The organism is Bradyrhizobium sp. USDA 372 (assembly GCF_053629095.1).
In genome coordinates this window covers 7,304,849-7,419,293 of sequence record NZ_JBRJHR010000001.1, presented here as the reverse complement: position 1 = coordinate 7,419,293, position 114,445 = coordinate 7,304,849, and the positions used below count along the sequence as shown (strand labels likewise).

At 63.3% G+C, this 114,445-nt stretch carries 106 protein-coding genes and 1 pseudogene (2 of these 107 cut by a window edge); 41 read left to right on the top strand and 66 right to left on the bottom strand.

Annotated elements, in window-relative coordinates; genetic code table 11:
- The 6 genes from AB7M16_RS34530 to rfbC form a co-directional block, all read right to left on the bottom strand.
- Positions 1–38, bottom strand: the 5' end (the start) of a protein-coding gene (locus AB7M16_RS34530; protein ID WP_172784590.1) for a hypothetical protein. The gene continues 283 nt to the left of window position 1, outside the view; the window shows 38 of its 321 coding nt (coding positions 1–38); the start codon lies at positions 36–38; its stop codon lies off the left edge, out of view.
- A gap of 11 nt (positions 39–49) precedes the next feature.
- Positions 50–6,181 carry a DUF4082 domain-containing protein gene (locus tag AB7M16_RS34525; RefSeq protein ID WP_453947305.1) on the bottom strand — a complete coding sequence of 2,044 codons (6,132 nt, stop codon included), beginning with the start codon at positions 6,179–6,181 and terminating at the stop codon, positions 50–52.
- Positions 6,182–7,054: 873 nt separating this feature from the next.
- Positions 7,055–7,942, bottom strand: a complete 888-nt coding sequence (gene rfbA, locus AB7M16_RS34520; protein WP_212256479.1) for a glucose-1-phosphate thymidylyltransferase RfbA — start codon at positions 7,940–7,942, stop codon at positions 7,055–7,057.
- On the bottom strand, positions 7,851–8,840 hold the full coding sequence (gene rfbD / locus AB7M16_RS34515) for a dTDP-4-dehydrorhamnose reductase (RefSeq protein ID WP_172784588.1): 990 nt from the start codon (positions 8,838–8,840) through the stop codon (positions 7,851–7,853). Before rfbD ends, rfbA begins: the two co-directional genes overlap by 92 nt.
- Before the next feature lie 7 nt (positions 8,841–8,847).
- Positions 8,848–9,906: a dTDP-glucose 4,6-dehydratase gene (gene rfbB, locus AB7M16_RS34510; RefSeq protein WP_453946694.1), complete on the bottom strand. Its 1,059-nt coding sequence runs from the start codon at positions 9,904–9,906 to the stop codon at positions 8,848–8,850.
- A 13-nt stretch (positions 9,907–9,919) separates the two neighbouring features.
- A complete protein-coding gene (gene rfbC / locus AB7M16_RS34505; RefSeq protein WP_172784586.1) occupies positions 9,920–10,477 on the bottom strand; it encodes a dTDP-4-dehydrorhamnose 3,5-epimerase in 558 nt (185 codons plus the stop codon).
- Positions 10,478–10,829: 352 nt separating this feature from the next.
- On the opposite strand from rfbC, the gene AB7M16_RS34500 reads away from it, so the two are divergent.
- The 3 genes from AB7M16_RS34500 to AB7M16_RS34490 all read left to right on the top strand — a co-directional run bounded on the left by AB7M16_RS34500 (position 10,830) and on the right by AB7M16_RS34490 (position 16,871).
- On the top strand, positions 10,830–13,166 hold the full coding sequence (locus tag AB7M16_RS34500) for an AAA family ATPase (protein ID WP_453947304.1): 2,337 nt from the start codon (positions 10,830–10,832) through the stop codon (positions 13,164–13,166).
- Positions 13,167–13,215: 49 nt separating this feature from the next.
- Positions 13,216–15,255, top strand: coding sequence for a hypothetical protein (locus AB7M16_RS34495; protein WP_453946693.1), 2,040 nt, complete (start codon positions 13,216–13,218; stop codon positions 15,253–15,255).
- Positions 15,256–15,401: 146 nt separating this feature from the next.
- Positions 15,402–16,871, top strand: coding sequence for an exopolysaccharide biosynthesis polyprenyl glycosylphosphotransferase (locus tag AB7M16_RS34490; protein ID WP_172784584.1), 1,470 nt, complete (start codon positions 15,402–15,404; stop codon positions 16,869–16,871).
- Between the two features lie 54 nt (positions 16,872–16,925).
- Here the strand turns inward: AB7M16_RS34490 and AB7M16_RS34485 are convergent, their stop codons facing one another.
- Entirely contained in the window at positions 16,926–17,294 is a 369-nt protein-coding gene (locus AB7M16_RS34485) for an H-NS histone family protein (RefSeq protein ID WP_172784583.1), read from the bottom strand.
- Between the two features lie 612 nt (positions 17,295–17,906).
- Between AB7M16_RS34485 and AB7M16_RS34480 the strand changes: the two genes are divergently transcribed.
- Complete coding sequence (locus tag AB7M16_RS34480) at positions 17,907–18,290, top strand: H-NS histone family protein (protein ID WP_172784582.1); 384 nt, start codon at positions 17,907–17,909, stop codon at positions 18,288–18,290.
- A gap of 33 nt (positions 18,291–18,323) precedes the next feature.
- Here the strand turns inward: AB7M16_RS34480 and AB7M16_RS34475 are convergent, their stop codons facing one another.
- The 3 genes from AB7M16_RS34475 to AB7M16_RS34465 all read right to left on the bottom strand — a co-directional run bounded on the left by AB7M16_RS34475 (position 18,324) and on the right by AB7M16_RS34465 (position 20,963).
- Positions 18,324–19,349 (bottom strand): nucleotidyltransferase family protein, encoded by a 1,026-nt coding sequence (locus AB7M16_RS34475; RefSeq protein ID WP_453946692.1) that lies wholly within the window; start codon positions 19,347–19,349, stop codon positions 18,324–18,326.
- Between the two features lie 37 nt (positions 19,350–19,386).
- Entirely contained in the window at positions 19,387–20,427 is a 1,041-nt protein-coding gene (locus AB7M16_RS34470; protein ID WP_453946691.1) for a serine/threonine protein kinase, read from the bottom strand.
- A 290-nt stretch (positions 20,428–20,717) separates the two neighbouring features.
- Positions 20,718–20,963 carry a hypothetical protein gene (locus AB7M16_RS34465; protein ID WP_172784580.1) on the bottom strand — a complete coding sequence of 82 codons (246 nt, stop codon included), beginning with the start codon at positions 20,961–20,963 and terminating at the stop codon, positions 20,718–20,720.
- A 690-nt stretch (positions 20,964–21,653) separates the two neighbouring features.
- On the opposite strand from AB7M16_RS34465, the gene AB7M16_RS34460 reads away from it, so the two are divergent.
- The 4 genes from AB7M16_RS34460 (at position 21,654) to AB7M16_RS34445 (ending at position 24,667) form a co-directional block, all read left to right on the top strand.
- Positions 21,654–21,869, top strand: a complete 216-nt coding sequence (locus tag AB7M16_RS34460) for a hypothetical protein (protein WP_172784579.1) — start codon at positions 21,654–21,656, stop codon at positions 21,867–21,869.
- A 1,024-nt stretch (positions 21,870–22,893) separates the two neighbouring features.
- Complete coding sequence (locus tag AB7M16_RS34455) at positions 22,894–23,541, top strand: CoA transferase subunit A (protein WP_453946690.1); 648 nt, start codon at positions 22,894–22,896, stop codon at positions 23,539–23,541.
- Positions 23,542–23,545: 4 nt separating this feature from the next.
- On the top strand, positions 23,546–24,196 hold the full coding sequence (locus tag AB7M16_RS34450) for a 3-oxoacid CoA-transferase subunit B (RefSeq protein WP_453946689.1): 651 nt from the start codon (positions 23,546–23,548) through the stop codon (positions 24,194–24,196).
- A 12-nt stretch (positions 24,197–24,208) separates the two neighbouring features.
- Positions 24,209–24,667 carry a MaoC family dehydratase gene (locus AB7M16_RS34445; protein WP_453946688.1) on the top strand — a complete coding sequence of 153 codons (459 nt, stop codon included), beginning with the start codon at positions 24,209–24,211 and terminating at the stop codon, positions 24,665–24,667.
- Positions 24,668–24,834: 167 nt separating this feature from the next.
- Here the strand turns inward: AB7M16_RS34445 and fabI are convergent, their stop codons facing one another.
- The 4 genes from fabI to AB7M16_RS34425 are packed head-to-tail and all read right to left on the bottom strand — an operon-like array spanning position 24,835 to position 30,060.
- The gene (gene fabI / locus AB7M16_RS34440) at positions 24,835–25,623 is read right to left on the bottom strand and encodes an enoyl-ACP reductase FabI (RefSeq protein WP_025035483.1); all 789 of its coding nucleotides are present in this window, start codon (positions 25,621–25,623) and stop codon (positions 24,835–24,837) included.
- Complete coding sequence (locus AB7M16_RS34435; protein ID WP_453946687.1) at positions 25,620–26,834, bottom strand: acetate/propionate family kinase; 1,215 nt, start codon at positions 26,832–26,834, stop codon at positions 25,620–25,622. Before AB7M16_RS34435 ends, fabI begins: the two co-directional genes overlap by 4 nt.
- A 5-nt stretch (positions 26,835–26,839) precedes the next feature.
- Complete coding sequence (locus tag AB7M16_RS34430) at positions 26,840–27,802, bottom strand: phosphate acetyltransferase (protein WP_212256502.1); 963 nt, start codon at positions 27,800–27,802, stop codon at positions 26,840–26,842.
- Positions 27,803–27,831: 29 nt separating this feature from the next.
- The gene (locus AB7M16_RS34425; RefSeq protein WP_453946686.1) at positions 27,832–30,060 is read right to left on the bottom strand and encodes a DUF3141 domain-containing protein; all 2,229 of its coding nucleotides are present in this window, start codon (positions 30,058–30,060) and stop codon (positions 27,832–27,834) included.
- A 152-nt stretch (positions 30,061–30,212) separates the two neighbouring features.
- On the opposite strand from AB7M16_RS34425, the gene AB7M16_RS34420 reads away from it, so the two are divergent.
- Entirely contained in the window at positions 30,213–30,749 is a 537-nt protein-coding gene (locus tag AB7M16_RS34420; RefSeq protein ID WP_172784573.1) for a GNAT family N-acetyltransferase, read from the top strand.
- 4 nt (positions 30,750–30,753) lie between these two features.
- Here the strand turns inward: AB7M16_RS34420 and AB7M16_RS34415 are convergent, their stop codons facing one another.
- The 6 genes from AB7M16_RS34415 to AB7M16_RS34390 form a co-directional block, all read right to left on the bottom strand.
- Positions 30,754–31,218, bottom strand: coding sequence for a hypothetical protein (locus AB7M16_RS34415; protein ID WP_172784572.1), 465 nt, complete (start codon positions 31,216–31,218; stop codon positions 30,754–30,756).
- On the bottom strand, positions 31,202–32,119 hold the full coding sequence (locus AB7M16_RS34410) for a DUF2950 domain-containing protein (protein WP_453946685.1): 918 nt from the start codon (positions 32,117–32,119) through the stop codon (positions 31,202–31,204). Before AB7M16_RS34410 ends, AB7M16_RS34415 begins: the two co-directional genes overlap by 17 nt.
- A complete protein-coding gene (locus AB7M16_RS34405; protein WP_453946684.1) occupies positions 32,116–33,753 on the bottom strand; it encodes a DUF3300 domain-containing protein in 1,638 nt (545 codons plus the stop codon). The genes AB7M16_RS34410 and AB7M16_RS34405 overlap by 4 nt, the downstream gene beginning before the upstream one ends.
- Before the next feature lie 171 nt (positions 33,754–33,924).
- Positions 33,925–35,805: a sensor histidine kinase gene (locus tag AB7M16_RS34400; protein WP_453946683.1), complete on the bottom strand. Its 1,881-nt coding sequence runs from the start codon at positions 35,803–35,805 to the stop codon at positions 33,925–33,927.
- A 147-nt stretch (positions 35,806–35,952) separates the two neighbouring features.
- Entirely contained in the window at positions 35,953–37,188 is a 1,236-nt protein-coding gene (locus AB7M16_RS34395) for an HlyD family secretion protein (protein ID WP_453946682.1), read from the bottom strand.
- Entirely contained in the window at positions 37,181–37,606 is a 426-nt protein-coding gene (locus AB7M16_RS34390) for a hypothetical protein (protein ID WP_453947302.1), read from the bottom strand. Before AB7M16_RS34390 ends, AB7M16_RS34395 begins: the two co-directional genes overlap by 8 nt.
- 164 nt (positions 37,607–37,770) lie before the next feature.
- On the opposite strand from AB7M16_RS34390, the gene AB7M16_RS34385 reads away from it, so the two are divergent.
- A complete protein-coding gene (locus AB7M16_RS34385; protein ID WP_172784567.1) occupies positions 37,771–38,223 on the top strand; it encodes a hypothetical protein in 453 nt (150 codons plus the stop codon).
- A gap of 11 nt (positions 38,224–38,234) precedes the next feature.
- Positions 38,235–39,035 (top strand): polyphosphate kinase 2, encoded by an 801-nt coding sequence (gene ppk2 / locus AB7M16_RS34380; protein WP_172784566.1) that lies wholly within the window; start codon positions 38,235–38,237, stop codon positions 39,033–39,035.
- Between the two features lie 297 nt (positions 39,036–39,332).
- On the opposite strand, the gene AB7M16_RS34375 is transcribed toward ppk2, so the two are convergent.
- From AB7M16_RS34375 to AB7M16_RS34350, 6 genes and pseudogenes are all read right to left on the bottom strand, one after another.
- The gene (locus AB7M16_RS34375) at positions 39,333–39,488 is read right to left on the bottom strand and encodes a hypothetical protein (protein WP_453946681.1); all 156 of its coding nucleotides are present in this window, start codon (positions 39,486–39,488) and stop codon (positions 39,333–39,335) included.
- A 256-nt stretch (positions 39,489–39,744) separates the two neighbouring features.
- A complete protein-coding gene (locus AB7M16_RS34370; RefSeq protein WP_172784564.1) occupies positions 39,745–40,185 on the bottom strand; it encodes a hypothetical protein in 441 nt (146 codons plus the stop codon).
- A 14-nt stretch (positions 40,186–40,199) separates the two neighbouring features.
- Positions 40,200–41,900: an aspartate:alanine exchanger family transporter gene (locus AB7M16_RS34365; protein WP_212256526.1), complete on the bottom strand. Its 1,701-nt coding sequence runs from the start codon at positions 41,898–41,900 to the stop codon at positions 40,200–40,202.
- Positions 41,901–41,917: 17 nt separating this feature from the next.
- Entirely contained in the window at positions 41,918–44,671 is a 2,754-nt protein-coding gene (locus AB7M16_RS34360) for a decarboxylase (RefSeq protein WP_453946680.1), read from the bottom strand.
- A 179-nt stretch (positions 44,672–44,850) separates the two neighbouring features.
- Positions 44,851–44,982, bottom strand: a pseudogene (locus AB7M16_RS34355) (SulP family inorganic anion transporter); the annotation flags it as partial.
- Between the two features lie 6 nt (positions 44,983–44,988).
- Positions 44,989–45,669 (bottom strand): YoaK family protein, encoded by a 681-nt coding sequence (locus AB7M16_RS34350; RefSeq protein WP_453946679.1) that lies wholly within the window; start codon positions 45,667–45,669, stop codon positions 44,989–44,991.
- 133 nt (positions 45,670–45,802) lie between these two features.
- On the opposite strand from AB7M16_RS34350, the gene AB7M16_RS34345 reads away from it, so the two are divergent.
- From AB7M16_RS34345 to AB7M16_RS34335, 3 genes are all read left to right on the top strand, one after another.
- A complete protein-coding gene (locus AB7M16_RS34345) occupies positions 45,803–47,491 on the top strand; it encodes an aspartate:alanine exchanger family transporter (protein WP_453946678.1) in 1,689 nt (562 codons plus the stop codon).
- 68 nt (positions 47,492–47,559) lie between these two features.
- A complete protein-coding gene (locus tag AB7M16_RS34340) occupies positions 47,560–48,387 on the top strand; it encodes an alpha/beta hydrolase family protein (RefSeq protein ID WP_453947301.1) in 828 nt (275 codons plus the stop codon).
- Positions 48,388–48,410: 23 nt separating this feature from the next.
- Positions 48,411–48,995: an invasion associated locus B family protein gene (locus AB7M16_RS34335; protein ID WP_453946677.1), complete on the top strand. Its 585-nt coding sequence runs from the start codon at positions 48,411–48,413 to the stop codon at positions 48,993–48,995.
- 14 nt (positions 48,996–49,009) lie between these two features.
- Here AB7M16_RS34335 and AB7M16_RS34330 read toward each other — a convergent pair whose 3' ends face one another.
- The 3 genes from AB7M16_RS34330 to AB7M16_RS34320 all read right to left on the bottom strand — a co-directional run bounded on the left by AB7M16_RS34330 (position 49,010) and on the right by AB7M16_RS34320 (position 50,489).
- Positions 49,010–49,378, bottom strand: a complete 369-nt coding sequence (locus tag AB7M16_RS34330) for a response regulator transcription factor (protein ID WP_453946676.1) — start codon at positions 49,376–49,378, stop codon at positions 49,010–49,012.
- Positions 49,379–49,548: 170 nt separating this feature from the next.
- Positions 49,549–50,172 (bottom strand): response regulator transcription factor, encoded by a 624-nt coding sequence (locus tag AB7M16_RS34325; RefSeq protein WP_212256538.1) that lies wholly within the window; start codon positions 50,170–50,172, stop codon positions 49,549–49,551.
- 44 nt (positions 50,173–50,216) lie between these two features.
- On the bottom strand, positions 50,217–50,489 hold the full coding sequence (locus AB7M16_RS34320; RefSeq protein ID WP_453946675.1) for a hypothetical protein: 273 nt from the start codon (positions 50,487–50,489) through the stop codon (positions 50,217–50,219).
- Here AB7M16_RS34320 and AB7M16_RS34315 point away from each other — a divergent pair.
- Positions 50,476–51,159 carry a helix-turn-helix domain-containing protein gene (locus tag AB7M16_RS34315; RefSeq protein ID WP_453946674.1) on the top strand — a complete coding sequence of 228 codons (684 nt, stop codon included), beginning with the start codon at positions 50,476–50,478 and terminating at the stop codon, positions 51,157–51,159. The genes AB7M16_RS34320 and AB7M16_RS34315 overlap by 14 nt on opposite strands.
- A 55-nt stretch (positions 51,160–51,214) precedes the next feature.
- Here AB7M16_RS34315 and AB7M16_RS34310 read toward each other — a convergent pair whose 3' ends face one another.
- The 3 genes from AB7M16_RS34310 to AB7M16_RS34300 form a co-directional block, all read right to left on the bottom strand.
- Positions 51,215–51,670, bottom strand: coding sequence for a potassium channel family protein (locus AB7M16_RS34310; RefSeq protein ID WP_453946673.1), 456 nt, complete (start codon positions 51,668–51,670; stop codon positions 51,215–51,217).
- Between the two features lie 23 nt (positions 51,671–51,693).
- Complete coding sequence (locus tag AB7M16_RS34305; RefSeq protein ID WP_453946672.1) at positions 51,694–52,818, bottom strand: AI-2E family transporter; 1,125 nt, start codon at positions 52,816–52,818, stop codon at positions 51,694–51,696.
- A 122-nt stretch (positions 52,819–52,940) separates the two neighbouring features.
- Positions 52,941–53,849 carry a LysR family transcriptional regulator gene (locus AB7M16_RS34300; RefSeq protein WP_453946671.1) on the bottom strand — a complete coding sequence of 303 codons (909 nt, stop codon included), beginning with the start codon at positions 53,847–53,849 and terminating at the stop codon, positions 52,941–52,943.
- An 85-nt stretch (positions 53,850–53,934) separates the two neighbouring features.
- Here AB7M16_RS34300 and AB7M16_RS34295 point away from each other — a divergent pair, with 85 nt between their 5' ends.
- Entirely contained in the window at positions 53,935–54,450 is a 516-nt protein-coding gene (locus AB7M16_RS34295) for a DinB family protein (protein WP_453946670.1), read from the top strand.
- 135 nt (positions 54,451–54,585) lie between these two features.
- Here AB7M16_RS34295 and AB7M16_RS34290 read toward each other — a convergent pair whose 3' ends face one another.
- Together AB7M16_RS34290 and AB7M16_RS34285 are read right to left on the bottom strand one after the other, a co-directional pair.
- A complete protein-coding gene (locus AB7M16_RS34290) occupies positions 54,586–55,836 on the bottom strand; it encodes a glycosyltransferase (protein ID WP_453946669.1) in 1,251 nt (416 codons plus the stop codon).
- Positions 55,837–55,884: 48 nt separating this feature from the next.
- Positions 55,885–56,622, bottom strand: coding sequence for a molybdopterin-dependent oxidoreductase (locus AB7M16_RS34285; RefSeq protein WP_453946668.1), 738 nt, complete (start codon positions 56,620–56,622; stop codon positions 55,885–55,887).
- 219 nt (positions 56,623–56,841) lie between these two features.
- On the opposite strand from AB7M16_RS34285, the gene AB7M16_RS34280 reads away from it, so the two are divergent.
- Both AB7M16_RS34280 and AB7M16_RS34275 read left to right on the top strand, forming a co-directional pair.
- Entirely contained in the window at positions 56,842–57,480 is a 639-nt protein-coding gene (locus tag AB7M16_RS34280; protein ID WP_439400802.1) for a TetR family transcriptional regulator, read from the top strand.
- A gap of 210 nt (positions 57,481–57,690) precedes the next feature.
- Positions 57,691–58,101: a hypothetical protein gene (locus AB7M16_RS34275; protein WP_439400803.1), complete on the top strand. Its 411-nt coding sequence runs from the start codon at positions 57,691–57,693 to the stop codon at positions 58,099–58,101.
- A 290-nt stretch (positions 58,102–58,391) separates the two neighbouring features.
- On the opposite strand, the gene dhaK is transcribed toward AB7M16_RS34275, so the two are convergent.
- From dhaK to dapA, 23 genes are all read right to left on the bottom strand, one after another.
- A complete protein-coding gene (gene dhaK, locus AB7M16_RS34270) occupies positions 58,392–59,375 on the bottom strand; it encodes a dihydroxyacetone kinase subunit DhaK (protein WP_439400804.1) in 984 nt (327 codons plus the stop codon).
- A 36-nt stretch (positions 59,376–59,411) separates the two neighbouring features.
- Positions 59,412–59,825, bottom strand: coding sequence for a hypothetical protein (locus AB7M16_RS34265; protein WP_172784643.1), 414 nt, complete (start codon positions 59,823–59,825; stop codon positions 59,412–59,414).
- 1 nt (position 59,826) lies between these two features.
- A complete protein-coding gene (ptsP, locus tag AB7M16_RS34260; RefSeq protein ID WP_453946667.1) occupies positions 59,827–61,446 on the bottom strand; it encodes a phosphoenolpyruvate--protein phosphotransferase in 1,620 nt (539 codons plus the stop codon).
- A gap of 1 nt (position 61,447) precedes the next feature.
- Positions 61,448–61,750, bottom strand: a complete 303-nt coding sequence (locus tag AB7M16_RS34255; protein ID WP_172784543.1) for an HPr family phosphocarrier protein — start codon at positions 61,748–61,750, stop codon at positions 61,448–61,450.
- Between the two features lie 31 nt (positions 61,751–61,781).
- Positions 61,782–62,174 (bottom strand): dihydroxyacetone kinase phosphoryl donor subunit DhaM, encoded by a 393-nt coding sequence (gene dhaM / locus AB7M16_RS34250; RefSeq protein WP_036041954.1) that lies wholly within the window; start codon positions 62,172–62,174, stop codon positions 61,782–61,784.
- On the bottom strand, positions 62,171–62,794 hold the full coding sequence (dhaL, locus tag AB7M16_RS34245; protein WP_453946666.1) for a dihydroxyacetone kinase subunit DhaL: 624 nt from the start codon (positions 62,792–62,794) through the stop codon (positions 62,171–62,173). Before dhaL ends, dhaM begins: the two co-directional genes overlap by 4 nt.
- 13 nt (positions 62,795–62,807) lie before the next feature.
- Entirely contained in the window at positions 62,808–63,830 is a 1,023-nt protein-coding gene (locus tag AB7M16_RS34240; protein ID WP_453946665.1) for an ABC transporter ATP-binding protein, read from the bottom strand.
- Positions 63,823–64,920: an ABC transporter ATP-binding protein gene (locus tag AB7M16_RS34235; protein WP_453946664.1), complete on the bottom strand. Its 1,098-nt coding sequence runs from the start codon at positions 64,918–64,920 to the stop codon at positions 63,823–63,825. The genes AB7M16_RS34240 and AB7M16_RS34235 overlap by 8 nt, the downstream gene beginning before the upstream one ends.
- 10 nt (positions 64,921–64,930) lie before the next feature.
- Entirely contained in the window at positions 64,931–65,134 is a 204-nt protein-coding gene (locus AB7M16_RS34230) for a hypothetical protein (RefSeq protein WP_271511817.1), read from the bottom strand.
- Positions 65,131–66,093: a carbohydrate ABC transporter permease gene (locus AB7M16_RS34225; protein WP_453946663.1), complete on the bottom strand. Its 963-nt coding sequence runs from the start codon at positions 66,091–66,093 to the stop codon at positions 65,131–65,133. The genes AB7M16_RS34230 and AB7M16_RS34225 overlap by 4 nt, the downstream gene beginning before the upstream one ends.
- On the bottom strand, positions 66,090–67,013 hold the full coding sequence (locus AB7M16_RS34220; RefSeq protein WP_453947300.1) for a carbohydrate ABC transporter permease: 924 nt from the start codon (positions 67,011–67,013) through the stop codon (positions 66,090–66,092). Before AB7M16_RS34220 ends, AB7M16_RS34225 begins: the two co-directional genes overlap by 4 nt.
- 124 nt (positions 67,014–67,137) lie before the next feature.
- Entirely contained in the window at positions 67,138–68,496 is a 1,359-nt protein-coding gene (locus AB7M16_RS34215) for an ABC transporter substrate-binding protein (RefSeq protein ID WP_453946662.1), read from the bottom strand.
- 498 nt (positions 68,497–68,994) lie between these two features.
- Positions 68,995–69,924, bottom strand: a complete 930-nt coding sequence (locus AB7M16_RS34210) for a dihydrodipicolinate synthase family protein (protein ID WP_453946661.1) — start codon at positions 69,922–69,924, stop codon at positions 68,995–68,997.
- A 9-nt stretch (positions 69,925–69,933) separates the two neighbouring features.
- Positions 69,934–70,725: an amino acid ABC transporter ATP-binding protein gene (locus AB7M16_RS34205; protein ID WP_453946660.1), complete on the bottom strand. Its 792-nt coding sequence runs from the start codon at positions 70,723–70,725 to the stop codon at positions 69,934–69,936.
- A complete protein-coding gene (locus tag AB7M16_RS34200; RefSeq protein WP_453946659.1) occupies positions 70,722–71,453 on the bottom strand; it encodes an amino acid ABC transporter permease in 732 nt (243 codons plus the stop codon). The genes AB7M16_RS34205 and AB7M16_RS34200 overlap by 4 nt, the downstream gene beginning before the upstream one ends.
- Before the next feature lie 19 nt (positions 71,454–71,472).
- Positions 71,473–72,309: an ABC transporter substrate-binding protein gene (locus tag AB7M16_RS34195; protein WP_453946658.1), complete on the bottom strand. Its 837-nt coding sequence runs from the start codon at positions 72,307–72,309 to the stop codon at positions 71,473–71,475.
- Positions 72,310–72,430: 121 nt separating this feature from the next.
- A complete protein-coding gene (locus tag AB7M16_RS34190; protein WP_172784532.1) occupies positions 72,431–72,733 on the bottom strand; it encodes a DUF4286 family protein in 303 nt (100 codons plus the stop codon).
- Positions 72,734–72,749: 16 nt separating this feature from the next.
- Complete coding sequence (locus tag AB7M16_RS34185) at positions 72,750–73,700, bottom strand: dihydrodipicolinate synthase family protein (RefSeq protein ID WP_453946657.1); 951 nt, start codon at positions 73,698–73,700, stop codon at positions 72,750–72,752.
- Positions 73,697–74,128, bottom strand: coding sequence for a MaoC family dehydratase (locus AB7M16_RS34180; RefSeq protein WP_453946656.1), 432 nt, complete (start codon positions 74,126–74,128; stop codon positions 73,697–73,699). Before AB7M16_RS34180 ends, AB7M16_RS34185 begins: the two co-directional genes overlap by 4 nt.
- 3 nt (positions 74,129–74,131) lie before the next feature.
- Positions 74,132–74,539, bottom strand: coding sequence for a MaoC/PaaZ C-terminal domain-containing protein (locus tag AB7M16_RS34175; protein ID WP_453946655.1), 408 nt, complete (start codon positions 74,537–74,539; stop codon positions 74,132–74,134).
- 11 nt (positions 74,540–74,550) lie between these two features.
- Positions 74,551–75,714 (bottom strand): acyl-CoA dehydrogenase family protein, encoded by a 1,164-nt coding sequence (locus AB7M16_RS34170; protein WP_453946654.1) that lies wholly within the window; start codon positions 75,712–75,714, stop codon positions 74,551–74,553.
- Positions 75,711–76,901: a CaiB/BaiF CoA transferase family protein gene (locus tag AB7M16_RS34165; RefSeq protein WP_453946653.1), complete on the bottom strand. Its 1,191-nt coding sequence runs from the start codon at positions 76,899–76,901 to the stop codon at positions 75,711–75,713. The genes AB7M16_RS34170 and AB7M16_RS34165 overlap by 4 nt, the downstream gene beginning before the upstream one ends.
- A gap of 11 nt (positions 76,902–76,912) precedes the next feature.
- On the bottom strand, positions 76,913–77,818 hold the full coding sequence (dapA, locus tag AB7M16_RS34160) for a 4-hydroxy-tetrahydrodipicolinate synthase (protein ID WP_453946652.1): 906 nt from the start codon (positions 77,816–77,818) through the stop codon (positions 76,913–76,915).
- 187 nt (positions 77,819–78,005) lie between these two features.
- On the opposite strand from dapA, the gene AB7M16_RS34155 reads away from it, so the two are divergent.
- From AB7M16_RS34155 to AB7M16_RS34125, 7 genes are all read left to right on the top strand, one after another.
- The gene (locus tag AB7M16_RS34155) at positions 78,006–79,103 is read left to right on the top strand and encodes a LacI family DNA-binding transcriptional regulator (RefSeq protein ID WP_453946651.1); all 1,098 of its coding nucleotides are present in this window, start codon (positions 78,006–78,008) and stop codon (positions 79,101–79,103) included.
- A gap of 3 nt (positions 79,104–79,106) precedes the next feature.
- On the top strand, positions 79,107–79,475 hold the full coding sequence (locus tag AB7M16_RS34150) for a tautomerase family protein (RefSeq protein WP_172784524.1): 369 nt from the start codon (positions 79,107–79,109) through the stop codon (positions 79,473–79,475).
- A 13-nt stretch (positions 79,476–79,488) separates the two neighbouring features.
- On the top strand, positions 79,489–80,631 hold the full coding sequence (locus AB7M16_RS34145) for an acyl-CoA dehydrogenase family protein (RefSeq protein WP_453946650.1): 1,143 nt from the start codon (positions 79,489–79,491) through the stop codon (positions 80,629–80,631).
- 4 nt (positions 80,632–80,635) lie between these two features.
- Entirely contained in the window at positions 80,636–82,219 is a 1,584-nt protein-coding gene (locus AB7M16_RS34140) for an acyl CoA:acetate/3-ketoacid CoA transferase (protein ID WP_453946649.1), read from the top strand.
- A gap of 9 nt (positions 82,220–82,228) precedes the next feature.
- Positions 82,229–82,711, top strand: a complete 483-nt coding sequence (locus tag AB7M16_RS34135; RefSeq protein ID WP_212256590.1) for a MaoC family dehydratase — start codon at positions 82,229–82,231, stop codon at positions 82,709–82,711.
- 71 nt (positions 82,712–82,782) lie between these two features.
- Positions 82,783–83,619 (top strand): ABC transporter substrate-binding protein, encoded by an 837-nt coding sequence (locus AB7M16_RS34130; protein ID WP_453946648.1) that lies wholly within the window; start codon positions 82,783–82,785, stop codon positions 83,617–83,619.
- A 234-nt stretch (positions 83,620–83,853) separates the two neighbouring features.
- Entirely contained in the window at positions 83,854–84,753 is a 900-nt protein-coding gene (locus AB7M16_RS34125; RefSeq protein WP_025035437.1) for a LysR substrate-binding domain-containing protein, read from the top strand.
- On the opposite strand, the gene AB7M16_RS34120 is transcribed toward AB7M16_RS34125, so the two are convergent.
- The 9 genes from AB7M16_RS34120 to AB7M16_RS34080 form a co-directional block, all read right to left on the bottom strand.
- The gene (locus AB7M16_RS34120) at positions 84,750–86,216 is read right to left on the bottom strand and encodes an amidase (RefSeq protein ID WP_453946647.1); all 1,467 of its coding nucleotides are present in this window, start codon (positions 86,214–86,216) and stop codon (positions 84,750–84,752) included. The genes AB7M16_RS34125 and AB7M16_RS34120 overlap by 4 nt on opposite strands.
- Before the next feature lie 17 nt (positions 86,217–86,233).
- The gene (locus AB7M16_RS34115; protein ID WP_453946646.1) at positions 86,234–87,031 is read right to left on the bottom strand and encodes an FAD binding domain-containing protein; all 798 of its coding nucleotides are present in this window, start codon (positions 87,029–87,031) and stop codon (positions 86,234–86,236) included.
- 11 nt (positions 87,032–87,042) lie between these two features.
- Positions 87,043–89,430 (bottom strand): xanthine dehydrogenase family protein molybdopterin-binding subunit, encoded by a 2,388-nt coding sequence (locus tag AB7M16_RS34110; RefSeq protein WP_453946645.1) that lies wholly within the window; start codon positions 89,428–89,430, stop codon positions 87,043–87,045.
- Positions 89,431–89,432: 2 nt separating this feature from the next.
- A complete protein-coding gene (locus tag AB7M16_RS34105; RefSeq protein ID WP_271511789.1) occupies positions 89,433–89,924 on the bottom strand; it encodes a (2Fe-2S)-binding protein in 492 nt (163 codons plus the stop codon).
- 21 nt (positions 89,925–89,945) lie between these two features.
- Positions 89,946–91,052, bottom strand: a complete 1,107-nt coding sequence (locus AB7M16_RS34100; protein ID WP_453946644.1) for an ABC transporter ATP-binding protein — start codon at positions 91,050–91,052, stop codon at positions 89,946–89,948.
- Positions 91,053–91,054: 2 nt separating this feature from the next.
- On the bottom strand, positions 91,055–91,945 hold the full coding sequence (locus tag AB7M16_RS34095; RefSeq protein WP_453946643.1) for an ABC transporter permease: 891 nt from the start codon (positions 91,943–91,945) through the stop codon (positions 91,055–91,057).
- Positions 91,945–92,844: an ABC transporter permease gene (locus AB7M16_RS34090; RefSeq protein WP_453946642.1), complete on the bottom strand. Its 900-nt coding sequence runs from the start codon at positions 92,842–92,844 to the stop codon at positions 91,945–91,947. Before AB7M16_RS34090 ends, AB7M16_RS34095 begins: the two co-directional genes overlap by 1 nt.
- 77 nt (positions 92,845–92,921) lie before the next feature.
- Positions 92,922–94,271, bottom strand: coding sequence for an ABC transporter substrate-binding protein (locus AB7M16_RS34085; protein WP_172784512.1), 1,350 nt, complete (start codon positions 94,269–94,271; stop codon positions 92,922–92,924).
- A 956-nt stretch (positions 94,272–95,227) separates the two neighbouring features.
- The gene (locus AB7M16_RS34080; RefSeq protein ID WP_453946641.1) at positions 95,228–96,172 is read right to left on the bottom strand and encodes a LysR family transcriptional regulator; all 945 of its coding nucleotides are present in this window, start codon (positions 96,170–96,172) and stop codon (positions 95,228–95,230) included.
- 231 nt (positions 96,173–96,403) lie between these two features.
- Here AB7M16_RS34080 and AB7M16_RS34075 point away from each other — a divergent pair, with 231 nt between their 5' ends.
- From AB7M16_RS34075 to AB7M16_RS34000, 16 genes are all read left to right on the top strand, one after another.
- Positions 96,404–97,339, top strand: a complete 936-nt coding sequence (locus AB7M16_RS34075; RefSeq protein ID WP_453947299.1) for an MBL fold metallo-hydrolase — start codon at positions 96,404–96,406, stop codon at positions 97,337–97,339.
- A gap of 13 nt (positions 97,340–97,352) precedes the next feature.
- Positions 97,353–98,348, top strand: a complete 996-nt coding sequence (locus AB7M16_RS34070) for an alpha/beta hydrolase (RefSeq protein ID WP_453946640.1) — start codon at positions 97,353–97,355, stop codon at positions 98,346–98,348.
- Between the two features lie 231 nt (positions 98,349–98,579).
- Positions 98,580–99,830 carry an ABC transporter substrate-binding protein gene (locus AB7M16_RS34065; protein WP_172784509.1) on the top strand — a complete coding sequence of 417 codons (1,251 nt, stop codon included), beginning with the start codon at positions 98,580–98,582 and terminating at the stop codon, positions 99,828–99,830.
- Positions 99,831–99,952: 122 nt separating this feature from the next.
- Positions 99,953–100,777: a helix-turn-helix domain-containing protein gene (locus tag AB7M16_RS34060; protein WP_172784508.1), complete on the top strand. Its 825-nt coding sequence runs from the start codon at positions 99,953–99,955 to the stop codon at positions 100,775–100,777.
- A gap of 455 nt (positions 100,778–101,232) precedes the next feature.
- Entirely contained in the window at positions 101,233–102,243 is a 1,011-nt protein-coding gene (locus AB7M16_RS34055; protein WP_172784507.1) for a branched-chain amino acid ABC transporter permease, read from the top strand.
- A 1-nt stretch (position 102,244) separates the two neighbouring features.
- The gene (locus AB7M16_RS34050) at positions 102,245–103,327 is read left to right on the top strand and encodes an ABC transporter permease subunit (protein WP_439400824.1); all 1,083 of its coding nucleotides are present in this window, start codon (positions 102,245–102,247) and stop codon (positions 103,325–103,327) included.
- Positions 103,320–104,102 (top strand): ABC transporter ATP-binding protein, encoded by a 783-nt coding sequence (locus AB7M16_RS34045; protein WP_212256620.1) that lies wholly within the window; start codon positions 103,320–103,322, stop codon positions 104,100–104,102. The genes AB7M16_RS34050 and AB7M16_RS34045 overlap by 8 nt, the downstream gene beginning before the upstream one ends.
- Positions 104,095–106,305 (top strand): Tm-1-like ATP-binding domain-containing protein, encoded by a 2,211-nt coding sequence (locus AB7M16_RS34040; protein WP_453946639.1) that lies wholly within the window; start codon positions 104,095–104,097, stop codon positions 106,303–106,305. Before AB7M16_RS34045 ends, AB7M16_RS34040 begins: the two co-directional genes overlap by 8 nt.
- Before the next feature lie 3 nt (positions 106,306–106,308).
- Positions 106,309–107,142, top strand: a complete 834-nt coding sequence (locus AB7M16_RS34035) for a phosphoenolpyruvate hydrolase family protein (protein ID WP_439400826.1) — start codon at positions 106,309–106,311, stop codon at positions 107,140–107,142.
- A 27-nt stretch (positions 107,143–107,169) separates the two neighbouring features.
- Complete coding sequence (locus tag AB7M16_RS34030) at positions 107,170–110,088, top strand: flotillin domain-containing protein (RefSeq protein WP_453946638.1); 2,919 nt, start codon at positions 107,170–107,172, stop codon at positions 110,086–110,088.
- 11 nt (positions 110,089–110,099) lie between these two features.
- Positions 110,100–110,537, top strand: a complete 438-nt coding sequence (locus AB7M16_RS34025) for an SRPBCC family protein (protein ID WP_018318067.1) — start codon at positions 110,100–110,102, stop codon at positions 110,535–110,537.
- A 2-nt stretch (positions 110,538–110,539) separates the two neighbouring features.
- Complete coding sequence (locus tag AB7M16_RS34020; protein WP_057029889.1) at positions 110,540–110,983, top strand: SRPBCC family protein; 444 nt, start codon at positions 110,540–110,542, stop codon at positions 110,981–110,983.
- A 3-nt stretch (positions 110,984–110,986) separates the two neighbouring features.
- Positions 110,987–111,805, top strand: a complete 819-nt coding sequence (locus AB7M16_RS34015) for an FAD binding domain-containing protein (protein ID WP_453946637.1) — start codon at positions 110,987–110,989, stop codon at positions 111,803–111,805.
- A 6-nt stretch (positions 111,806–111,811) separates the two neighbouring features.
- A complete protein-coding gene (locus AB7M16_RS34010; RefSeq protein WP_453946636.1) occupies positions 111,812–112,288 on the top strand; it encodes a (2Fe-2S)-binding protein in 477 nt (158 codons plus the stop codon).
- Positions 112,289–112,297: 9 nt separating this feature from the next.
- Positions 112,298–113,890: a xanthine dehydrogenase family protein molybdopterin-binding subunit gene (locus AB7M16_RS34005; protein ID WP_453946635.1), complete on the top strand. Its 1,593-nt coding sequence runs from the start codon at positions 112,298–112,300 to the stop codon at positions 113,888–113,890.
- Positions 113,891–114,445, top strand: the 5' portion of a protein-coding gene (locus tag AB7M16_RS34000) for a xanthine dehydrogenase family protein molybdopterin-binding subunit (protein WP_172784498.1). 468 nt of this gene lie beyond the right edge of the window; the window shows 555 of its 1,023 coding nt (coding positions 1–555); it begins with the start codon at positions 113,891–113,893; its stop codon lies off the right edge, out of view.

Here is a 114,445-nt window from a genome sequence, read left to right as displayed (position 1 = left end):
ATTTCTTCGATTCCATCGGTATAAAGTTCGGCGTGCATCTTTACGTCTCCTATGCTGCTAGCTGAGGCCTGAAAACAACATCAACGCCATAGCTCGTTGAGTTGTAGGTGTTGGTCGGGAATAGGCTATCTGTCCCGTACGCAAACACACCGTTGCCGCCGATCGAGCCCGAGGATGGGGCCGTCAGAGGTCCGTTGGTAATTGCGTTGGCGAGCAGGCCTGGATCGGCCGCGTAGTTCCCGGCGGTATGATAGGAGGCGACATAGGTGGTTCCCGGCATGATCGTCACGGGCGTGGCGAAATTGACCTGCTGCCAGCCGTCGGCCGTCTCGTTGGTAAAGACCGCAGTTGCCAGCAAAGTCCCGGTGCTGCTCCAGAGATCTGCAACGTGAGTGCCCGTGTTGGTTGGCCCCTTGTAGAAGCGAACGCCGATGATATCGCCCGGGGTCGACGTCTGGAATTTGACGCCCAGCTCCACAGACTTAGGATCATTGGCCGCCACAATGCTAGGCTCCTGACTTGCGCTAAACAGGCGCACAGCCGTTGAAGACGCAGCATTCACATCGAGGGCGACGGATGCGCTGGCGGAGCCACCTTGGCCGTCGGAGATGCTGTAGTTGAACGACGCCGGCCCCGTGTAGCCGGTCGTCGGTGTGAAGACCACACTGTTACTTTGGGCGTTGTAGCTGGCGACGCCGTTCACAGCGCCGCTCGCGCCCGTGATCGTAAGCGTATTGCCGTCCGGATCGGTATCGTTGGCGAGCAGTGCCGAGGCCGGGATCCCGAAGGGCACGTTCTGCGTGGCGTCGAAGCCGCTGTCGTTCGCGGCGACGGGTGACCGGTTGGGGCCGCCGCTGGAGCTGTTGAACACGACGTCAACCCAGTAATTGGTCGCGTTATAGGTACTGGTTGGGAACAGATTGCTCGTTCCATAGGTATAAAGGCCGTTGACGTTCGCGGGAGCCGTGAGCGGCCCATTGGTGCGAGCGGCAGTGAAGTAGCTGGTGGTGGAGGCGTAGTGGCCGTTGCTGTGATAGCTTGCGACGTAGGTGGTGCCGGCTGTGATGGACACCGGATTGCTGAACGTGACTGTCTGCCAACCACTGCTGCTCTCGTTGGTGAAAGTCGCGGTCGCCAGTAGCGCGCCGGTGCTGCTCCACAACGAGCCCGTATGGGTTCCGGGGTCATTCGCGCTCTTGTAGTATTTGATGCCGGTAATCGTGCCTGCCACGGACGACGTGAATTGCATCCCGAGATTGACTTGGGAAGTGTCCGACCCCGATCGGATCGCGGGAGTATCGGTGCTCGAGAATAGGCTCACGGTCGAAGGAACCGCCGAAACTGCGATATTGAATGTCTCGCTGCTCGTGAGGTTGCCGAGATCGGCAGCGGACACCGTGACGCTGAACGTGCCAACGTCCGCGGACGTCGGCGTGCCGGTAAAGGTTCGGGTCGATGGAGTGAACGTGAGCCAGCCCGGAAGCCCTGAACTGCCAGCGGTTGCGCTGTAGGTGAGCGAGTCCCCGGCATCGACATCGGTAAAGGTGCCGGCGGGTAACGTTAGCGAAAACGCCGAACCAACGGTCACGGCCTGGTTGCTAGTCTGGATCGCCAGTACCGGCGCGTCGTTGGCACCATGAATGGTGACAGTAAGCGTGGTCGATGAGGCGGCGCCCACGGCGTCCCGCATCGTATAGCTGAAGACATCGGTCAGCGTATTGGTCGACTGCCGCAAGGCCTGCACGGCCTGATCGTTCTCGTTCACCGTGTAGGTGAAAGCACCCGAGGCAGTGAGCAAGAGCGTGCCGTGCGCGCCCGCGAGAGGCGTCTGGAACGTCCCACTGGTCGTGCCAAAGCTGAATGCAGTGACGGTCTTGGTGTCCCCAGAATCGGGATCGGTGTCGTTGGCCAGCACGTTGCCGGTCGCGGGCGAACCGCCAGTGCTGTTGTTCATGCCACCCTTTTCGATGGCGTCCGCGCTGTCAGCAACCGCGGTTGGCGGGGTATTGTTGCTGGCGGCGGAGCCGTTGAAGACGACATCGACCCAGTAGTTGGAGGATTTGAATGTATTCGTCGGGAACGTGCTTCCGGATCCGTAGGCATAGACTCCGTTGCTGCCAGCCGGAGCCGTCAACTGACCATTGGTAAGCGACGTCGCAAAATAGTTCTGGGTACCGGAATAATTGCCATTGGTGTGGTAGGACGCGACATAGGTGGCGCCTGCCGTGGTGGCGACGGGATTGGAGAAGTTGACCTGCTGCCAGCCGCTGGCTGTCTCGTTCGTGAACGTGGCAGTTGCAAGCAGGGTTCCGGTCGAGCTCCAGAGATCGGCGATATGGGGACCCGTATTCAATGATCCCTTGTAGAACCGCAGGCCGGTTATTGTCCCATTCACCGATGCGGTGAACTTGACCCCGACTTCGACCGGGCTGGTATCGCCGGAGTTGGGGACGCTTGGCGCATCAGTGGTACCGAACAGGCTCTGTGCGGAGACCGGATAGTTGACCTTGAGCGAGACCTGGCCGGACCCGCTCTGGCCGCTCGTGTCCGTGATCGTGTAGGTGAAGCTCGCCGCCCCGGCATAGCCAGCGGTGGGGGTAAAGGTCACAGTCTGGTTCTGCGAATTGTAGCTTACGCTTCCATTGGCTGGATTGCCGACACTGGTAAGCGAGAAAGCCAGCCCGGACGGGTTGGTATCGTTCGCCAGCAGCGCTGATGCCTGGATGTTCAGCACACCATTTTGGCTAACCGTGAAGCCGCCGTCGGCGTTGGCTTGCGGCACGCTGGTCGAGGAGGAGCCGTTGAAGACGACATCGACCCAGTAATTGGAGGATTTGTACGTGTTGGTCGGGAACGCGCTTCCGGATCCGTAGCTGTAGACTCCGTTGGCGCCAGCCGGAGCCGTCAACTGGCCATTGGCAAGCGATGTCACGAAGTAGTTCTGAGTGCCGGAATAGTTGCCGTTGGTGTGATAGGAGGCGACGTAGGTTGCCCCTGCCGTGATGGCGACGGGATTGGAAAAACTGACCTGTTGCCAGCCGCTGGCTGTCTCGTTGGTGAACGTGGCAGTCGCAAGCAGGGTTCCGGTCGAGCTCCATAGATTCGCAATATGGGGACCGGTATTCAACGATCCCTTGTAAAATCGCAGGCCGGTTATCGTTCCGCTCACGGATGCGGTGAACTTGACGCCAACCTCGATAGGACTGGTGTCGCCGGAATTAGGCGCGCTCGGTGCATCATTGGTGCCGAACAGGCTCTGTGCAGAGGCCGGATAGTTGACCTTGAGCGAGACCTGGCCGGACCCGCTTTGGCCACTCGTGTCCGTGATCGTGTAGGTAAAGCTGGCCGCCCCGGCATAACCGGCGCTGGGAGTAAAAGTCACCGTCTGGTTCTGTGAATTGTAGCTTACGCTTCCGTTGGCCGGGTTACCGACACTGGTAATCGAGAAAGCGAGCCCGGACGGGTTGGTGTCGTTCGCAAGCAGCGTCGATGCCGGAATGTTCAGCACGCCATTTTGGCTGACTGTAAAGCCGCTGTCTTCGTGAGCTTGCGGCGACGTCAGGCCTGAATCGCTGAAAACGACGTCGACCCAGTAATTCGCGGCCTTGACATAGGAAACGTTGCTGGGGAAGACGGGGCTACTCCCATAGGCGTAGACGCCGTTGAGGCTGCTACCAGGCACGGTGAGCGCACCTTTCGTCAGGCCGCGGTAGTCGATGAAGTAGTAGTCGGTCGACGAATAGTGGCCAGTGTTCGTGTGATAGGAAGCGACATACGTGACGCCCGCCTGCACATTGACAGGAGTCGCGAAATCAACCTGCTGCCAGCCGCTCGCTGTTTCGTTGCTAAACGTGGCGCTCCCAAGCAGCGTCCCGTTGGTGGTCCAGAGGTCACCGATGTGAGTTCCGGTATTATCAGACGCCTTGTAGAAACGTATGCCGGTGATCTTGCCCGACACAGCGGGGATGAATTTGACGCCGACCTCGACTGCTCCGGAATCGCTGTTTGAGATCACCGCAGGCGTATCAGTCGGACTGAAGAGTGTCAGGTTGGAAGATGGCGTGACCGTGTAGGTCGTGCCCGCACCAGGTGTTTCCAGGTTCAAGCTGTCGTCGACCGCCCTGGTCTTGAGACCATATGTCCCCTGCGCGCCTGTGACGAACGTATATGACCACGTCACGTTCGTCGCGCCAACATTGCTGTTGGTTGGGTGCCAGGTTGTTCCACCATCCGTGGAAATTTCGACGCCGGCAATCTTTCCACCCGCGTCGCTGGCCGTCCCCGTCACCGTGATCGACTGCCCCTCGACAACAGTGGCGGCAGAAAGATTGGTGATGCTGGAGTTCGGCGCCGTAGCGTCTGTCGACCGGATTGCGGCAGTCAAGCTCGCCTGCAGCGTCGCCGGCTGAACCCCCATGTCGGCGAAAAGATTAACCATCGCCTGCTGAACGTTCGGATCAACAGGCGTCGCCGGTCCGTCGTGGTCGCTAGCAAGCGCCCACGGCCAGTTGATAGAACCGGCCGAGAAGATCAGTGCACCACTGACAGGATCACGATGCAGCACGAGATTGTGGGTCGCCGTGCCCGCTCCGAAGGTGTTGCCGTAGTCAAGCAGATACTTCCCGTCCACATTGATTGTGGAAGACGAGACACTGACCAACCCGGCTGGGCGGAATCCATTGTCCGGCGCGATGTCCCACTCAACGCCCAATAAGCCAGGTACGAGCGAGGCAGTCTGCCCGGCTGGGGTTTGCGCGACGGCCGTATTGCGCCAGAAGCGCAATTGGGTCATCGGGTACGGTATCGTGATCGTATCGTACCGAAACGCGTTGACCGCGAACAATGTGCCGGTCAGCTGATTCGAGGGAAGAGGAGCCCCGAACCGCGGGTCGGAAAAGTTTCCGGTCGCCTGTCCTGACGGATCAATCAGCGCATTTGCGTGCGTATCCTTGTAGCTAATGAGCGTGCGATTGGGTGTCGCGCTGCCATCGATGCTGGGCGCTAACCTCGTTTTCCAAAAGATCTCGTTGGCTGTGAGAAACGCAAGGTTCACGCCGGCGTGCGCTGCGGCCTCTACGTTGGCGCGCTGAGCTTCGGTCCAATACTCGTCATGCCCCGCGTCCATGAAGACTTTGTGATTGAGCAATAACGAGCCGTTTGTCGCAGCATCTATCCCAGAAATGTAAGAGACATCGTACCCGTTCTGCTCGAGCCAATAGATGGCCGCGATCTCAGCTGTGAAGGGGGAATCTCCCCCCTCGGAGAAGGTTCCGGTGCCGTCGCGCGTCACGAGGGGGCGATTGTAACTGACCGCGTAGGCCGATCCATTGATGCCGGGGCCATTCCCGAAATACAGGTTGGCCCCTCCCCAACCGTTGTAGGCTTGCCAATCCTGATCACTTGTCTGCAGGACGATGTCGCTGTGCGAAGCATCGTTCCTTATGATGAATGGAATCTGGAAAATCTCGGTACCGTTGATGACGTTGGCGATGTAGACGCCCGAGGCGGCATCGGTTGGCACGCTCCAGGAATCGGTTACACTCCAGTTGCCTGCATCTACGAGACCGGTCGACGCGTCCCTTAAGGGAGCGGGTTGGACGACCGCGGCTGCAGCCTGATGCTGCAGGCTCGTAACCAGTCTGGCACCATTGCCACCGTAATAGCCCAGCCGGTAAACATCGACGCGATAATTCGGATTTCCGGTCAGGTTGTTGATCTTGAATTGGACCGTCCCCCCGACATTGGTGCTGATTGCTGTCGCAAACCCCTGGGTCACAGTCGAATTGTCGCCCGGCTGGATCTCCCAAACACTTCTCGGCGTGCCTGGCTTCTGGTTTTCCAATACGGTGGGATTCGTCGGAGGATCGGAGACGATGGTGCCGCCCAGCCCATCGCTCTTGAAATTCCAGTTCAAGTCCATCCCTGAGAACAGCAAGGTGACATTGGCCGCACCGTTGCTGAAATCCACGGTGCTGATATTCGAGCTACTATCGTAGGAGACGGTCGCCGACATCGACGATGTGAAGGGCAGATCCCTCAGGTCGACTAGATTCCCCGGCGAAAGCGCTGCTCCCGGCGATGAAGCTGTGATCAACCCGGCGAAGTTGGCCGACTGATCGAGGACAAGCGTACCAGTTCCCGTTTCGAACGACACGGTTATGCCGGAGAACGATCCATTCAGGAACTGGCCGGAAACCGACCCTCCGATCTCCAGGATCGCCTTGTCTGCAATCTCGAAAGATCCAGTACCGCTGATGTCACCCCTAAACTCCCCGGTCGTAATGCGATTGCCAAGGAACGCTCCAACCTCGACTGTCCCATTGTTCAGCACATCGCCTTCGACGACAAACGGCGAGCCGGCCCCCAACGAAAGCGTCGCACCTGCATCGAGGACCAGGCTCCCAATGTCGACATCGGCCGAGCTCGTGACGACATACGTTCCTGCTGCATCGAGGAACGCGGCATCGATGATCCCCGGAAGCCCGGCGCTCCAATTCGTTGCGACATTCCAGGCTCCGTCAGTCGGATGGACCCAGTGAGTGGCGCCAGGGGTGGAAACCGATTGAGATTTCTGCGCCGCTTCGTTCGCCACAGATGAGAACGTTGGCGTCAAGCCATTATGACCGCTCGTCAAAGACGTCGAAGACAGAAGCGCAGACAACCGCGACCGGGAAGGTGCGGCGAAGAGAGCGGGCATAACGCCGCGCAAGCCCGACGGATCACCCGAGTCGGTCCGAAACGTCTGTTCGAAGAACGAGGCGCCCCCCCCGGGAGTGAATGATCCGCTTACTGGCCGATCAACGAGCCGCGGAGCCCAGAGGCCAAGTGCGTCGAAACCCGCGAAAGCGCTCACGAACGGCGATTCCTGCCAAAGGGCTGGAATATCCTCCCCCCAAACGTACCGAGTTCCCCGGCCGAAGGCGTTCGCCTTTTGAACCAGCATGACCATACCGATTAAATAAATAATCGCCTCTCTATATTTTAATTGCCTTTTAAACTGCGGTCAATTCAATACACATAATTTAACTCGGTTTCGAATATCGACTGAGTGGCGCTAGCGCGAGACGAATTGCGGCAGTCGCATGATTTCGCTGAGATATTTGCCGTAGCCGCTCTTCTCCAGCGGTTGCGCCAGCGCAAGAAGTTGATCGCGATTGATGAAGCCGAGCCTGAACGCGACCTCCTCGAGGCAGGCAATCTTCATTCCCTGCCGCTTTTCCAAGGTCTGCACGAACGTCCCTGCATCGATGAGAGATTCGACCGTGCCGGTATCCAGCCACGCAAATCCCCGCCCCATGCGTTCAACGTGGAGCGCATTGGCCGAAAGGTAACGCATCTGAAGATCGGTAATCTCGAGCTCGCCACGCGCCGATGGCTCGACGCGGCGAGCGTAGCGAACGACGCGGTTGTCGAAAAAATACAGCCCCGTGATCGCCCAGTTCGAAGCCGGCCGTTTGGGCTTCTCCTCGATCGACACCGGGCGGTCCGCTTCATCAAACGCGACCACGCCATATCGTTCTGGGTCTCGCACGTGATAGGCAAAAACCGTTGCGCCTTCTTCGCGACCTGCTGCCCTGGCAAGCAATTCGCTCAGGCCGTCGCCGAAGAAAATATTGTCTCCAAGCACCATCGCTACGCGATCGTTTCCGATGAAGTCGGCACCGACAATGAACGCGTCCGCGAGACCGGCGGGCCGGGTTTGTTCCGCGTAGCTGAGCCGGATACCCCATTGGCTGCCGTCGCCCAGCAATCGCTCGAACTGACACCGGTCTGAAGGCGTGGTGATGATCAGAATTTCGCGGATCCCTGCCAACATCAACGTCGACAGCGGATAGTAGATCATCGGCTTGTCATAGATCGGGAGCAACTGCTTGCTGACCACGCGCGTGATCGGATAGAGGCGCGTTCCGCTGCCGCCAGCCAGCACGATTCCCTTCAGCATCGGTTTCTCCTTCTCCGACCAGCTGGTCCAGACAAGCTTGAAGTGAATGGCGCCAAGGCGCCAAGCGAATCCCGAACACGCGTTCGGCCTTGGATGAGTCAAGGCGCGAGTTCCGAGGTCGACGCGCAGCGGTCGGAAATTGCTCGGTCGTGATCGCCTCGAGCGCCCGAATCCGGGCACCGCGACGGGAACACTCGTGGAAGATTGCCTGCGCAAAATCGTGCCAGCTTGCCTCGCCTTGGCCACCGAGATGAAAGATGCCGGCCGTGGCCCTGCGATCGTCCGTCACTGACCGTTGTGCGATCCGGAGGACGGCGTCTGCAAGGTCGAACGCGTAAGTCGGGTTACCATGCTGGTCACTGACAACCCTTACGACCTGCTGCGTCTCGCATAGCCGCAGCATCGTTCGGACGAAGTTGCTGCCATAGGGACTGTAAAGCCAGGAGCATCTGATCACGGTCGCGAGCGGGTGCGCTGCCAATACAGCAGCCTCCCCGGCAAGCTTGGAAGCGCCGTAGACGTTCAACGGCGCTGGAATGTCGCTTTCGTCGTACGCATCCGGTTTCGCACCGTCGAAGACATAGTCGGTCGACAGATGGATGAGCGGAATGTTCAGTTGCCACGCGACATCCGCCAGCGCGGCCGCGCCATCACGATTGATGCTGAAGGCCCTCGCTGCTTCAGATTCGGCCTGATCTACCGCCGTATAGGCGGCCGTGTTGATGATTGCAGACGGCCCGATCGACGCAATGAGCTTGTCGATCCCTTCCCGGTTCTCTAGATCGAGTTCTGGGCGCCCGAGAGCCACCGCAGGCAAGCCGCGCACTGTGGCAAGATCACGAAGGCACATTGCCAGCTGACCATTCCGTCCAGCAAAGAGGATTGGTCGATCTGTCATCTTCACCTCAGCCTTGGGCCGCCAGGAGACCCAGACGCGAGCCGTCATAGACACCGCTGCGAGCACGCTCCCACCACGCTCGGTTCTTGAGATACCATCCGACGGTTTCGAACAGGCCCTGTTCGAAGGTTCTGGTCGGTTTCCAGCCGAGCTCGCGATGTGCTTTCGATGCGTCGATTGCATAGCGCGCATCATGGCCCGGACGATCCGGCACGAACGTAATCAGAGAACGTCTGCACCCCGCGCCCGGAGACAATCGATCCACAACGTCACAGATCCGGGTGACGACCTCCAGGTTGGATCGCTGGGCATCTCCGCCGAAATTGTACTTCTCGCCGGGCCTTCCTTGGTGCAAAAGTCGTATCAAGCCCGCGGCATGATCATCGACGTGAAGCCAGTCGCGGATATTCCTTCCGTCGCCATAGACCGGCAGAGGCTTCCGATCGATCGCATTGAGGATCGTCAGCGGGATGAGCTTTTCCGGAAACTGATACGGCCCATAGTTGTTCGAGCAATTCGACACGATCACGGGCAGGCCGTAGGTTCGAAACCACGCGAGCGCGAGGTGGTCCGAGGCGGCCTTGCTCGCCGAGTAGGGCGAGCTCGGCCTGTAGGGCGTATCCTCTCGAAACAAGTCGTCCGGTCCCAATGAGCCGTAGACTTCGTCCGTCGACACGTGGATGAAGCGGAAATGCTCCCGCCTCGAAGCTGGTTGACGTTCGTAGTAGGCTCTGGCCGCCTCCAATAGCGTGTAGGTGCCAACCACATTGGTATTGACGAAGGCTTGAGGTCCGTTAATCGAGCGGTCGACGTGGCTTTCGGCGGCCAAATGTATGATCGCATCCGGCTCGTAGTCGGCGAACGCACAATCCATAGTCTCGCGATCGCAAATGTCGGATTGCAGGAACACATAGGTCTCCAGCCTCTCGATGCTCGCGAGCGACGTCAGGTTGGCTGCGTATGTCAACTTGTCGATGTTGATCACTGCGGCACCCACCTGGAGCGCCAAACGGCGACAGACCGCAGAACCAATAAATCCCGCTCCGCCGGTCACCAAGATACGCATACTACCGCCTCCACTAGTCGAAAACGCAACCGAGCTGGCTGAGCGTAGGAAGGGCCTGGTCCTTTGGCGACACCTGGGCTTCTGAGGGTCTCACGGGCCACTCGATCGCTAACGTTGAATCGGCCCAATAGACTCCACCGTCGTGACTTGGGGCATAGACCTGGTCGACTTTGTATAAGACGAGGGTCTTGGGCTGCAGCGTACAGAAGCCGTGCGCGAATCCCTTCGGAATGAACACCTGCTCGCCGCTTTCGCTATCCAACTGGATCGCGATGTGCTTGCCGAAGCTGGGCGATGAACGCCGAAGGTCAACTGCAATATCCAGAATCGCCCCGCTCAACACCCGTATCAACTTCGCCTGGGCGAAGGGCGGCCGCTGGAAGTGCAAGCCGCGCACCGTGCCGATCCGATCCGAGCTGGACTGATTGTCTTGAACAAAGTCATGGAGAATTCCCTTCTCTGCAAACGCTGATCGCTGGAAGGTCTCAGAGAAGTAGCCGCGGGCGTCGGAAAACCGATCTGTGCGAATGACTTTGACATCAGGGATCGCCAAGGATCGCAGTTCCAACATTGGGTACCCTTCTGCCCTCTCAATTCAGATCGGGCTTCGATAAGGTGGACCATAATCCCCGTCGAGATTAATTTTCCACCCTCACAATCCACCACGAAAACGGTCGCACGATTTCGGCGGAAGCCATTAGACCAGATGTAAGTCACGGAAGAATTTGGGAATTCGCGAACGCACGCCTAAGCAAAACCGCCAGGACCTGCATTTTCCATCTCCGCCTCGATTAATATATTGTTTATTTAATTTGGCAAGTGAGTTTTTATAAGGTATATAATTCGTACTATCTCGCAGATCGCTTTAAATGCCGCCTGCGGGCGGGCGGCCGCAACGTGACCAATCGTCGGACAGGTACGTGATGCTTCAGAACAATCTTCAACATGCGGATAGGATGCGGCTGCCGGTGAACGGACCGGCTCAACCCGCCCAGGCGGACGGCGGAGGAATCACCGACGTCATCAATTTCGGCATCGGGCTTCTACGGCGCCAGTATCTCGTGATCCTTGTTACTGCCGTACTCGCCACTGCGGCCAGCCTGCTCTATCTCCGTTTGGTTTCTCCAACCTATACGGCACAGGTTCAGATCCTGTTGGCCAATCCCAGGCCTCAGTTTGTCCAGCAGCAGTCACTCGTCGCCGAGCCGGCCTTCGATCTCAGTCAAATCGACACCCAGCTTCAGCTCCTGAGATCAAAGGCCAATGCGGTTGCGGTAATCGAGCAGTTGAAACTGGCCGACGATCCGGACTTTAGTGCATCCGGCCTCTCTTTGCAGGCGCTCTGGCAACGAGTTTGGCCTTGGGCCTCGACTAAATCGAAGAAGGATGCGCCACTCGAGACGAATGGCGAACCATCGGACACTCTCGTAGACGCATTCCTCAGTCGGCTTTCCGCTGGACGCGTCGGGTACAGCCACCTCATTGAGATCAGCTTCAGCTCGAGCAACGCAGCTCGAGCCGCGGAGATCGTGAATGCGATCGCCAACACTTATGTTGCAGACCAGCTCAATGCAAAATTCGAGGCCAATCGCAAGGCAACCAGCTGGCTGCAGGAGAGGCTGCGTGATCTGGGCGACCAAGCCCTCGCCGCGCAACGTGCCGTCGACGTCTACAAGGCTCAAAACAACATTGTTTCTCTGGGTGGGAAACCCATCGACGAGCAGCAGATCACGGAGATCAATAATCGATTGGCCGCCGCACGTGCTCAGACATCTGAAGCCACGGCCAAGTTGGCTCGTTATGAAACTCTCCTTGCCATCGACCCGAAAAAGCCGTCCTCGATAGACAATCTGGATGCTATCGGGACCGATGCGCTGAACAGCCAGATCATCACGGGGCTGCGCCAGCAATATCTGGAGCTCACCAGACGTGAGGCCGAGTTGGCCGCGAGGGTCGGTCGTGACCACTTGGCAGTCGTCAATATCCGGAACCGCGCGCGAGAGTTCCGCGTCTCCATTTTTGACGAGGTCAGGCGACTTGCCGAGGTCAGCCGAAGCGAATTCGAACTGGCCAAACAGCGCCAGGAAGAAATCGAAAAGCAATTATCCAAAGCCGTTTCGCAGTCCCGTTCGGTCAATTCTGCTGAGCTGACCATCAAGGACTTGGAAAGCAGGGCAAAGGGCCTGCATAGCTTGTACGAGACTTTCCTTCAGCGCTACATGGGCTCCACACAGCAGGAGACGTTTCCCACCTCGGATACGCGGGTACTTTTTCCGGCTTCGCCACCGGCGAGCAAGAGCAAGCCGAAAACAAGGTTGATCCTGGCGTTTGGCATTCTCGGTGGTCTCGCGCTGGGCATCGGCTTGGCGCTCCTCAGAGACCTCATGGACCGCGTCTTTCGGACCTCTTCACAGGTGGAAACCGTACTGGAGTTGCCTTGTCTGTCTTTGGTCCCGTTGTTGCCGGCCCGCAAATCTCCCAAGCCACCAATCCGCCTCCAGAAAACCGACGATGATGTTCAGCGACGGATCTCTTCGTCTCCAGCCGCAATTCATCAGACGGTGATCGGGATGCCGCTATCTCGATATACGGAGGCCATTCGTTCCATCAAGCTAGCCATCGACCACAATCCGGCGAAAATCTCTTCCCAGGTCATCGGCATTACCTCTGCGTTACCGAATGAGGGAAAGACCACGATTGCAGCTTCGCTCGCGCAATTGATCGGACACACCGGAAAGAGAGCCATTATCGTCGATTGCGACCTCAGGAATCCCTCGCTGACCGGCATCTTTGCGCCCAAGGCGGCCTGCGGCATCATCGAAGTTGCAAACGGTAGCCGGTCGCTCGCCGACGCTGTTTGGAGGGACCCGACGACCAATCTTGCATTTCTGCCCGCCGTGCGTCGGGGACCTTTGCTCCACACCAGCGAAATTCTTTGCGCGGACTCGATAAGCAAACTCTTCGACCGTTTACGGGCCGAGTATGACTACGTCATCGTCGACCTTCCGCCCTTGACACCGTTGGTGGATGTTCGAGCCACTTCATCTCTGATTGACTGCTACATTCTCGTTGTCGAATGGGGCCGGACCAAAATTGATGTAGTGCAACACGCACTGCACACGGCACCAAACATTCACGAATCTCTGATTGGGGCAGTTCTCAGCAAGACCGATACCAAGGCGATGGCTCGATATGACGGACATCGGAGCTACTATTACCATGATAGCCATTACATCCGTTATGGTCTTTCTGGCTCTTGAGGCTGGTTCATAGCGGCCTACCCGTTAGCTGGCCCGAGGGACCAGCGGAGTGGCCGCACCACACCACGGTGTTTACATGATGGTCCGGCTTGTCATATTGGCCGAGTTGGTGGCGATTGCCGCGGCGTTCGCAATGCCGGAAAGCCTGCAAGGCTGGGTGTTGATGTCGTTGGTACTCGCAACGGCGGCGCTAATGGTCGCGATCTTTCTACCACCCTCCTCCCTCGGGCTTGCCAGACTGCTCCGTCCTAGTCTCGTCGCTGTACTCGCGGCTCCGGCGCTCTGGATGGCCTTGCAGGCGGTGCCGATGCCGATTGACAAACTCGGCAATCCCATTTGGGCAACTGCATCGGCGACCTTAAACGAGCCCCTCGCTGAAAAAATCACAGTCGACACCACGGCGACCATGTTCTCGCTCGTGCAGTATTGCGCTGTGCTCGCTGCAGCTCTCATTGCTGCAGCCATTGCGCTTGACCGATATCGCGCAGCGCAACTGCTACATATTCTGCTGTCGATAGCCACAATCGTTACCGCCATGTGGTTCGGCAGGGAAATAGCCGGTGTGGCTGGGCCCGACGGCTCAACCATCGCGGTGCTCGGTGTGTTGCTCTCCTGCGCAACGGCAATTCGTGCGGTCGATCAGGTACTCCGACGCAGTCGGCCAGGAACAATTGCGCTAAGCCCGCTCCCTGCGCTGTCCGCCGCGATCATCGCAATGATTATCTGCATGGCCGCGCTGATCATTCGAGCCAACTCAACTGCAGTCGTCGCGGCCCTCCTCGGCTCAGAAATCTTGCTCTCGGTGTTCGCGGTTCGCAGGTGGTTCCCGGGATTGTGGGGTACTGCTGGCGTCCTTGCAACTGCCACGATTATCTTCATTGCCACGGCTACGGTCATTCCCTTCAGAACGAACACCGATCTGACGATCGCCTTGTCAACGAGCAGTCAGGCCGCAACAGAACGGATGCTGCAGGACGTCGCGCCGGCAGGATCCGGTGCGGGTGCTTCGACGGTACTTTTGCCGATTTACCAGGACGCTGGAGTTGGCGACTCGCCAGAAAGGCCAACCGCCGCCGCCACGATCGCTATAGACATGGGGTGGGCTTTTCTCTGCGCGCTGGTGGTTGCTGCGTTGCTCTGCGCTTCTATTCTGATCAGACGTGCTCTGTCACGTGCTTACGATTACGTCTTCCCAGTGCTGGGCGCCGGCGCTTTGATTGCAGTGACGATACTCGCGTTTTCCGATCATGGAATTCTGGGTTTAGGAGCATCGCTTCTGGTCGCTGCGCTTTTTGGCCTGGCTTTCGGTCAAAGCCTCTCCGGCGCAGAACGTGACGCCATATCGTCTGAGACGAAAGCGACGTCCGACCAAATTGCAAATCAAGCACCTGCGCCTCGCCGAAGGTTGACCTCAGCGTCAGTCACCATTTGGCCCCGCGTTAGCCTGATGATGCTTGGTATTGTGTTGATCGTGCAGGCAGCATGGATGGCGCTCCCCGACCGGTACTTCGGTGCAAGATCGTCTTTGCCGTCAGTTCTTTCGACTGCAGCAGCAGGGCCGAACGCGATGTCGAAGACGGTTTCCCTTGCGGCAGCGCGTGAAAACTTATGGATCCGCGGGGGACCAAGCTTTACCCGGGATTCGGCTCTGGCTGCCGACGAGCAAAGGACGGCTCCTCCCATGACTTCGGACGAGTTTGCTCGTGCATTGCGCTCTTCGCCGCTCCGCGGTGACATTTGGCTCCTGCTCGCGGCGACGTCGAAGCACAGTTCGCCCCAGCCCAGCACGGCAGCGATGCTCAGAATGTCATACTATACCGCGCCGAATGATTTGGACCTGCTTCCGTTGCGCGTATCGGTCGCGCTCGCCGCAGATGCCATGGTGCGGGACACTGACCTGCGTGAATTGATCAAACGGGACGTCAGCCTCGTCGTTAGACATCGGCCTGCCCTCAAGCCAGCCCTTGTGACCGCTTACCGGTCAGCCTCGGCTGATGGGAAGATCTATCTCGAGGGCCTGATTTCGGAACTCGATCCGGCGTTCCTCGACCAGGTGCACGCGCGGAGTTCCCGCATGGGTTCTCGATAATCTCAAGAGCCGCGAGCTCAGCCCAAGCCACGATCGCAGATCGGCGACAAAGGGGCACACGTTATTAAATAGGCGGAGCTGCGGATTTTACTTGATAAACCCCTTTAATTAATAAATAATTAATATTAAATCGCAGAGCCCCGGCCATGAATTTCGTGAACCGACATTTCCCCGATCGGGAGGTTACGGATCGTATCAGTCCCGAAGCGACAGTATCCCCCGAGCCCAAATGGCCCCTCCGTTATGACGCGGTCGAGCACGTAGTGCTCGGTGCTGATATTGCGACCATCCTATTTGCGAGCATCGTCTCCACGTTGCTGTACCAAGCGCAGAATGGCCAAGCCGCGGCCAACTTGGGCAACGCGCTTGGCTTGGCGCTGGTTAGCGCGGTTTGTCTCGTTTGCCTGCTGAAGGCCTACGGGCTTTATCAGCCGGTTGAGCTCCTCGCGCTCCGAAATCAGATCCGCGCGGTCTGTTTGGCTTGGATGTCTTCGGTGCTTTTCATTTTGGCGGTGTTCGGCTTCGCAATCCGCCCGGAGAGCTCTCTGCACCGAGGCCTGCTCTTCGCCGTCTTGGCCCTGGGCTTACTTTTGGGTGAGCGGTGGGGAGTTAAGGTGCTTCTCGGGAGGGCCCTGAGCGGCAGGAAGTTCGCCAATACGAATATTGTCCTGATCAGCGATCAACCCTTGTCGAAGAACGTGGGATTGTCCGAAACCTTGTCGATGCACGGGTATCTCGTCAAAGAAAGGTTCAGCTTGCCTCCGTTCGGATTCGGTCCTGCCTGCCGAAGGCGGCTCACGGCCCGTGTCATCGACCACATCCGCACCTACCGGCTCGATCAGGTGGTGGTGGAAGCTGACCCGGAGCGATGGCCCGAATTGCGAGCCTTTGTTGCCGATTTGCGCGTTTTGCCGTTCCCGATCATTTTCGTGCCCGTCGGCACAACGTCCGAATTGCTTCGACACCCAAAGCGAAGTCTTGGAAGTGCCGTTTGTGTAGAACTCCAGCGTGGCCCCCTGACGCCGCTGGAGCGCGCGATTAAGCGGACGATTGACATTATGGGGGCTGGCCTCTGCCTGGCGATGCTCGCCCCGCTGCTTGCGCTGGCTGCAGTCGCGATCAAGCTGGATTCTCCCGGCCCTATATTCTTTCGGCAGCAACGCTGTGGCTTCAACGGCCGAATATTCTTGATCCGCAAATTCCGGACCATGCATGTGCTCGAGGACGGGCCTGTAATCCTCCAGGCCAACCGCGCCGATCGACGCGTTACCCGCGTCGGCAAATGGCTGCGCCGGACGAGCTTCGATGAACTGCCACAGCTCCTAAATGTTCTCGACGGCAGCATGTCGCTGGTGGGCCCGCGTCCTCATGCCGTGGCTCACGACAGTGAATTTGACAAGCTCGTGCGAAACTACGCGCTCCGCCACCGGGTCAGGCCAGGATTGACCGGCTGGGCCCAAGTCCATGGGTGCCGGGGCCCCACCCCTACAGCAGTCATGGTCGAAACACGTGTCCAGTACGACCTCTGGTACATCGACAATTGGAGTATTCGACTGGATCTCGCAATCCTGTTGCGAACTCCCATGGAAGTATTGCGAGGGCGCAATGCCTACTAGGCTCGATCTCGACGTAAGGCGCCGAGCTGCACCAGTTCGTGGCGCAGCAAGTTCTCACGCCCGCTGCCGAAGCTTCGGAGCCGCCTCTCCGATGCGAAACTCCTCGATCCGCCGGCCCGATTTCATGGCAGCAACCAGCCAACGCGGTCGCTTGCCGCGTCCCGACCAAGTTTCGGAAGTTTGCGGGTTACGATATTTCGGCAGTACACGCGGATATTTTCGTCTCTGCTTGCCGTTGGGAGAGACGCCCAACCCGCTCGTTTCGGCTAACGCAGCCATTCCGCCGCCGAGAACCGCCAGACGCTTCTCAAGTTCCTGCTTTTCCGCCTTTATCCGATCCGACAGAATGCCGCTAATCTCCTCATGAAGCGACCAGAGATCATCAAGGGACATCGCTTCTAGTTCGAGCTTCTTGGTCGACATACTGGCATCCTGTGGTTGCGCCCATTTAATACAATCCCGGCCTAGTAATCAAGAAGCTAGGTTGGGTCGGTGTAAAAAAAACGTGGAACCGAATGGCAAGTTCGGTGCTCCACATAGCTGCGTCGCCGGTTCCAATCAAGACTAAAAATGTGATTATCCGCTGAATTTAATAGCGGTTGCAGTAACAACACGCGCTGCGCGAGTATCGAGACGCGGTTCAAGCGAGGGGCGTCTCATTAAACGGAAAGCGGAGCGCGAGCTCACTCTGCTCCGCCGCCCCGTCGGCAACGTCAGCATTTGTAGCTTCGACGCCTCGATATCGGCCGCTGCGGCCGAGGGCGCGATAAACCGATTGATCGCCGCTTGAGGACGGATCGGTGGACAGTCGCGAATCTCCAATGCTTCTCTTCGAGGCTCCGGCAAGGTTTTCTCGCCCGCAATAAATACATGAAAATAATCCTCGCAATATATATTAAATAATATATTATTTATTTATTGTCGTGGCAATTTTGAAGACCAAGCCTTGCTCCCCTGCCCATTGTTCGCCGCGATCTTCGACGTAGGTGACAGACAGGTACGCAAGGTGCCGGTCGAACGGTGACGAGAATGCTTATGCGCAGGCAGGATCTCGAAGCCATGGATTTTGAAGAACTTTGGCTCCTCCACGAGGAGCTGACGAAGATTCTTGCTGAAAAGATCACAGCCGAAAAGCGGGAATTGGAAAAGCGCCTTGCGCAACTCAATCAGCCGGATCAATTCGCCGGGGCGGAGGGCGGGGCGACAACGACTGGCTCAAGTCAGCCCCCTCGTCGCAAATACCCGAAGGTCGTTCCGAAATACTTCAATCCCCTCAAGCCCACAGAGACTTGGTCTGGGCGTGGCAAACAGCCGCGCTGGTTGGTCGCAGCGCTCCAATCAGGGCACACGCTGGAGGAGTTCAGGATTCGCGAGAACGGCGAAGCGCCGAGCCGGAATGCTGGTGGTCACGAGCATTGATGGCCCTGCCGCCCGACCGAACGCATTTGTGATCTAGACCTTCCCTGCGCGCTCCGCGAAGGCCGCCTTCAACAGGAACTGCACGGTGTCCACCCTCGGTAGGGACCACAGTCCACGCGGATGCACAGCAGCTTGCCCGGCGCCGCGTGCCGCTTTCCGATGATTTCCGAGATCCAGTACCATCATTGCGAGGAAGGGAACGCGTGTAGCCGGAAAACGTGCCTGCATCACCTGTCGCATGAACTGGAGGCGAGGAATCAGTCGGGAGCGCAACGCATGCGGAATGTCGACGCCAAGCAGCTCGGCAAGAGCGATCAGCTGAGTTTCGACCGCGTTCCTCATCAAGTCGCTCGAGGCAAGAGAGGTCAGCTTCTCCCAATCGAGAGGTTCGGCGGAAGCGTTTAGATCGCGCAATTCAACAAGGTGCCGCAGGTCGAGGTCGCCGAGCCAATAACCATAGTCCTGAAACTGATCGTGGACGATCAACGTGACCGCTTGGAAGATAGGCGTGGGGATATATACGCTCGCCCGTCCGAGCGGCGCAGGAACACAATGGTTCAGCACATGCCCGAAGTTCTGGTAGAGGTACGCAGGCCCTGGAGCTGCCTCTTGCAGGTCGATGGACCCGACGTCCTGCGGGCGATTCAGATCGACATGCCATCTCCGGCTTTCGGGAGGGGTCTGCTCATGAATATCGTAACCAATTCCACTTAGCGCGGCGACTGCCGTTCTGGCGTCGTCCGGCATGACCATGATGTCCAGATCGGACATAATCCGAACGCCTCTTCGCGCCTCGGGCGCGGTCGCCAGTGTCGATGCCCCCTTGAGTAGAACCGGCGTAATGCCGTGACCATTCAGAGCAACGACGGCCTCTTCGAGTTGAACGACGAGGCGGTCATTGCGCAACCCATTTCGGCGGTGGATATGGCGAATATAGGCGCAGACGTCCTCCGGCAGCATCGATGCGTATTTGTCGACAAAGTCGATGAGCGCCGGCGTCGTCAGGGTCTGATTTGCAAGTCCGATGACGGACGTCCACTCTACTTCGACCGGCGGCATGCCCCGCAAGCAATTGCAGAGGCTCGTGAGCGCGCTGCTATGCCTTGCCATTGCACAATTCCCTAAGCAGATGCCGAGCCTCTCCGGCCTCGCAGTAGGTTAGTTGAAGCGATTTCGCGCCCGCGACCATCCGCTTTAGAGCAAAAAAGCCAGTCTGCGACAGTTTACCATCGCTGGAAAATGCGTTCTCGATGAGCCGCTTCATCGAATCCAAACGATCTATTGCGGTCAGTTCGGCCGGCCCGCTCGCGACCCGGTTCAAGAAGATGATCCAGCCTGTGGAGAAGCATTCGTTCTGCGCATCCGGAATGGGTACGTACCGCACCCGAACGCCGTCGGAGCGGCAATGCGTCGCGCCGTAGCGGTCGCCATGTAGTCGCGAGAGCAAGTCCCACGATCCTTCCTTGAGGGTGATCGCAAACGGGACTCCGCAGATCGTTCCGTCGGCGCCAACCAGCGCGACGTCATCGCCTGCGTACCGGAATCCGGCGTCCACCAGCTGCAGCGTGAGGGTAGATTTTCCAGCTCCCGGATGGCCGCATAACAGCAGGCCCATGCCGTCTTTCACGAGAGAAGCGGCATGTAGGGAGAACACCCACCGATCGCTTCGAATAAGCCGCTCGGTGACGTGAGCTTTGAGCATAGGGGCCAGTGCTTCGACTTCGCATCTGGAAATGCTGGAATCCTCCGCGCGCAGGAACACTTGCTCATCCAGCATCATTGCCTCGATCGCGATGTCGCCGTCGCCGCCGGCACTCTGGTCCGAAACACAAAATGGCGACAGCAGCCGTCTCAAGAGGTCCCGATTTGCAGCCCGGACGCTTATTTTGTGCCGACCCAGATGAGCTGAGAAGACGCAATCGGTCGGCATTCGCCAATCGACTTCGAGCAACGCTCGATCGATCCAGACATCTACGGCCTGTCGCGTGAACTGGCGTGCCGCGTGCTCGTCAATGCCTTGCGCTGCAAGCGCCCGATAAACGTCTCCCAGCGAGGCGCCTTCCCCCAATTTACACCAGATGAATGCCCCTACTCGGTCGAGTTCAAAGATCTTCTGCCCGGCTTCGCTGAAGATCATTGCTCGGCCATCCAACAGCGCGAATACTGCATCCGGAGCCGGTCTCAACACTATCTCTATCTCTGCCGACGATCTTTCCAGCACGCCTTCCACCAATGTGAACCCATTCTGCCGCGCCTGTGCCGGCGAGGCGGCGACAGCCTCCGGGATGCGATGTTGTCGCGGCACCCGACAAGCGAACGGCCGCCGCCTGCGACATTCAATCTAGCCCGGCCTGCGACGCTGCGATTTCCATTCACCCGAACACACGCCACCCGGTCCGGCTCGCTTCGACACGTCAATCCGGCCGGTCATGCCGCGAGCTGACCGTCCTTGCCCCCGTCTTGAGGAGAAATGTTCAACCCCTGCTCTCCAGGGAGGCTCGCTCTGGCGGTCAACCGATGAGCATCCAAGAGGTACCGATAAGCTTCGCGATCGGCACTTCGTTCTCTCAGAATACGCTCCTTCTCGCCAATGTTGACCAATTCTGCGCGCATCTGAGCCAACTGCAGCGGCTCCGAGGTGAGGTTGTACTCGTTAAGAATTAATTCCCACATCGTCTCCTCCAGCCGAAGAAACCTGGACGACTTTAGCTTACGTGATCGGCAGCAATTAACAACGAGATTTACTGATTTTTCTTATAATCAAAATTTGTTTCATATTTGAACCTGGTGCGACCATTCAGCACAACCGGTAAAGCGCAGCACGCGCCGAACTGACTTGAGAATGAGGGCTGCTGAAGCCTGGAGAAAAGGACTGACGTTCTTCGGCAATGCATCGCGCCGCGCATAAAATAAATCAGCCGAGAGTCGCAAATCAGACCGACAACGCCAATTTTAATTTGCACATTAAATGAAAAAGAGAATAGTTAACGAACTGCACCGAGGGGAGTGACACCAGTGATCCGGTTGGCTGACCTGTCCGTCGAGGGGAAATTGATGGTTTCGTTGCAGGGGGAACGTTCCGCACGAAGTCGCGGGTATTTCGACACGACGATTATTTGGCGCCTTCCAGAAGCTTTCGGTTGAGGTCGGACATCATTCGGTATTGCGGCGAAAGCCGGCAGTATCCCAAGAATTCGCCAAGCAGGAATCCGGTCGGTTGGAGAAGCGTCGTCACGAGCAAGCTGCCCTTTGCTCGAACAACGACCCCAGGTGCGATGCCCCCCAAGTCACCCGCACCGACGAGAGCGCACTCCAGCCGGCCGGCCCTTTTGCTCGACAAACGCCTGTTTCAGGGAGGCTCGTATGGGCATGATCATGGTCAAGTGTCCGCAATCCGGCCGCGCGATTCCTACCGGCATCAAATCCGATCGTGAGACTTTCCTGCGAAGCATCGTGTTTTTCGGCAATACTCTTTGTCCGGACTGTCGGGCCAATCACAACTGGTTTGCCCGCGAGGCCTGGGTCGAGGAGGCGATCGTCAGAACGGTAGCGGCCGCTGGTACGGCGCCAACGTGCTGATGCAAATGACGCGCGCGCTTCGGAGAGCGTATCCAAATGCTCCTTCCGATAGCGCGTTGCTGCTGCAACGCATTGCAACCCCTGAGAATATTTTCGCGCATTGTCGCAAAACGAACCGACGCCTCCGGCGGCCATCGCTTAGACGTTGTTGGCATGTCGCCACAAATCCGAGCTTCCGTCAGGAATTCGGCAAGGGCCTGTTTGGGGGTGTTGTAGTGAGTAGTGGGGTTTGCAGCCTGGCTGTTCTGCGTGACACAAAGATCAAGCTCGTGAGCCTGCTGGCTCAATTGAGGCGGCTCCGCGAGAGAGTACGAAGGGCGGAAGCACGGCGCTCCGGACAAAGACGACGATCAGCGTCGGCATCGCGCGCCCGAAGGGCCCGAGCATGAGACATCACATGCAAGGTATCCGCAGCTCAAGGCATTTCTGACGACCATGCTCCCTGGAATTGAAGACCCGCATGGAATTGCAAGCGTTCTTTCTGGATCTTCGTTGATGTAGGGGAGTTCGGCGCTCCCGGCGTCTCAAGGCCGCGGTCGCGCTCCAATCCATCACGGGCCAATTTGGAACAGCAAGCTCTAGCGAGAAACAAGTGTCGATACGGCCTGCCTGCAGCTGCACGCCGCGACATTGGTCGGATAGATGCTATCGAGATTGGTGGTGTCGACCAGCGGTCAGGCATGCCGACGACGATGTAGCTGTCATGCTTGCGCGCGAGCGCCGCGAAGCGCGTTATTGCAGCGCAGATTGCTGCAATTCGTATCGCCATGCAGCAAATCTGTGCAGCGCGGCTGCGTAGCCCCGACCGCGCTCCATGCCGAGCTGCGGCAAGCGCGGCACTCGAGCAGCGCCACGTCGGCGTTCGCAAGCTCTGGCGCGAGACACTCGAAAGCTTCGGCATCGACGCAGCCGGAGCGGAATGATCCGGAAGCCTTGACCCAGATCAAGGGAGCCCGCCCCCCACCCGCCAACATCCGCACTTTACCGCCCTTCAGCCATCGTCGGCCGACCGGGAGTTTCGATCATGAAGGCCGTATCCGTCGAAGAAGCCGTTGCGATGATCCCGGCGGGCGCCAGCGTCATGGTTGGCGGCTTCATGGGAGTCGGAACGCCGGAGCGGCTGCTCGACGAGGTCGTGCGCCAGAGGAAGACAGGTCTGACCTTGATCTCGAATGACGCGGCCACGCCCGGCAAGGGCGTCGGCAAGCTGTTCGATCAGGCCCTCGTGTCGAAGCTGACGGCAACGCATATCGGCCTCAATCCGGAGGCGCAGCAGCAGATGCTGGCGAACCAGATCGCCGTCGATCTCGTGCCGCAAGGCACCTTCGTCGAGCGCATTCGCGCCGGCGGATGCGGTCTCGGCGGCGTGCTGACGCCGACCGGCGTCGGAACGCTCGTGGCCGAAGGCAAGCGTCAGATCGAAGTCGACGGCAAGCCGTTCCTGCTGGAGACGGCGCTGCGGGCGCAATTCGCATTGGTGCACGCCTTCCTCGCCGATTACCTCGGCAACCTCGCCTACGCGCTCACGTCCCGCAATTTCAACCCGGTCATGGCGATGGCGGCCGACACCGTCATCGTGACAGCGGAGCATATCGTCCCGGTCGGCGTGATTGCACCCGATCACGTCGTCACCCCCGCGCCGCTCGTCGACTATCTCATCACCAATGGGTGACACCATGGATCCCCAGATCATCATCGCCCGGCGCGTCGCCAAGGAGCTGAGGAACGGCAATCTCGTCAATCTCGGCATCGGAATTCCGACGCTGGTCGCCAATTACGTGCCGTCGGACCTGAAGGTCTTCTTCCAGTCAGAGAACGGACTGATCGGCACCGGGCCGATCCCCGAGCAGGGCATGGCGCATCCGACACTCACCGATGCCGGTGGGCGCCCGATCAGCGCGCTGCCGGGCGCCTCCACGTTCGACAGCGCGATGTCGTTCGGACTGATCCGCGGCGGCCACGTCGATATCACCGTGCTCGGCGGCCTCCAGGTCGATGCGCATGGCCATCTCGCCAACTGGATGATCCCGGGCAAGATGGTTCCCGGCATGGGCGGCGCAATGGACCTCGTCACCGGCGCCAAGCGCGTGATCGTCGCCATGCAGCACGCCGCCAAGGGCAAGTCGAAGATCGTGGCGAAATGCTCGCTGCCGCTGACCTCGGCACGCCCGGTCGACCTCGTCGTGACGGACATGGCCGTGATCGGTTTTCCCGATGGCAAGGCGACGTTGCTGGAAACAGCGCCCGGCCTGAGCGTCGGCGAGGTTCTGGCGCTGACGGAAGCCGACCTCGCCATTCCCGACAATGTTCCGGAGATGAGGATCTAAACGGGTCAACTCATGCGAATATTCAGCGACTTCAACGAGATCAAATCCGCGGTCGGCACTGAGATCGGCGCCAGCGACTGGATCGAGATCACGCAGGACCGCATCGACCAGTTCGCCGAGGCGACCTGCGACGAGCAATGGATCCATGTCGACCAGGAGCGCGCCAAGCAGGAGATGCCGGGCGGCAAGACCATCGCCCACGGCCTGCTCTCGCTTGCCCTTGCCCCGCTATTCATCCGCTCGGTCATCGGCCTGAAAGGCCTGCGCAACACGCTGAACTACGGTGCTGACCGCATCCGATATCTCGCGCCGGTGCCGGCGGGCTCGAAGCTGCGCGGCCGGGTCACGATTGCGGAAGCAGAGGACGTGCCGCCGGACGGGCTGCGCGTCAACTACCACCTCGTGATCGAGATCGAGGGCGGCAAGAAGCCGGCCTGCGTGGCCGAATTGATCGCACTGCACTATCGGTGAATCAAAAAGTCGAAAAACAACCCCATGCACAGTAGACATGGGGTTGATTTGACTGAGGTTTTCCTTTTCGCTCCAGAGCCCGGTTGCACCGTCGGGCAAAACACCTGCAATATGCCACCATCAGCTCATGGGTCGCCGGACCGCTCAGCGCGGCGGCAACGCGCGGGTCAATCGATGATGTGATAGCCACCGTCGATGTACAGCACGCCGCCGGTGATCAGCTTGGCGCCGTCGAGCGCCAGAAACGCGGTGGCATTACCGACATCATCGATGCTGACGAGGCTGCGCGACGGCGCCTTGGATTGTGCCTTGTCCATCAGCTCGTCGAACTCCGGAATGCCCGAGGCCGCGCGGGTCGCTAGCGGTCCGGGCGAGATCGCGTGCACGCGGATGCCCTTGGGGCCGAGCTCGGCCGCGGCATAGCGAACCGCGGCCTCGAGCGCCGCCTTGGCGACGCCCATGATGTTGTAGTTCTCCACCACCATCTGGCTGCCGTAATAGGTCATGGTGAACATCGTGCCGCCGTTCTTCATCAGGGGTTCGGCAAGATGAGCCATCCGCAGGAACGACCAGCAGGAGACGTCCATGGTCTTCAGAAAGCCGTCGCGGCCGACATCGACCACGCGGCCGTGCAGCGCTTCCTTCGGCGAGAAGGCGATCGAATGAAGCAGGAAATCGAGTTGCCCCCACTCCGACTTGATCCGCTCGAACACCGCCTCCGTCTGGCCTTCGACCATGACGTCGAGCGGCAGGAAGATCGGCGCTTCGAGGGCCTGCGCCAGCGGCTCGACGTGCTTCTTGGCGCGATCGTTCAGATAGGTGACGGCGAGATCGGCGCCGAGGGCGCGAAACGCCCTGGCGCAGCCCCAGGCGATCGACTGGTCGTTGGCGATGCCGACGACCAGGCCCTTCTTCCCCTTCAGAGCGACCTTGCTGTCCGGAAATACTGGAATCATGACACCCTCTCTTGTCTGGGGTTGGGCGATTGCCTGTTCATCAACAGCGTCAGCGTGTGCTGCGCGATCATCAGCTCCTCGTCCGTCGGGACGACGTAGACCGGAACGAGACTCGTCCTTGTCGATATCAGCCGCGAATGGCGCGTGTTCTCGGCAGGGTCGAGTGCCACGCCAAGCCAGCCGAGCTGCTCCGCCACACGTGCGCGGATGCCACTCGAGTTCTCGCCGATGCCGGCGGTGAAGACGAAGGCATCGATCCCCTGCAGCGCCGCCGCCAGCATGCCGGCATTGAGGCCGATGCGATAGACGAAATAGTCCACCGCCAGCTTCGCTTTTGGATCGAGGCTCGTCTCCAGCTCGCGCATGTCGTTGCTGACTCCGGAAAGCCCCTTCAATCCGCAATCGCGATAGAGAAAATCCTGCACCTTCGCTGCCGTCATTCCCTTTTCCGACAGCAGATACAGCACGACCCCCGGATCGAGCTGGCCCGGGCGCGTGCCCATCGGCAGCCCGTCGAGCGCGGTGAATCCCATCGTGCTCTCGACGCTCAGCCCATTCTTCATCGCGCACATCGACGCGCCACTGCCGAGATGGGCGACAATCACCCGGCGCTTTGCGATGTCTGGCGCGATCTGCGGCAGGGTCCTGGAGATGTATTCATAGGAGAGCCCGTGAAAGCCGTAGCGCCGCACACCTTCAGCGTGGAGCTGGTGGGGGATGGCGTAATGATCGGCCAGCGGACCGTGGGTGCGGTGAAACGCGGTGTCGAAGCAAGCGACCTGCGGGATCGCCGGGAAATTGGCCAGGATCGAGCGGATCGGCGCCAGATTGTGCGGCTGATGCAGCGGCGCCAGCGTGGCGAAACGCTCCAGCCGCGCCACCACGCCGTGGTCGATCAGAACCGGCCGCTCATAATCAGGCCCGCCATGGACGACGCGATGCCCGACCGCCAACGGATGGATACGCGCTTCGTTCCGGAGCCATGTCCCCGCGATGTCCATCGCCGCCGGCACGTCCGGAATGGCCTCGATGGGATAGGCCCGATCCGCCATGGGATCGTTGCCTGGCCTACTTGCCCGCAAGCGCGGCCGGCTGCCGATGCCGTCCACCTGCCCCTTGATCAGGCGGCGCAGAATGCCCTCTCCCTCGATCGCAAAGACCTGGAACTTGACGCTCGAGGAGCCGGCGTTGACGACGAGGATGCTGTCCATGGCGGTCACGCCGCGATAGTCGGCGCCTTCTGGCGCCGCGCGTGAGCATATAGTGCAGCAACTGCGCAGGACGCCATTCGCGCTCTTGGGCTGTCCGCACGTGAGGTCAGGACCACAGGCACACGCGCGCCGAGCACGATGCCGGCGCCGTCGGCCTTGGCGAAATAGGCGAGGTTCTTGGCCAGCATGTTGCCCGCTTCGAGGTCGGGCACGACCAGGATCTGAGCGCGGCCGGCCACCTCGGACTTGATGCCCTTGATCCGCGCCGATTCGAGGTCGATCGCATTGTCGAAGGCCAGCGGCCCGTCGAGCACGCCGCCTGTGATCTGGCCACGATCCGCCATCTTGCAGAGCGCCGCGGCCTCGATCGTGGACGGAATTTTCGACGTGACGGTTTCGACTGCGGAAAGAATGGCCACCCGCGGCGACTTGCCGAAGCCCGCCTGATTGTAGAGGTCGATCGCGTTCTGAATGATGTCCCGCTTGGCGTCCAGATCGGGGAAGATGTTGATCGCGGCGTCAGTGACGAAGATCGTCTCGGCGTAGGCCGGCACATCCATGACGAAAACGTGGCTGATGCGCCGATCAGTCCGCAATCCCCCGACCTTGGCCGTGACGGCTCGCATCAGCTCGTCGGTGTGAAGGCTGCCCTTCATGAGCAATTCGCCGCGCGCGGCATGGATCAATTCGACACCCTTCGCGGCGGCATCGTCGCTGTGTGCGGCATCCACGATCTCACAACCCGCGATGTCCAGGCCGAACCTGGCAGCCGTATCCCTGATCTTGCGCTCCGACCCGACCAGGAGCGGCCGGATGATGCCGGCAGACGCGCTGTCGACGGCGCCCCGCAAGGATGTCTCATCGCAGGGATGCACGACGACGGTCGGCGTCGGCGGGATCGCCTTGGCCGCGGCGATCAGGCGGTCATACTTGCTGGGAGACTGCGTGGCCGTCGCATCTGCTGACATGATGTCGCTCCCGATCCTCACAACCCGCGTTACGAAGCCTTCGCCTTGGGATCGAAAGGGGCAACGTTCGACGCCCTTTCGGAACCGTCCGCGGTCTCGAGGCCAAACAGGCCAGCGATCTGCCGCAGCCGGTTTGCGCGCTCGCCCGTGACGTCCGCACTGGCTGACAGCACCTGCTCGATCGCTTCAAATGCTGCGCGACGAACGTTCATGTCGTCAGGCAGCAATTTCGGTATTGCGGCGAGCGCCCATTCTCGATCGAGCAACAGCATGAAGAACTGCTCCCGTACCAGCATCTTGAACTCGGCAAGCGACATGCGTGCGCCGCCATGATCCCGGCGAACCTGGCGCAGAGCCTCGATGCTGCGTTCGTCCACCATCCCCCGTGCCGAGCCGACATAGAGCAAAGCGCGCAGCGCCGCTTCACGGAGGCCGCCTTCACCGATCCGCGACTTCAGATCGGCGATGCGCTTCTCGAGCATGGCGCGATGCTCGGCGGACATCTCACGCCGACGCGACGGCGTGGATGTCGGGTCGATCCCGACCGCCGCCTGGAGTGCCGGGGATCCGTAGACGCTGAGGAACATCGCTTCGCTGAGTGCCTCCTGTGAATCGCGCCAGCTGTCGAGGGCGTGAACGACCTGCTTCGAGATCTGCTCCTGGAACGCCAGGAACGGATTGTCCGCAGCGACCGGCTTGCGCTCCTCGGCGGCCTTCTCGGCCAATGATTTCACCGCCGCCATATAGGGATTCTGGCTGCTGAACAGCTCGTATTGCAGCCGCAGCGGATGCATGTTGTGAGCCCATTCCGCCATCCTTGGCGTCACCATGCGCTTGAGCCACGGCTGGACGAATTTCTGATAGGCCGCCAGGTTGATTTCCGAAATCCGCTTGGCGGTGGCAAAGCGTCGCTCGTCCTCGGGCGAATTGCCGCCCATGGCGCGGATGTCGTCGAGCGTCCGTGCCTCGCATCGCATCACCCACTGGCCGACGACCAGATCCGAACTTGCGGTTTCCTCGTCCTTCGCCTCGAATGTTGCTTCATAGAGCCCGGGCGGCAGAACGTCGATTAGGTCGATGTTGCTGGAAAATTCCGCGTGCTCCTTCTTGGCAACGCCGCCGGAGACGAAGATGCCGAGATGGCCGATGCTCTGGTGCACGGTGTAGACGATGGTCTGGCCGTAGGCCCTGATCTCATCGACATCGGCATAGCAATCGAGGATCCAATGCAGCGCCTGCTGCGGCGGTGTGATGTTGTCGCCCTCCGAGCAGAACACCACGATCGGGGATCTGATGTTGCGAAGATCAACCTTCCGGCCATCGGACATTTCGATGTTGCCGGCGGCGAGGTTATTGCCGACGAACAGCTCATCGACGATGAACTGAATCTCCTCGGCGTTCAAATTGACGTGGCCGCCCCACCAACGCTCGAATTCGAGGTAGCGATCTGCCTCGCTGTCGACTTTGGAATAGACGTTGTACTGCTTGGTCCAGAGCGTATTCGAAGGGTTCTGGTTCTCGAAGTTCTGCACCAGCCATGCACCATCGAACTTGCCGGCGCCGAGATCAGACGTCAGGGCCGTCAACCAGCTTCCGCCAAGTAGCCCGCCCGAGTAGCGCATCGGATACTTTCCGTGCACGCCGGCCCAATAGGCCAGTGGCGCGCCGGCGATGATCAGCGGGCCGAACAGCTCGGGACGCAGCGAGGCCAGGATCATGACGGCCCATCCGGCCTGGCAATTGCCGATCACGCAGGGCTTGCCGTCGGCATCCGGGTGAAGGCTCATGACCTTTTCGATGAAGATGGCTTCGGCACGCGCGATGCGCTCGATGGTCTGACCGGGCATCGGGTCCGGCAGGAATCCGATGAAGTAGCAGGGATGGCCTGCCTTCATCGCCACCCCGATCTCGCTGTCGGCCTTGAAGCCGCCGATGCCGGGGCCGTGGCCCGCACGTGGATCGACCACGACGAACGGCCGCCGGTTCATGTCGATCTCGACGTTGGCAGGCGGAACGATGCGTACCAGCGCGTAATTGACGGGTTCGGCGAGCTGGCGCCCGTCCATGATCAATTCGGCCGCATATTGCAGAACATGCGGGGCGGTTTGCGCGACATGCTCCCTGTACTGATCCCCGCGCCGGCGCATGATATCTAGGAACAGAACACTGCGCTGTCCCGCGTCGACCAGGTATTCGACTGCCGAGGCGACCAGCCCCGACATGGGACCGCCCGGAATTTGTACGTTGTCCATGGACATGTTCTCGACCTCTCCGTCGCCCTCGCCAATTGACGGCGCTGGGGGAGGACGAACGTTGATCTAGGTCAAGATGATCTGCACGCTTGGGAGGCCTTTATCCTACATCACAAGGCATGAGACCCGGCTGGACGGTTTGGACGAGCAACATCGTCATGTCACAAGCTGCAACTTACAGCGTCCAAACCGTACTGAAGGACGGCACTCCGATCCAGATCCGCGCGCTTCGCGCCAGCGACGAGGCGGATATGCTCGCTGCCATCGCGCGTACCGGCCCGCAGTCGCTGCAGAGCCGGTTCTTCGTTTTGAAACGGCACTTCTCGGAGAAGGAGCGCGCCTACTTTATGGACGTGGATTTCAGCAATCACGTTGCGCTGGCCGCTCTCGCAGAAGAACAGGGTCGATACGCCATTATCGGCGGGGGCCGGTACGTTGTCGTCGAGCCCGGTCAGGCCGAGATGGCCTTCGTCGTGGTGGATGCCTGGCAAGGTCGCGGCGTAGGCTCGCTGCTGCTGAGACACCTGACAGACATCGCGCGCGAACAAGGCATAAGAGAGCTCACGGCCGAGGTTCTGTCCGACAACACGCCCATGCGCAGCGTGTTCGCGAAGGCGGGATTCAGGCCTGGACGGAGTGAAGATCCGAGAACGGTGCGCCTGTCGCTCTCACTTGCATCCGCGCGCCCGGCCTGAGCCTTCACCTCAAAGCGATCGTGATCTGACTGATATTGGCCGCCAGCTCGAGTCCCGCCTTCGGGCCTTGCAACACCATCGTGACGCCCTTTTCGTTGCGGAGGTGCACACCGTTGGCACCGCCGACCAGCGCAAAGCCGCCGCCGACGGAACTGTAGGTGCCGGCGAAATCACCGACCTCCCGGATGCCGGATGCCCAGCCGTCGAGACGGCCGAAAGTTGCACCGACCGTGATGCCGAAACTCAGGCCGCTGATCTTGAAGGGATAGGTCTTGCCCCGGTACGTCAACACGCCGCTGCCGGCGCCACCGCCGACCAGGAGGCCTGCCTTGACGATCTTCACTCTGACCTGACCGGCTGCCTGCGCGAAGGACGGCGTCGCCGGCGCGGTCAGCCCGAGTGCGAGCAGAAGCAACACGATCAGGCGAAATGCGCGCCCGCGCAGGCGCGGCTCAGGGTTTTGCGGCATCGACCTTCTTCCAGGTCTGGTCGGGATCGAACAGCGTGATGCGCTGCGCGATGAACTCGGTGCGCTGGCCGAGATCCTTCTGATAGACGACGCCGTCATGATTGACGAGGAAGGTCATGACGCCCGAATTGCCGTATTCCGCGGGCCAGGCGATCAGGGCGAAGCCGCCGATCATCTTGCCCTTGACGACGTAGTTGAGCGCACCGCCGGGCGCATCCCGCCCCTGCCCTTTGAGAATCCGGAAGTAATAACCGTGATAAGGTTCAGGTCCGACATCGTTACCGCGATAGCCCTCCTTCGAGGCTTCGGCCGCGAGCGCACCGAGCGGGCTCGGATCGCTGTCGTCGCGCCAGAACAGGCCGTCCTTCTTGCCGGGCGAGGAGACGATGCGCTGCGCGTAGACGCCGACGCCCTCGCCGCGGTCCTTCTCGGCATATTCGTTTTGCGCGTCGACGAAGGCGAGCGCGGTCTGGATCGCGTCGAGTTCGTTGCGGCCGATGCGACGGCGCAGCACCTCGATCCGTCCCTCGTCGGTGTCGAACGCCCAGCCCGTCCTGGTGTTGACCAGCGGAATCGGGAACGGGAAGTCGTCCGGCCCGAGTATCAAGGTGGCAGACTTGTTGCCCTCCGCCTTGATGCTATGCTTGGTGTCATACATCGAGGTGAAACGCTGACGTATATCGTTGTCGGCGACCTCGTCACCGGATGAGACGATGTCCTCCGCGTTCCTGCCGAGCACTTTCAAAATGTCTTTCGGGCCGCTCTTGACCGCGGCGGCAAGGGCAGACGCGGCCTCTTCCGGTGTCTTGTAGGATTCCTGCGCGAGAGAGGCCGATCCGAGCAGCGCGAGCGCGAACACGCCGGGGAGCAGCGCACGGTTAAACGATTTCAGAGCAGTCATGGCATCACCTCCGCAGGAATTTTCGCGCCGCCAGCGAGCCAGTCGCGATAGGTGCGGAACGTCAGCCCGAGTTTCTCGTAATGGACGCGCAGATAGCCGTCGCTGCCGCGGGTCACGGCATCGGGCATCACCTGCTCGACCTCCTGCGCCATCACGCCGACATAGGCCTTGCCGCTGCCGATATAACTGAACCGATAGTAGCCAAGGCCGTTCGAGAGATGACCGAGCAGGACGATGTCATGCTTCAGCGCGACGTCGGAACGCCGGCCACCGCCGCCACCGCCGCGGAAGCCGCCTCCTCCACCGCCGCCACGCATCGCCATGCCGCCACCGCCACCGCGGCCGGCGAAGCTTGGTCCGCCGCCGCCACCGCGCGGCATGCTCGCCATGCTGCTGCGGCCGCGCGCGGATGCGGCGGCAGCCGAGCGGCCGGAGGAAACGTTCATGGCACCGCCGCGATTGCCGCCGCCGCCACGATTGGCCGCACCGCCGCCGGCGCGGTTCGCAGCCTTGGCGCGATCGCCGCCGCCCTTGCTCGCGCCCTTATTCGCACCTTTGGCACGATCGCCCGCACCGGCACGATCGCCGCCGCCGGGCCGGTCGCCGCGATTGCCGGCACGATCACCTGGACCACCGCGATCGCCCGCACGATCTCCCGCCCGGTCCCCGGCACCCTGATTGGGCCGCAGCACCTGGTTGCCGTCGCGGCCGCGGAAATCCATCCGGTCCGACACGCCGGCCTTCAGATTGTTGTTGCCGAAGCGCTGCTGAACATTGCTGTTGTTGTAGCGGACACCACCGCGATGCGCCGGATTGTGCTGCCAGCCATTGCCGATGTTCGTGGTGCGATGGTTGACATAGACGTTGCGGTTGCCCCAGTTGAAGCCACCGCCCCAGTAATTGCCCCAGCGTCCGATCGCCCAGGCCGTGCCGAAGGCGAGACCGGCGGCGACCATGCCGGCGCCGATGTAAGACGGATAGCCCCAATAATACGGCGGATATTCCGCATAGGGCCAGCTGCCGTAGACCGTCGCCGGGTCGTAATACGGCACGTACATCGCCGAGGGATCGGCCTGCTGGATCAAGACGACCTGCTTGCCTTCCTGAGACTGGACGCTGACCTTCTGCTGCTTGGTGGTGACGAGCTTCTTGTTGTCATAGGCCTTGTTGCGCAGACGCTGGATCGCGTCCATCACGTCGGGCTGCTGCGCGAGGAACGCATCGCCCAGCTTCTTGGTCCAGTCGAGCTGGTCGCTCATCATCGCGAGGACGTCGGCGGTGCTGGCCAGCGCCTTGACGCTGTCGTCCCAGCCCTGCTTCTCAACTTCCGTCTTCAGCGCATCGCCCTTCAGGCTCTTGCGCTCCTTCAGCCAGCGGTCGGCCTGCACCACTTCCAGCGGATAGGTCGAGGCAGCCAGTACATTGGCGAGCAATTCGTCGGGATAAAGCGCGATCGGCGCGACGAGGGCCTCGAGCTGCTCGGGCTTCAAGAGCTCGGCCGTCGGCGCAGGTGGACTGGCAGGCTGCGCCTGCGGCGCCGGCGCTGCAGGTGTTGTTGGGGTCTGCGCCGCTGCGGCGACCGAAGTCGCCATCAAGAGCGCCAGCGCCATCAGGGTCGTGCCGCAACGAAACATTACATCCTCCGTCTGACTCCCAGTGCGGGAGGATCAAGCCGGGCCGCAGGCATTTGTTGATCGAGATCAACGAAACCAGGCCGTCGCGGCTGCTGCAGCGCAAGGACGCACGAGCATTCGACAAGGATTTTCGGTCGAGACAGCCCGCCCCTGAGAGACGCGCATCATCTCTCAGCGCGCGATCGGAAGCCGGATCGTGAACAGCGCGCCGCCCGCAATCTGGTTCGCAGCAGCGATCGTGCCGTGATGGGCCTCGACGATGGTCCTGGCGATCGCCAGTCCCATGCCCATGCCTTGCGGTTTCGTCGTAAAAAATGGATCGAAGACGTTCGCGACGTCGGAGGCGGCCATTCCAGGCCCGGTATCGCTGATCCTGATTTCGGCCTGATTGCCGGCACGCAGGGTCGCGACGCTGACCTCCCGCTTTCCGGTGTCCGCATCGGAGATCGCATCCAACGCGTTGATGATCAGGTTGAGGAGGACCTGCTGAAGCTGGACCGGATCGCCCTTGACGTGAAGGTCGACCATGACCGGCAGATAGCTCAACGTGATCCGGCGCCCCTGGGCGAGCGCCTTCACGAGACCAATTGCTTCGCGCACCGTATCGTTGAGCTCGATGTCCTTGACTTCGAAGGGGGTCTTTTTCAGAACGCTGCGCAGCCTGCGGATCACCTCGCTCGCCCGTTGGTCGTCCCTTCTGATGTCGGCGAGGATCTGCTGGATCTCGACCAGATCGGGCTGGGCAGCCTTCAGCATGAGCTCTGCCGTTTCGGCGTTGGTCAGAATCGATCCGAGGGGCTGGTTCAGTTCATGCGCGATCGAGGTCGTCAGCTCGCCAACGGCCGAGTAGCGGTTCACGTGGGCGAGTTCCGTCAGCCGCTGACGCGATTCGACTTCGGCAACCCGCCGGCGGCGACGCTCGTGCAGGAGCCCGCTGATGAGTCCGGCCTGCACCAGGAACACGGCCGAGATCATCAGCATCTGCCAGCGATAGCGCTGCCAGATAGTCGGCTCGCGAAACAGGATGGTGCTTCCCTTGGGCAGGCTACTCTCGCTGATGCCCCAGCGCTGCAACTCCCGCCAATCGTATTTGGGAGCTGCATATGCGATCGGTTCAATTCTGACGTTTGCAGGCTCTTCCCCGCCCAGAATTCGCAGTGCCGCATCGGCGGTCTTTTGACCGAGTTCAGGAATTGAATGCATCGGACCGCCGACAATGTCGCGTCCGAAGAACGACTCCTCAAAGCAGAAAATTGGGGCGTTCGCGACGGCCTGAAGGCGATGCAGCGCCAGATTTCCATCATGAACGACACCCGCCGCGTCGACCGACATCAACCCCCAGAACAGAACCGTGTGCGGGGGAAGCGTCGATGCCCGTTTCAGGATGTCCTCGAACGACAGATCGCCGTACCAAACGAACGAAACCCGGCCTTCGAGCGGCTTGACGTCCCTCTTGACCTCTTCGAGCCAGAATTTCTCCAACGCAGACGCGCCAATGACGAGGGCTATCGTCTGCGTGTCCGGCAGCACCTGCAGAACATTGCGGAAGGCCGTGACAAATTCGTTACGGACTGACACGACCGCGTCGTTCCGGGTCAGGCGTGAGCGGTCGATCAATCGTTCCTCGACTGTCGTGAGGACCATTGGCGCCTTCGGAAACAGCTTCTCGCGATGCCTTTGCACGAATCCGGCCGCTGGCCCGCCAATGCTCATCACGATGTCAGGTGGCCGCCCTTCGTACAGCGAACCAAGATATTCGACGAAGGGCCCCTCAGGACCCGGCGCGATGAACCGGGCGGTAAGAAGCGTATGTTCCTGGATATCGAGCGGCCAGGGAGAGCGCTCCTCGAGATTGGTCTTGATGCTGCGTGCGTACTCGCTCCAGGGCAAGAAATCGCGCCCGAAGGAATGCAGCATCAGCACACGCTTGGGCTCGCTGCGCGGTGCCGGGGCCGATTGCGCGCGCGCAGGACCGCATAGCGTGCACCCGGCGAGCAAGAGGCCGAGACAAAGCCACGCAGCCGCAACCGGCCTGACCGCATCTGTGGACATGCGCCCGCTCAGCTCCACTCCCCGCAGCTTTCGCTGACTGCGATCTCCGGCAATTTTAGCGCGGATTGCAGCGCACGGACAGCCCCGAGGCGGGCCTCAGCGGCGCGTGACGACCCGCCCATAGTCTCGTTCGTCCGCTTCTCTCGTTCAATGGCCGCCGCTCAGCACGAGTGTCTGGATCGGCAGCAACAGCGCCTGAATGCGCAGCAGCAGCGCATGCACGAGGCCGACGCCATCCACGACGTGCAGCGCGATCTTCCGGCTGGTCGGGGTGTCCTTGGCCGAGATCTCCTCGTGGTTGCTGGTGTAGGCATTGACGATGCAGCTCGAGCCCGGCGTGACACCGTCGAGGCCGCCCTTGTAGAGCGGCTCCAGAAACACGAGGATCGTGCCGGGGCGGACGGCATTCTGCGCTTCCAGCAATTGCTCGCCGGACCGGAATTGCCCGGCTGCGATGTAGTCCTGCACCGTCGTGATCACCATGGGGATGATCTTCCATGGCTTCGAGATGCAGGTCGCTTCCGCGACCATGCCGGTCTTCATCACCTGCGCCTCGATCTGACCGAAGCCGGCCTGAAGAACCTTTCGGCCGGCCTCCTCGGGAATGAGGACGCCGGCCGGGCGCATCAGCTGGTTGACGACGTCGCCGGTGCGAACCAGGAACTGCTCGACCCGGCCATCGACGCCGGCACGCACAGACGTCTTGTCGAGATCGACCTGAGCCTGGTCGAGCGCAGCTTCGGCGCTGGCCTTTTGGGCCGGCAGCAGGACGGAGACCTGCAGAGATGCGGCTTGTTTCACGGCCGTTGCAGCGTCGACGCCGGACTGTCGCTGGTCGACCAGGACTTGGAGCTTTTCGATATCCCGCTGCGGAACGATGCCCGGATTGCGGCGCTGGAGCTCGGTCTTGACCTCGAGCTCGTCCTTGGCCTGCTGGTAGTTGGCCTTCGCCTCCCCGATCTGCGCCTCGGCCTTGACCACATCGGCCTGTGCGGTCTGCATGGCGGCATCGACCTCCGCGACTTTGCGCTTGGCCGTCTCGAACGCAGCCTGCTGCTTCGAGCTGTCGAGCGTGAACAGAACATCGCCCTTCTTGACCGGCGCGCTGAACCCGACTTTCACCTCGGCGACACGGCCCGAGCCTTCGGGCAGAATCGGCACGGTGCGGAAGTACAACGTCGCGGATGAGGTTGCGGGATGGAAATAGAAGATCATCGTGATCAACGAGATCGTCAGCATCAGGCAGGCGGTGATGCCCCAGCGCAACTCGTACCAGATCGAGAAGAAGGTGATCTCCTTGCCGAAGCGCTTGCCCTGAACATAACGGCGGTAGAGGTAATCGGGCAGGATCGTCAGCAGCGAACAGAACATCAGCTCAAACATGGCTGTGCTCCTTCTCCTTGGCGGGTCCCGGCCTATCCTGCAGAAGCGGCGTCGCAGCGGTCTCGGGCAAGACATCCCCGCCGTCGGAAACCGGCGTTGCGTCAGCGATCTTTTCGACGGATCCGGCAATGCTGCGAAGCGGCGTGCCGAAATCCGGAAGATCGATCATCGCGAGCAGCAGGCCGGCGATCCAGAAGATGTGCATGTGCGTGAACAGGGAGATCAGGCCGAGCACCGCAACGAACTCGAACTGCAATTTCTGCGATTTGTGCGCCATCCGCTCGGGCAGGCTGTGCAGTTTCCAATAGAGCGTGCCGACCCAGAGCACGGTCCCGATCAGGAATACGCCCATCACCACCATCAACGTGTCGGTCCCGCTCCCGGGCGCTAGATAGAACGGCAGATGATGCGGTGCCATCGGATGAAGCTGGTCGCTCAAGCGTCTCTCCCGGTCAAGACATGCATGTGCAGCACTGTGTGCGGATAGGTCCGCGTTTGCTTGATTTGAATCAAGGGAACGCTTTTGCGCTGGACCTAGCGTTTTCTGCGTGCTGATTGGATAACCATCAGGAGCCGCCCGCCATGCCCGGCCTAGACGATCTCATCCCCAACGCCGCCCAGATCCGAAAGGAAGCCGCCCTCAAGGAGGCTGAAAAGGCGGAGGAATATGTCCGCCTCGCAGCCGCCGCCGAGGCCGAGAAGCGTGCGCTGATCGAGCGCCTGAGCAAGCCGTCGGGCAAGACCGAGGAAGAGAAGATCAAGCTCGCCTCGACCATCATCCAGCGCGCGGTGCGAAACGGCCTGACGGAAGTGCTGGTCTATCGCTTCCCCAACTCGCTGTGCACGGACAAGGGCCGCGCCATCAATCAGATGGAGAAGGGTTGGGAGAACACCCTGACCGGGATCCCCAAGGAGATCTTCCAGCTCTGGACCGATTACCTGAAACCGCGCGGCTATCGCATTGCCTATCAGGTCATCGATTTTCCCGGCGGCGTGCCGGGCGACATCGGCGTGACCATATCCTGGGACGATTAGGACGGGTAGGCATGGCCAAGGACGCAGCTGCAGAGCGGATGAAGCGGAAGGATTACGAGAAAGAGCTCGAGAAGCTGCAGGTCGAGCTGTGCCACCTCCAGGACTATGTGCGGGAGAACAAGCTCCGGGTCATCATCCTGTTCGAGGGCCGGGACGCCGCCGGCAAGGGCGGCACGATCAAGGCGATCACCGAGAAGGTCAGCCCGCGCGTATTCAGGGTCGTCGCCCTCCCCGCGCCATCCGACCGCGAGAAGACGCAATTGTTCTTCCAGCGCTATATGGAGCGGTTTCCGGCCGGCGGCGAGATCGTGATCTTCGACCGGAGCTGGTACAACCGCGCCGGCGTCGAATACGTCATGGGCTTCTGCACCCCCGCCGAACACGAGCGCTTCCTCAACCTGTGCCCACAGATGGAGAAATATGTCATCGACGGCGGCATCATCCTGATCAAGATCTGGCTCGAGGTCGGCATGGACGAGCAGGAGCGCCGCTTCAAGGCCCGTATCGACGACCCGGTCCGGCAGTGGAAGCTCAGTCCGATGGACCTGGAATCCTTCAGGCGGTGGTACGACTATTCGCGGGCGCGCGACCTGATGCTGAAGAAGACCAGCACGAAGGAAGCACCCTGGCACATCGTCCGCTCCGACGACAAGCGAAGGGCGCGGCTGAACTGCATCGCCCACCTTCTCGGCGCCATCCCCTACAAGCGCATCAAGAAGGACACGATCAAGCTGCCGAAGCGCTCCGACAAGGGACGCTACAACGACCAGACCAGCCTCAAGGGGATGAATTTCGTCGCGCAGCGCTATTGAGCAGCATCAGGCCGCTAAAGCGCGATGCGATTAGGATGAATCGTCATCGCGCTTTGCCGTCAATCGCTCAATAGCCATACCGGTTTTGCTGCGGGCAGACCCAATTGCCGTAGGTGTCCTGATAACAGCTGTTGTTGTAGTAGCCGTAAGCGCCGTAAGCGCCCGCTGCTGCAGCCCCAACTGCGGCAGCGCCGGCCGCGCGGCCCCAGCCGTAGCCGTAGCCAGGACGATATCCCGGATAACCGGCGACGGGACGACCCGGACGACCTGCGACTGGATAGCGGCCGGGACGACCGGCTATCGGATGAGCAGGGCGCGGACCTCCGGCGACGCGATGCCCGCCATGGATGCGGCCCGCGTGAACAGCGCCACCGCGGACACCTCCGCCATGAAAGCCACCTGCACGCGCTCCGCCGCCATGAAAGCCGCCACCACCGCGACGAGCGAAAGCATCGTCTGGGAATGAGGCTGACGGTGAGCAGGACAAAGGCCGCAAGAGCGGCCAGAAGATAACGAAGCATGGCATCTTCTCCTATGATTGGGGTGCCATCACTCGCTGTTGGATGATGCCGCCGCACGACCTCGATAGGCACCCGACGATAAGGTCGGGTACCGATCCGATTCGAGCTTGATTTGAATCAACAAGACGAAGGCTTTGTGAGGCGGGCTCCTGCAGCGCGCACGTGAACGGGCGCGCTGCGCGGCTCGTTCAACTCGATTTCAGGCGGATTGTGACACCGCCGACGGCAGCCGATACTTCCGCGCCGACCTTGGGACCGCTGAGCTGGAGGATGACGCCATTGCTGTTCTGCAACTGAACCGCGCCAGCACCTGCGGCGATTGCCCCACCCGCTCCTCCCACGGCATAGGAGCCTTCGATGGATGCCGGCCCCTTCAGATTGAGCGCCCGACCGACGAACTTCGTCGTCGACGCCCCGATGGTGAGCCCCACGCTCATGCCAGACACCGTGAACGGATACTTCTTGCCCCGGTAGACCAAAACGCCCTCTCCGCCACCGGCGCCGACGATGAAGCCTCCCTTGGTGAAGACGACCGCAACCTGGCCGGTATCGGCATGCGTCGGCGTGCTGAAGCCGGCAACGGTTGCGAGCGAGGCGACCAGGACGGCGCCGAAGATCAGTTTTCTCATGACGTGTCTTCCCCTTATTGAGCCAGGATCATGGCGAAGTAGCCGAAGATGGTGAGAAGGATGCCCGAGACGGCATAGCCGACCGGGAATCCGATCCAGGGCACGGAGCTCTGGATCTCGACCGCGGCCTCGCGGCACGGGCCGGAATGCGAGCGTGCGCCGGCAACGCCGCCCATCAGCACCGCCGGATTGATCTTGAAGACGTGGAATCCGATCGCCCAGACGATGAACGGCGGGATCGTGCACGCGATGAAGCCGACGATGAAGATCTTGAGCGCGAGCGCGCCGGTGAGCTGAGCCAACAGGCCGGCGCCAGCATTGACGCCGACGATCGCGACGAACACGACGAGGCCGAGATCCTCGAGTACGTTTCGCGCCGCATTCGGCGTATTGCCGAAGAAGCGCAGACGCGACACGACCGAGGACACGATCACGCCCGACAGCAACAGGCCGCCGGCATTGCCGAGGCCGACCTTGGCGCCGAAGGCCGGGAATTCGATCATGCCGATCAGGAAGCCGATGATCATGCCGACCGACAGGGTCAGCAGGTCGGTCGAGGTGTTAGCGCGCGCGATGCGGCCCCACATCTCGCCGAGCTCGTTGACAGCCGACTTCAGGCCGACCACCGAGACGATGTCCATGCGTTCCAGCTTGGTCTTGAGACCGGCCGGGATCTGCACGCCGCCCCGTTCGACCTTGGTCACCTGCAGCTGGCCGGCGATGGCCGTGTCGCGGAAGGATTCGAAAGTACGCCCGACGACGTCCTTGTTGAAGACGACGATTTCAGCCTGGTCCATGGGTATACCGAGCGTCTTGGCGTCGGCGACCTCCGGACCGATCAGGCCCATCTTCTCGGTCAGATGCTCGGTCGAGCCGCCCAGCGCGACGATATCGCCCTTCTGCAGCACGAGCTCGGGATCAGCACCCTGCGGCTCGCCATTACGCCCCACGTTGACGATCCGGTATTCCGGATTGACCGCGCGGAATTTGGCGATGCTCATCCCCACCGTCGCGGGATTTTCGAGCCGGTAGGCCCGCAGACCGAACTGACGGTAGCCGGTCAGAGCGCCGCCTTCGAGATCCTTGACGCCGAACTCCTGCTCATACTGCTTCGCGGCAGCCTTGGCATCGACGCCCCACCAGCGCGGCAGATATTTGCAGATCAGGATGATGCCGACGGTGCCCCAAATGTAGGTGATACCGTAGGACAAGGCGATCATGCCGGAGGCATCCTCTGGCTTCATCCCGGCAGGCAGTTTCACGACGCCCGACGTGACGGCCTGCTCGGCCGAACCGATCGCCGCCGACATGGTCTGCGAACCCGCCAGCATGCCGCCGGCCGCACCGGGCGGCAATGCGAAGAGCTTCGCCCCAAGCACGACGAGCGTCAGGCCGATCACACTCGACACCACGGCGAGGAACAGGAACTTGATCCCGTCGCCCCTCAGGCTGTTGACGAAGGAAGGACCGACGCGCAGGCCGACGCCGTACATGAAGAGATAGTAGAACAGGCTCTTGGCAAAGTTATTCAGCTCCAGCTTCACGCCATAGCTGGATGCCCAGACCGAGAGGCCCGCGCCGACCACGATGGCACCGGCGACCATGCCGAGGCCATAGCCCTTGATGCTGGCCCGGCCGATATAGACGGCGAGACCGACCACGAAGAACAGCAGCAAATAGGGGTACTGCTGCAAGAATTCGAAAAATGCCTGCATGTTCGTCCCCTCCCGGCCTATGACGCGGCCTTGAGCTTTGGCTGCGCGCTGGGCTTTGGCCTGCCGAGCTTGGCCAAGGCTTCCGTCCGTACGAGTTTCAGCCCTTCCTTGGCGTCGTAACCATGGATCTCCTTCACATCGAGCTTGCGCATGAAGTCGATGGTCTCCTGGGTGATGACCTGGCCGGGCACCATGATCGGGAAGCCCGGCGGATAGGGAATGACGAAATTGGCCGAGACGAGCTCGGGACCGGCCTTCAGCCGCCGGTCGATCTCGGGGTCGTTGAGGCGAATGTGCTCGCAGCCGGCAACGTCATAGGCCGCGTAGAAGCCGCTGCGGATGTCGCCTTCATTGGTCTTGGTGCCGGCATCGCCGCGGAAGCTCGGGTGGAAATGCGAGAAGTTCGGTAGGTCGGGCACGTCCTTCATGAGGCTCGTCACCCGTGCCTCGAAGACCTTCCGCGCATTGGCACCGCCCTGGGCAAGGCCGCGGTCGATCTCACCCGCGATCTCGGCGAGCACGCGGACCAGATGCGCGACGTCGCTGCGGGTGTTGTTGATGTTGGACTGGACCAGCACCGAGTTGCGCGAGGTCTTGTTGACCTGGATGTTGTACTCGTTGGCGAGAATGCCCTTGAACTGCGTGCCGTCATAGCCGGCCATGCCGCACACCAGCGTCATGCGGGTCGGGTCGAGACAGAACTCGTCCTCGTTCAGGCTCTTCAGCGTATTCGCCCAGTTGACGCCGGGGGCGAGGAAGTCGGTGAAGCCGCTTTGGCGATACTGCGCCGGCACCATGGCGTCGGCACCGAGGATGCGGAAGTATTTCGAGATCAGCGGATTGTTGTTGACTGCCTGGCGGATCGCGAACGCAATCTCGATTGCATTGGCGACGAGGCCATAGCCCTCCAGCTCCATCTGCCGCCGCGAGATGTCGAGGCTCGCGATCAGCTGCTGGTTCGGACTTGTCGAGGCGTGGGTGAACACCGCCTCCTTGAACTGCTGCTCGACGGTGTGGAATTCGACGTCCTTGACCGAGAGCATCGAGCCCTGGCGGATCGCCGACATCGACTTGTGGGTCGAGTTGGTCTGGTAGACGCGCAGCCGGATCTGTCTGGGATCCGGGATCAGGCGGGTCTTGAGCAGCGCCTCCTCGGACGGGTTCTTGCCGAGCTCGGCCTGCTGCTTCTCATAGGCCTCGACCGACTTGGGATGGCGCATCCATGCCTCGATCTCGTTGGCGGCGCCAAGTCCGGTGCGGCGGCGCAGGAACGGCGAGAATCGCGCGAAGCCGAACCAGGCTTCATCCCAGAGGAAGATCAGATCGGGCTTGATGGCGAGGCATTCCTCCATCACCCGCCTTGTGTTGTAGATATGGCCGTCGAAGGTGCAGTTGGTCAGGTCGACCATCTTGACGCGGTCAAGCCGGCCGTCGGCCTTGGCGCCCAGCAGCGCCTGCTTGATGGTCTTCAGCGGCACCGCGCCGTACATCGAATATTCCGTCATCGGGAAGGCTTCGACGTAGAGCGGCTGCGCACCGGCCAGCACCATGCCGTAATGATGCGACTTGTGGCAATTGCGGTCGACGATCGCGATGTCGCCGGGCGCCAGCAGCGCCTGCACCGCCATCTTGTTCGACGTCGAGGTGCCGTTGGTGACGAAGAAGACGCGATCGGCACCGAGCGCCCTCGCCGCCTTCTCCTGCGCCTTCTTGATGTTGCCGGTCGGCTCCAGCATGCTGTCGAGACCGCCGGTGGTGGCGCTGCTCTCGGCCAGGAACAGGTTCGGGCCGTAGAACTCACCCATGTCGCGGATCCAGTCGGACTTGAAGATCGACTTGCCGCGCGCGATCGGCAGCGCATGGAAGGTGCCGATCGGACGCTGCGCGTATTTCTTGAGATTGTCGAAGAACGGCGTGTCGTAGCGATCCTGGATCCCTTCCAGGATCGACAGATGCAGTTCCAGCAGCTCTTCAACGGAATAGAAGATGCGGCGGACCACATCCGCCTCGGGATTGCCGGCGAGCTCCTCCACGTCCCGGTTCGAGATCATGTAAAGGTCGAGCTCGGGCCTGACGCGCTTGATGATCTGGGCGAGCCGCAGCGCCGAGGCGTCGGTTTCGTCGTTGAGACCGGCCGTTGCCATGATCGAGCGCAACACCGGCGCATCGTGGCGCGAACGCAGGCCGAAGCCCTCGTTGATGATAACTGCTCCGATGTTCGGATTGAGCATCGTCGCGCAGAAGGCGTCCTCCAGGCTGCCGACGATGACGGGTTCATAGATGAATGCGTCGACCGGGCGCCGCAGCTTGCGCCATTCGGCGGCCAGCGCCGGCCATTGGCTGGATGATACGCCGGTGACGATCAGGGTCTCGAAATACGGCCTGCGCGCGCTGTGCGCGCCAAAGGCCGGCGGCACCAGTTCGGGCGCATCGCCATTGCCGTCGTCCTTGGGGCTCCAGTCGCCGGCATGCTGGCGGAAGGATCGCGTTGCCAGCGCCTGGGCAATTCTCGTCGCAAGGGCGAACGATGACGCACCGTCGCCGGCGGCCGCAGCTTCCCGCAGCGCCGCCATGAGGTGCGGACCGGGATAGCCGTGAAATTCTTCGGTGATCGAAAGATCGGCCAGCGCAGCGTCATAGGCTGCGCGATTGCCGACGCGCGCCCAGGTCTTTGCTGCTTCCACTAGGTCGCGCCAGTCGTCTGCCCGTGCACCCGGGCCGGAAAAGAACTGGTCGATGCGCTTCTGTGCGGGCTTGGCCTCTTTGGACATCTCTCTCTCCCGATCCTTTTTACCGAAGGTGATGCGGGATGGTGGGTGCGGCGCTGCTCGCTCCGTTGATCCAAGTCAACGGTCGCATGCATTATGATGCGACCCGATGCCATGCGTTCGCAGCGCAACACGACAACATCAGGCCGTTCGTTGTGCGACGCTCGCCTGATCATCGCCGGGCAGGTCACCAGTGCCAGCGGCGTCCGTCCGCCGGCATTGTCGTTCAGCGCCGATCGCGACAGGCCGCCCGCAACGGGATAGCCATGGCCGAAGGCGGCCGCGAGGTTCGCGCCCAGTCCCAGAAACTCCTGAGCGGTTCATCGCCCGTCCTCCGCACGGGACGCCTCGCAGCGCAGCAACACAATCAACAGCGCGACCACGGGCAGGCCCAACGCGAGATCGGGAATGTTCTTGGTAGCAAGAGCGCCGGCCGCGGCACCGAAGCCGAACACGGCACATAGTGCGAAGAAGATGCCCGAACGCCGCAGCGTTCCCAGTGGCGCGCCCCCTGCTGCGACTGCGAAGACGTTCTCGATAGCCTGACGCATATTGCCGGTGATCATCACCGTGCTGCACGCTGTGCCTTCGACCTTGAGGAACATCGCGGCCTGCATCGCCGCCACGGCGGAAATACCGAGCGTTCCGGCCAGATCGGGCAGCCGATTATGCAGAATACCGATCGCTATCAAGAGCAGGATCTCGATCAATGTGCTGATCGCGCTGGCCCGCTCGCCCGCGACGCGGCGCAGCCCGGCTGCAAGCACGATTCCGATCGCGAAAGCCAGGATTGGCGGAACGAAATGCAAGGCCTTCGCCCAGTTGCCGGCCGTCGCATAGACCCAGAGGAAGACCAGATTTGCGGTCTGGGCGTTCGCCATCACACCGTGGATGATCCAGGTATAAGCGTCGATATAGCCGCCGGCAAAGGCGAGCAGCAGGACGATCTCGACTGTCTCATCGCGGCGGATCGCGCCGGCCGCGACGTCAAAGGTACTCATGTCGGCAATACGGGCTGTCGCGCACATTCCATCGCGTCATAGGCGCCGCCACGTTGCCGCGAAGGCTTGATCTGGATCAAGCAACACCCCCGCCGCCATCAATCAAATCACGCCAAAGCGCCGGGGGAATGCCATGGAAACCGTCAGGTGGATCATTGCCACCGCACCGGAAATTTTCCTGCTGCTCGCGATCGCGATCGGCACCATCCTCGGCCGCATCAGGATCCGCGGCTTCTCGATCGGAACCACCGCCTGCATCCTGATTGTCGCCGTGCTGATCGGACAACTCGGGAGTTTCACGTTCCCGCCGATCCTCAGGGCGATCCTGTTCAGCCTGTTCGTGTTCACCATCGGCTACCGTTCTGGACCGGAATTTTTCGCTTCGCTGAGCCTGCGGACCCTGGCGCAGGTCGTGCTGGCGCTGGTGATCGGCGCCACCGGGCTCGTCCTGGTGCTCATCTTCGCTCGTGTCTTCACGTTGGATACAGGGACAGCGGCGGGACTGACGGCCGGGGCGCTGACGCAATCCTCGGTGATCGGCACCGCATCTGGCGCCCTGGCGCAGCTCGGCCTGCCGAGCGACGTGCTGAAGCAGCAGGAAGCCAACATCGCGGCGGGCTACGCGGTGACCTACGTGCTCGGCTACATCCTGACGCTCCTGTTCGTGCCATTCGTGGCGCCACGGCTGATGCGGATCGATCTGAAGACGGAGGCGAAAAAGCTCGAGGCGGAGCTCGCCGGCGGTGTGCCGCCGAAGACGGAAAACCTGTCGTACCGTAAATTCCAGGCCCGCGCCTATCGCGTGTCTCCCGCCGCTGGTCGCACCATCGGTGCCATCGAGGCGGAGATCGGCAGCCGCACGGTCGTGGAGCGGATCGTGCGCGGCGGGGCCGACATCAAGCCGCAGCAGGACACCGTGCTCGAGGCCGGCGACGACATCGTCATTGCCGGTCCGACCGCCGCGATCGTCGCGGCCAAGCCGATCCTCGGGGCCGAGATCGACGCGGAGGAGCTGCTGCGCAACCTGCCGGGCAATGTGATCGAGGTGCTCGTCGAAAATCCCCAGCTGCACGGCCGCTCACTTCGCGAGATCGTTGACCGGCTCGGCGACAATGCACGCGGCGTATTCCTGCGTGCGCTGAGGCGCATGGGCCGCGAAGTGCCTCTCGGTCCCGACACGCGGGTCTATCTCGGCGACGTCATGACGCTGGTCGGCAGCACCAGCAATATCGCCCGCGCAACGGCGCACGTGGGACACGCCCTGAATACCAGCGATCGCACCGACATCGCCTATCTCGCCGCCGGCATTGCAGTGGGGCTTCTGGCCGGCCTTGCCAGCTTCAAAGTCGGCACTGTCGCATTGACGCTGGGTGGCGGCGGCGGCGCGCTGATCGCAGGGCTCGTCTGCGGCTGGCTGCGGACGCGCCGGCCCGGCATCGGCGCAATGCCGCCGGCGGCGCAGCAGACCCTGAGCGACATCGGCCTCGGCGGCTTCATAGCGGCGATCGGACTCGGCAACGGCCTCGCCGCCTGGTCGGCGATCCAGGCCCACGGCCTGTTGCTGGTCGGCATGGGGATCGTGGTCACGCTGGTTCCGATGGTGGTCGGAACGCTCGTTGCCTATTATCTGCTGCGCATGAATCCCGTCGTGACCTGCGGTGCGCTCGCCGGCGCGATGACGGTCGATGCCGCCGTCACCGGCGCGTGCGACGTTGCCGAGAGCCAGACCCCGGTGCTCGGCGTCGCCGTCCCCTACGCGGTCGGCAATGTCGTGCTCACGGTACTCGGCCCGATCGTCGTGGCCGCAACCTACGCAGGTTGAGGGAGGCGGGGATGCGACGCGGACCTGCCTTGCTCCATTGTCTCGCGATCACCTTCCTCGCCCTCTTCATGGCCGTATCGCCCACGCGCGCCGGGGACGAGGTCCGCATCCAGGAGGAAATCTGGGCGCTGCCCCTGCCGCTGCCGATGTTCGCCTATCTGGTGCGCCCGGTCGGCGACGGACCGTTTCCGCTGGTGATCATGAACCATGGTGTCTCGCTCAACCCGACCAATCGCAGCTTTTTTCCGCTAGTGGAATTTCGCGACGCCGCCAAATGGTTCGCAAGGCGAGGCTATCTGGTGGTGGCGCCGGTCGGCAGCGGGTATGGCGCAGCAGCGATCGATATCCCCGAGCGGGCGCTCTATGGGCCGTTCTTCTCGAAGGTTGGCAAATGCACCAATCCGAACTTCCATGATGCCGGCCTTGCGATCGCCCAGGTCGATCTCTGGATCATTGACTACCTGGCCGCCGAGAAGCGGATCGTCCCGAAGGACGTGATCGTGGTCGGGCAGTCCGCCGGCGGCTGGGCTGCGATCGCCCTGTCGAGCATGAACCCGCCGCAGGTGAAGGCCATCATTGTCTTTGCCGGGGGCCGCGGTGGACGCGTCGACGGCAAGCCGAACAACAATTGCGCTCCCGACCGCCTGGTCGAGGCCACCGCCGATTTCGGCCGCACATCGCGCGTGCCGATGCTGTGGATCTACATCGGGAACGACACGTTTTTCGGTCCCGAACTGTCAAAGCGCATGCACGACGCCTTCATCGCCGCCGGCGGCCGGGCCGAATATCACCTGATGCCGCCGTTCGGCAACGAGGGACATTTCTTCATCGGTTCGCCGGATGCGGTTCCGCTCTGGTCGCCGTTGGTCGCCAAGTTTCTCGATGCGCAGAACTGAGTCCGGATTTCGGAGTTGCAGCGATGGCCCGTGCTCTTGATTGCCTCTCTGGCCTCCTGATGGTTGCAGCAATCGGGGCCGCCACGATCTCGAGTGTCGCTTCGCCCAGGGCGGCGCAATCCGAAAAGCCCCCCGAGTTCGCAACGCGCGGCCAGCGCGAAGCCAACGACATCAGCTATGGCAGCTGGCAAAAATTGTGCTTCAAGGCCGGCGGCGCGCCCACCCTCTGCCGAACCTCGATCACCGGCCGGTTCGCGACCGGGCAGACGGCCGTGCGCATCGATCTGATCGAGCGGGAGGACGCGCCCACGGCCCGCCTGCAACTTTTCGTACCGGTCGGGATGTACCTGCAACAATCGCCTAAACTAGCCATCGACCACGGCGCCGCGTTCCGCATTCCCTATACCTGGTGTCTCACCAATCTATGCATCGCGGCCGACGTCGTGGCGCCAACAATCATCGCGGAGATGGAAAAGGGTCAGACGCTTCTGCTCGAACTTGTCGATTCCAATCTTCTTGCCCTGACGACCTCGATTCCCTTGGCGCAATTTGCCTCCGCTCACACGGGGGCGCCGTCCAGGACACTCGAGCAATATGTCGACGAATGACGGCCGGCGCGGAGCTATAAGACGAGGGCGCGCTCCACGGACTCGATCAAGGACTGCGCTGCAAAGGGCTTGATCAGATAGGCGATGCAGCCTGAGGCAATCGCCGCGGCGCGGTTTGCCGGGCTGTCATTGCCGGTGACATAGATCACCGGCGCCGCGATCCCCTTGTCGGCCAGGCTTCGCCGCACCTCGATGCCGGACTTTGCACCCAGATTGATGTCGAGGATGATGCAGATCGCGGTGTGGAACCTGCCGTGATCGAGCAAGGCGCTCCCGGTGTCGAAAAGCGTCGTGGCGAAGCCGTGTCCTCGCAGAAGCCTGTCCATGCTGGTTCGCATGGCCAGATCATCATCAACGACAAAGACGGACTCGCGCAGGGGCAAGGCGATGTGCCTTTCCGGAAGACCACGGTGGGATATTGGATACGATTGCTCCGCATCTTGACGCGGTTATAAGTGCATTATTGCACACAGCTCGTCGCGCACTGTCAACACGCCGCGGCATTGTCCTTTGGGACAGGCACATCGAGGGAACTCGCGCCGTCCCGAAGCCGTCAGCGTTCGTCCGGATCGAGCATTCCGAGACGCTCTGCGATCGAAACGAGCTCCGCCAGCGAGCGAACCTGCATCTTCTCCATCACTTGATGGCGGTGCGCCTTCACCGTGCGCTCGGTGGTCCCCAGTTCATGCGCGATCTGCTTGTTGATCCGGCCGCGCACGATCAGATCAAACACCTGCCGCTCGCGCTGCGTCAGTGCGGCCAGATGACGACGAAGCAAATCAAGCCTGCTGGCCTGGGCGCGCGCCGTCCGCTGACTGGCCAGCGCCCGCTCGATGGCATCGAGCAGTTGCGCGGACGACACCGGTTTGGTCAGGAAGTCTTCCGCACCGGCCTTGATCGCACGTACCGTCGTTGGCGTGTCGGCATGACCGGTCAGGAAGATGATGGGCAACATCGAACCGGACGCGACCAGCCGGGCCTGCAGGTCCGGACCGCTCAGGCCAGGGATCCGGACGTCGAGCAGGATACACCCGACCTGCTCCTCATCCGACAGCGAATCCAGCAGCTCCACTGCAGAAGCATAGGTCGCCACCTCGTATCCCGCGAGCTTCAGTCGGCGCTCGATCGCGGTCCGAAAGGACGCGTCGTCGTCAACAACGTGAACAAGGCCTGGCAACTCTACCTCTCACCAAAAATCAATTAGGACGCTCGACGTCCTACTCATTCTTCAAATCGATCTTCACGTTTGAAGGTCGAAATATCTGCTTCGCAATATGTCGCATCTGCCCTGTGGCTGGGCTTCTCAGCCAGCGCAGCAATCGCCAGTGCTGTCCTTTGGTACAATGAACCTCGGGACAATGGATAAGAATACTTCCTTGGTCGAAAATCAACTTCGGCGGGAGTGGGATTGCGCGGCGCATTCTCGGCAAAGCATTTCGTTTGCCAGACCAATTCGGCGGAAAAGCTGAGGAGTTGGCCTATGTTCGTTCGCATCACGACGGATTCCACGCTGCGTCCCAATACTCTCCGCGACCTCGGCATGGCAAGTCATTCAAATGCACTGGTCAATTTAAGCGAATTTTCCTACCGAAAAGGCTCCGAGATCTACGGCGAGAAGGAGCCGGCCGAGTATGTCTACCAGGTCAAGTTCGGTGCGGTGCGAAGCTACAAGCTACTGTCGGACGGCCGCAGGCAGATCGGCGCATTTCACCTCGTCGGCGACATTTTCGGGCTCGAGAACGGCAGCGAGCATCGGTTCACGACGGAAGCCATCGTCGACACCACGGTGCGGCTGATCAAACGCCAAAGCCTGGAAACCGTGGCCGAGGGCGATGCCATGGTGGCCAGAAACCTGCTCAGCATGACCACGAGCAACCTCCAGCATGCGGAAGACCACATGCTGCTTCTCGGCCGCAAGACCTCCCTGGAGCGCGTCGCCGCGTTCCTGCTCGAAATGGACAAGCGACTGACGGCCGCCGGCGTCATGGCGCTTCCGATGTCGCGACGCGATATCGCCGACTATCTCGGCCTGACGCTGGAGACCGTCTCGCGGGCTCTGTCGCGACTGCATGAGCTCGGCGTTCTCGGCTTCATCGGCAACACCCAACGCCAGATCGTTCTGCTCGACCGGCACCAGCTCGCAAGCCTCGATCTGCAGTCCTGAGCCGGCGAAATGCCGTTCACGATCCGCAAGGTCGCGATTGACCGAGGCGACAGTATCAGGTGCGCGGCAGGTCCGCACCGGGTTTTTCCGTGAGCCCGAGACGGTCGAGCGTCTTGAGCAAGACTTCGAACAGAATGGCGGCGGACCAGCCGAACAGAAGAACACCGTTCATGGCAGTCAGCGGGCCGATCAGCCGCCATTCGCGCACCGGCGTGATGTCGCCATAGCCGAGCGTGGTGTAGTTGACGAACGCAAAGTAGAGCATGTCCGCGTCTGCGGCGGCGGCCTGGACGACATGATAGGTCACCGCCCATGTCAGAATTTCGAGCATGTGGGCGACCTTCAACACGACGGCGACCGCGATCATGACCCTCATCAGGTGCAATCGCGGCTGCCTGGTATGACGCGGGACGGCACTGCGGGCGATGGTCACGGCGACCACCGTCACGAGCGCGTGGATTCCGATATTGATCACGCTGACGAGTGTGCCGACAAGGAATTGGAGCATCATCGGGTTGAAGCCAACCTTTCAATCTAGGTCAATCGCGCCTCGACGGCATCCTTCGCGACAACGGTCGCCTGATCGACGCGCGCTGACGCAGCGCGGCCGATCCCCATCCACGCGGTCGCAAGCTCCCAGGCCACCGACAGGATGATCGGCCCAATGAACAGGCCGATGATCCCGTGCGCGAGCGTACCGCCAATGACCCCGATCAGGATGACGAGCGTCGGCGTCGTCAGGCCCCGCCCCATGAGGAGCGGCTTCAGCACGTTGTCGAGCAGACCGACGACGACCAGGTAGACCGTCAACAGCACGGCGACCGTCACGTCCTTGTCCATCCATATCCAGATCAGCACGGGGAGAAGAACGGGGGCGCCGCCGATCTGGACGATCGACAGCAGGAGAACGACGAGCGCGAGCAGTCCCGCGCTTGGGATCTCTGCCAGCTTGAAGCCGATGCCCGCCAGCAAGGCCTGAAGGATGGCGACGCCGATGATGCCCTGCGAGACGGCGCGTATGGTGGCGCCGGCGAGCTCGAGAAAGTGCTCGCTCTGGCCGGGCACGATGCGCAACAGGAAGCCGCGGAGCGCGGCGACGAGCTGCGCGCCGTGCGGAAGCAGAAAGCCCGCGACGATCACCGACAGCAAAAATTGGAGCATTCCAATTCCGGTGTCACCGGCAAACGACAGCATCATTCCGGCGAGCGGCTTCAAGTACGGCGCCACCTCGCGCAACGCCGCGCGGATGTTCGTGTAGGCCTCGTTCCAGATCGCATAGAGCTGAGGACCGATCAACGGCCAGCTCTTGATCTGCTCCGGCGCGGCCTGGAGCGCGAGATCGCCACTGCCGATCTGCCCCGCAAGGTCCCGGATCCCGTCGACTGCACTGAGGCCGAGCCAGGCGGCGGGACCGATGACGATGCCCAGCGTGGCCAGGGTGAGAACGGCTGAGGCTGTCCGGGGACGGCCTCCGAGGCGTTGGGCGAGCCAGGCGAAGACGGGATGGAACGCCACCGCCAGCACGGCGCTCCAGCTCAGGATCGGCACGAACGGCCGGATCACGAGGAAGGTCCAGAAGATCAGCAGCCCGAGCAAGCCCAGCCGGATCACGAGCTGGACAACGTCCTCCGCGGACAGAAGCTGACGAAGCGTCTTCAAGGCTCATTGCCTCCGGGCCGGCAGACGGCTGCTGAGCAGCTAGCGGGGCGGCCACCGCGGAGGCTTGATCCAGATCAAGCCAGGCGTTCGGTCGCCTAGCGCGATCGGCGACAGGTGCCCCGCTATGTTGAGGTGCTGATGGCCTCTTCGGAGAGCCAACGCGCAACCGACGTAGCAGCTCTGCTTCGTTTTTGCTTTGGCCTTTGCAGCAAAACAGTTTGGCCCGCGCTGGCGACGGAAGGACCGCCCTGAACGAGGTGGCCGGACTCAAGGTCTCCCTGGACAAGTGAACGACGGACCAGCGCTGCGCCCGCACCGTTGCGTACCGCCTCCACGATCAATCCAGCGTCGCTGCACTGAACCATGCGACCAGTCTGTCGACGTTCGTATCCTGTCGCACTGTACCATTCCTGCCAGGAATGACCGGACGCTACGCCCAAAAGGCCGCAGTCATCATCAAACAAAACGGTGTCTTGAAAAGGATCTGCTTGAGCAGACTTGACCATTGTCGGCGGGGCGACCGCAACCAATACGTCTTCCTCTCGGGTCATCCGGTCGCCCGCCGCCGCATTGGTAGGCTGCACACGGATCGCGAGATCGAATTCTCCGTCATCAAGGGAGACTCGGGCGTCCGTGGCGTGGACGTAGAGGGAGATTTCGCGCAACTCCATGGTCAGGGCTGACAAACGAGGCATCAACCAGCAGCGCGCGTAGGATGGCACGATGCTTAGCCGAACGACGTTCTTCCGACTTCGCGACCAATCGGACGCGACGCGTTCCTCCGCGGCTGCCAGTTGCTCGAGCAGAGGCACGACCGCCTCAAGGTAGGCCTCGCCCGCGTTGGTGAGGGCGCTCGACTGACGGTCGAACAGACGGACGTCGAGACGAGCTTCCAGCGCCGCAATTCGTTGGCTTACGGCGCTCTGGGTAAGTCCGAGTTCCGCGGCCGTCCGTCCAAAATTCCGAGTGCGGGCCAATACGGAGAAAGCGCGCAGCAAATGGGTCGGCGAAAGGTCGCGGCGCACGGGCACTAGCGAGGCTTCTCTCTCGATTAGGGAAATCGATTCGACACACCCCGTCTGATCTGGCTAGCTTTCAGCAACTTGGGGGTAAGTGATGTTCGACAGCTTCCGAACGTTAGCACGCTGGACAGGCTGGGCCAATCAGCGGATTTACTCCGCGTGCTCCGAATTAGATCCGACCGAATACTTTCGCCCCCGCGCTTGTGCATTTGGATCGATCCATCGCACGCTGAACCATCTGTTGGCCACAGACAGAATTTGGCTCGCTCGATTGACCGGCGAGCCGCACAACATTCCATCGCTCGATTATGAGGTCTGCGTCGATTTCTCCAGCCTCCGCGATGCCCGCTTCGTGGAAGACGTGCGGATCGTCGAAACTACCGACCTCATCTTGGATAAGGATGGCTGCGCTGGGAACCTGTCATTCAACAGCATGGACGGCACGCCAAGGCAGATGCCGATCCATCTCGTGTTGTCGCAGCTCTTCCTGCATCACGCCCACCATCGCGGACAGGTCCACGCCCTGCTTTCGCAGACAGCCGTGACGCCGCCAGCGCTCGACCTTACCTACTTCCCGGGGGCAGCGGGACAATCAGCATTGCTGGGCTGAATGGATCGCGTTTGGTAAGCCGCGGTCCAACGGACTTTTCAACTCGGACCGGCGCCCCTCACCTCAGGACACAACCTGGCGCGCACAAACCTATGCGTCACCGAGGGGCATAACCACAGCGATACAAATCGAGTTTCACTGAAGGCCGCGGCGTCCCCAGACGTCGCGCCGCGCCAGAGTTACGATCGCCGTGGCGGCCGCCTTCAACCCATCCTCCCGCGCGATGGACACGGCGAGCGCCGTGGCACTGGCGCGTGGAGCGTCCCTGTTCGCCTCGTCGATGGCGCGCGCAAGCCGATCCGCACTCAGGCTTTTGGCGGGCACAGGCGACGGGGCAGCGCCAGCTTTGTGCAGGCGATCAGCCCAGAAAGGCTGGTCGCCCGCGAATGGGACTACCACCGAGGGCACGCCGGCACGGGCCGCGGCGTGGGTAGTGCCGGCACCGCCATGATGGATCGCCAACGCCACGCGGGGAAATAGCCAGCCATGTGGCGCGTCCGCCAACAGATGGACGTTAGCAGGCAAGTCGGCGGCCACTGCGCCGCCCCAGCCGGGGTAGAACAGCGCGCGCCGACCGCGTAGCGCCGCCAGCGCCTCGCGCATCAACTGCGCGCCGCCCAGGCCCCCCATGCTGCCAAAACCGAAATAAATTGGCAGCTCGCCTGCGGCGAGGAACTCGCCCAACGCTGCTGGTGGCGACCAGTCGGTCACGGGCGCCAGCCACTGGCCGCAGATCCGCGCGGTTGGCGGCCAGTCGGCTGGCTGCGGCACGAGGCTTGGGGATATGCCGTAGAGCATCGGATGGTCGGTCCAGACACTGCGGCGTGGCGGCAGCCCGCACACGGCAGCGCGGGCCGCGTTGACGGACGTTTTGAAGATGCGCCAGAGCAACGCATTGACCAGCCTGTGGCTCGTCCGGTTCAGCCAGCGCGGCACAGTACCCAGGCGCACGAATGGGGAGGCGAATTCACGCGTCGGCGTAATCGGGATGAGCCCGGTGCCGATGGCCGGAATGCCGAAGGCCTCCGCGGCAGAAAGGCCCACGAAGGCGGCCAGACCGCCGAGAACCACGGCGTCGCAGTCTTCTGCGGCGGCGGCCGCGGTGCGGAGCCACGCTTCGGATTTGGCGGTGGCGATGCGGGCAAATGCGCTCGCCGTGTCGGCGAAACCGCCGCCGCTTTTAGCAAGCATCGTGTCCTGCCGGAGCGCGGAGCGAATGTCGCCGGCGAGGCCGGTTGCCGGTACACCGAGGGCCGCGGCGTAGCCGAGCGTGGCGACGTCGGCCAGCAGGTGGACACGGTGGCCGGCATCCATCAGTGCCCGGCAAAGCAGCGCCATGGGGCGCGTATCGCCCTCGGTGCCATAGGTGACGGCGACGAACTTCACGTGGCCGGGTATTAGGTTTTATACGCGTTCATGTCGGGCCGCTATCAGTCATTGACCGCCTGACCTCAACTTCGACGCAGGTTGTCTCGGCGTATGCTCCGACGTCGTTGGCGAATGATTCTTCGCCTGATACATTTCGAGCGCTTCCGCGCAACGCATTATGGTGGGGGCGATCAAAGGCCGATATGCACGCCGCAGGAGCCACCCCGGAAACCCGACACCGCGCTCCTCCATCGCGACACGAGCCCGCGGATGGAATATGAAGCCAGGCCCTGCCGGGCGATAGCGACGCGGATGGACGCCGAACTCTATTCGCTCGATATGTTTGACGTTCTTGTAGCCGTAGTGGGCCGGTGCCACCAACCGCAGCGGCGCTCCATGGGCCACCGGGAGCGGCGCGCCGTCCAAACGATCGGCCAGCAGCACGTCCGGCTGCAACAGGTCGATCAGCGGCAAAGCGGCATGGTAGCCATCGCTTCCGCGGAACACAACCAGATGGTCTTCGCACGCTTGAATTAAAGCGAACGCGGTGCAGAAGTCCCGAAAGCCAACGCCTTCCCAGCGGTGGCCGAGACTGCTCCAGGTTGTGACGCAATGGAAGTCGCTGAGCTGGATCGTTCGCGGCAACGCTCCCCAACGATCCGGCCCTACTTCGCCGACGACACGACCATCACTGCTCAATTCAAATCGCACCGTGTCTGGTTTCCTGGGAAAGCGCTTCGCGAAGCGCGGTAAACCGAAACGCGGAAAGGAAGCGATCGGGCGCTGGCCAGGTGGCAAGGTCATCGCCCGAGACCTTGAAGGCTTGCGTGAGACGCCCTGAGCTCTGACGCATTCGGCTGACTGCGCGAGTTAGCGTTAGGGCCGATCGACCAGCGAACTCTGTCGTGTCTGACCTGATCTGCCAATGAGCCCGTGACGGCGACAGTCATCGGTAACCTCCTGGTTTGCACGGCGTTCGCGACTCTACTTGTTTTTAATTATAGAATCTAGTATCTAATTCGGATGCCCAGGCCATCGAAGTTCACCGAACATCAGATTCTGGATAGCGCAGCGCGTATCATCGCGAACTCTGGCATAGCCGCCGCCACGATGTCCGCGATCGCCCATGCGCTTGGGGCGCCGTCCGGATCGATCTATCACCGGTTTCAATCACGCGATGAACTGCTGGGCCGCCTGTGGCTCGGTAAGATTGCGGCATTTCACCGGGGGTTTTCAGCGGCGCTCCAACACGACGATCCTAACGAGGCCGCCATCGCCGCCAGTCTGTTTGTTCCTCAGTGGGTCAGGTCGGATCGAACAGGTGCTCGGATCGCGATCATGCATCGGAGGGAGGAGTTTGTAGGAGGTGGCTGGCCGCCAGATATGGAGCGCGAAGCACGGCGCCTGGGAAAGGAGTTTGACGTTGTCCTGGACGACATAGCCCGACGGCTATTTGGCGAGGTTTCGCCCACGTTGAGACGCGCGACTAGATTCGCGATCATTGACATCCCCTATGCCGGGGTGCGCCCGCACATCTCGCGCGGTGAAGCGCCGCCGCCCGAGATCGACAATCTCGTGCGCGCGGCAGCAACAGCGAGCATTCGCGCAACGCGCGAAACCTGCGCTGAACTAACCGGAGCACGTCGCCCCACCGCCCCGTGATCGATGCCCAGTCAATCTCCTACGAATGCGCATGGGCGCATGGTCGCCTCGGCTTCCATTTCGCGGAGGCAACATTCCAGGCCAATCGCTGCGCCTTCGTGTCCACCGGATGTGGGCGAGCCAGTGCTTTTATTCATGCATCACAAAACTATCCAACACGCGCGTAAATTCCGACTGGACAATGCGAGCGACCCACACACAGAGAATTCCATGATGGCAACGAAGGTTTTGCAACGAATTGGCTCGGCACTCCTCATCACACTGGGCGTTGGTCACCTCATCCTCATGATCATCTTCCGAGGGCCAAAAATGCTTGATTGGGTCGCCCAGGGCCTTTGGGCGGCGGTGCCGCTCAAGGGCACGCAGCCCAGTATCGAATCGTTGCAGAACGCAGTCGTCTTCTGGGCAAGCATAGGCAGCTTTGCGATACCCTCGATGTTGCTGGGCGTTCTCCAGTGGACGCTTGCCGGAAGGGGCATCACGCCTGGGGCGTGGCTCGGCTGGACGGTGACCATCTGGTTCGCATTGTTGACGTTGCTGCTGGTCCCATCTCCGGGGATCTTGGGCGTGACAGCCGGCATCTTGTTCCTTGTCGCTACCCGGCAGGCGCGGCCCACTTGACCATGAAGACCCTCGGAACCAAGCACGAGCAGCAATCGGCGCTGACCGAGATGGATCGATTTGGATGCTCGGCCGACACGGAGTCCCTTCAGCCGCTATGCACCCCGCGCCTGGGACGGCCAGGGGAAATAGCTGTCTACCGCCCCCCAAAAAGAAGCCGTGTCCGAAGGACACGGCAAGTTTCAGGGAGGGTGGACCGGGAAAATTCCCGATGCATGCGTGAGACGTGGCCCCAGCCAATCATCCGCCGGAGCACGATCGAAATCATCAGCAGTCGTTAGCAGCCGCCGTCACCATTTCAACGCGGCCGTGCGCACGGGATGGTCCCAAAGCGCACGGGTCTCGGTATCGAGCAGACTCACGGTGAGCGAGCACCCCGCCATGTCCAGCGAGGTGACATAGCTGCCGACCAGCGAGCGGGCGATGCGCAGGCCGCGCCTTTCGAGCATCCGCCGCGCCGCATTGTACATCAGATAGAGTTCGATCGCGGGCGTTCCGCCAAATCCATTGACGAGAAGCAGGGCTTCGTTGCCCTCGCGGGCGTCGAGATCCCCGGCAATGGCAGTGGTCATCTCAAGAGCGATCGCATCGGCACGCTCCAGCTTGACGCGGCGGCGTCCCGGTTCGCCATGGATGCCGACACCCACCTCCATCTCATCGTCGGCGAGCACAAAGGTCGGCGTGCCTGCAGCCGGAACCGTGCAACTCGTTAGTGCCACCCCCATCGAGCGCGTCCGGGCGTTGACGCGCTCGCCGAGTGCAACGCAAGCCTGGAGGTCGGCCCCCTTCTCGGCCGCCGCGCCGACGATCTTCTCGACGATCAGAGTCCCGGCCACACCCCGGCGGCCGATGCTGTGGGTGGAATTCTCGACCGCGACGTCGTCGTCGGTGACGATGGTGGCCGTGCGTCCCTCGGAAATCTCGGCCGCCATCTCGAAATTCATGCGATCGCCCGCATAGTTCTTCACGATGAAGAGCACGCCGGCCTCGCCCGAAACGGCCTGCGCCGCCTCGACGATCTGGTCCGGTGTCGGCGAGGTAAAGACCTGTCCCGGACAGGCCGCATCGAGCATGCCATAGCCGACGAAGCCCGCATGCAGCGGCTCGTGCCCGCTCCCGCCGCCCGATACGAGCGCGACCTTCCGCGAATTGAGCTCGCGGCGCCGCACGAACTTCCGCTCGGGCCCGAGCGTCACGAGATCGGCATGCGCCGCAGCCAACCCGTCGAGGCTCTCCGCGAGCACGCCATCAACCGAATTGATGAATTTTTTCATGGTCTCCTCCCCGCTTCGTCTCCCTGAGCTTGGCGCTCATTTTTCCCGTATGATCGCACTCAAGCGCCGCGCGAATTCCTGCAGCAGCGCATCGAGCTCCGCATTGCGCTTCGAGCTGCCGAGGTCCGGCAGGTGCAGCGTCAGCGTCCGTTCATGCGCCCCCTCCGTCAGGCGGCCGATCCGGCGCGGGTGCGCACGGGTGTAGGCACGAAGGAACGCCGCCTTCGCCTGCGGCGGGAAATGGCAGACGTCGAAGATCGTGTTCAGGTGCTGCACGGGAATCGGCACCGGATAGGCCGGGTTGCTGATCTGGCTGACAAAGCTGCGGTTCTTGCCCATGGCATGGGCCAGGCGCAGCCGCATGCCTGACGGGCGGCTCTCGAGCACCTCCTTGAAGATGCGCTTGTAAACCGCAACGGCGCCGGCCTCCGCCGGTTCATCGATCGCCATATCAGCCAAGCCCGCCTCCGCTGCTCAAGCGGTCGATGGTCTGCTTGATCTGCGCCAGCGCCGATGCATTCACCGACAACTCGCGCAGGCCGCAATTCAGGAGCGCGGGCAGGCAGCGCGGATCGCCCGCCATGTCGCCGCACAGGCTGACGCTGGTGCCAGTGCGGCGTCCGTGCTCCGCGGTTCGCGCGATCAGTTCGAGCAGGGCCGGATGCAAGGGGTCTATCAAGGGGGCGAGAGCTCCATTGGAACGGTCGCACGCAAGGACATATTGCGCGAGATCGTTCGAGCCGATCGAGAAGAAGGAGGCCTTGAAGGTCGCGATTGCCATGGCCGCCGCCGGGACCTCGACCATGATTCCCAGCTCCGGAAGCATCGCGGCAATGCCCTCGGCCTGCAAGCGCTGCACGATTTCGGCGAACAGCTTCCGTCCGGACTCGAACTCGTCCGGCGCCGTGACCATCGGAAACATGACCCTGAGATTTCCATGCACGGCCGCACGCGCCAGCGCGCGGAGCTGCACGCTGAAGATCTCGGGGCGGGCGAGGCAAAGCCGCAGGCCACGTACGCCCAGAAAGGGATTGGCCTCACCGTCGATGGTGAATCCAGGTACCGGCTTGTCGCCGCCGGCATCGAAGGTGCGAATGGTAACCGGGCGTCGATCGGCCCAGCGCAGAACGGCATCGTAGGCGCGATACTGCGTCTCCTCGTCCGGCAGGCCGCCGCGCTCGGCGAGCAGAAACTCGGTGCGCATCAATCCAATGCCGTCAGCATATTGTGCGTCGGCATGATCGAGATCCTCGACGCGCTGGATGTTGATGAGCAGCTTGATCCGCTCCCCGCGCCATGATGCGGTCGGCCGTCGCAGGATCGCCCGCGCGGACGCCCGGCTCTTGCGATGAATTTCGCGCCGCTTCTCGAATAGCCGGAGCTGCTCGACGCTGGGATCGAGCTCGAGAGTAGCGCCCTCGCCATCGAGCAGCGCCGTCGCGCCGATCTCCGGAACGGCGCCGAGCTGCACGACCATGGGGATGCCTCGCGCGCGCGCCAGCATCGCGACATGACTCGTAGGGCTACCGCGCAGGAGCGCAAGACCACCGCCGGCCGACCAGTCGATCTCCAGGAAACGCGAGGGCGGCAGATCGTCGGCGCAAACGACGGCACCGCTCGGTATCTTGGGGGCCTCGCCCCCGCCTCCGCGCAAGATGCTGATGATGCGGTCGCGCAGATCCGCAAGATCGGAGCAACGCGCCTTCAGATACTCGTCCTCGGCCGAATTATAGTCCGCAATCTGCTCGTCGAGCGCGGAACGCCACGCGACGTCGGCGGGATCCCCTTCGCTTATTGCCGTGAAGATCGCTTCGATGAAATCCTCATCCTCCAGCAGCGCGACCTGGAACTCGAGAATCTGCGCGGCCTCACCTCCCGCAATCGCGGCGAGCTCGGCGATCTGCCCACTCGCCGCGTCGATCGCCTTGCGAAGATCGAGCGCCTCCTCGACCAGCGAGCCTGCGATCCGCTCGCCATTCGTGCCCGCATCGACACGGACGAGCGGGCCGTGGGCAAAGCCGATCGAGGCGGTCCTGCCGCGATAAGCCAGTCCGGCAGCGCTTCCCTGCATGCTACGACGCCTCGTCCGGAAAGTCTGTTGCGATCAGGTTGACCAGGGCGGCGACGGCAGTCTCCGCGTCGCTGCCCGACGCCTTGATCTCGATCGTGCTGCCGTAAGCCGCGCGCATGGCCATGATCTTGGCCACGCTCTTGGCATTGATCCACTCGGCCGCGCCCGCGACCCGGACGGAAATCTGGGCCTGGAACTTCTTGGCCAGCTTGGTCAGCTTGACCGCCGGGCGTGCATGCATGCCAACCGCGTGCACCAGCCGCACATTCTCGGTGATAATCTGGCCGTCCGCTTTATCCAACATCGTTTTATTCCATCATCGTTTCGCCGACGCGTCAGTCGGCAGAGAGTTCCTCGGCCACGGCCTTGACCTGGGCCAGCGAGCTGCCGCCCGCCGCTTCGGTCGCAGCCATCACGGCGCCCTCGACGATCGGCGCGTTGCATACGACAACGAGATCGCGGCGTGCCGGCTCCAGCATTTCGACCGCCATCTCGCTGTTTGTTTCGGCGCCGCCGAGATCGACGAGGATCGCGACGCCTTTCGCCGACCAGGCATCGTTGATGGCATCGACGATCAGCGACACGCTGGTGCCGAGCCCGCCATCGGGATTGCCGCCGCAGAAGGCCACCTTGACCTCGCTGCCGACCATCTGCCGCACCATGTCGGCGGTGCCTTTGGCGATGTCCTTCGAATGCGAGACGATCACGATTCCCACGGCATCAGTCATTGCTTTCCCTCCAGGCTCGCGCATACCGCCTGCACGAGAACACAGCTCGAGCGCGCGCCGGGGTCGATGTGACCGACGCTGCGCGGCCCGAGAAACGACGCCCGCCCCTTGGTGGCCTGCATCGGCGCGGTCCGCTCGACCGCCTCTGCGGCCGTTGTGCTGACTCGCGCGATCAGGTCCGATTGGCCGGCCGCATTCTTCAGCGTCTCCAGCACGGGAACGAGCACGTCGAGCATGGTCTTTTCGCCGGCGTGCGAACGGCCGCGGGCGCTGACGGCATTCACGCCGCTGCCGAAGACATCGGCGATGTCCTCAGGCAGGTGCTTGTCGTGCGAGAGGGCCTCGCCTGCGGCCAGGAAGAAGCTGCCGTAAAGCGGGCCGGAAGCACCGCCGACCGTCATCACGAGCGTCTTTCCGATCGTCTTCAAAGCCTCGTCGAACGGCTGTTCGGAGATCGCATCGAGTTTGCCGAGCACGGCTTCGAACCCGCGCTTCATATTGTATCCGTGGTCGCCGTCACCGATCGCCTGGTCCAGGCTCGTGAGCTCGGGCGCGCTGGCAATGACCCGCTCTGCGGCCACCCTGACCAGCGATTTGAACGTCTCGGGTTGCAACGACATCGCGTTTGATCCTCTAATGAACCGCCGGGAGGCGCTGCCCGGCGCCGTCGAAGCAGAGCGGTTGCACCAGATCCAGCTCGACCTCCTGACCGGCATGCAGCGGTTGATGCGGATCCGCAAGCGTGACCAGCATCTCTCCCTTGTAGTCCAGGTGAACGTGATTCTGCTCGCCGAGGTGCTCGACCCGGTGCACCCGGCCGACCATCGGGCCGCCATTGCGCGCCGCGAGACGAAGGTGCTCGGTGCGGATGCCGACAGTCTCCGTTCCCGGCGGCAGCGGCACGTCCGACAACAGCCGCGCGGGGAGGAAATTGATCTGGGGCGTGCCGAGGCGCGAGGCGACGTAGCTCGACGACGGACGCTCGTAGATTTCCCGGGGCGTGCCGAGCTGGAGCAGCTCGCCGTCCTTGATCACGCCGATCCGGGACGCCATCGTCATGGCCTCGACCTGATCGTGGGTCACGTAGAGGATGGTCGCACCAAGCTCGAGCTGGATCCGCTTCAGCTCCAGCCGAAGCTCGGCACGGAGCTTGGCGTCCAGCGACGACAGCGGCTCGTCCATCAGATAGATCGAGGGATCGCGGACCAGCGCACGACCGATTGCCACCCGCTGCATCTCGCCGCCCGAAAGTCGGGTTGCGCGATTGTTCAGCTTGCTTGCGATATGCAGCAACTCCGCCGTCTGCTCGACCCGCTTCTTGATGGTCGGCTCCGATATCCGTCGCGCGGGCGAGCGCAACGGAAACGCAAGGTTGTCGTAGACGGTGAGATGCGGATAGAGCGAATATTGCTGGAAGACGAAGGCAATATCGCGCGCTCCCGGAGGAGCCAGCGTCACGTCGCGTCCGTCAATCATGACCGAGCCGGAATCGGGAGTCTCGAGCCCGGTGATCAGCCGCAAGGTCGTGGTCTTGCCGGCACCGCTCGGTCCGAGCAGCACCATGAATTCTCCGTCGTTCACCGAGAGCGAGAGCTCGCGCACCGCCGCCACCGCGCCGAAGCGCTTGCTGATGTTGCGCAGGGCGACGTCAGCCATGGTTCGCGCTCCCCACGTTGGCAGTTCGTATCGCAAGGCCGCTGGCGACGTCGAACAACGCGAGACGTTCCGAACGGAATTCAAGGCCGACCCGCTCGCCGATCCGCACGGGCGCGCTGGAAGGCAACCGCGCCGCAATGCGCCCATGCGCGGTGTCGACGGTGACGATCTGGGTGGTCCCCAGATATTCGGCGCCAAACACCTCGCCGCGGACCGGTGCCGCGTCGGCGAAGCGGATATGCTCCGGACGAATGCCGAGTGCCATACCGGCGCTGGCGCGATCCTCCCGGATCTCCGGCACCGCGATGTTCGTGTCATGGAAGCTTATCGTCCGATCGCCGGAGCGCAGACCTGCCTCGAAGCGCAGAAAATTCATGGGCGGCGAGCCGATGAAATCGGCCACGAACATGGTCGCGGGCCGATCATAGATCTCCTGCGGCAGGCCGATCTGCTCGACGCGTCCCTGGTTCATGACGGCGATCCGATCCGCCATCGACATCGCCTCGAGCTGGTCATGCGTCACGTAGACGGTAGTCGCCCCGATGCGATCGTGCAGGTCGCGTAGCTCGCTGCACATCAGATGACGAAACTCGGAATCGAGCGCGCCCAGCGGCTCGTCCATCAGAAAAGCCTTTGGCCGCCGCACCATCGCGCGCCCCAGCGCAACGCGCTGTCGATCGCCGCCAGACAGCTTCGACGTCCTGCTCGACAGCAGATGCTCGATTTGCAGCAGTTTGGCCGTCTCCTGCACCCGCTGGTAAATATCGCGCCGGGCCATGCCCTGGCACTTGAGCGGAAAACCGATATTCTCGGCGACGTTCATGTGCGGATACAGCGCAAAAAGCTGAAATACGAAGGAGATATCGCGCGCGGACGCGCGCTGGAAGGTCACGTCTTCATTGTCGAGCAGGATCTTGCCCTCGGTCGGCAGCTCCAGGCCCGCAATCATGCGCAAGGTGGTGGTCTTGCCGCAACCGGAGGGGCCGAGCATCGCAAAGAAGGTGCCATCCTCGATCGTAAAGTTGGAGCCTTGTACGGCGGTAAACTGATCGAACGACTTGCGCAGGTTTTCGACGCGGATTTGTGCCATGTCTGCCGCCTTATTCCGGAAAATGGCTCACGACGACGTAGCCGAGCGTGCCGGCCAGGATCGTCACGAAGGAATAGCCGTAGAGATCGATCGACCAGGGTTGCACCAGCATGACGATGCCTCCGCCGATCAGGGTCATCGCAGCCGTCTCCCAGGGGCCGCGTCGGAACCAGCGAGAGACCACGCCTTTGGCGACTGCAGCAGAACCGCTCATTTGCGCACAGCTCCGAAGGTGATGCCGCGCAGCAGGTGCTTGCGCAACAACACGGTGAACAGGACGATCGGCACGACGAACAGGGTGGTGGCCGCGGCAACGGCCGGCCAATCCTGCCCGCCCTCCCCGATGATGAAGGGGATGAAGGGCGGCATGGTCTGCGCCTCGCCGCTGGTCAGGAGAACCGCGAAGGCATATTCGTTCCAGGAGAAGATCAGGCAGAAGATCGCCGTGGCTGCGATGCCCGTGACGGCTTGCGGCAACACCACCTTGCGCAGCGCCTGCAGCCGCGTGTAGCCGTCGACAAGAGCGGCCTCCTCGTATTCGCGCGGGATCTCGTCGATGAAGCCCTTGAGCAGCCAGACCGCGAGCGAGACGTTCACGGCAGTGTAGAGCAGGATCATTCCGAGCCTGGTGTCGGTCAGATTGAGCTGCCGGTACATCAGATAGATGGGGATTGCGACCGCAACCGGCGGCATCATGCGCGTCGAGAGAATGAAGAACAGAAGGTCGTCAGCCAGGGGAATGCGAAAGCGCGAGAAAGCGTAGGCCGCGAGCGTGCCGAGAAAGACGGCCAGGAAGGTCGAGCCGAACCCAATGATCAGCGAGTTGACGAAGCGCGGCACGACCTTCGACGGTCCGGCAATGACCATGTCGCGCTGGCGCACGAGCTTGTCGTACCACGTCTCCGGCGGCGGCAGCTTGGCGATGAAGTCCGGCGTTTGCCGGGTGCGCACGGTGAACAGGTTCACATAGCCTTCGAGGGTCGGCTCGAAGAAAACCTTGGGCGGATATGCGATCGCATCGCTCTGAGATTTGAAGGCGGTGGCGACGATCCAGACCAGCGGCAGGATCGTGATCACGGCGTAGAGGATGACGAGGCCACCTGCCACCATCTTTGCGCGCGGCGACGCTTCGACAATGGAGTGCGCGGTGGACTTGGTGAGGGCGGCGGTCATCGTTGCTTCACCTTGTTGAGCGCTTTCACGTATATGTTCGCCGCACCGAACACGGTGACGAACAAGATGATGGCGAGCGCACTGGAATAGCCGGTGCGCCACTTCTCGAACGCCGCGCGCTTCAGCGTGATCGACACGAGCTCGGTGGTCGAGCCCGGGCCTCCGGACGTCAACAAATTGACCATGTCGAACATTTTGAAATTCTCGATCGCGCGGAACAGCACGGCGAGCATCAGGAATGGAACCGTCATCGGCAGCGTGATCGACCAGAACTGCCGCCAGGCCGAGGCGCGATCGACTTCGGCCGCCTCATAGATGTAGTCGGGAATGGAGCGAAGCCCGGCGAGGCAGATCAGCATGACGTAGGGCGCCCACATCCAGGTGTCGACCAGCACGATGGTCCAGGGTGCGAGCGAAACCTGCCCGGTCATGCTGAACGAGCTCGGCGGCACGCCGGTGAACAGACTGATCAGATAGTTGAATGGCCCGATCTGCGGCTGCAGCAGCAGCGTCCAGAAATTGCCGACCACGGCCGGCGACAGCATCATCGGCAGCAGGATGATCGTGGTCCAGAAGCTGTGGCCGCGAAACTGGCGGTTGATCAGGAGCGCCAGGCCGAAGCCAATGACGACCTGAAACGCGACGGACCAGATCACAAACTGCGCCGTGGTCTGCAGCCGGAACCAGACGTCCTCGTCGGTGAGGATGTCGGTGAAATTGTCGAGACCGACGAAGCGCAGCGGCAGATAGGACATGCTGAGATTGAGGCTGGTGAAGGACAGCCGGATCATCCACACCAGCGGAAAGATGTTGATCGCCAGCAACAGCGCGATGGTCGGCGCGACGAACAGCCAGGCGATGGTCCGGTCCGACAGTCCGCGGACAGGTTGCGCAGTGCGAGGTTTGACGGGCTCGCTCATGCCGGGAAATGTAGCATCGTCGGGTTGAAGGATCGTGGTCATCTTGTCCATCGGCTGGCTGGCTCGGGTTCCCCGAGGCGCATACGCCCCGGGGTACCGTTTCGGTCGAGGCGAGGCCTAAGACCTATTGCGAGGCGACCTGCTTGCCTTGCTCCTTGAAGACCTTGGTCCAGTCCTTGACCAGGAGATCGAGCGCCTGCTGCGCCGTGCCCTTGTCGGCGACGACGTAGTCATGCACCCGCTTCTGAATGTCGAGCAGCAGTTGCGCGTAGGACGGCTCGGCCCAGAAGTCCTTGACAATGCCCATCGATTCCAGGAATTGCGGCGCGAATGCCGCGCTCTTCGGGAAGTCGGGCGCGTCGACCACCGCCTTCAGCGCCGAGTAGCCACCGAGCTGCCACCACTTCTGCTGCACGGCGGGCTGCGCGAACCACTTGATGTAGGCCAGCGCGTCGTTCTTGCGATCGGAGGTCGCTACGACCGAGATGCCCTGTCCGCCGAGCTGGGTGAAGTGTCCGTTCGGGCCGGCCGGATTGACGAAGAAGCCGATCTTGTCGCCGCCGACATTAGGATCCTTGTAGAGGCCGGGGAAGAAGGCGAACCAGTTCATCTGCATCGCCACCTGACCGGACTTGAAGGCGTCGAGCCCCTCCTGCATGTAGGCGTTGGTCATGCCCGGCGCCGTGCAGCACTTGTAGAGCTCCTTGTAGAACTCGAGCCCCTTGGTCGCCTCGGGCGAATTGACGATGCCCTGCATCTGGTACGGCTTCTTGGGATTGTCGTAAGCGAAGCCGAAATTGTAGAGCACGTTGGTCACGCCCATGGTGATGCCTTCGGAGCCGCGCTCGGTGAAGATGTAGGCGCCATAGACCTTCTTGCCGTCGATCTCGCGGCCCTGGAAGAACTCGGCGACCTGCTTCAGCTCGTCATAGGTCTTCGGCGGCGCCAGGTCGCGGCCGTACTTGGCCTTGAACGCGGATTGAATTTCGGGCCGCGAGAACCAGTCCTTGCGATAAGTCCAGCCGACCGCATCCGCCATGGCCGGCAGCGCCCAATAGTTCGGCGAGTTCTTCGGCCACTGCGAATAGCCGACGACGGTCGCCGGGACGAAGTCGTCCATCGAAATCTTCTCCTTGTCGAAGAAATCGTTGAGCTTCACGTACCACTTGTTCTCGGCGGCGCCGCCGATCCACTGACTGTCGCCGATAATCAGGTCGCAGAGCTTGCCATGGGAGTTGAGCTCATTGAGGAAGCGATCGGCATAGCTTGTCCACGGGACGAACTCGTATTTCATCTCGATGCCGGACTGCTTCGTGAAGTCCTTACCGAGCTCGACCAGCGCGTTGGCCGGATCCCATGCCGCCCAGCACAGCGTGAGCTGCTTACCTTGGGCCGCAGCTTCGCCTCCGCCAAATCCCCCCAGCAGCGCCACCCCAAGTACCGTGGTGGCCGCCGAGCCTCTCAACCAATTGAATGTCCGCATATCCGTTTCCTCTCTCGTTGAAGCATCTAACCCGCTCGGCGCGTCCTGCCGGAACGACGCCAAGACCCTGAAACCGAGTTTGAGGAGCGATGAATGAAGGACGAGACGGACCGCTTCCGGAGACGGCTCCGGAATGGCTTGGGCTCCTCCCACACATCGGCCCGATGCGTGATGTTTAGTTTTTTGTAACACTAAACGTATTACTAAATTTCAGAGATCGTCAAGCCCCGTTGGTCGCGAGTCTGGCGAAAAGGCTTACGGCGTTCGCGTGTAAGCGAGATGTTCGCAGTCGCAGCGAAAACGTCGGAAAATTTGCCGAATGCGACCGCCGCTGTCGCCTGCCAGGAGCAATCCAGCCCATCCGAACAGCAGGAGAGTCGGAAGGTCGGCCCTCGCCGCGTGTTTAGCAAACTACTTTACTGAATGTTCAATGAAGCAACTTCGGCGGCGCGAATAGCTCCCTCGTCGTCCGAAATCCGACGATGGCCGCTTCGCGGCTTAGAGCACGCCGGCGACGCGCAGTGCCTGCTCGAGCGCCTGCAACTCACCGCGTGTCGCCACCGGCTGCGGCGGCCGCGCCGCGTCGCACGACAATCGTCCGAGCAGCTTCAGGCAGGCCTTGAGGCGCACGGTCGCGCGTCCTCCGGGCGGGTCGCGGTAGATCGCAACGGCAAGCGGATACAGCTTATCGTGCGCGGCGCGCGCCCGCTCCCAATCGCCGGCTTCCGCAGCACTCCAAAGGCCCACCACGAGTTCCGGCACGACGCAGGCGAGGCTGACCTGGCTACCGGCCGAGCCGACGATGTAGCTTGTCAGCAAATGCTCGTCGCCCGAGCCGAGCACGACGAAGTCCGGTCGCAGCTTGCGTATCAGCCTGAGGTTCTGTTCGTAGGCCGCAACCTCCCAGCTGCCCTCCTTCACCGCGACGAAGCGGGCATCGGCGACCAGCCTCGTCAGCAGCGCCTGTGCGTAGGCCATGGCTCCCGCGCCGACCGGCGCGGCGTAAAGCATCAAGGGCACCGTCGTGGCATCGCGGATGCGGCGGTGATGCTCGATCACGCAATCATCGGCATGGCCAAGCGCCCAGCTGTTGGGAGGAAACACCAGCAGCCCATCCGCGCCGGCCTGTTCCAGCGCAGCCGCCTCGCGCGCGGCCTCCAGGCTCGATTCATGGTTGACCCCGGAGACGATCAGGCAGTCCTTCGGCGCGTGCTGACGCGCCAGCTCCACCACGCGCCGCTTCTCGGCCAGCGACAGCACGAAGTTCTCGCCGGCGTGGCCGTTGACGAGGAGCCCATTGATTCCAGGCGTAGATGCCACCGAGATGAGATGGCTTGCGAGCTGCGCCTCGTCGACCTCGAAACCAGGCATCATCGGCACGATGGTGGCGGCGTGAATGCCGCCCAGGCGGTCGCTGAATGTCCGCATCTTGGCCGATCAGTGAATAATCTGGTCGAGGAACGTCCGCGCCCGCTCCGACTTCGGGTGCTTGAAGAACTGCTCCGGCGCAGCCTGCTCGACCACCTTGCCCTCGTTCATGAACACGATGCGGTCGGCGACCTCGCGGGCAAAACCCATCTCGTGCGTGACGCACAGCATGGTCATGCCCTCCTCCGCAAGCTTCTTCATAGTCTCCAGCACCTCCTTGACCATCTCGGGGTCGAGCGCGGAGGTCGGCTCATCGAACAGCATGATCTTGGGACGCATGCACAATGCGCGTGCGATGGCGACGCGCTGCTGCTGACCGCCGGAGAGTTGCCCGGGAAATTTCTCCGCCTGGTCCGGAATCCGCACCTTGGTCAGGAAATGCATGGCGAGATCCTTGGCCTCGACCGCACTCATCCCGTTCGCGGTCATCGGTGCCAGAGTGCAGTTCTCCAGCACCGTCATGTGCGGGAACAGATTGAAGCTCTGGAACACCATGCCGGTGTCCCGCCTGACCGCATCGATGTTCTTGCGCTGATGATCGAGCTCGACGCCGTTGACGTAGATCAGACCCTCGTCGTGCTTTTCGATGTGGTTGATGCAGCGGATAAGCGTCGATTTGCCCGAGCCTGAAGGACCGCAGACCACGATCTTCTCGCCCTTGGCGACCTTGAGATCGACCTCGTTCAACGCGGTGAAGTCGCCATAGTGCTTGTAGACCGCCTCCATGCGGACCGCAGGCACCTCACGAAGCTGCGGCTGCATTGTTGCACTTTCGGCCCTCGCCATCGATGTCTCGCTCATGCCCGGGCCTCCACACTCGCCTGTGCAACCGGCGTGCTCGCTGCGACCCGCCTGGTTTTTGCGGCACTCGATCGACCGAAATGCTTTTCGAGCCGGCGCTGAACCGCGTCCCAGACCGAGGTGAGGATTAGGTAATACGCGGTTGCCGCCGCATAGACTTCGAGGATCTGGAAATGCTCCTGCATCAGCATGTCGCTGCGGCGCATCAGCTCCTCGACCGAGATCACGGAGGCAAGCGAGGTCGCCTTCAACAGCGAGTTGATGGAGTTGCCGAGCGGCGGGATCATCAGCCGGAACGCCTGCGGCAGGGTCACGCGGCGGAACGTGACCCAGGGCGACAGGCTGAGCGCCCAGGCCGCCTCACGCTGCCCCGCCGACACCGCCATGAAACCGCTGCGCACGATCTCGGCGAGATAGGCCGCCTCATTGAGGATCAGGCCAACGAGCGCGCAGGTGATCACGCTGAACTTGATGCCGAGCTGCGGCAAGCCGCTGTAGATCACCACGAGCTGGATCAGCAGCGGCGTGCCGCGGAAGAACCAGATGTAGAAGCGCGCGGCGCCCGCAAGCACCGGATTGGACGACATGCGCAATAGCGCGATGCCCATGCCGAGGATCAATCCGCCGACGACCGCCGCCACCGTCAAGCCGATGGTGACGAGCACTCCCTTCATCAGGAAGTAGTTGAAGAAGTAGCTGACGGCGGCCGTCGGACTGAAAAGGCTCATCGGCTCGTCTCCGTAGGTTTCAGGCCGGACCGGGGCCGGCGATCGCAAGCGGCTGGTCAGCCGGCATGGCGGTCAGACCGAACTTGTCGAACAGCGTCTGATAAAAGCCGTCGGCGCGCATCGTGTTGAGCGCCTTGACGACGGTATCGGCGACCGTCTTGTTGCGGAAACCAAGCGTGGTCCTGGCCGTGCCGAGCCCACTCAGGACTTCCTTCACGCGACCACGGCCGACGAGATCGCGTGCCACGCTGTCGACCAGTAGCGCATTGTCGACCTGGCCCGCGAGCAGCGCGCTAATGACGTTGGTCGCGGTCGGGAACGTCCGCATCTCGACGGCTGCTCCGCCTTTCGCCACGCTGGCATCGCTGAGCTTCTTGAGCCAGTTCATCTGGTAGCTGCTGACCTCGACGGCGGATGATTTTCCGATCAGATCGTTTTCGGTAGCAATTTTTGTGCCGCTGTCGGGTGCGACCACGACCGAGATCGCCTGAATGGCATACGGCACCATGTACATCAGCTTCGAGCGTTCCTCGGTCCAGAACATGCCGGTATTGACGCCGTCGATGCGCGCTGCGCCCAAGGCGGGAATCATCGCCGGAAAATCCATCCGGACGAGTTCGACGGGAAGACACAACCGCTTGCCGAGCTCGGCGGCGAGCTCGACGTTGAGGCCTTGCAGCTGACCGTCCTTGTCGACGAATTGCTGCGGCGGGTTGGTCGGGTTGATGGAGAGCTGCAATTTGCCCGGCGCGATCAGATTGTCATCGGTGATCGCGGGCGTGCAGGCGGCATGCACCGCCGTGGATGCGAGAACGAGTGCGGCAGCCGCACCCAAGCGAAGCAATGTCGAGACCATGGATACCTCCAGTAAGACGCCAATGACCGATACAGTTCCTCGCCCGGGATTCCCCTCGACGCTTATTGGATGCGGCCGGCCGGATCTCGCGACACGGCAGGCAGCATCGGCTTCGACCTGCTCAAGCCGGTCCCGACATCGGCCTGAGCTGGATGCGCATGAAGTTCTTCACCAGGGCTTCGAACGGACCAAAGCCCTTCACCTTCAGGAATTCCGGCGTCTCGAACGCCCACCTGCCCGCGACCTCGTACATCGCGGCATATTTCGGCCCGTCGCCCACCGAGACGAAGCGCTTGGCCGAGAGCCAGCCGGGACAAGCGAGCAGATCGGGAAAATGCTTCTGCTCGTACCAGGCGTTGAACGCAGCCTCGTGCTCGGGATCGATGTCGACCCGCACGATATGGATGAAGGCTTCGTCCGGCATCGGCTTGCCCCTCACGCTAAGTGCGGATGTCGCCGGCCGCGCGCGCCGCGCCGACGGTGGCTGCAATGGCATCGCACAGCGCCGGCAGAACCGGCAGCAGCGGCGGCCGCGGATCGGCGTTGCGGATCAGGCCAAGGGCCTTCAGCCCGACCTTCATGCGGGTGTGCATGTCCATGATCGGCGCAGGTCCGTAGATGGCGCGGACGATCGGATAAAGCCGCTCGTTGACGGCGCGCATGGCCTTGAGGTCGTCCGCGAGCGAGGCCTGCCACAGCGCGACGAACAAATCCGGCGCAAGGCTGACGAGGCCGGAGAGAATGCCATCGCCTCCGACGGCGAGCTGCGGCAGGAACCAGTTGAAGTTCGACGGCAGGATCGCGACGGAGGGATCGGCCTGCTTCACCGCCCGCCGGTTCTCGTCATAGGCCAGCATGGTGTCGCTGCCTTCCTTGACCGCGATGACGCTGTCGAGTGCGGCGATCTTGGCGAGAGTTTCCGGCGAATAGCCGAAGCCGGATGCCAGCGGGTATTGGAAGATCGAGACCGGAATTCCGATCGCGGAGCTGACTGCCTGCACGAAAGCCAGCGGCGCGCGTGAGGTCGCCGAGGCGCCGCCGCCGAGCGGCGCGGGCGGGAACAGCACGGCGCAATCGGCGCCGGCCGCTTCCGCGAGTTGGGCCTGGTGAATCGCTTCCGCGGTCGAATGCGCGATGATGCCGGCCAGCAAGGGCTTGGCGCCGATCTGCTTGCGCGTCCGCTCGATCACGGCCTGACGCTCGTCGTCCGACAGCGACCCGCCCTCACCCGCGTGGCCATTGACGAACACCGCCGCGATTCCGTCCGGGCACGCGCAATAGTCGAGCACACGGGCGTAGCCGTCCCAGTCGATCGAGCTGTCGTCTCTGAAGGGCAGCACGGTCGCGACCGTGACGCCGCGCAGATCCGGTTTCTTCCTCGCCTTGCTCATGACGGTTTCCGTCGCGGAAATTTCAGGCTAGCGCGCGCCTTCAGCACTTCGAGGCCGCCCTCGTTACGGGCGCTCGCTTCCCAAATGATGGTGCGGGTCTCGTCGTGCTGCTCGGCAATCCAGACATCGAAGGTGAGCGTGTCGCCGTAGAACACGGGACCTGTGAACCAGAACCGGTCCTCCACCGACACGCCGATGGTGCCGACCAGCTCAGAGGTGAGAATGCTGGTGCAGAGGCCCGCGACCATGATCCCCGGCGCCAGCCTGCGGCCAAAGCGCGTCGCGCCGGCATAGACCTCGTCGACATGGATGGGGCCGAAATCGCCGGTCGCGGCGATGTAGAGCGCGCCATCGGCCTCGGTGATGGTCTTGCTCAGGCTGACCCTGTCGTTGACCTTGAGATCGTCGAAGGATTTTGGCTCGTACATGGCTCAGCCCTTCGCGAAGGGAACCAGCGTTGCAGTGCCGTCCACCACGGTCGCGCCGGAGGGCGACAGCGTGCAGGTGACGCGGCAGACCGCGTCATCGCCGTCGACCGAGACGATCTCGGCTTTGGCCTCCACTGAGTCGCCGACAAGCACCGGCGCCGCAAAAGTCAGCGCGATGCTGCCGATCCGCCGTGTAGGCCCGCCGAGCTGGCTGAGGCAGGTGGTGGCGAGACCGCCGACCGCGAGCTCGAAGGCGACCATGTTCGACGCGCCGGCTTTCTTGGCGCGGACGGCATCGACATAGAGACCGCCGAGATTGCCACTGATGCCGGTGAACATCGCCTGCTCGGCGACCGTCATGGTCTTGCGAAAGACAAAGGCAGCGCCGGGCTTGAGAGGTGCGTGAGACATCGATCGCTTCCCTAAAGCTGCAAGCCGTTCTTGATGGTGCTGCGCGCAACCAGCATGCGATGGATTTCGGAGGTGCCGTCATAGATGCGGGTGACGCGGGCGTCGCGATACATCCGCTCCAGCGGCAGGTCCTTGCTGAAGCCCATGCCGCCGAACACCTGGATGGCGCGGTCGACGACGCGGCCCTGCATCTCCGACGCTGCGACCTTGATCATCGAGACCTTGTCGCGCACATCCTTGCCCTGATCGATGTCCCAGGCGGCGTTCATCACCATCATCTTCACGCCGAAGATCTCGGTGGCGGAATCGGCGATCAGCTTCTGCACCATCTGGAAATCGCCGATCAACTGGCCGAACTGGCGCCGCTCGCCGGCGTGCCTGCGCATCATCTCCAGCGCACGCTGCGCCATGCCGACCGCGCGTGCGCCGATATGGGCAAGCCGGATCTGGAGCACGCTCTGCATGATCAGCTTGAAGCCGCCACCGACCTCGCCGAGCACGGCCGCTTTCGGGATGCGGCAATCCTCGAAGCTCAGCTCGGCGTGGCCATAGCCGCGATGACCCATCATCGGCTGGGTGCGCGCGACCTTGAAGCCGGCCGTAGCTCGGTCGACCAGGAATAGGGTGATGCCACCGCGGGCGCGCTTGTCCTTGTCGGTCAGCGCCATCAGGATGATGTAATCGGCGATGTCGCCGTCGCTGATGAAGTGCTTGGTGCCGTTGAGCACCCATTCGTCGCCGTCGAGATGCGCCGTGGTACTGATCGACGCGGCGTCGGAGCCGGCGCCGGGCTCGGTGATCGCCATGGCGCAGATCTTGTCGCCCTCCACCGTCGGCAGCAGATAGCGCTCGACCTGATCGCCTTTGCAGGCCATCAGCATCGGATAGACCTGGCCGAACACGCGGCGGATCAGCGCATCGGACGTCTTGCCGAATTCTTCCTCGACCAGGCAATGCTCGACGCAAGTTAGCCCGCCGCCGCCGACATCCGCCGGCATGTTCATGGCATAGAGGCCGAGCTTCTGTGCCTTGGCCTTGGTGACCGCAAGCGCTTCAGCCGGCACCGTGGCCGTCTGCTCCACGACGTCTTCGAGCGGCTGCACCTCGGTCTCGACGAAGCGGCGGACGGTATCGACCAGAAGGCGCGTCTCTTCGGGGATTGAAAAATCGATCATCGCGCCACTCCGACGGCCTTGCCGGCAACCATCGCGTCGATCTCCGCGGCGTCGTAGCCGATCTCGCCTAGCACCTCGCGCGTCTGCGCACCGAGCCGCTGCGGCACCAGCCGCACCTCGGGCGTCTGCCCGTCATAGCGCGCGGGATGCGCGACCATCCGGATCGGCGCGCCGCCGGCACTCTCCGCGCTCTTGAACACGCCGAGATGGTTGAGCTGGGGATCGGACTCGAGGTCGCGATAATCCTGCACCGGCGCGTGCCAGACCTTTGCGGCTTCGAGCGAAGGCAGCCAGTCGGCCGTCGATTTCTGTCTCAGCCTGGTAGCGACGATCCGCGTGATCTCCTCTCGCTTCGAGAAACTGTCGGTGTCCCCGAACCGCTTCAGCTCTTCGTTTTCGAGCGCGACAGCGAGCGCGCTGGGCGTAGCCATGGAGATCGCCATATGACCGTCCGCCGTGGCGTGAACGCCGTAAGGCCCGGGGCTGAACCAGGCCGCGATACCGGCCGGACCGCGTGACGTCGGCGATGGCGCGCCGTTGAGCCAGGCGGTCAGCGGCTCGACCTGGAGATCGAGCGCGGCCTGATAGAGGTTGACCTCGACGAGCTGGCCCTTCCCGGTCTTCGTTCGGGCAAACAGGGCTGCAAGGATGCTCATGGCGTAGAGGGAGGCGGCATGCTGATCGACGATGACGGCGCCGACCGCCGTCGGCTCGCCGTCCGCGCGCCCTGTCCGCATCGCAAGGCCCGACATCGCCTGAAGCAGCAGGTCCTGCCCCGGGCGATCCTTGTACGGTCCTTCCGATCCGAAGCCGGTGGCGACCGCATAGATCAGGCCGGGGTTGATTTCCTTGAATGTGTCGTAGCTGAGACCGAGCTTGGCCATGGTGCCCGGGCGAAAATTCTCCATCACGACATCTGACGTCGCGACCAGCTTCTTCACCGCGGCAATGCCGTCGGGATGCTTGAGATCAACGGCGAGACTGCGCTTGTTGCGCCCCGTGGCCAGATGATTGACGCTATCGCCTGCGACGAAATGATTGGCGACCGCCCAGTTGCGCTGAAACGCGCCCTCGATCGGTTCGACCGCGATGACATCGGCGCCGAGATCGGCCAGCGTCTGTGCGGCCAGCGGGCCCGCGAGGTAATGATTGAAGCTGAGGATCTTGACACCGTCGAGCAGATTCATCCGTTCACACCTCAAGCAGCCGCAACCGGCGCGCCGCGCCACACCAGATCGAATGTCTTGACCAGGGCACGCGCGGCCGCATCCTGCGCAGCCGGCAGCGGCAGGCGCGGCGGACGCGGAAGGCCGGCCGCAAAACCCATATGATTGAGCAGCGCCTTGCTGCCGGCGACATAGGCCTGGCCGCCGACGAATTCGATCACCGGCAGGTATTTCAGATAGAGCTCGCGCGCTTCCTTGATCGCGCCGTGGTCGGCCACGAGGCTGAAGATGCGGGCCATCTCCGCCGGGACGACGTTGGAGGCCACGGCTACCCAGCCCTGCGCGCCCTCGACGAAGGACTCGAAGCCGAGGATGCCGCCGAACACGGTCATCCGGTCGCCGCAGAGACGGATGATGTCGCGCACCCGCGTCACCTCCAGCGTCGACTCCTTGATATAAAGACAGTTGTCGATCTCGGCGATGCGCGCCACGAGATGTGGCTTGAGATCGACATTCGCGGTCGCCGGATTGTTGTAGACCATGATCGGCAGCGAGATCGCATCGGCAACCGTCTTGTAGTGATGCACCAGTTCGTCGTCGGTCGGCGTCGAATAAAACGGCGGAATGATCATGACGCCGTCGGCGCCCAGTTTTTCAGCACGGCGGCTGAGGCGCACCACCTCGCGCGTGTCCTCCGCGCCGGTTCCGATCAGCACCGGCACGCGCCCCGCAGCCTGGCGAATGACGACTTCCGCAACGAGCGCCTTCTCGTCATCGTCCATGGACAGGAACTCGCCGGTCGAGCCGAGCGGGATCAGCCCGTGGATGCCCTGCGCGATCTGCCAGTCGACGAAGGCGCGCAATGCCGCGACATCGACCTCGCCAGCTGCCGTGAACGGGGTGATCATGACGGTGTAGGTGCCGCGGAACGTCTTCATCGCGGTACTGCCGGGCGCTCGGGTGAATTCAGACGCCGCGGGCGGACTGCGGAATATCCGCAGTTCCTATGCAAACGTTTGCATAAATGGCTCTGCATTGGGCAACACCATCCATTTTTTGAGCTTGATCCGCGTAGAATAAGCTCATAGCGTTTCTGCAATCGTTTGCAGTCTATCGGCAGGTTGGATGAGCGTCACGCTCAAAGATGTGGCACAGGCGGCCCGCGTTTCAGTCAGCACTGCTTCCCGGGCGCTGACGGGAACCGGCCTGACCAGCGAACGTACGCAGCAGCGCCTGTTGCGCATCGCGCGCGAGCTCGGCTATCGGCCGAACCCGATCGCGCGCGGATTGAAGACCGGGCAGTCGCGGCTCGTTGCTCTTCTCGTGCACAATCTCACCAACGCCTCGTTCCAGGTGATGGCCGAAGTGGTGCAGGCCCGCCTGAAGGCGCTGGGCTATCAGATGCTTCTGTGCATCGGCGGCGACGATCCGCAAGCCGAGAGCGACACCCTCACCACGCTGGTCGATCATCGCATCGACGGCTTGATCGTGGTGCCCACAGGCAAGAACGGCGCGCAGCTCGAGACGCTCTCCAAGGACGTGCCGATCGTCTGCCTGGTGCGGCGCGACGATGCGACCGATCTCGAGACCGTGCTCGCCGACGATCCGCAAGGCGCTTATCTGGGCACGCGTCATTTGATCGAGCTCGGGCACAAGCGCATCGGGCTGATCGTCGGCCGTCAGGACACCACGTCCGGGCGCGAACGCTTGTCCGGCTATGTCCGCGCTCTGCGCGAGGCCGGCATCGCCAGGGACGACACATTGATTCATGCCGGCCACTACGTGCCCGAGACCGGCGCGACCTGCGCGCGCACGCTGCTCGACCTCCCCCGCCCGCCCAGCGCGATCTTCGTTGCCAATCACGAGGCAACGCTCGGCGTGCTTCGCGTCACCGCGGAACGGAACATCGCCATTCCCGATGATCTCTCGCTGCTCTGCTACGAGGACATGCCGTGGTTCGAATGGCATCGCCCGGCCATCAGCATCGTCGACAACGGCGCGCGCGATCTCGCCAACCTCGCCGTCGACCGGCTGCTGCATCGCATGGACGCCAAGGGAAATAGCAAGGGCAATGGCAGTGATGGCGTGCGCGAATATCGCGTCGGCGCGCGGCTGGTCCAGCGCGACTCCTGCCGCCAGATCGACGCACCAGCTCCTGCGAAATCCGGCAAGTCCAAATCGTCTTCATCCAAATCGTCTGCAGCCAAGTCCGCGAAGGTCTGATCGATGCCCTATGTCGAAGTGCTCGCCCCGCCAGTCCCATCCGAGCGCAAGGCCGCGCTGGCGCGGTCGGTGACCGACGGCCTGATGTCGGCGTTCGGCGTCACCGCTGATACGGTCACGCTCTATTTCCTGAACATTGCGCCCGACGACTACGCCCACGCCGGCAGGTTCGGCGCGGAGGCCACCGGTCAGCGCATCCTGCTCAAGGTCCACGCCTTCCGCCGCAGCGAGGCCGAGCGGCGCGCTGCCGCCATCGCGCTGACCCGCGCCGTATGCAGCGCTTATGGCGTGCCGGGCGACGACGTCGCGGTCTACTTCTGCGATCGCGACCGCAGCGAAGTCTCCCACGATTCCAAGCTCGCCAGCGACTGACGGGTAGCACGCCATGGACCGCTTCTACAGCCAAGACCAGAAAGCCCTGCGCGAGACCGCCCGTCGCTTCGCAGAAGCGGAGATCCTGCCGCGCGCTGCGGCGATCGATCGCGAAGACCGCTTCGACCGCGTGCTCTACAAGGGCATGGCCGATCTCGGCCTGTTCGGTATCTGCCTGCGCGAGGGCGCCGGCGGCGCCGGTCTCGATGCGTTGGCGGCCTGCATCGCGATGGAGGAGCTGGCGCGCTGCTCCGGCGCGGTCGCCAACGCCTTCGCGATTCCGGTCGAGGCCGTGCTGTTCTTCGATCATCACGGCACCGAGGCACACAAGGCGCTGATCCCAAAAATTCTGAGCGGCGACATCATTCCCGCGACCGCCGTCTCCGAGCCCGATCACGGCTCCGACGTCGCTGGTATCCGCACCAACGCGGTACGCGAGGGCAATGGCTGGCGGCTCAACGGCACCAAGGCCTGGGTGACGCTCGGCGGCGTCGCCGACCGCATCATGGTGTTCGCGCGCACCGGCGCAGACGCGGGCCACCGCGCCATCTCCTGTCTTCTCGTCGACGGCGCCCTGCCCGGCATCGCGCGCGGCAAGAACGAGGAGCTGCTCGGCATGCACGGCCTCGACGACTGCCAGATCACCTTCTCCGACGTGCGCCTGCCGTCGGACAGCGTGATGGGGCCGGAGAACCAGGCCTTCAAGATGGCCATGAGCAATTTCAACTTCAGCCGGCTGATGATGGCCTCGATGGCGCTGGGCATGGCGCAGGCCGCGTTCGAGGACGCCACGACTTACGCCAAGGACCGCAAGCAGTTCGGCCAGGCCATCATCGGCTATCAGGCGGTGCAGTTCATGCTCGCGGACATGTCGACCGACATCGCGGCTGCGCGCCTGCTGATCCATCACGCCGCGCGCCTGCACGATGCCGGCGAGCCGATCGCCAAGGAAGCGGCACAGGCCAAGCTGTTCACCACCGACATGGCGATGAAGCACGTCTCCAACGCGCTGCAGATCCACGGCGGCAACGGCTATTCGCGCGAGTACCGCATCGAGCGGATCTTCCGCGACGTCCGCCTCGCCCAGATCTACGAAGGCACCAACCAGATCCAGCGGCTGATCATCGCCCGCCAGGTCGAGAAGGAGGCCGCGTGAGGGCATGCTGAGCATCATCACAGCGGCAGAGGCAGCCGGCCTCATCCGCGACGCCGACACGCTGATCGTCGGTGGCAATGGCGGAACGGGGGCCGCCGAAGCCATTCTGGATGCGCTGGAACGGCGTTTCCTCGGCGGCCAGGGCCCGCACAATCTGACGCTCATCAACATCACCGGCGTCGGCGCCGTGACCGAGAAGGGCCTCTGTCATCTCGCCCATGAAGGCCTGATCGCGCGCGTCATCGGCGGCAATTTCGGGCTCCAGGTGCCGTTCATGCGCCTTGTCCGCGACGAGCTGATCGACGCCTACAATTTCCCGCAAGGCGTGATGAGCCAGCTCTGCCGCGCCATGGCCGCCAAGCATCCGGGCGTGCTCACCCATGTCGGCCTCAACACCTACATGGACCCGCGCCAGGACGGCGGGCGCATGAACAAGCGCACCACCGCGCCACTGGTCGACCTACTCGAGCTGCACGGCCAGTCCTGGCTGCTCTACCGCGTCCCCGCTCCCCCCGACGTCGCCATCATCCGCGGCACCTCGGCCGATGAGGACGGCTATATCAGCATGGAGCACGAGGGCACGACGCGCGAGGATCTGTCGATTGCGCAGGCCGTGCACAATGCCGGCGGCACCGTGATCTGCCAGGTCAAGCGCATCGTGAAGCGCGGCTCGATCCATCCGCAGATGGTGAAGATCCCCGGCTTCCTGATCGACCATGTCGTGCTCGAGCCCGAGCAGATGCAGACTTACGGCACCGCCTATGACCCGGCGCGCTGCGGCGAGACGCGGGTTCCGGAGGCGATGATCACGCCCGATCCGCTCACCGAGCGGCGGGTGATCGCCCGCCGCGCCGCTTTCGAATTGCGCCCGCGCGACGTCGTCAATCTCGGCGTCGGCATCTCCGCGATGATCCCCAATGTCGCCGCCGAGGAAGGCATCTCCGACCTGATCACGCTCACGGTGGAATCCGGCGTGGTCGGCGGCGTGCCGGGTCATGCCCGCGAATTCGGCACCGCGATCAATCCGCGCGTCATTCTCGACCAGGCCTATCAGTTCGACTTCTATGACGGCGGCGGCCTCTCCTGCGCCTTCCTCTCCTTCGCCGAGGTGGATGAAGCCGGCAACGTCAACGTCACCCGTTTCGGCGAGCGCCGCGACGGCTCCGGCGGCTTCATCGACATCACGCAGAACGCCAAGCGGCTGATCTTCAGCGGCACCATGACCGGCGGCAAGTTCGACATCGGCGTCGAGAACGGCCGCCTCGCGATCCGGCGCGACGGCGCTTTCCGCAAGTTCGTCCCACACGTCGGCCAGATCAGCTTCAGCGCCACGCTTGCCGCTCAGCGCGGCAAGCACGTCAGCTACGTCACCGAGCGCGCCGTGTTCGAGCTCGAGAACGGACACGTCACCCTCGCCGAGATCGCGCCTGGCGTGCGGCTGGAGGAGGACATCCTGGCCCATATGGGCTTTCGCCCACGCATCAGCCCGCAACTGAAAGACATGGACCCGCGCATCTTCCGCTCCGGGCCTATGGGGATTGCGCAGAGCTTCAAGGCGCTCCCGGCGCGGCCACGGAAGGTCGCCTGAGGGACCAGCATGGACACGAGCGCCCCGACCAATCTCCGCTACGAAGATATCGCGCTCGGCGCGGAGTTCGAGACCGCCGTGCACACCGTGACGGAGGCCGATATCGCGGCCTTCGCCGACGTCACGCGCGATCATCATCCGCTCCATGTCGATGGCGCCTATGCGCGCTCCCGCGGCTTTCCCGCGGTGATCGGCCATGGCCTGTACGGCCTGTCGCTGATGGAAGGGCTGAAGTCGGAGCTGAAGCTCTATGAGGAGACCTCGGTGGCCTCGCTCGGCTGGGACGAGGTCAAATTTAGGGGACCCATCGTCGCCGGCGATCGCTTGCGGGTGCGCTTCCGCTTCGTCGAGAAGCGGCCGACCAAAAACCCCGCGCGCGGCATCGTCGTCGAGACGCTCGATCTCCTCAACCAGCGCGACGAGGTGGTGACCGCGGCGCGCCACATCTCGCTGATCCTGACCCGGCAAGCCGGTGCTGCGGCGGCTACATGACGAGACAATGAAGAAGACTTTGGGCCGGAGAACGGCTCCTCTGCCATCCACGATTTGATCGGAGTATTCAGATGCGATTTGCAAAAACCTTCTCCGCCCTCGTCCTGCTGGCCGGCCTGACGCAGGCCGCCGGAGCCCAGACCTGCACGCCGAAAGTGCCGGCCTCGAGCCTGATCGAGGCGCCGAAATGGCAGATGTCGATCAACCCGACGCTGCCGCCGCAGCAATTCGTCGACGACAAGGGCGAGCTGCAGGGCCTCAACGTCGAGCTCGCCCGCGAGATCGCCAAGCGCATCTGCGTCGAGCCGGTGTTCCTGCGTATGGACTTCCCGCCGATGATCCCGGCGCTGCGCTCTGGCCGCTTCGACGCCATCAACACCGGCCTGTTCTGGACCGAGGAGCGCTCCAAGATGCTTTACCTCGTGCCTTATGCCCAGCAGGCGATCAGCATCTACACCGACCCCTCCTCCAGCCTGAAGCTGGAGAAATTCGAGGACCTAGCCGGCCGCGTGGTCGGTGTGGAATCGGCGACCTATACCGAGCGCAAGGCGCGTGAGTACAGCACGGCGATGGAAGCCAAGGGCCTCAAGCCGATCGAGCTGCGCACTTTCACCACCGTCACCGCCACCTCCGCGGCGCTGCGCGCCGGGCAGCTCGAAGCCGCGCTCAACATCAACGAGACCGCCAACTCGCTCGAGCAGAAGGGCATCGCGAAGATCTGGGTCCGCGACATCGCGGGCACCGACATCACCTTCGCCTTCCGCGACAAGCTGCTGGCCCAGGCCGTTGCCGAGGCACTAACGGCGATCCGCACTGATGGCACCTATGACAAGCTGTTCGACAAGTTCGGCATGACCAAGCTGAAGGCGACGACGTTTGCGATCCGTGGGGATGGGCCGACGAATTGACAAGCAAGCGCCGCCTTGATGTCCCCGCGCACGCACCGCGCACACGTAACCGTCTGATCAACTGATGATGTCGGACTCGCGCTCCGTGATGGGCGCCATGGAGAAGCGATAGCGCTGATACTACAATGAGTTATTATCCGACCGGGATGCGCGTTCAGATCGCACCGCCGGGCACCGCCGCTCGGCGGCCAGTAGCACGGAACTTGCATAAATTCTGGGCGACATGGACGCCGCATGAACCTCATCAGCCTCGACATCCGCATGCTCCGGTCGCTGATCTCGGTGGTCGAGACCGGCAGCATCACCGAGACCGCGCGCCGGCTGGGCCGCACCCAGCCGGCGATCACGCTGCAATTGCAGCGGCTGGAGGAGCTGACCGGCAAGCAATTGTTCGAGCATGGCGGCCGCAGGCTGACGCTGACCGACGACGGTACCACCGTTCTCACCTACGCCAAGTCCATCCTGCGGTTGCATGACGAGCTGATCTCGCAATTGGCGTCGCAGGAGATCGAGGGCCAAGTCGTGCTCGGCACGCCCGACCTCTATGCGGCGTTCATGCTGCCGTCGATCCTCAGCGTGTTCCGAAAATCCTTTCCGCGCGTGCAGGTCGAGCTCAACTGCGCGCTGTCGACGCCGCTGGTCGGCCTCGTCAAGCGCGGCGATGTCGACATAGCGCTCGTCACCCGCATGAATGATTTCACCGGCGGCCAGGTGGTGCGGCGCGAACAATTGGTGTGGATGACCGGCGAACAGTCCGCCGCACATCAGGAGCGTCCGATTCCGCTGGCGCTCCTGCCGCCAGGCAACATCTATCGCGACTACGCCATCGACACGCTGGAGCGGGCGAATTTGCGCTGGCGCATCGCCTGCGTCAGCGAAAGCGTCGGCGGCCTCCAGGCCGCGGCCTTCGCCGGCATGGCCGTCACCGTGCTCGGCCGCAGCGCGCTGGTGCCGGCGATGCGCGAGATCGGGCCGAACGAAGGCCTGCCGCCGCTGCCGAAGATCGAGCTCTTGCTCTACAAGTCGAGCGGCGCGACCTCGAAAGCGGCGACCGCGCTGCACGATTATCTCGCGCACTATCTACGGCTCGATGAAGAGCTGAGCGGCCGCGGCGCGCCAATCGAGCTGTCCTAGCGCCGCAGCGCCAACTGCGGCCAGAACTTTGCCCAGGGTTGTGCCGCTTCGAAGGCGGCGGCGATGCGGAAGATGGTGGGCTCGTCGAGCCAGGGCGCGACGATCTGAAGCCCGATCGGCATTCCGTCGCGGTCGAAGCCGCACGGCAGCGTCGCCGCCGGAAGCCCGGCGAGATTGATCGGCCAGGTGAAGGGCGACCAGCCGAGATGCGGGTCGACCTCGCGGCCGTCGATCTTGCCGACGCCGATCTGGCCGGCCTCGAACGCGGTCACCGCGACGGTCGGCGTCACCAACGCATCGACGCGCTCGAACAGTTTGACGAAGGCGTTGCGCGCCTGCCCGCGGCGATAGCCCGCTTCGACGTAGTCCGTCCCGCTGTAGCGCCGGCCGACGCCGACGACATCGCGATAGGCGGCTTCGGAGCCGGCGAGATCGGCCGTGGTCTTGCTCGCAACGGCCGCCGCCTGCTCGGTGAAGGCGATCGGCTTGAGCGTATGCTCCAGAATGCCGGGATCGAGCGTGGGGCCATCCATGGTGACCTGCGCGCCGCAGGAATCGAGAACGGCGAGCGCCTTGCCGAATGCAGCCGTCACGTCAGGACTGACGGCGGCATAACCGAGATCGACGCTGGCGGCGATGCGAATGCCGGTCAGTGCTGCAGCGTCGGTATCGAAACGGCGGGACGGCACGGGAAGGCTTGCGGCATCGCGCATATCGTAAGCAGCGATGATCTCCAGCGTCAGGGCAGCGTCTGCCACCGTACGTGTGATCGGCCCGGTATGCGCGAGCGAGGCCCAGGACGGCGGCGAGAAGCCGGGCGAGCGCGGGACGAGCCCGAAGGTCGGCTTCAGGCCGAACACGCCACAGAACGACGACGGCACGCGGATCGAGCCGACGCCGTCGGTGCCGATCGCGATCGGGCCGCAGCCGGCGGCAACGCCCGCCGCCGCGCCGCCGCTCGATCCGCCGCTGGTGCGGCCGGGATTCCAGGGATTTCGCGTGGTGCCGGTGACCGGGCTGTCCGCGGTGAGCTTGTAGCCGGACTCGCACGTCGTGGTCTTGCAGGTGATGATGGCGCCGGACGCTTTCAACGCGGCAACCACGGCGGCATCGACCTCGGGCACGAACGCCTTGTTCATCGGCGAGCCGGCATAGGCCGGCACGCCCGCGACGAAGACGAGATCCTTGATCGTGACGGGCACGCCGGCCAGCGGCCCCATGACTTCGCCCGCGCGCATCTCCTTGGTGAGACGATCAGCCTCCGCCCTCGCCTGCTCGTACATCGGAGTCACGACTGCGTTGCAGGCTTCGTTCGTCACCTCCAGCGCGGCGATGGTGTCGTCGACGACATCGCGCGGCGTGAATGCCTTGCGCCGATAACCGGCTACGATCTCGGTTGCAGAGAGCGCGCCAAGGCCATTCGGCGCCGGCGGGAAGGCCGTTCGGCCGGAACCATCAGTCATCATGAACCCTAAGAGAGCTAGCTGAGCGCCGCTTCGACGGCGCGTTTGGCCATGACCGTGACGAGATGCGCACGGTAATCGGCTTCGGCATGGATGTCGGAGGTGAGGCCGTCGGTGTCGATCTTGATCGCCGCGATCGCGGACGGATCGAAATGGCTCGACAGCGCCGCCTCCATCGGCGGCACGCGGAACACGCCGGACCCGGCGCCGGTGACCGCCACACGAACGCCATCGGCAAATTTCGCGACGAACACACCGACCAGCGCGTAACGCGACGCAGGCGCCTTGAACTTCGCGTACCCCGCCTTGACCGGCAGGGGAAAGCGGATCGCGGTGATGATCTCTCCAAGCTCGAGCGCGGTCTCGAACAGGCCGAGGAAGAACTTGTCTGCCGCGATTTCGCGCTTGCTCGTGACGATGGTGGCGCCGAGGCCGAGCACGCCCGCGGGATAATCCGCGGCCGGATCGTTGTTTGCGACCGAACCGCCGATGGTGCCGCGACTGCGCACGGCGGGATCGCCGATCATCGAGGCCAGCGCGGCGAGCCCGGGAATCTTGGTCTGCACCAGCTTCGAGGCAGCCACCACCGCATGCGGCGTCATGGCGCCGATGGTGATGGTGGCGCCGTCGTCGGTGATGCCCTTGAGGCTTCCGAGCTTCGACAGATCGACCAGCGCGGCCGGACTGGCCAGCCGCTGCTTCAGTGTCGGGATCAGCGTCATGCCGCCGGCGACGAGCTTGCTGTCCTCGATCGAGGTCAGGAGCTTGGCCGCATCTGGAATCTGGTCCGGCTGGTGATAGGCAAATGGTTTCATTGTTATCCTCCCTATTCCGCGGCGACCGGCAGCGACGCGTTCTGCAGCAGGCGCCAGATCCGGTTCGGCGTCGCCGGCATGTCGACATGGGTGACGCCGAGATGCGATAGCGCATCCACCACCGCATTGATGACGGCGGCGGGCGAGCCGATGGTGCCGACCTCGCCGCAACCTTTCACGCCCATCGGCGTGTGCGTGCAGAGCGTCGAGTGGGTCGCAACCTTCATCATCGGTAGATGATCGGCGCGCGGCATGCAGTAATCCATCAGCGAGCCCGACAGCAGCTGGCCGGAGCCTTCGTCATAGACCGCGTTCTCGAACAGCGCCTGGCCGACGCCCTGCACGATGCCGCCGTGCAGCTGGCCCTCGACGATCATCGGGTTAATGACCGTGCCGACGTCGTCCACCGCCGTATAGTTCACCAGCGTTACCGTGCCCGTCTCGGGATCGACCTCGACCTCGGCGATGTGGCAGCCGCCGGGATAGGTGAAGTTGACGGGGTCGTAATAAGCCTGCTCTTCAAGCCCGGGCTCCAGCACCTCGAGCGGATAATTGTGCGGCACGTAAGCTGCGCCCGCGATCTCCTCGAACGTCTTGATGCGGTCCGTGCCGGCAACGGAAAACTTGCCGGCCTCGAACTGGATATCGGCCTCGGACACTTCGAGCAGATGTGCGGCGATCTTCTTGCCCTTGACGATCACCTTGTCGGTCGCCTTCGACAGCGCGGCGCCGCCGACGACCAGCGAACGCGAGCCGTAGGTGCCCATGCCGAACTGCACACGGTCGGTATCGCCGAACACGATGTCGACATTCTCGAAAGCGACGCCGAGCTTGTCCGAGACGATCTGCGCGAAGGTCGTCTCATGGCCCTGGCCGTGATTGTGGGTGCCGATCATCACCGTCACCTGGCCGGTCGGATGCACCCGCACCGTGGCGCTCTCATAAAGGCCGCCGCGCGCCCCTAACCGTCCTGCGAAGCGCGACGGCGCGAGGCCGCAGGCCTCGACATAGGTGGAGTAGCCGAGCCCGCGGAACTTGCCCTTACTGGCGGACGCCGCCTTGCGCACGCCAAAGTTCTTGACGTCGGCCGCGACCAGCGCGCCGTCGAGACAGCCCATGGGATCGCCGGAATCGTACTGCACCAGCACCGGCGTCTGATAAGGATAGGCCTCCTTCGGGATCATGTTGCGGCGGCGGATCTCGACACGGTCGATTCCCATCTCGCTGGCGGCGACATCGACGATGCGCTCCAGCACGAAGGTCGCCTCGGGTCGGCCGGCGCCGCGATAGGCGTCGACCGGGACGGTGTTGGTGAAGACCACCTTCACGTTGCAATAGATCGCCGGCGTGGTGTAGACGCCGCTGAGCAGCGGCCCATAGAGATTGGTCGGGATGTTCGGTCCGAAGGTCGAGAGATAGCCGCCCATATTGGCCAGCGTTTTGACGCGGAAGGCGAGGATTTTTCCAGTCTCGTCCAGCGCGAGCTCGGCCTCGGTGACATGATCGCGGCCATGGCGATCGGAGACATAGCCTTCCGAGCGACTCGCCACCCATTTCACCGGCCGCCTCACGCGCTTGGCGGCCCAGGTGATCACGGCCTCCTCGCCGTAATGGAACTGCTTGACTCCGAAGCCACCGCCGACATCGGGCGCGACCACGCGCAGCTTGTGCTGGGGGATGTTCAGCACCAGCGCACCCATCAGGAAGCGCACGACATGCGGGAACTGGCTGGTGGTCCACAGCGTGTAGCGATCCGTGCCCGGCTCGTATTCGGCGATGGCCGCGCGCGGCTCCATGGGGTTGCCGATCAGGCGATTGTTGACGAGGCTCAGTCTTGCGACATGCGCCGCCTTCTTGAACGCGGATTCGACCGCGGCCTTGTCGCCGAGCTCCCAGTCGCAGCAGATGTTGTTCGGCACGTCGTCGAACAATTGCGGCGCGTCGGGCCTGATGGCTTCGAGCACGCCGACCACGGAGGGCAGCACCTCGTAGTCGACCTTCAGCAGGTCGGCCGCCGCGTTGGCCTGCTCCGGGGTTTCTGCGATGACGAATGCCACCATATCGCCGACGAAGCGCACCTTGTCCTGCGCCAGCATCGGGAACGGCGGCTCCTTCATCGGCACGCCCTTGGCGTCGGTGATACCCCAGCCGCAGGGCAACGAGCCCAGCCCATCATCGGCGACATCGTCGCCGATCAGGACCGCGATGACGCCGGGCGACGCCAGCGCCGCGCTCTTGTCGATGCCGCGCAGCACCGCATGGCCGTGCGGCGAGCGCACGAACACGCCGGCGGCCATGCCGGGGCGCTTGATGTCGGAGACGTAATTGCCACGGCCGGTGAGGAAACGTTGGTCCTCTTTCCGCTTCGGTGCGGCGCCGATGCCGATCACATTGCCCATGGTCACTCTCCCTTGGCAGCGTGCATGGCGGCAGCGCCGGCCATGACCGAGATGACGATGTTCTGGTAGCCGGTGCAGCGGCAGATATTGCCTTCGAGGCCGTGGCGGACATCGGCCTCCGTCAGGTCCGGCTTCTCGGTGGCAAGCGCGACGGCCGTCATTAGCATGCCCGGTGTGCAGAAGCCGCACTGCAGCCCGTGGTGCTCGCGGAAGGCCTCCTGCATCGGATGCATCTGGTTCGAGCCGGGGGCGCCCTGCAGGCCCTCAATCGTGAGCAATGTCGCACCGTCGAGCGCGGGCGCGAGCAGCGTGCAGCTCTTCACCGGCAGGCCGTTCAGATGCACGACGCAGGCGCCGCACTGGCTGGTGTCGCAGCCGATATGGGTGCCGGTGAGATGGAGCTGCTCGCGCAGGAGCTCGGCGACGAGTGTTGCCGGCTCGACATCCACGCTTGTTGGCCGTCCGTTGAGGGTGAAGGATATCTGCACGGTCATGCTCCTGTGCGCGACGGGTCTTTAGGCGAGTGGAAGTGCGCTGCCGGTGGCCCATGTGGCCATCACGACATCGCCGACGGTGAAGGGATCTGCAAAGAAGGTCTTTTCCGGCACATATGCGACGAACTCGTCGTCCGGCACGGTGTCGAGCATGACCTTGACGAAATAGCCCTGGTATTCGATCGCGAGCACGCGGCTCGGCAGCGACGTGGTACAGCCCGGCGGCAGCGCCTTGCCGGGCCTCACCAGCGCGACGTCGTCGCGTCGCACGGCGATATCGACCTTGTCGCCGACGCTCACGGTCGGGCGGGCCTGGAGCGGCACCTCGATGCCATCAGGCGCGGCCTGCGCGAGCGTGAAGCTCGCACCGTTCACCTTCTCCACCCTGCCCGACAGCACGTTCTGGCCTCCCATGAACTCGGCGACATAGCGATCGTGCGGATGGGCATAGACCTCGCGCGCCGCCCCGGCCTGCTTGATCCTGCCCTGCTCCATCACCACGACGAGATCCGCAAGGGCGATCGCCTCGAGCTGGGTGTGGGTGACGTGAATGAAGGTGATGCCGAGCTCCCGCTGCATCCGCCTGAGCTCCTGGCGCATCTGGACGCGGAGCTGCTCGTCGAGCGCCGAAAGCGGCTCGTCGAGCAAGAGCACGCGGGGCTCGGTGATCGCGGCGCGCGCCAGCGCCACGCGCTGTTGCTGGCCGCCGGACAGCTGGGCCGGCAGGCGGTCGGCGAATCTCGTCAGCCGGACCTTTTCGATCATGGCATCCGCCGCGCGCAGACGATCCGCCTTGGACTGGCCGCGCACGCGCAACGCAAAGGCGATGTTCTCTCGAACCGTCAGGTGCGGAAACAGCGCGTAGGACTGGAACATCATCGCGGTGCGGCGCTGCACCGGCGCGAGGCCGACGACGTTCTGCCCGCCGATCACGATCTCGCCCGCCGTCGGGTCCTCATGGCCTGCGATCATGCGCAGGATGGTGGTCTTGCCGCAGCCGGAGGGGCCAATGAAGCAGCAATAGGCACCGTCTGCGATCTTCAGATTGACGCCGTCAACGACGTAGGTCGCGCCGTCAAAGCTCTTGCAGACGCCTGCCAGCTCGATATCGCCGCGATCGTTCTTCATTCCTATCCCTTTGCCCGGCTGCCGCGCTTCTTCTGGATCAGCACGATGGTGCCGAGGCTGGCACCGATCACGACGAAGGAGACGATGGTGGTCACCGTGCCGAGCGCGTAAAGCGAGGGCGATGTGACGTTCAGCGTCATGCTCCAGATTTCCAGCGGCAGGGTGTTCAGTGAGCCCGCGGTCTGAAGACTGCGGGCGAACTCGTCATAGGACAGCGTGAAGCCGAACAGCGCGACCGCGACGAGGCCAGGCGCCAGCACCGGGATCATCACCAGCCAGATCGATTGCCAGCGGCTGGCGCCGAGATCGTAAGCCGCCTCCTCCCACGCATGGTTGAAGCGCGACATCACCGCGAACATCACGAGCACGCCGAACGGCAGCGTCCAGGATAGCTGCGCGCCGAGTGCCGAGGTGTACCAACTGGCATTCAGACCGAGCGCCTGGAACAACAGGCCCGTACCGAGGCCGAGCACGAGGCCGGGCGCGACCAGGCTGCCGATCATCATGTAGAAGACGAACGTGTCGCCGCGAAAGCGCTTGCGGAAGCCGAGCCCGGCGAGGAACGACACCACCACCGTGATGATGGTGACGATCACGGCGAGCTTGATGGAGCGGTCGAACGAGCCCTTGACGTCGCCGGTGCGCACCTGGGTGAAGAGATCGACGAACCAGTGCATCGACTGGCCCTTCATCGGGAAGACGAGGCCGCCGCGAATATCCTGGAACGACAGGATGTAGATGCAGAACATCGGACCATAGAGCGCGAGCACGTAGAACGTGAACAGCACGGCCAACACATAGAACGTCCAGGGCCGCCCACCCTTGCTCGGCGCTATCGCCTTGGTGGTTGCAGGCGCAATCGTCTCCGGCATGTCGGCGAGAACCGCGCTCATCACGTGATCTCCTGCCTGACGTCGACGGTGCGCAGGATCAGCGAGACGATCGCGACCAGCACAAGCGTCAGCAACACGGCGCTCGCCGCGGCGGTCGGATATTGCAGCACGCCGACGTCCTCGTAGAAGGCGCTGACCACGGAGGCGGAACCGCCGCCGGACATCACCTTGACCACGAAGAAATCGCCCATGACGATCGAGACCACGAAGATGGTGCCGAGCGCGATGCCGCTCTTGGACATCGGCACCACGATCAGGCGCATGATGTCGAAACGGCTGGCGCCGGCATCGATTGCGGCCTCGATCAGCTTCTTGTCGATCCGCGCCATGGAATTGAAGATCGGCACGATCATGAAGATCGTGAGCTGGTGGACATAGGCGATGACCACCGCAAGATCGGAGAACAGCAGCACCTCCAGCGGCTGGCGGATCACGCCGAGCGCGAGCAGCGCCTGGTTGATCAGACCTTCCTTGCCGAGCAGCGGAATCCACGAAATCATCCGGATGATGTTCGAGGTCCAGAACGGCACCGTGCAGAGCAGGAACAGGCCGATCGCAAGCAGCTGGTTGCGGACGTGGAAGACCAGGAAATAGGCAACGAAGAAGCCGATGATCAGGGTGAAGATCCAGGTCAGCACCGTGAACTTGATCGTCGCCAGATACAGCTTCAGCGTCAGCGCGGAGTGCAGCACCTCGACGTAGCTCGCCAGCGTGAAGCCCGGCGTCAGGCCGCCAAAGCCGTCGGTGGCGAAGAAGCTCGCCGCCAGCACCACCAGGATCGGCGCCGCGAAGAACGGCACGAGCACCAGGACCAGCGGCGAGACGTAGAGCCAGCCGGCCAGATTGGATCGCGATGGAGTTGGACTTTGAGCTGGACTATGAGTTTGACTTGGCTGCATGTCGGCGAACGCCTCGACGTCGATCTGATCCGCCGGCGCGTCGCCGCGCCGGCGCCTTTCGTCAGGGAAAGCAGGTTTCAGGCCACCTTGAAGTCGTTCCAGCGCTTGTTCATATAGGCGGCCTCGTCCATCAGCGTGTTCCAGCAGGAGATGTTCTTGACGCGGTCGAGGAACGAGCCGCCGTCACGCTTGGTGCCGGCCTTCTCCATCGCAACGCCATAGGGATCGTTGACCACCTCCGGCGCGGGCTGGCCCTCGTACCAGAACGCCCATTCCGCCGGGGTGAGGAATTTCTTCGCAGTCGAGGGCACCGGGCTGTAATAGCCGTAGCGTGCGACGAAGCCGCCCTGCCAGCCCGAGAGGTACCAGTTGAGATATTCGTAAGCCGCATCGAGCTTCTTGCCGGAGAGGTGCTTCATCAGGCCCATGCCGTTGCACCAGCCGCGGTAGCCTTCCTTGCCGTTCTTGACGTTGACGGGCGCGTAGACGCAGGGAATTTCCTTGACGCGGACGGCGGCCACCGCCGGCGACCACATCGACTGGATGATGACCTCGCCCGCCGCCATCAGCTGCACCGACTGGTCGAAGGTGGTCCAGGTGGCGCGGAACTGGCCCTGCTTCTTCAGCTCGATCAGCTTGTTGCAGGTGAAGTCGATCTCCTCCTTGGTCATGTTGCCCTTGTTGCCGTACTTGATCAGCCCGGCGCTCTCGAAGCAGAGCGCGGCATCCATGATGCCGATCGCGGGCACGTCGAGGATCGCGGCCTTGCCCTTGAACTTGGGATCGATCAGGTCCTTCCACTCGGTCACTTCGTGGCCGACGAGATCGGGGCGATAGCCGATGGAATCGGCGTTGTAGACCTGCGGCAGGAAGGTCGCCCATTCGGTGACGCCGTCATTGAGGTCGGTCGCGTCGGGCTTGGCGATGTACATGGCCTCATAGGGCGAGATGCCCTGGCGCGGGATCTTGTGGCCGTCGATTTCGCCCTTGGTGAAGATCGGCAGGATGTTGTCGAACTCCTTGATCTTCTTGACCTCGATGCCCTGGATCACGCCGCGCTTCGCCGCCAGCTTGGCTTGCCAGCCCTCGAGATCGGCGATGTCGACCGTATTAGGCTGGCTTATGAAGCGGTTGATGGAGGCGGAGGTGTCGAGATTCTGCATCGTCACCTTGAAGCCGAGGTCCTTAGCGGCCTGGTCGCCGATCGCCTTCACCACCGAATAGGAGACGCCGACATGGCGCAGCTCGATGTCCTTGATCTCCTGCGCCCAGATGGTCGGGAATCCGCGGATCGCGTCCGCTCCCGCGGCCGCGCCTGCAACCGCTGCAGCACCCTTCAACAGCGTGCGGCGGCTCAGCTTTTTTGCTTCCCCCGGCTTCGTTCCGGCATGGCCGGCAGCAGCATTCCCCTTATCCCTGTCAAGCATGGCAACCCTCGTTGGTTACAATGAGCGGCCGCAACGACCTTCAGCGATCCCTGCGGATGTGATCAGTTGCGCTTGAGGCTATGGGCGGGATTTTGCGAAGTAAAATTGGAAGTAAAAATTCGCGACATAAGCGCGACTAATGACTCGACTCACTGCATTTCATCTCGGCACGGCAGCTCAGGAAGGCGGCAGGCGGGTATACCGGGCGCGAAGGAATGCAAACTTGGTGATCTCATCGGTTCGGAAAATTGTTCGTCGTCCGACACGCCTTCGCGTTCTCGCGGCGCATTTCGCCCGAGCTTTGCTTGATCTCGCCCCCCTCATATCCAAGAGGGCGCAGGGAAGACCGGGTGCCGACTGGCACCCGCGGTCCGCTGCGCGAAGATGCACACGCAGGAAGAACCGCACAGCAGCATACAGGTGTAGCCAAACACTCGGCCTTCCCTGCGCGATGGCCGGACGGCTTATGCCGCGCTCTCCCGGGAGCCGAATTCCTTCTGGCCTCCCTCACCTTCGCGAAAGTCGCTGACACCACGCCGGTTGACGCCAATGTCACGTTCGCCAAGGCTTGACCGTAGCAACGACGGCCAGGACCACACGGTTTTGCCGTACGCACGGCCCGCCATTTCGCCGCAGTTTTCCCGAGCTCCGTCGACAGAGCCGGAAACTTACAGACGAGACAGAGCCTAGCAGCGCCGTTCGTCAGCGCGCGGCCGCGGGCTCACCGGGGACTACCCTCCCTGCCCGCACCTCTCGCGCCCGACGCTGCCGCGTCCACCGCAAGCCCCGGCTCACGAACATGACGACATCACGATCGCCCCTCTTGGATGAGCCGGGATGAGCGACATATACGATATTTCCGAATTTCGGTAAAGAAGAATTTTTTTGCCGAGAGGCCTTGAGAGGCGAACGAAGAGCAGGGCGCCATCAGCTCGATGTGAGGACACATATCGAGATCAAGCCGCAGCCGCCTGATACAAGCATTCGCGAAGCCAGGCGTGGCCTTTGTCCTCCTGATTGCGCGGATGCCACAGCGCGACGATGCGAGCAGGCGGCAGATCGAGCGGCGGGGGCGTGAGATCGAGCTCGTGGGCGAAGCGGATCAGGAAGCGCCGCGGAAGAGTGCAGATGCAGTCACTGTGCGCAAGGATGACCGGCGCCAGCGCATAGGTCTGGATCGAGACGGCGACACGCCGCGAGCGGCCGAGCGCGGCCAGCGCGTCGTCGACGAGGCCCGAGAAGCCGCCGCCATCGGCGGAGATCAAGAGATGGTCGAGCGCGCAAAAGCTGTCGAGATCGAGCGGGCCGTTGCCACGGGGATGACCTTTGCGCTGTGCGGACAGGAAGCCGTCCTCGAACAGCGGCCGCTGCATCAGCTCGCCCTGTGCGCGGTCGGCTCCCGTCACCAGGATATCGATCTCTCCCCTTTCGAGTTGATCCACGACATCGCGGGCGGGGTGAACGAGGGCGAGCCGCGCCCGCTCCGCCATCGCGGTCAAGCTTGCCACCAAGCCGGGTGCCAGCGTCACGGCCGGGTTCTCGTGGATGGCAACGACGAAGGTGCGCTGGCTCCGGGCGGGGTCGAACACAGCAGGCCCCTCCACCATGCGACGGAGCTTGCCGAGCACATCGGCAAGCTCGGTCTGGAGCTCCACAGCCCTCGTCGTCGGCACCACGCCGCGCCCGCTCGCCGCGGGCACGAACAGCGGATCGGCAAAGATCTGCCGCAGCCGGTTCAGCCGCGCCGACAGCGCAGGCTGCCCGATATTGAGCCGGGAGGCAGCGCGCGTCACGTTCCGCTCGCGCAGGAGAGCCTCCAGAGCCAGCAACAGACCGAGGTCGATCTCGGCGAGATCATTGTCGTCGGCCGGCCGACCCCGGCCGCGTTCCGCATCCTGCATCGGAGCCACCTCCGTCTAGGGCACATCGCGGCTCGAACGGGCCGCGATGCGAGGGTTAAGGCCAAAACGGCGGCGTGAAAAGCTGGCCTATCGTGCCTTCCGATATCGACGATGTCGATGGGACCTATCGAACCCGCGGCTCTCCCCAAGGCGCGGCGCGCCTCGTACCTCACGGACACCGCGGCCCGGGCAAGCAGGGCCCCAAGCCGCGGTCCAGTGGAGGACATCTTGATGATTCAAGCGGCCAAGACCTATCAAGTCGGCGAAGCATCCATCACGCGGATCGACGAGTTGCGGCTTGCCGCATTCAAGTTCGACGCGCTCTATCCAGGAGGCGAGCCGGAAGCGCTGGGGCGCCATCGCGACCGCCTGGAGGCGGGCTCGTTCGATGCTGCGACCGGCACCTTCATCCAAAGCATTCACAGCTGGCTGGTCAGGACGCCGCACCATACGATCCTGATCGACACGGCCACCGGCAATGACAAGAACCGGCCGGAGATACCACCGCTTCACCGGCTCAACGAGCCGTTCCTGGCGCGGCTGGCCGCAGCGGGTGTCACGCCGGAGCAGGTCGATTACGTGCTGCTCACGCATGTGCATGCCGACCACGTCGGCTGGAACACCCGCCTCATTGACGGGCGCTGGGTCCCGACCTTCCCCAATGCGACCTACGTCTTCTCCGCGATCGAGCAGGCCTATGGCGAAAGTCTTGCGACAGGCGCAGAGCCGACCGGACCAGCCCGCCCTGCCCCGTCGCTCGGACCCGCGCTGCGCAAGCCGGCCGACCGCGTCTATGACGACAGCGTCCGGCCGGTGATCGAGGCCGGACTTGCCAAGCTCATCGCGGTGGACGGAAGCGAGATGATCGAGGGCATCTCGTTCATTCCGACGCCCGGCCACAGCGTCGATCACGGCTCCATCCGCCTGGTCTCGCGTGGCGAGGAGGCGCTGTTCGCCGGAGACGTGATGCACCATCCGCTCCAGGTGTATGAGCCTTCGCTCAATTCCTGCTTCTGCGAATTCCCGGAGGCCGCGTTGCGCTCGCGCGCCTTCGTGCTGGAGGATGCTGCCGAGCGGGGGGCAACCGTCTTCACCACCCATTTCGCACAGTCATCGGTCGGCCGCATCAGCCGGACCGGAGGACGCTTTACCTGGCAATTCGTCTGAACGGAGAGCGATCATGAACCAGCACGCCAATGCGCGCGCCGACAGGCCCGAGATCGTGGTCGAGGATCTCATGATCCCGAGCGACACGGCCGGAATCTCGCTTCACTTGCGCAACAAGCGACCCGCGGCGCTCGAGACCTTCTCCGCCGAGCGAACCATCCTGATGATGCACGGCGCGACCTATTCATCGGGAAGCCTCTTCGATACGCCACTCGGCGGCCGCTCCTTCATGGATTATCTCGCCGCCCAAGGGTACGACGTCTTCGCGCTGGACGTGCGCGGCTACGGCCAATCAACCCGACCGCCCGAGATGGACGCGCCGCCGGAGCAGTCCGAACCGCTTGTGCGCACCGAGGTCGGTGTGCGTGACCTCGCCAGCGCCGTCGCGCATATCCTCAAGCAACGCAAGATCGCACGCCTCAATCTGGTTGCCATGTCCTGGGGCGGCTCGGTGGCCGGTGCTTACACCGCGGGCAACAACGACAAGATCGTCAAGCTTGCGCTGGTCGCGCCGCTCTGGTTGCTGCAGGGTCCGGCTCCGATCGATGCAGGCGGGCGCCTCGGCGGCTATCGCAAGGTTCCGGTGCTGGACTTCAGGGCGCGCTGGCTTTCGGCTGCGCCGGAAGCGGCACGATCGCGCTTGATCCCGGCGGGCGGCTTCGAGCGCTGGGCCAACATCTCGCTCGCGACCGACCCGCAAGCCAGCGCGCAAACGCCTCCCAGCATGCGCGCGGTCAACGGCCCGATCCTGGACATTCGCGAATACTGGGCCGCCGGCAAGAGGCTCTATGATGCCGGCGACATTCGCGTCCCTGTGCTGCTGGTCCACGCCGAATGGGATCAGGACGTGCCCATCGCCTCGGCGCAGGACTTCTTCCTTTCACTGAAACATGCGCCATACCGGCGCTGGGTCGAGATCGGCGAAGGCACGCACATGGTTCTGCTGGAGAAAAACCGTCTGCAGGCGTTCGACGCCATCAACCAGTTTCTTGCCGAAGATTATTGTTAACGCGCTCCTCGCTTCCGCCTGGGGCATTTTTGCGGCGCGGGCCCCCTGCTGCACCGCGAAATCACTCGCGCCGCAACATTCAAAAATGAGACTGCCAGTCAAGCCGAAGGAGGCCGCGATGCGTGCAGCGCATCCGACTTCGGTTAGCTTTCCTCCAAAGCCGCGGGCTTGAAGAGCCACGGGCATGCACGGTTCGTCGCGGCAACAAGCGATGACACAGGGGAGGAGCACATGTCGAAATGCAGCATCGGACTGCTCGCGTTGAGCAGCCTGTTTCTTTCGGGCGCGGCGATCGCCCAGGAAAAGATCAAGGTGGGCGTGACCGCGACGCTCGAAGGTACCTACACGGTGCTCGGCGAGGACGGCATGCGCGGCCATCAGACCGCGCTCAACGTGCTGGGCAAGAAGGTCGGCGACAAGGAACTCGAATTCATCGTCGCCTCGACCGACGCGACGCCGGACTCGGCCGTGCGCGCGGTCCGCAAGCTGATCGAGCAGGACAAGGTGCAGATCCTGCTGTCGCCGCTCTCCGGCGACGAAGGCATCGCGGTGAAGAATTTTGCCAAGACCCATCCCGAGCTGACGTTCATCAATGCCGCATCCGGTGCGCAGGAAACGACCTATGTCGACCCCGCTCCGAACTTCTTCCGCTACAACATGGACGGCGCGCAGTGGCAGATCGGCCTCGGCAAATACGCCTATGAGGAAAAGAAGTATCGGAAGATCGCGACCGTCGGCGAGGACTATTCCTTCATCTACACCCAGGTGTTCGGGCTGGTGCTCGAGTTCTGCGGCGCCGGCGGACAGGTCACCAACCGGCAATGGGTGCCGCTGGGAACGAAGGACTTCGCCTCGGTCATCGCCGCTCTGCCCGACGACGTCGATGCCATCTATCTCGGGCTCGGCGGCGCCGATGCCGTCAACTTCCTCAACCAGTATCAGCAGGCCGGCGGCAAGGCGCATCTGATGGGTGGTTCCATCATGATCGACCAGACCATCCTGTCGTCGAAGGGCAACGCCAAGAATGCCCTGATCGGCACCATCGCGGCGAGCGGCCAGGCCGACACCTGGGAGGATCCGGGCTGGCAGAAGTTCGTGAAGGCCTATCAGGACGCCTTCCCGCCCAACAAGCGCTTCCCGAGCCCGTCGCTGCTCGCCACCAACTACTATAATTCAACCATGGCGCTGATCCTCGCACTGCGTCAGGTCAATGGCGACCTCTCCAACAACCAGGCCAAGTACAAGGAAGCACTGGCTAAGATCGAGCTCGACGCGCCGAACGGCAAGATCAAGCTCGACTCCAACCGCCAGGCGATCGGTACCAACTTCGTCACCGAGGTCGTCGACGACGGCAAGGGCGCACTGTTCAGCAAGGTCGTGAAGGTGATCCCGAACGTGAACCAGACGCTCGGCTACGATCCGGCCGTGTTCTCCAAGATTGGCCTGCCGAGCCGCACTGTGCCGGAATGTAAGAAGTACTGACGCATCACATCAGGCACGCAACCGGGGAGCGACTTGCTGACGCGGTCGCTCTCCGCTCTTGTAATCTTGGCGGTGTTGTTGAAGGCTGGCCGAAAAGACAAGAACGTTCGGGAGGGGAAGGCATGAGCCGTGCGCTCGCCGTCTTCCATGGCCGCTTCGGCCGGGCGACGGTTTATCAATTGAACCGCCCTTTCAATATCCACGCCCATCGCGAAGGTCATCTGATCTTCCATGTCGGCGGCATGCCCGCATGCATCGATGTCTCCGACGGGCATTACGATCTCACCGAGACGTCGGTCGTCGCCGTCAATCCCTGGGAACCGCACAACTTCCTGCCAACCGATCTCGACGGCGGCGCGATCTTCTTCGTGCTCTACGTCAATGCCGAATGGTTTGCGCCGGATGCCTCCGGCTCCGACCGGTTGCGCTTCGGCCGCACCCAATTCAGGCGTACACCCGCGCTCGACAAGCACATCAGGCGGACCGCCGCGCTCGTGTGCGGCGCACCATCGCTCTCCAGCCTGGATTCCGAGTTGAGGCGGCTGATCGACATCTGCTACGACGAAAGCTGGCAGCAGGCCGAGATCGCGCGCGATCCGCGCGCAGGCGGCGTCACCGACTTTCGCGTGCGCAAGTGCATCAAGATGATGTCGGAAAGCCCCGGCGCCGAAATCGAGCTCGACACCATTGCGCGCGAATCCGGCCTGTCGCGGCCGCATTTCTACCGGCTGTTCCGCGTGCAGACCGGCGTCACGCCGAACCTCTACCTCAACACGCTGATCATGGAACAGGCGCTCGAAGCGCTGGTGGCGAGCGAGACGCCCATCGCCGACATCGGCTTCGACCTCGGCTTCTCCTCGCAGAGCGGTTTCACGCGTTTCTTTGCCGCCAATGTCGGGATGGCCCCGACCGATTATCGTCGCGCCGCCAAGGTTTTGCGCGCCTGAGCGCAGGCCACGAAAAGATACTCACGATCAAACGTCGCCCTCGCCGCCTGGCTAGGATGCCGGCAACGCGATCCCGAAAGAGGATCGCGAGTCCAGGGAGGACGTTCGTCCATGGCAGGGCCAGCAGCCGGCAACGGCTTGCATGCCCCCTCGCCCCGCTTGCGGGGAGAGGGTTGCGGTGAACCCGCGCCTTCGGCGCGACCTCTCTACGCACGCGCAAAAGCTATCACACACGACCGCTTGGAAGGGTCTGCGCAAGCGCCTCGTCCTTCGAGACGACCGCTCCGCGGTCTCCTCAGGATGAGGCTAATCAACATTGGGCCCGCTGAAACTGCTGCCGCATACTCTGCCCTCATCCTGAGGAGCCCGCCAAAGCGGGCGTCTCGAAGGATGGGCTGCGGAGCCTCCGCCTCCGATATGCGATTGCCGCGCCGCAAGCGGGGCGAGGTAAAGCCATGAGCCGCTTCGTCGAACGCCATCCAGCCTGGGCGCTGATCACGATCATCGCGATTGCGGTCGTGCTCTGGCTGATCTTCGCGGTCTGGCCGCCGGGGCTGGAAGAGGCGATCGGCCGCAAGCGCGTCTTCCTCAACGCGGTGTTCAACGGCATCACGCTTGGTGGCCTCTACTTCCTCGTCGCCAGCGGATTCACGCTGATCTTCGGCCTGATGCGCAACGTCAACCTCGCGCACGGCTCGCTCTATCTGTTCGGCGGCTATGTCGGCTACGCCATCAGCACATCGACCGGCTCGTGGATCCTCGGCTTCATCGTCGCCTTTATCCTGACCGCCTTTGTCGGCGTGCTGCTGCAGGTGATCGTGTTCCGCCGGATGGAGGGCCAGGATCTCAGGCAGACCATGGTGACGATCGGACTGTCGATCGTGTTTGCCGATCTCATGCTGTGGGCCTGCGGCGGTGACTTCTACCAGATCCAGACCCCGAACTGGCTGATCGGTCCGATCGAGCTGCCGCTGGTCACGGCGATTAAATCCTCGGGCGAGCCGGTCTATCTCAGATATCCGCTCGTCAGGCTCGTGATCTTCGCGGCCTCCGTGGTCATTGGCGTCGCGATGTGGCTCGCGCTCAACCGCACCCGGATCGGCATGATCGTCCGCGCCGGCGTCGACGATCGCGATATTCTCGCCGCGACCGGCGTACGCATCCAACTCGTCTTCGTCGCCGTGTTCGCCTTCGGCGCGGGGCTTGCGGGCATCGCCGGCGTCGTCGGCGGCACATTCCAGTCCTTATCGCCCGGCGAAGACATCCGCTTCCTGCTGGCGTCCCTCGTCGTCGTGATCGTGGGCGGCATGGGCTCGATCCCGGGCGCGGCGCTCGGCGCGGTGATCATCGGCCTCGCCGAGCAGCTCGGCTCGGTCTACATCCCGACCTACGCCATCGTCGTGACCTTCCTGATCATGGTGGTGGTGCTGGCGATCCGGCCGCAAGGCCTATTGGCGAGGCGCTGAGATGTCGCTCGCCCACGAAGCCCCCGTCGCCGTAGGCCGCGCCACCAAGGCGCAGCGGCCGACCCGGACATGGCCGGAGATCAACAACCCCGCCGCCTGGGCCGTCGCGGCCATCCTCCTGGTCATGCCGCTGATCGCGAGCGGCTTCTTCCTGATCGAGATCTTCGCGACGACGCTGATCCTCGGTACCATGGCGCTGAGCCTGATGTTCCTCGCCGGCTATGGCGGCATGGTCAGCCTGATGCAGCTCACCATTGCGGGCTTCTCGGCCTACATGGTCGCCGTGTTCGGCGTCAGCGGCAACGCCAATATCAGCCTCGGCTGGCCGTGGTGGCTCGCAGTGCCGATGGCGCTGGCGCTGGCGACCGCCTTCGGCACGCTCGGCGGCGCGCTCGCGGTGCGCACCGAAGGCATCTACACCATCATGATCACGCTCGCCATTGGCGCCGCCTTCTACTATTTCACCAACCAGAACTGGGCGATCTTCAACGGCCATACCGGCATCAACAACGTGGCGACGCCGCACTTCTGGGGCGTGAACTGGCGCGCCGACATCCCCTTCTATTATGTCGTGCTCGCGGTCGCCGCGCTCTGCTACTTCGCGGTGGAATATCTCTCGCGCGCCCCGTTCGGGCTCGCGCTCCAGGGTGTGCGCGACAATCCGCGGCGCATGGCGGCGCTTGGCTTCAACGTCAATGCGCACCGCGTCGCGGCCTATGCTTTCGCATCATTCGTCGCCGCGCTCGCCGGCGTGCTCCAGGTCTGGAACTATCGCCAGATCTCGCCGGGCTCGGTCAGCGTCGGGGCCTGCATCGACGTGCTGATCATCGCCGTCGTCGGCGGCATCACGCGCCCGATCGGTCCCTACATCGGCGCGCTGATCTTCGTGCTGCTACGCACCTTCGCGCTCGACTTCCTGGTCCGGCTCGGGCTCGACGGCAACCGCTTCCGCCTGCTGATCGGGCTCGGCTTCCTCGCCATCGTGTTCTGGTCCTCGGACGGGGTCATCGGGCTGTGGCAGCGCTGGCGTCAGTATCAACGTCGGGACGCGAGCCGCTCCAGTGGAGGGCGCCGCCATGGATAGCGTGGCCCAACGCCTCTCCGCCGTCGGTGCCGGCGCTGCGCTGGAGCTGCGCGGCGTGACGCGGCTGTTCGGCGCGCTCGCGGCGCTGACCGACGTCACCATCACCGTGCGACCGGGCGAGCGGCGCGCCGTGCTCGGCTCGAACGGTGCCGGCAAGACCACGCTGTTCAACTGCATCACGGGCGACTTCCCGCCCTCCTCCGGCACCATCCGCTTCTTCGGCGAGGACGTGACGCATTTCCCGCCTTATGAGCGCATCCGCCGCGGGTTGCGTCGCACTTACCAGATTTCGGCGCTGTTCCCTGGCCTCACCGTGCAGGACAACGTCTATCTCGCCTGCCGCGGCGTCTCGCGCGGACGTTTCTCGTTCCTGCGCCCGGGACAGAACGACGCGCTGATGCACGCCGCGGACAATTTGGTGCAGGCTGTGCATCTATCCGCCGTGAAGGACCAGCGCGTGGCCGAGCTCGCGCACGGCCAGCAGCGCCAGCTTGAAATCGCGCTTGCGCTCGCCGGCGCGCCGCGCTTCGTGCTGTTCGACGAGCCGGCCGCCGGCCTCTCTCCGACGGAGCGGGCCGAGCTGATCGAGATCCTGACCTCCCTGCCCGCCCATATCGGCTACATCATCATCGAGCACGACATGGACGTCGCGCTACGCGTCGTCGAGAGCGTCACGATGATGCACAACGGCCGCATCTTCAAGGAGGGCCTGCCGGAAGAAATTCAATCCGACCCTGAAGTGCAGGAGCTTTATCTCGGAGGCGGCCATGAATGAGGTCCGCCGCAGCGGTGCCGCACTCGAGGTCCGCGGCCTCGACGTCTATTACGGCCACTCGCATGCGCTGCAAGGCGTCGATCTCACGCTGGAGAGCGGTGTGTTCTCCGTCGTCGGCCGCAACGGCATGGGCAAGACCACGCTGTGCAAGGCGATCATGGGGCTGGTCGGCGTGAGCGGCGGATCGATCCGCGTGCGCGGCGAGGACGTCACGCGGCGGCCGCCGGCCCAGATCGCGCGGCTCGGCGTCGGCTATGTGCCGCAGGGCCGCCGTCTGTGGCGCTCGCTCAGCGTCGACGAGCACCTGCGGCTCGCCGGCGGCCTGCGTTCGGGCGCCTGGACCGTCGAGCGCATCTACGACACCTTTCCCCGGCTCGCCGAGCGTCGGGATCACGGCGGCGGCCAGCTGTCCGGCGGCGAACAGCAGATGCTGGCGATCTCGCGCGCGCTGCTCACCAACCCGCATCTGCTCATCATGGACGAGCCGACCGAAGGCCTCGCGCCCGTCATCGTCGCGCAGGTCGAGGAGATGCTGCTGCGGCTGGGCGAAGACGGCGACATGTCCGTGCTCGTGATCGAGCAGAACATCGGCGTCGCCACCGCGATTTCGCGCAACGTCGCGATCATGGTCAACGGCCGCATCAACCGCATCATCGACTCCGCGCGCCTTGCAGCGGACCGCGAACTGCAGCAGCGCCTGCTCGGCGTCGGGCTTCATGCGGAGCTCGAACCGGAGATCGACGTCGCCGCATCCGCCGCCGAAACGAAGCCGACGCCGGCGCCGCGCCGCGACGGGCCGGTGCGCATCTACATCTCCAACCCGACGCTGCCGACGCGATGGTCGCAACCGGTACCGATCGCGCGCATCGAGGCCGCGGCGCGGACGCGCTCGACAGACGTCACGCGGCTGGAGGAGGCGACGCGGCGCAGGCGCGAGCCGGTGGCGGCGCAGGCCTCGGGCCCGCCGGTGGTGCTGGTCGTCGGCACGCTCGATACCAAGGGCCAGGAGCTGCGCTACATCCGCGACATCATCGCCGAAAGCGGCCTGCGCACGCGGCTGGTCGACGTCTCGACCAGTGGCAAGCATTCTTCCTGCGATGTCTCCGCGCAGGAGATCGCCCTGAACCACGGCCGCGGTGGCTCCGCCGTGTTCGGCACCGACCGTGGTGCCGCGGTGACCGCAATGGCAGATGCGTTTGCGAATTGGCTGCGGCGCCAGGGCAATGTCGCCGGCGTGATCTCGGCCGGCGGCTCGGGCGCGGCCTCGCTGGTCGCCCCGGGCATGCGCGCGCTGCCGGTCGGCGTGCCCAAGCTGATCATCTCCTCGGTCGCATCAGGCGATGTCGGGCCCTATGTCGGTCCGGCCGACATCACCATGATGTACTCGGTCACCGACGTGCAGGGACTGAACTCGATCTCGCGCGCGGTTCTCGCCAACGGTGCCAATGCACTCGCCGGCATGGTCAAGGGGCGGCTCGACGCGCGTGCCGCAACGGCGCGCGAGGCCGGCGGGCTGCCCGCAATCGGCATCACCATGTTCGGCGTCACCACGCCGGCCGTGCAGAAGATCGCCGCCGACCTGCGCGAGGATTTCGAGTGCCTGGTGTTCCATGCCACCGGCGTCGGCGGACGCTCGATGGAGAAGCTCGTCGAGTCTGGCCAGCTCGCCGGGGTGATCGACCTCACCACGACAGAGGTCTGCGACCTCTTGATGGGCGGCGTGTTTCCCGCCACCGAAGACCGCTTTGGCGCGGTCATCCGCAGCCGCCTGCCCTATGTCGGCTCCGTCGGCGCGCTCGACATGGTCAATTTCGGCGCGCCCGACACCATTCCCGAGCGCTATCGCGGCCGCAAATTCCACGTCCACAATCCGCAGGTGACGTTGATGCGGACCACTGTGGAAGAGAACGAGCGCATGGGCCGCTGGATCGGCGAGCGGCTGAACCAGATGGATGGCCCGGTGCGCTTCTTCCTGCCCGAGGGCGGCGTCTCCGCCCTCGACGCGCGGGGACAGCCGTTCTGGGATCCGGATGCCGACGCCGCGCTGTTCCGCACGCTGGAGCGGACCGTGCGGCAGACCGGCAACCGCCAACTCATTCGCACGGCTAAGAACATCAACGATCCCGATTTCGCCGCCGCCATCGTCAGTGCGTTCAAAACCCTGTTCGGGCGCACCGGTGGGCGGCGGAGACTCGCGAGGTGACCGATGGCCAGGTTTGAACGCACGGCGCTGCTGAAGAGGTTTCGCGACATGGCAAGGCGCGGCGAGCCGATCGTAGGCGGCGGCGCCGGCACCGGGCTGTCAGCCAAATGCGAGGAAGCCGGCGGCGTCGACCTCATCGTCATCTACAATTCCGGGCGCTATCGCATGGCCGGGCGCGGCTCGCTCGCGGGCCTGATGGCGTATGGCGATGCCAACGCCATCGTGCTGGAAATGGCGAACGAAGTGCTCCCCGTGGTCGACCAGACCCCGGTGCTTGCGGGCGTCAACGGCACCGATCCCTTCCGCGACATGGACGTCTTTCTCGACCAGCTGAAGGCGCTCGGGTTTGCCGGCGTCCAGAACTTTCCGACCGTCGGCCTGATCGACGGTACCTTCCGCGCCAATCTCGAAGAGACCGGCATGTCATATGCGCTCGAGATCGACATGATCGCCAAGGCGCACGACAAAGACATGCTGACAACGCCCTACGTGTTCAGCGAGAAGGAAGCCGCGGCGATGGCGATCGCCGGCGCCGACATCATCGTCTGCCACATGGGCCTGACGACCGGTGGCACGATCGGTGCGCAGACCGCGCCAAAGCTCAAGGACTGCCCGGCGCGGATCGACACCTGGGCCAGTGCCGCGCTCAGCGTCAATCCGGACATCTTGGTGCTGGCGCATGGCGGCCCGATCGCCGATCCCGCGGACGCCGATTTCATCATGAAGAACACCCGTCATTGCCACGGCTTCTACGGGGCGTCCTCGATGGAGCGGCTGCCGGTGGAACGAGCGCTGACGGAACAAGTGCGGCAATTCAAGGCGATCGGCGCGCGATGACGCCTGATAGGTTCGAGGGAGGGAAAGATGTCAGGGATGTTGGTCGGTGAATTGATCCTCTGGCTGATCGTCGCGATCATCGTGATCGTGGTTGGCGTCTATATAGTGAACTGGCTGTACCACCGCTCCTCCAAGGAGACCTCGTTCGTCCGCACCGGCTTCCTCGGCGAACGCGTGGTGATCAATGGCGGCGCCTTCGTGCTGCCTTTCATTCACGACTACACGCCCGTCAACATGAACGTGCTGCCGATGGGCATCGTGCGGTCGAAGGAGGATGCGGTGATCACCCGCGACCGCATGCGCGTCGACATCGAGGCCGACTTCTACGTCCGCGTCCAGCCGACCCGGGAAGCCGTCTCGATCGCCGCGGCGACGCTCGGCCGCCGCACCCTGGAACCGGGGCAGCTCCATGCACTGCTGGCCGGCAAGTTCATCTCCGCGATCCGCTCGGTCGCCTCCGAAATGACCATGGAGGAAATGCACGAGCGGCGCGGCGACTACGTCGCGCGGGTCAAGACCGAAGCGGCCGAGGCGCTGGCGCAGAACGGTCTCGAGCTGGAATCGGTCGCGATCACCGATCTCGACCAGACCGATCTGGAGTTCTTCAACCCCTCGAACCGCTTCGACGCCGAAGGCCTGACCCGGTTGATGGAGGACATCGAGGCCAGACGGAAGCTGCGCAACGACATCGAGCAGGATTCGATGATCAAGATCCGCTCCCGCAACCTGGAAGCCGAACGGCAGGCGCTGGAGATCGAGCGCGAGAGCGAAACCGCACGCCTGGAGCAGGAACGCGACATCGAGATGCGCCGCGCGCTTCAGCGCACCGAAGTCGCGCGCGAGCGGGCGCTGCGCGAGACCGAGGCCGAACAGGCGCAGATTTCCGCGCGCGAGGCCATCGAGCGCGCCCGCATCGCCAATGAGCAGGCGATCGCCGAGGCCCGCATCGCCTCGGAGCGCGAGACCCGCCAGAAGGAGATCGAGCGGACCCGCACGATCGAGGAGAAGGAGCTGCTGGCGCGCGAGGAGATCGAGAAGACCAGGATCGCCAACCAGCGCTCGATCGACACTACGCGCATCGCCTCCGAACGCGAGGTGCGCCAGCGCGAAATCGAGCGGATGCGCACGGTCGAGGAAGCCGAGATCGCGGCGCGCGAGGCGATCGAGAAGGCCCGGATTCAGCAGGACCGCGTGGTCACCGACGCCCGCATCGCCAACGAGGAAGAGACGCGCCGCCGCGAGATCGAGCGGACGCGCGCGGTCGACGAGGCCGAGATTGCGGCACGCGAGGCCACCGAAAAGGCCCGCATTGCTCAGACGTTGATCGTCAATGTCGAGCGCATCTCCTCCGACGAGCGCACCCGCGCGCTGGAGATCCAGCAGGTGCGGACCATCCAGGAGGCCGAGATCGAGGCGCAGCGCGCGGTCGAGGCCGCCCGCATCGCCCGGGAGCGGACGCTCGCCGCCGAACGCATCGCCGCCGAGCAGAACACGCGGCAGCTGGAGATCGAGCGCAACCAGGCACTGGACGTTGCCGGCATTGCCGCGCGCGAGACCACGGAAGCCTCGCGCATCGCGCAGGAGGAGCGCGTGCGCTCGCTGGAGATCGCCCGCAACCGCGCCGTCGAGGAAGCCGATATCGCCTCGCGCGAGGCGATCGAGGCGGCCCGCATCGCCCAGGAGAAGGCGGTTGCGGCCGAGCGCATCCAGGCCGAACGCGAGACGCGCGCGCTGGAGATCGAGCGGACCGGCCTCCTCGAGGCGGCCGAGCTGAAGCGGCGCGAGGCCATCGAGCGGCAGCGCGTCACGGTCGACCTGGCGCTCGAGGCCGAGCGCATCAATTCCTCAAAGAAGCGCGAAGTGCTCAACATCGAGCATAAGAAGGCGATCGAGATCGCGGACGAGGACCGCGTCATCGCGCTGTCGACCAAGAAGTCCGAGCGGATCGACGCCGACCGCCAGGTCCGGCAAGCCGAGATCGTCGCGCGCAAGGAGGTCGAGACCACCGACGTCTCGCGCGAGCAGGCGCTGGAAGCCGCCCGCATCGAGCGGCGACGTGCGATCGAGCAACTCGAGGTCGCCCGCGTGCAGTCGCTGCAGGAAGCCGAGATCGCCGCGCGCGAGGAGGTCGAGCGTGCCCGCATCGCCTCCGACCGCGGCCTCGACGAGGCGCGCATCGGCCGCGAGCGCGAGCTGCGCAAGCTCGAGGTCAATCGCGAGAAGGACGTCGAGACGGTGCTGATGGAAAAGGCCATCGCCATCCATCAGAAGTCCTTGGAGGAGTCCGCCGCGCGCGCCGCCGCCGAGGAAGCACGGATCCGGGCGACCGAAGCCGCCGAGCGCGTCGTCACCGCCCGCGAGAGCGAGATCGCCAAGCGGCGCAAGACGGTGGAAGTCCTGCTGGCGGAGAAGCAGGCCGAGGAGACCCGCATCGCGGCCGAGGCCGAGCGTGTGCGCGCGGCGGTCGAAGCCGAGGCGCAGCGCATGCTGAACGAGGCCGAGAACGTGCTGACCGATCAGGCGCGCTACTCGCTGTTCCGCCGCAAGCTGCTCGACCGCATCGAGGGCATCGTGCGCGAGAGCGTCAAGCCGATGGAGAAGATCGAGGGCATCCGTATCCTCCAGGTCGACGGCCTCAACGGCAACGGCCACGGCAACGGCAATGGCGGCCGCAGCGCCACCGACGAGGTGATCGACTCGGCCCTGCGCTACCGCGTCCAGGCGCCGCTGATCGACTCCATCCTGTCGGACATCGGCGTCGAGGGCGGCAGTCTCGCAAAGATGCCGGGGCTGATCCGCGAGGCCCGCGACATGCAGGGCATCAAGGAGGCCGCGCGCAAGGGTAGCGGCGGAGGTGGTGGCGGTGGCGACAAGCCGGCTGCCTCCTCGCCCGCGGCCGAGGGTGGCGAGCCGCCGGCCGAGCGCGGGCCGCGGAAGAAGAGCTGAGGTCTTGAGCGATGGCCCGCGTCTACGTCTCCACTGTCGTCAACGCCCGCAATGACCGCGTCTGGGCGCGGGTACGCGATTTCAACGGCCTGCCGAACTGGCATCCGGCCATCGCCGAAAGCCGGATCGAGGGCGGCGAGCCCGCCGACAAGATCGGCTGTGTCAGGGATTTCCGGCTGCGCAACGGTGACCGCATCCGCGAAAAGCTGCTCGGCCTCTCCGACTACGACATGTTCTGCACCTATTCGATCCTGGAATCGCCGATGGGCGTCGAGAACTACGTCGCCACCCTGCGACTGACGCCCGTCACCGACGGCGACCAGACCTTTATGGAATGGACCGCCGAATTCGACTGCGCGCCGGAACGGGAGACCGAGCTCGTCAGCAACATCGGCGGCGGCGTGTTCCAGGGCGGCTTCGACGCCCTGAAGCGCGTGTTCGGAGGCTAGCCGTGCCGCATATCGTCAAGAGCACGATCCTGAACGCACCGACCGACGCGGTGTGGGACGTGCTGCGCGATTTCAACGGGCACGACCGCTGGCATCCGGCGGTTGCGACCTCCTCGATCGAACGCGCGCAATCCGCGGACAAGATCGGCTGTGTCAGGCGGTTCAAGCTCAAGGACGGCTCGGAGCTCCGCGAGCAGTTGCTGGCGCTGTCCGATCTCGAGCAGACCTTCAGCTACTGCCTGCTCGATACGCCGGTCCCGATGTTCAACTACGTCGCCCATGTCCGGCTGCTGCCGGTGACCGACGGCGACCGCACCTTCTGGCACTGGGAATCGCGATTCACGACGAAGCCGGAGGACAAGGACCGCATCACCCACATGGTCGCCGAAGACATCTATCAGGCCGGATTCGAAGCGATCCGCCGCCATCTGAAGGAGGCCGCTTGAGCCATGGCCGTGACCGTAAAGACCTTTACGAATGCGAGCGAGGCGGCCGGCGCGCTGTCGTCGGACCGTAGCGCGCGCTATCTCGGCGGCGGCACGCTGGTGATGCGCGCGCTGAACGAAGGCGACGTGTCGATCTCGACGATCGTCCGGGCGCAGGACCAGGCGCTGACGCGGATCGACGCGTCCGGTCCGCGCATCACGCTCGGCGCCGGCGTCACCTTCGCGCGCGTGCTCGCCGAGCGCGATCTCGCCTTCCTGCATGCCCCTGCCCGCTCGATCGGCGGTCCCGCCGTGCGCAACATGGGCACGGTCGGCGGCAATCTGTTCGCGCCGACCCCTTACGGCGATTTCACGGTAGCGCTGCTGGCGCTCGACGCCACCATTGCGGTGCAGGGCGGCTTCGGCTCGCGCGATATTCCGATCGAGGAGTTTCTGCAGGGGCGCGAGCGCCAGGCCGGGACATTGGTGCTGTCGGTGTCCTGCACGCGGCCGGCCAGCAGCGAGGCGTTCCGTTATCGCAAGATCGCGCGCATCAAGCCGAAGGGCGGCTCGGTGATCACGCTCGCCGCGCATCTACCGGTCAGCGGCGGACGGATCGCGGGTGCGCGGATTGCGCTGGGCTCGATGGCGCCGACGCAGATCCGCGCCCGCGCCGCCGAGCGCGCACTGGAGGGCCGCTCGTTGGATGCCGCGGCCATCGCGGCTGCTGCTTCGGCGGCAACGGAAGGAACATCGCCATCCGACAACGCGCTCGGCAGCGCCTGGTATCGCCGCGAGATCGTCGGCGTGCATTTGCGGCGCCTGCTGTCGGGACAGGAATAGCTCGCCATGACAAAGATCCCCCTGCAATTTCGCCACAACGGCCGCGAGGTCGCGATCTTCGTCGACGGCGGCACCAATCTGCTGGTCGCGCTGCGCGAATTGATCGGCGACATGACGCCGAAATTCGGCTGCGGCCAGGGTGGCTGCGGCACCTGCAGCGTACTCATCGACGGTGAGCTTCACCTCTCCTGCCTGACGCTGGCGGAGACGGTCGCCGGCCGCTCGGTCGAGACACTCGACGGCATGAAGCAAGGCCCGAACCTGCATCCGCTGCAACGCGCCTTCGCCGACCATTTCGCCGCCCAGTGCGGCTATTGCACGCCGGGCATGCTGATGGCCGCAAAGGCGCTGCTCGACCGCAATCCCGCTCCGAGCCGGACCGATGTGATCGAGGCGATCTCCGGCAACATCTGCCGTTGCACCGGCTACGAGCCGATCATCAATGCCATCCTCGCCGCCGCAGGCGGCCGGGCCAGCGCCTGAGGTCAGACCATGCTGGAACTGCGCAAGGACATCTTCGCCGACGAGCGTGACGATAACCTGAAGGAGATCGGCAAGGGCACGCAGCGGCAGGACATGCTCGGCCACATCACGGGCACGTCCAGCTATTTCAATGATCACCAGTTGCAGGGCATGCTGCACCTGAAGGTCGTTCGTTCGACCCAGGCCCATGCAAGGCTGCGCCGCATCGATACCACCGAGGCCGAGCGCTCGGCCGGCGTGCGCCGGATCATCCGCGGCGCCGACGTCCCACGCAACCTCAACACGCTGCTCAGCCTGATCAACTTCGGCAAGGATGACGAGCCGTCGCTCGCCGTGGACAAGGTCCGCTACAAGGGCGAACCGATCCTCGCCATCGTCGCCGACAGCGAACGCGAGGCGTTCGAGGCGATCGGGAAGGTTAAGATCGACTACGAGCCGCTGCCGACCGTGTTCGACGTCGAGGATGCGCTGAAGCCCGGCGCGCCCGTCGTCAACGAGACCTACCCGAAGAACGCCTTCATCTATCACGACGTCTATGATCACCAGCGCCTGCGCTTTGGCGATGCCGATGCCGCGCTCGCAACCGCGGACCACGTGCTCGAGCAGCGCTACCAGATGTCGCCGATCGAGCACGCTCCGACCGAGACCAACGGCGCCATCGCCGCGCCCGACACCAACGGCCGCTACGTCGTCTACACCTCGACGCAGGCGCTGTTCTTCTCGGTCGACACCTGCGCCAAGATCCTGGACGTGCCCTCCAACACCTTCCACTTCATCGGCGGCACCGTCGGCGGCGGCTTTGGCGGCAAGGTGGATACCCTGACCGAACCGCTCGCGATCCTCGGCGCCATGCTGACGGGGCGTCCCGTGCGCTACGTATTCGGCCGCGAGGAGGAGATGCAATACGGCCCGCCGCGCGGCGCCGAGCGCATCTACATCAAGGACGGCGTGATGCGCGACGGCCGCATCGTCGCGCGCAAGATCCGCGCTTTTTTCGACAGCGGTGCCTATACGCGGCTGTCGAGCTATGCCGCGGTGAAATGCGCCGCCCACCTGCCGGGCCCTTACACCATCCCGAATGTCTATGGCGATGTCTATTGCGTCTTCACCAACCGCACGCCGGCGACCGCCATGCGCGGCTTCGGCGTCACCGCGATGGATTTTGCCATCGAATGCCAGATGGACAAGCTCGCGGGCCTCGTCGGCATGGACCCGATGGAGTTCCGGATTCTGAACGCCTATCGCGACGGCGACATGAAGGCGCACCGGCGGGAGGCCAAGAACACCGCGCTGATCGAATGCGTCCAGGTTGCGGCGGAGAAGGCCAAATGGCTGATCCGCGACGAGTTCAGGCGCGCCTCCTCGCGCAAGGACGGTGGCGGCAGCCGCGCCGTCATCCCGCCGACACCGACGGATTCGCGGGCGCGGCCGGCCGCGCCTGCGCAGCAGCGCACGAGCTATGACCGCGCGCCGATGACGACGACGCGGGAGCCGCCGCGCGAGCCACCGCCGCCGGCGCCACCTCCTCCCCCGCCGCGCCCGGCCGCACCATCGCACGGCGCGACCCGGTTCTCATCCGTGTTCGGCACCAGGAGGCGCTAGATGGCCAGGCATCGCGGACGCGGCATGGCGTCGATCAACTATCCCATCGGCATGAATCTCGGCGGCGATCCGAGCCAGGCGCTCGTGCATTCCAATCCCAGCGGCAAGTTCACGGTGGCGCTGTCGTCGATCGACCTCGGCCAGGGCATGAAATCGGTGACTCGGCAGATCTGCGCCGAGACCCTGGGCGTGCCGGTCGAGGACGTCTACGTCGACACGGCGGACTCCGACACCGGCCCGCATTGCATGGGCTCGTTCGCTTCGCGCGGCACCCATCGCGTCGGCAACGCCGTGATGGCCGCCGCCCGCGAGGCACGCGGCGTGATGATGGAGGCCGCGGCCGAGGAGCTCGAGGTCAACGCCGCCGATCTCGAAACCGACGGCCGCGGCAACATCCACGTCAAGGGCGCGCCGCACCGTTCGATCTCGACCAAGGACGTCGCCATCGCCGCGCAGTTCAAGCAGGGCAAGACCATCTCGGGCCGCGGCATCTTCCTCGTCCCGCTGTCGGACGTCGATCCCGAGACCGGCGAGATGTCGCCGGCGACCTGCTAT

Bases quoted from the DNA above. Each gene is read 5' to 3' on its own strand.
- rfbA (WP_212256479.1), bottom strand. From the start codon at position 7,942: ATGCTGAAGGGAATCGTGCTGGCTGGCGGCAGCGGAACGCGCCTCTAT.
- rfbD (WP_172784588.1), bottom strand. From the start codon at position 8,840: ATGACAGATCGACCAATCCTCTTTGCTGGACGGAATGGTCAGCTGGCA.
- rfbB (WP_453946694.1), bottom strand. From the start codon at position 9,906: ATGCGTATCTTGGTGACCGGCGGAGCGGGATTTATTGGTTCTGCGGTC.
- rfbC (WP_172784586.1), bottom strand. From the start codon at position 10,477: ATGTTGGAACTGCGATCCTTGGCGATCCCTGATGTCAAAGTCATTCGC.
- AB7M16_RS34500 (WP_453947304.1), top strand. From the start codon at position 10,830: ATGCTTCAGAACAATCTTCAACATGCGGATAGGATGCGGCTGCCGGTG.
- AB7M16_RS34490 (WP_172784584.1), top strand. From the start codon at position 15,402: ATGAATTTCGTGAACCGACATTTCCCCGATCGGGAGGTTACGGATCGT.
- AB7M16_RS34485 (WP_172784583.1), bottom strand. From the start codon at position 17,294: ATGTCGACCAAGAAGCTCGAACTAGAAGCGATGTCCCTTGATGATCTC.
- AB7M16_RS34480 (WP_172784582.1), top strand. From the start codon at position 17,907: ATGCGCAGGCAGGATCTCGAAGCCATGGATTTTGAAGAACTTTGGCTC.
- AB7M16_RS34475 (WP_453946692.1), bottom strand. From the start codon at position 19,349: ATGCCGCCGGTCGAAGTAGAGTGGACGTCCGTCATCGGACTTGCAAAT.
- AB7M16_RS34470 (WP_453946691.1), bottom strand. From the start codon at position 20,427: ATGATCTTCAGCGAAGCCGGGCAGAAGATCTTTGAACTCGACCGAGTA.
- AB7M16_RS34465 (WP_172784580.1), bottom strand. From the start codon at position 20,963: ATGTGGGAATTAATTCTTAACGAGTACAACCTCACCTCGGAGCCGCTG.
- AB7M16_RS34460 (WP_172784579.1), top strand. From the start codon at position 21,654: ATGGGCATGATCATGGTCAAGTGTCCGCAATCCGGCCGCGCGATTCCT.
- AB7M16_RS34455 (WP_453946690.1), top strand. From the start codon at position 22,894: ATGAAGGCCGTATCCGTCGAAGAAGCCGTTGCGATGATCCCGGCGGGC.
- AB7M16_RS34450 (WP_453946689.1), top strand. From the start codon at position 23,546: ATGGATCCCCAGATCATCATCGCCCGGCGCGTCGCCAAGGAGCTGAGG.
- AB7M16_RS34445 (WP_453946688.1), top strand. From the start codon at position 24,209: ATGCGAATATTCAGCGACTTCAACGAGATCAAATCCGCGGTCGGCACT.
- fabI (WP_025035483.1), bottom strand. From the start codon at position 25,623: ATGATTCCAGTATTTCCGGACAGCAAGGTCGCTCTGAAGGGGAAGAAG.
- AB7M16_RS34435 (WP_453946687.1), bottom strand. From the start codon at position 26,834: ATGGACAGCATCCTCGTCGTCAACGCCGGCTCCTCGAGCGTCAAGTTC.
- AB7M16_RS34430 (WP_212256502.1), bottom strand. From the start codon at position 27,802: ATGTCAGCAGATGCGACGGCCACGCAGTCTCCCAGCAAGTATGACCGC.
- AB7M16_RS34425 (WP_453946686.1), bottom strand. From the start codon at position 30,060: ATGTCCATGGACAACGTACAAATTCCGGGCGGTCCCATGTCGGGGCTG.
- AB7M16_RS34420 (WP_172784573.1), top strand. From the start codon at position 30,213: ATGTCACAAGCTGCAACTTACAGCGTCCAAACCGTACTGAAGGACGGC.
- AB7M16_RS34415 (WP_172784572.1), bottom strand. From the start codon at position 31,218: ATGCCGCAAAACCCTGAGCCGCGCCTGCGCGGGCGCGCATTTCGCCTG.
- AB7M16_RS34410 (WP_453946685.1), bottom strand. From the start codon at position 32,119: ATGACTGCTCTGAAATCGTTTAACCGTGCGCTGCTCCCCGGCGTGTTC.
- AB7M16_RS34405 (WP_453946684.1), bottom strand. From the start codon at position 33,753: ATGTTTCGTTGCGGCACGACCCTGATGGCGCTGGCGCTCTTGATGGCG.
- AB7M16_RS34400 (WP_453946683.1), bottom strand. From the start codon at position 35,805: ATGTCCACAGATGCGGTCAGGCCGGTTGCGGCTGCGTGGCTTTGTCTC.
- AB7M16_RS34395 (WP_453946682.1), bottom strand. From the start codon at position 37,188: ATGTTTGAGCTGATGTTCTGTTCGCTGCTGACGATCCTGCCCGATTAC.
- AB7M16_RS34390 (WP_453947302.1), bottom strand. From the start codon at position 37,606: ATGGCACCGCATCATCTGCCGTTCTATCTAGCGCCCGGGAGCGGGACC.
- AB7M16_RS34385 (WP_172784567.1), top strand. From the start codon at position 37,771: ATGCCCGGCCTAGACGATCTCATCCCCAACGCCGCCCAGATCCGAAAG.
- ppk2 (WP_172784566.1), top strand. From the start codon at position 38,235: ATGGCCAAGGACGCAGCTGCAGAGCGGATGAAGCGGAAGGATTACGAG.
- AB7M16_RS34375 (WP_453946681.1), bottom strand. From the start codon at position 39,488: ATGCTTTCGCTCGTCGCGGTGGTGGCGGCTTTCATGGCGGCGGAGCGC.
- AB7M16_RS34370 (WP_172784564.1), bottom strand. From the start codon at position 40,185: ATGAGAAAACTGATCTTCGGCGCCGTCCTGGTCGCCTCGCTCGCAACC.
- AB7M16_RS34365 (WP_212256526.1), bottom strand. From the start codon at position 41,900: ATGCAGGCATTTTTCGAATTCTTGCAGCAGTACCCCTATTTGCTGCTG.
- AB7M16_RS34360 (WP_453946680.1), bottom strand. From the start codon at position 44,671: ATGTCCAAAGAGGCCAAGCCCGCACAGAAGCGCATCGACCAGTTCTTT.
- AB7M16_RS34350 (WP_453946679.1), bottom strand. From the start codon at position 45,669: ATGAGTACCTTTGACGTCGCGGCCGGCGCGATCCGCCGCGATGAGACA.
- AB7M16_RS34345 (WP_453946678.1), top strand. From the start codon at position 45,803: ATGGAAACCGTCAGGTGGATCATTGCCACCGCACCGGAAATTTTCCTG.
- AB7M16_RS34340 (WP_453947301.1), top strand. From the start codon at position 47,560: ATGGCCGTATCGCCCACGCGCGCCGGGGACGAGGTCCGCATCCAGGAG.
- AB7M16_RS34335 (WP_453946677.1), top strand. From the start codon at position 48,411: ATGGCCCGTGCTCTTGATTGCCTCTCTGGCCTCCTGATGGTTGCAGCA.
- AB7M16_RS34315 (WP_453946674.1), top strand. From the start codon at position 50,476: ATGTTCGTTCGCATCACGACGGATTCCACGCTGCGTCCCAATACTCTC.
- AB7M16_RS34320 (WP_453946675.1), bottom strand. From the start codon at position 50,489: ATGCGAACGAACATAGGCCAACTCCTCAGCTTTTCCGCCGAATTGGTC.
- AB7M16_RS34310 (WP_453946673.1), bottom strand. From the start codon at position 51,670: ATGATGCTCCAATTCCTTGTCGGCACACTCGTCAGCGTGATCAATATC.
- AB7M16_RS34295 (WP_453946670.1), top strand. From the start codon at position 53,935: ATGTTCGACAGCTTCCGAACGTTAGCACGCTGGACAGGCTGGGCCAAT.
- AB7M16_RS34285 (WP_453946668.1), bottom strand. From the start codon at position 56,622: ATGACCTTGCCACCTGGCCAGCGCCCGATCGCTTCCTTTCCGCGTTTC.
- AB7M16_RS34280 (WP_439400802.1), top strand. From the start codon at position 56,842: ATGCCCAGGCCATCGAAGTTCACCGAACATCAGATTCTGGATAGCGCA.
- AB7M16_RS34275 (WP_439400803.1), top strand. From the start codon at position 57,691: ATGATGGCAACGAAGGTTTTGCAACGAATTGGCTCGGCACTCCTCATC.
- dhaK (WP_439400804.1), bottom strand. From the start codon at position 59,375: ATGAAAAAATTCATCAATTCGGTTGATGGCGTGCTCGCGGAGAGCCTC.
- AB7M16_RS34265 (WP_172784643.1), bottom strand. From the start codon at position 59,825: ATGGCGATCGATGAACCGGCGGAGGCCGGCGCCGTTGCGGTTTACAAG.
- ptsP (WP_453946667.1), bottom strand. From the start codon at position 61,446: ATGCAGGGAAGCGCTGCCGGACTGGCTTATCGCGGCAGGACCGCCTCG.
- AB7M16_RS34255 (WP_172784543.1), bottom strand. From the start codon at position 61,750: ATGTTGGATAAAGCGGACGGCCAGATTATCACCGAGAATGTGCGGCTG.
- dhaM (WP_036041954.1), bottom strand. From the start codon at position 62,174: ATGACTGATGCCGTGGGAATCGTGATCGTCTCGCATTCGAAGGACATC.
- dhaL (WP_453946666.1), bottom strand. From the start codon at position 62,794: ATGTCGTTGCAACCCGAGACGTTCAAATCGCTGGTCAGGGTGGCCGCA.
- AB7M16_RS34240 (WP_453946665.1), bottom strand. From the start codon at position 63,830: ATGGCTGACGTCGCCCTGCGCAACATCAGCAAGCGCTTCGGCGCGGTG.
- AB7M16_RS34235 (WP_453946664.1), bottom strand. From the start codon at position 64,920: ATGGCACAAATCCGCGTCGAAAACCTGCGCAAGTCGTTCGATCAGTTT.
- AB7M16_RS34230 (WP_271511817.1), bottom strand. From the start codon at position 65,134: ATGAGCGGTTCTGCTGCAGTCGCCAAAGGCGTGGTCTCTCGCTGGTTC.
- AB7M16_RS34225 (WP_453946663.1), bottom strand. From the start codon at position 66,093: ATGACCGCCGCCCTCACCAAGTCCACCGCGCACTCCATTGTCGAAGCG.
- AB7M16_RS34220 (WP_453947300.1), bottom strand. From the start codon at position 67,013: ATGAGCGAGCCCGTCAAACCTCGCACTGCGCAACCTGTCCGCGGACTG.
- AB7M16_RS34215 (WP_453946662.1), bottom strand. From the start codon at position 68,496: ATGCGGACATTCAATTGGTTGAGAGGCTCGGCGGCCACCACGGTACTT.
- AB7M16_RS34210 (WP_453946661.1), bottom strand. From the start codon at position 69,924: ATGCGGACATTCAGCGACCGCCTGGGCGGCATTCACGCCGCCACCATC.
- AB7M16_RS34205 (WP_453946660.1), bottom strand. From the start codon at position 70,725: ATGAGCGAGACATCGATGGCGAGGGCCGAAAGTGCAACAATGCAGCCG.
- AB7M16_RS34200 (WP_453946659.1), bottom strand. From the start codon at position 71,453: ATGAGCCTTTTCAGTCCGACGGCCGCCGTCAGCTACTTCTTCAACTAC.
- AB7M16_RS34195 (WP_453946658.1), bottom strand. From the start codon at position 72,309: ATGGTCTCGACATTGCTTCGCTTGGGTGCGGCTGCCGCACTCGTTCTC.
- AB7M16_RS34190 (WP_172784532.1), bottom strand. From the start codon at position 72,733: ATGCCGGACGAAGCCTTCATCCATATCGTGCGGGTCGACATCGATCCC.
- AB7M16_RS34185 (WP_453946657.1), bottom strand. From the start codon at position 73,700: ATGAGCAAGGCGAGGAAGAAACCGGATCTGCGCGGCGTCACGGTCGCG.
- AB7M16_RS34180 (WP_453946656.1), bottom strand. From the start codon at position 74,128: ATGTACGAGCCAAAATCCTTCGACGATCTCAAGGTCAACGACAGGGTC.
- AB7M16_RS34175 (WP_453946655.1), bottom strand. From the start codon at position 74,539: ATGTCTCACGCACCTCTCAAGCCCGGCGCTGCCTTTGTCTTTCGCAAG.
- AB7M16_RS34170 (WP_453946654.1), bottom strand. From the start codon at position 75,714: ATGATCGATTTTTCAATCCCCGAAGAGACGCGCCTTCTGGTCGATACC.
- AB7M16_RS34165 (WP_453946653.1), bottom strand. From the start codon at position 76,901: ATGAATCTGCTCGACGGTGTCAAGATCCTCAGCTTCAATCATTACCTC.
- dapA (WP_453946652.1), bottom strand. From the start codon at position 77,818: ATGAAGACGTTCCGCGGCACCTACACCGTCATGATCACCCCGTTCACG.
- AB7M16_RS34155 (WP_453946651.1), top strand. From the start codon at position 78,006: ATGAGCGTCACGCTCAAAGATGTGGCACAGGCGGCCCGCGTTTCAGTC.
- AB7M16_RS34150 (WP_172784524.1), top strand. From the start codon at position 79,107: ATGCCCTATGTCGAAGTGCTCGCCCCGCCAGTCCCATCCGAGCGCAAG.
- AB7M16_RS34145 (WP_453946650.1), top strand. From the start codon at position 79,489: ATGGACCGCTTCTACAGCCAAGACCAGAAAGCCCTGCGCGAGACCGCC.
- AB7M16_RS34140 (WP_453946649.1), top strand. From the start codon at position 80,636: ATGCTGAGCATCATCACAGCGGCAGAGGCAGCCGGCCTCATCCGCGAC.
- AB7M16_RS34135 (WP_212256590.1), top strand. From the start codon at position 82,229: ATGGACACGAGCGCCCCGACCAATCTCCGCTACGAAGATATCGCGCTC.
- AB7M16_RS34130 (WP_453946648.1), top strand. From the start codon at position 82,783: ATGCGATTTGCAAAAACCTTCTCCGCCCTCGTCCTGCTGGCCGGCCTG.
- AB7M16_RS34125 (WP_025035437.1), top strand. From the start codon at position 83,854: ATGAACCTCATCAGCCTCGACATCCGCATGCTCCGGTCGCTGATCTCG.
- AB7M16_RS34120 (WP_453946647.1), bottom strand. From the start codon at position 86,216: ATGACTGATGGTTCCGGCCGAACGGCCTTCCCGCCGGCGCCGAATGGC.
- AB7M16_RS34115 (WP_453946646.1), bottom strand. From the start codon at position 87,031: ATGAAACCATTTGCCTATCACCAGCCGGACCAGATTCCAGATGCGGCC.
- AB7M16_RS34110 (WP_453946645.1), bottom strand. From the start codon at position 89,430: ATGGGCAATGTGATCGGCATCGGCGCCGCACCGAAGCGGAAAGAGGAC.
- AB7M16_RS34105 (WP_271511789.1), bottom strand. From the start codon at position 89,924: ATGACCGTGCAGATATCCTTCACCCTCAACGGACGGCCAACAAGCGTG.
- AB7M16_RS34100 (WP_453946644.1), bottom strand. From the start codon at position 91,052: ATGAAGAACGATCGCGGCGATATCGAGCTGGCAGGCGTCTGCAAGAGC.
- AB7M16_RS34095 (WP_453946643.1), bottom strand. From the start codon at position 91,945: ATGAGCGCGGTTCTCGCCGACATGCCGGAGACGATTGCGCCTGCAACC.
- AB7M16_RS34090 (WP_453946642.1), bottom strand. From the start codon at position 92,844: ATGCAGCCAAGTCAAACTCATAGTCCAGCTCAAAGTCCAACTCCATCG.
- AB7M16_RS34085 (WP_172784512.1), bottom strand. From the start codon at position 94,271: ATGCTTGACAGGGATAAGGGGAATGCTGCTGCCGGCCATGCCGGAACG.
- AB7M16_RS34080 (WP_453946641.1), bottom strand. From the start codon at position 96,172: ATGCAGGATGCGGAACGCGGCCGGGGTCGGCCGGCCGACGACAATGAT.
- AB7M16_RS34075 (WP_453947299.1), top strand. From the start codon at position 96,404: ATGATTCAAGCGGCCAAGACCTATCAAGTCGGCGAAGCATCCATCACG.
- AB7M16_RS34070 (WP_453946640.1), top strand. From the start codon at position 97,353: ATGAACCAGCACGCCAATGCGCGCGCCGACAGGCCCGAGATCGTGGTC.
- AB7M16_RS34065 (WP_172784509.1), top strand. From the start codon at position 98,580: ATGTCGAAATGCAGCATCGGACTGCTCGCGTTGAGCAGCCTGTTTCTT.
- AB7M16_RS34060 (WP_172784508.1), top strand. From the start codon at position 99,953: ATGAGCCGTGCGCTCGCCGTCTTCCATGGCCGCTTCGGCCGGGCGACG.
- AB7M16_RS34055 (WP_172784507.1), top strand. From the start codon at position 101,233: ATGAGCCGCTTCGTCGAACGCCATCCAGCCTGGGCGCTGATCACGATC.
- AB7M16_RS34050 (WP_439400824.1), top strand. From the start codon at position 102,245: ATGTCGCTCGCCCACGAAGCCCCCGTCGCCGTAGGCCGCGCCACCAAG.
- AB7M16_RS34045 (WP_212256620.1), top strand. From the start codon at position 103,320: ATGGATAGCGTGGCCCAACGCCTCTCCGCCGTCGGTGCCGGCGCTGCG.
- AB7M16_RS34040 (WP_453946639.1), top strand. From the start codon at position 104,095: ATGAATGAGGTCCGCCGCAGCGGTGCCGCACTCGAGGTCCGCGGCCTC.
- AB7M16_RS34035 (WP_439400826.1), top strand. From the start codon at position 106,309: ATGGCCAGGTTTGAACGCACGGCGCTGCTGAAGAGGTTTCGCGACATG.
- AB7M16_RS34030 (WP_453946638.1), top strand. From the start codon at position 107,170: ATGTCAGGGATGTTGGTCGGTGAATTGATCCTCTGGCTGATCGTCGCG.
- AB7M16_RS34025 (WP_018318067.1), top strand. From the start codon at position 110,100: ATGGCCCGCGTCTACGTCTCCACTGTCGTCAACGCCCGCAATGACCGC.
- AB7M16_RS34015 (WP_453946637.1), top strand. From the start codon at position 110,987: ATGGCCGTGACCGTAAAGACCTTTACGAATGCGAGCGAGGCGGCCGGC.
- AB7M16_RS34010 (WP_453946636.1), top strand. From the start codon at position 111,812: ATGACAAAGATCCCCCTGCAATTTCGCCACAACGGCCGCGAGGTCGCG.
- AB7M16_RS34005 (WP_453946635.1), top strand. From the start codon at position 112,298: ATGCTGGAACTGCGCAAGGACATCTTCGCCGACGAGCGTGACGATAAC.